The sequence below is a fragment of the Sphingopyxis sp. JAI128 genome (assembly GCF_014207235.1).
Classification (GTDB): domain Bacteria; phylum Pseudomonadota; class Alphaproteobacteria; order Sphingomonadales; family Sphingomonadaceae; genus Sphingopyxis.
Genome location: NZ_JACHDA010000002.1, coordinates 171,362 through 286,704 on the forward strand (window position 1 = coordinate 171,362; position 115,343 = coordinate 286,704).

The window sequence follows — 115,343 nt, forward strand, 5'->3', positions numbered from 1 at the left end:
GCGTCGGCGCGGTCGCGCTCGCGCGCGGCCTGTGTCACGACCGCCCTGCCACCGTTGAACAGTGGCAGCGGCACCGACACGCCGAACACCATCGCCTGATCATTGCTCGCGAGCCGGCGCGTCCCGGCGATCAAGGTCAGGTCGGGCGCGCGCTGGCCGCGCGCGAGCCGCAACTCGGCTTCGGCCGTGGCGACATCGGCGGACGCGGCGGCCAGCGCCAGCGTCCCGCGGGCATCGACGGGCGTGGCAGGGCCTTGCCCCGTCGCCGCGGCCATGTCGAACCAGCGCTGGTCGAGCGCCGCGCGGGCGCCGTCGCCGACATATCGGACCAGCGTCGCGCGGGCTTCCGCCGCAGTCAGCCGTGCACTTTCGGCATCGGCGGTCGCGCGCACCTGCTCCAACGCGGCGCGCTGTTCGTCGATCGGCGAATTGGCGCCGACCATCACCCGGTCGCGGGCGAAGCGCAGATTTTCGGTTGTGACCGCAACCTGCGCTTCGGCAACGGCAGCATTTCTTTCCGACGCGATGGCGGCGATATAAGCCTCGGTGACCGCGAGGCGCCGGTCGGCTTCGGCGACCGCAAGGTCGATATAGGCGCGCCGGATCCGAGCGTCGGCGACCGCGACGCGCGCCGATCGTTTCCCGCCGAGCTCGATCGGCATCGCGAACGTCACGGTCGTATCCGACTCGTCGAACCCGCGGTAGGGCCCGGTTCCGAGCGCGTTTTCGGTGTCGACACTGACCGACGGATTGGGACGGAGCCGCGCGACGCCGCGCGCGGCCTGCGCGGCCCAGACGCCGACTTCGGCCGCCTGTGTCAGCGGGGTGGTCACGCCGGCGTCGGCCAGCGCTTCGTCAAGGGTGAGTATGTCGCCGCCCGCGGACGGGGGCGCGACTTGCGCCTGCGCCGACAAGGCACAGAGCGGCGCGGCCAGCATGGCCGCCCATAATGATTTCATCGTGATTTATCCTGAACAAGCCAAAATCAGCCGCCGGATATCCGGCAGCGCGGGCAGGTTCAGGCGATCGGCGGCCGCAGGTTGGCGCCGGGGATCAGTTGCGGCACGAAATCATGGCCGGCGGCATAATTGATACGATGAAGCGGCAGGTGCGCGACGCCGCCGCCGTCCACCGGACTGCCGACCTGATGATGGCCATGGCAGCCGTGACTGTGTAGCCCCATCTTGTCGGAATCGTTCGCGGGCTCGCCCTCGCTATGCCCGGCGTCTTCGGCGCAGGCCTCGACCGCGACCGGCACCGGCGCCTCGGCGGCATGCGCGACGCTCCCCAGTCCGATAGACAGGATCATCAGCAAACCGGTCAGGAGGCGCATCAGCGACTGCATGCCGCGTCTATACGGCTTGAAGGACGCAATGTCACGCTGCGCCATCCTCGGCCGTTTTGATCGTGAAGCGGCTGTTCGCCAATTGCAGTTCGTCGCCGCAATGGCTGCACGCCGCGATCATGCGCAGGTCATGGTCGCAAGGGCGGTGCGTGAGCAGCAGCGGCGGCCCGCGCTCGTCGGCGAACCAGCGATCGCCCCACTGGAGCAGCGCGAGCAGCACCGGATAGAGGTCGCGGCCCTTGGCAGTCAGTCGATATTCGACGCGGTCGGCGTGGCTCGAATAGGGTACGGTTTTCAAAATACCCTGCCTCACCAGCCGTTCGAGCCGGCCGGTCAATATATTCGTCGCCATCAGCGTGTCGCGCTGGATATCGTCGAAGCGGTTGATGTGCGTGAACATCGCGCGGACGACGAGCGTCGCCCAGCGGTCACCGAACAATTCGATCATCGTGTCGACCAGCGGGCGGCCGCCGGGGCGCCGCGCGCCGACCTCGCCGTTGAAGCGGCGGCGCTCGTAATGCGGGACAACCTGCGCAAGCCCCGGTCCCTCGCGCCAGTCAACGTCGCGCGGGTCGATTTCGGCCCGGCAGTGCGCGCACACCGGAACGGGCTCGGTCGCATGGCCGCAACTCTTATGGTGCAGGCGAACCTGAAAATCGCGGCCGTCGGCCTCCCAGCGATGCTGCCAGCGCAGCATCATCAACGCGTTGGGGAATTGGTCCCGCCCCTTTTGCGTCAGGACATAATGAAAACCGCGCCCGCCCTTCTTCGGGATTTTGGCGAGGCAATCCTCTTCGACCAGCTTCTTGAGGCGACCGTTGACGACCGAACGCGCAAGACCGGTGCGCGCGACAAATTCGTCGAAACTGTGGGTGCCAAGGAAGGCCTGTTCCATCAACAGCAACACGGGGACGTCGCCGACGACATCGAGCGCGCGCCAGATCGAACAGGCCCTGATCGTGCGGTCGTGTTTCAAATAAGCCGTCCTTACCCTTTCCCGGCCCTAAACCACGGCGGTTGGATCGACAAGGCTGGCACCTGCGACGGAAAGAGCGGCGCCGAACCGCCCTCACCATTGGATCAGAAACGCCCCGTCAATTGCACCGCGATCGTCCGCGGCCGGTCGACGATGCCGTTATAAGCATTGCCCGCACCCTGCGTGATCGTGGTCGCCAGCGGCATCGAGCTTGCGGTCTGCAGGATGCGCTGGTTGGTGAGGTTGCGGCCGATCAGCGCGACTTCCCAGCGGTCTTCGATCTGGGCGAGCGCAAGCCGTGCACCCAGCTTCACATAACCGTCCTGATGCGTGCGCGGATCGAGGTTCGCGGCGGCGATATAGGAGGAGGAGAAATCGGCATTGACGTTGAACGCCACCTTCATGTCGCTCGTCACCGGAGTCGTGTAATCGAGGTTCAAATTCCCCGACCATTTCGGGCTCAAGGCGTTGCGCTTGCCCGAATAGTCGCAGAAACCGTTCGGGCCCGGCGTCTGCAGATAATAGCATTGCCCATCGGTGAAGTTCGAGAATTTGAAGTCGAGATAGGCGACCGCGCCGCTGATCGTCAGCCCCGGTGCCACAGCCGCGCGGAAGTCCGCCTCGACCCCCTGCGTCCGCGCTTCGGCCGCATTGCGCACGTTGAAGTTCAGCGTGCCATCGAAGATATTGACCTGAAGATCCTTGTAGTCGGTGCGATAGACCGAGAGATTGAAGGCGACGTTGCGCCCCTTGTATTTCAGGCCCGCCTCGAAATTGTCGGCACTTTCGTCCTCGAACTCGAACGCGCCGGGCTTGGCCACGGTGGTCGAACCCGGCAGCGAGTTGGACCGGATATCGAAACCGCCTGCCTTTGTACCCTTGGCATAGGAGGCGTAGAGCATCAGATCATCGGTGGCGTCATACTGGACGTTCACCATCGGGTTGAAGCTGTCTTCGCTGAGCTTGCCCGACACGCTATGCGCTTCGATATTGAGCGCGCGGAACACCGCCGCGACGACGGGCGCCGGCGCGGTGCTGAGCGGTCCCTGCACGATGGCGAGGCTACGGCTGCCACTTTTTTTCTCGTGATTGAAGCGCGCGCCGGCAGTGATGCGCAGCTGGTCGGTCACCGACAATTCGCCCTGCGCAAAGGCCGATATCAGATCCGATTTCTGCGTGTAGACGCGGTCGTTGCTCGTGTCGCCCAGCGCGTTGAACGGCGCGCCAAGGGCGAGGAAGGTCGGGTTGAACAGGGTGAAGTCCTGCACGTCGAGCTTGGCATGCTGGTAATAGACACCCGCGATATAGTCGAACGCCTCGCCGCCGGGCGAGGTCAGGCGCAGTTCCTGGCTGAACTGGCGATAATCCTCGCGCAGGTTGGTGCCGTCGAGAAAGCTGATGCCCGAAAAATCGACATCGACGATCTCGCGGGTCTTGTAGTCGAGCAGCGACGAGACCGAAGTCAGCGTGTGGTCGCCGAGTTCGAGATCGGCGTTAAGGGTCGCGCCGAACACCTTGTTTTTACTCTCATACCCGTTGTCCTCGCGGACATAATCGGGGTCGGTGCTGACAAAGAACGGTCCTTGGAACACCATGTTGTAAATGCCCACCGCGCCGAAGACGTCGCGTGGCTGGCCCTTCATCTCGAAATCGGCATATTCGAGCTTGAGTTCGGCGGCGAAAGGTCCGCCCTTGTCGAACTCCAGCTTGCCGCGGACATAATATTCGTCGACGTTCGGTTCGTCGCGGTCGAGCTTCTGGTTATAGAAATAGCCGTCCATCGAGCGGTGATAGCCGACGACGCGCGCCTCGATCCCGTCGCTCAAGGGGCCCGAAAGGACGCCGGTGAGCTGAAGCTCCTTGTGGTTGAACTCGTAAAGGCCGCTGACCGAACCCTCGAATTCGTCGGTCGGGCTGCGCGTCGTGATATTGACCGCACCCGCGATCGCATTTTTGCCGAACAAAGTCGGCTGCGGCCCGCGCAGCACCTCGACACGCTCCATGTCGACGAGCGGCAAGCGCGAAAGCTGGTCGCGACCGTAATAGACGCCGTCGACGAACATCGCGACCGACTGCTCGAACCCCTTGTTGTCGCCCGAGGCGATGCCGCGGATCGCGATGCGGTTGGCGATCGCCGTCTGGGTGATCTTGAGGTTGGGGACCGACGAGGAAATTTGTTCGAGGTTGGTCTGGCCGTAATTTTCGACCTGCTTCCCGCTGACCGCCGAGATGGAGATCGGCACGTCCGACAGGCCTTCGGCGCGCTTTTGCGCGGTGACGATGATTTCCTCAAGCCCGCCCTGATCGCCCCCGGGTACCGTGTCCTGCGCAAGGGCGATTCCGGGGGTTGCAAGCGCGGTCGCAGCGAACAGCACCGCAAAGCTGGTCTTCATAATCTCTCTCCCTCCCACCATCGTCGGGTTTGCCCCGCGATGTTTTTCTGGCCTTGCGACTCTTATCGTCTTTAAGTATCGTTATGCAAGTCAGATAATTTGAGAGAGGATGAAGAGTGCCGAAACACGGCCTTCCACCAACGCTGACGCGGGGTTTGCGCCTGCCGGCGATCGCCGCACCGATGTTCCTCGTCTCGGGCCCCGATATGGTGATCGCGGCGTCGCGCGCAGGCGTAGTCGGGAGCTTTCCGGCCCCCAATGCGCGAACTTCGGCGGACCTCGAAGATTGGGTCGGCCGGATCGACGCCGAGCTGTCGAACGATCCCGAGGCGGCGGCTTGGGCGGTCAACCTGGTCGTTCATCCGTCGAACAGCCGTTTGCCCGAAGACCTCGCCTGCGTTGTGCGCCACAAGGTACCGTTGGTGATCACCGCGCTCGGCAGCCCGGCGCGGGTGGTCGAGGAAATCCACTCGTACGGAGGGCTCGTCTTTGCCGACGTCAATTCGGTCGGTTTCGCGCGCAAGGCAGCGGCGGCCGGGGTCGACGGGCTGGTGCTCGTCGCGGCGGGGGCGGGCGGGCATACCGGCGCGACCGCGGGTTTCGCCTTTGTCGAGGAGGTTCGCCAGTTCTGGGACGGGCCGCTCGTCCTCGGTGGGGCGATCTCGACGGGTCATGCGGTGCGCGCTGCGGAGATATTGGGCGCCGATTTAGCCTATCTCGGCACGTCGCTGATCGCCTGCGCTGAAAGCATGGCGGTAGAGCCCTATAAGGACATGGTCGTCGCGGCTGGCGCCGAGGATATCGTGCCTTCAAAAGGCATCACCGGCGTGACCGCCAACTGGCTGAAATCGAGCCTGATTGCCGCAGGCTATGACCCCGCGAACATGCCCGAGGACAAGCGCCCGAATTTCTCGGATGCGCAGGACGATGCCAAGGCGTGGAAAAATGTCTGGTCCGCCGGACAGGGCGTCGGCGCGGTGCGCGCGGTCGAACCTGTCGCGACCATCGTCGATCGCCTCGTGAAAGAATATGATGCGGCCGCCGCAAGGCCGCGCTTTGCAGCTGCCGAAGGAGCCCTCGCATGACCGCCCAGCTCGTCGATACGATCACCACCACGATCCAGCCAAACGACCACCCCTATATGAAGGGCGCGTGGCGCCCGACCTATAACGAATGGAACGCGGTCTTTGCGAATGGCGATGCCGAGGTGATCGGCAATATCCCGACCGACATCGACGGCGTTTATGTGCGCACGGGCGAGAACCAGATCCACGAACCGATCGGGCGTTACCACCCTTTCGACGGAGACGGCTTCATTCATTCGATTTCGCTCAAAGGCGGCCGTGCAAGCTATCGCAGCCGTTTCGTGCGCACCAAGGGGTTCGAGGCCGAGAAGGAAGCCGGCCGCTCGCTGTGGGCGGGGCTGATGGAGCCGCCGCACAAGTCGACCCGCCACGGCTGGGGGGCGCAGGAATGGCTGAAGGATTCAAGCTCGACCGACGTCGCGATCCATGCGGGCAAGATCATCTCGACCTTTTATCAATGTGGCGAGGCTTATCGGCTCGATCCCTTCACACTCGAACAGTTCGGCACCGAAAGCTGGGTGCCGCTCGACGGCATTTCGGCGCATTGCAAGGTCGATCTCGCGACCGGCGAGCTGATGTTTTTCAACTACTCGAAGCACGCGCCATTCATGCATTATGGCGTCGTCGGGGCCGATAACAGGCTCAAGCATTATATCCCGGTGCCGCTGCCCGGACCGCGGCTGCCGCACGATATGGCGTTCACCGAAAACTACACGATCCTCAACGACATGCCGCTTTATTGGAACGAGGAACTGCTCGAAAAGCGACTGCATGTCGTGCAATTTCATCCCGACCAGAAGACGCGCTTTGCGATCATCCCGCGGCACGGTCAGCCCGAAGACATCCGCTGGTTCGAGGCCGAGCCAACCTACACGCTCCACTGGCTCAACGCGTGGGAGGAAGGCGACGAGATCATCCTCGACGGCTATTATCAGGAAGAGCCGATGCCGAAATCCTATCCAAACGCGCCCGACGGGCTCGAGCGGATGATGGCCTATCTCGACCAAGGGCTTCTCAAACCCCGCCTTCACCGTTGGCGCTTCAACCTCAAGACCGGTGAGACCAAGGAAGAACGGCTCGACGAGCGCGACCTCGAGTTCGGGATGTTCAACCACCGCTACGCGGGCAAACCGTACCGCTACGCTTACAGCGCGATCCCCGAACCCGGCTGGTTCCTGTTCCGCGGCCTCGTCAAGCACGACCTGAACGCAGGAACGAGCGAGGACTATGAATTCGGCCCCGGCCGCTTCGGCAGCGAGGCACCGTTTGCGCCGCGGATCAACGCGAAGGATGAGGACGACGGCTATCTCGTCTCGTTCATCGCCGACCTCGAAACCGACACGTCCGAATGCGTGCTGATCGACGCCAAGAACATCGCGGCGGGGCCGGTATGCCGGATCATCCTGCCCGAGCGCATCTGCTCGGGAACCCACAGCGTATGGGCGAGCGGCGACGACATCGGCATGGGTCCGAACAACGTGCTGGCCGCCTGAGATGATCGTCGCGGGAGAGGAAAAGCGGCGACAATATCGCGAAAGCGGCTGGTGGGGTGACCAGACCTTTGCCAGCCTGTTCGCGGCGAATGCGGCGGCGCATCCCGAGCGGCTCGCGCTGGTCGATGCGCCCAACCGCGGCGACTTCGCCTTCGGCGAACCGCAGCGGTTGAGCTATGCCGAGCTGGTGGCTGAAATCGACCGGCTCGCGGGCGCACTCGTCAAGGCGGGGATCGGCAAGGACGATGCGTTGCTGGTCCAGCTGCCGAACATCAGCGAATTCGTCGCGGTCTATTTCGCCGCGGCAAAGATTGGCGCGATCGTCAGCCCGGCAGCGGTGCAATATCGCAGCCATGAGCTGAAGGGCATGATCGGCGTCGTTGCGCCCAAGGCCTTTGTCTGCGCGACAACGGTCAAGGGCTGCGATCACGTCGGCGTTGCAACGCCACTGTTGGAAGGCGTCGCCCTGATGACCTTCGGCCCCGATGCGCCCGTAGGAGCGCTCGACCTCTCGACCGCCGGCGGCGACGCCAGAGCCCTCGCCGCGCATGTCGCATCGAACCCGGTCGATGCCGACGACATCTTCACCATCTGCTGGACCTCGGGCACCACGGGCGTCCCGAAAGGCGTGCCGCGCAGCCACAACCACTGGATAGCGGTCGCCGCTGCCGGTTATGAGGCGATGAAGGTCGGACCGGGCGACGTCCTGCTCAACCCCTTTCCGCTGATCAACATGGCGAGCATCGGCGGCATCACCATGTGCTGGCTGACCAGCGCGGGGACGATGGTGCTGCACCACCCTTTCGACCCCGGCGTCTATCTGAAACAGATTGCGACCGAGCGGCCGAGCCTGACGATCGCCCCGCCCGCGGTGCTCAACATGCTGCTCCAGAATGAGGCGCTGCTCGCGTCGGTCGACCTTTCCAGCCTGCGCGTCATCGCCTCGGGCTCGGCGCCGCTCGCGCCCGCGATGGTGCGCGGATTCCAGGAAAAGCTCGGCATCATCATCGTCAATGTCTTCGGGTCGAACGAGGGGATGAGTTTCATCACCGGCGAGGGCGACATGCCTGACCCCGACAAGCGAGCGAGCCTGTTCCCACGACGCGGCACCTATCAGCGCCCCTATGGCGAGGGCCGCGCGCCCAATATCGAAAGCCGCCTCGTCCCGCCCGGCGGCGGCGATCCGATCGAGACCGACGGCGTATCGGGCGAACTCCAGATCCGCGGGCCGACCTTGTTCGAGGGCTATCATAACGCCCCCGATCGCACCGCCGAGGCCTTTACCGACGACGGCTGGTTCCGCACTGGCGACCTGTTCGAAATCGCCGAGGGCGGCGACTTTTATCGCTTCGTCGGGCGCTGCAAGGATTTGATCATTCGCGGCGGGGTCAACATCTCCCCCGAGGAAATCGACCAGTTGCTCGGCGGTCACCCTTTGCTGGCGGAAGCGTGCGTCTTTTCGCTCCCCGACCCGACGATGGGCGAGCGCATCGGTCTCGCCTATGTTCCGCGCGGAGCCGGCGATGTCGGGATCGACGAGATCGCCGACTATCTGCGCAGCCACGACCTCGCGATATTCAAACTGCCCGAGCGCCTGTTCCGCTTCGACACCTTTCCGCGCAACGTCACGGGCAAGGTAATGCGCAGCGACGTGCGCGACATGGCGCTCGCAACCCTCGAAAAGGAAGCCTGACATGGCGAAAGACGTCTTCATCCTCGGCGGCGCGCAAACCGACTTTGCGCGCAATCTCGAACGCGAGGGCGGCGGGTTGTTCGAGCTGTTCCGCGACGTCGCCGAAGCCGCCTTTGCGGCGACAGGCATCGAGCCGAAAGAAGTCGAAACCGCCCACGTCGGCAATTTTGTCGGCGAGCTCTTCGCGGGACAGGGCCAGCTCGGCGGGTTCTTCGGCCATGTCCACCCCGACCTCGCGGGCATCCCCGCCTCGCGTCACGAAGCTGCCTGCGCCTCGGGCAGCATCGCGATCCTCGCCGCCGCCGCCGAGATCGAGGCCGAGCGCTACGGCCTCGCGCTCGTGCTCGGTGTCGAGTTGATGCGCAACGTCCCCGGCCAGCGCGCTGCCGAATATCTCGGCGCCGCGGCTTGGGCAGGGCGCGAGGCGCAGGAGGCGCGTTACCTGTGGCCGTATATGTTCGCGCGCGTTGCCGAGGAATATGAAGAGCGCTTCGGGCTCGACCGCGCGCATCTGCGCGGAATTTCAGCCAATAATTTCGCCAATGCCAAGAAGAACCCCTATTCGCAGACGCGCGGCTGGGCGGTGACCGACGACCATCTGGGCGAGAATGACGAGGTCAATCCACTGATCGAGGGCAGCCTGCGCAAGTCCGATTGCGGACAGGTCACCGACGGCGCCGCCGCGGTTTTTCTGGCTTCGGCGGACGTTGCCGAAGTTTACGCCCAGCGTCGCGGCATCCCGCTCGACAGCATCCCCCGCATCAAGGGGTGGGGCCATGCCACCGCACCCCTCCTATATTCGACCAAGGTCGCGGACAGCCGCGGCCAAGACTTTGTTTTTCCTAGCGTTCGCAAGGCGATGATGGATGCGCTGCGGCGGGCGGAGATGCCCGACATCTATGGGTGCGACGGGGTCGAGGTGCATGATTGCTTCTCGATCACCGAATATATGGCGATCGATCATTTCGGTATCACGAAACCGGGCGAAAGCTGGCGTGCGGTCGAGGATGGGACGATCGCGCTCGGCGGGAAGTTGCCGGTCAATCCGTCGGGCGGACTGATCGGGCTGGGACATCCGGTCGGTGCCACCGGGGTGCGGATGTTGCTCGACGGCTGGCGCCAAGTCACGGGCAATGCGGGCGACTATCAGGTCGAGGGCGCGCGCAACTTCGCGACGTTCAACGTCGGCGGCAGCGCGACGACGGCGGTCAGTTTTGTGGTCGGCACCTGATTTGCCCTATCCCGTCTATCTTTATGACGCCGTACGCACCCCGCGCGGCAAGGCGCGGCCCGACGGCGGACTCGCGAACCTCGCCCCGCAGGAACTGGTGCGTCAGCAGGCGGCAGCGCTTGCGGCGCGGTGCGGCGATATCGCGGCGACGCCCGAGGCGCTGATCCTGGGATGCGTCACGCAGGTCGGCGCGCAGGGCGGGCACATCGCGCTGGTGTCGAAGCTGCACGCCGGCCTGCCCGGCCGAACTGCCGCGCACAGCGTCAATAATTACTGCGCTTCGGGACTGTCGGCGATTGGTCAGGCGGTGGCGAAAGTCGCAAGCGGCGAGGCCACGCACATCCTGGCAGGCGGCGTCGAATCGATGAGCGCCAGCCGGTTTTTGAGCGATGGCGCGGGCTTCTATACCAACGACGAGCTGCCGCCGCACGCGCGCTTCGTTCCGCCCGTGCTGGCGGCGGACCGGCTGGCGAACAGCGAAGGCATCGCACGCGCCGAACTCGACACGGTCGCGCTCGCGTCACAGGTCAAGGCCGCGGCAACGGAGAATGACGACACCCTCCAAGCCTCGCGCATCGCGACCGGCGCGCTGACGGGCGAAGAATGTATCCGGCCGCAAACGAGCACCGAATCGCTCGCAGCCGCGCCCGCCGCCTTCGGCGAATTGCAGGCGCAATATGCCCGCGCGCTTGAGGGCGCGAGCTTCGAACCGCTGCACAGCATCGCACACGCCCCGCCGATCTGCGACGGCGCCGGGCTGGCGCTCATCGGCGGCGAAGGGCTCGGCATCGCGCCGCGCGCGCGCGTTGTCGCCTTTGCCGAAAGCGGCGGCGATCCCGCGGCATCGCTGACCGCGGGGTTCGCGGCGATGGACAAGGTGCTGACGCGCGCCCGGCTGACGCTGGGCGACATGGACCGGATCGAGTTCATGGAAGCCTTTGCGGTCACCATCGCCAAATTCCTGCGCGATCGCGATGCCGATCCGGCACGGGTCAATGTGTCGGGCGGGCATCTCGCCAAGGGCCACCCGATGGGCGCGAGCGGAGCGATCCTGACCTCGACCCTGCTCGATGCGCTGGATGCGTGCGACGGCCGCTACGGACTTGTCGTGCTGACGGGCGCGATGGGGGTCGGCGCGGCGACGGTGGTCGAGCGTGTGGTGTAAGAATCCTCGCGGAGCGATGGCGACCTGCCGCCCGAACGGCTGACGGAGGGGCTGCTGGCGCGGCCGTTGCCGCCCCTCCACCATTTGCTTCGCGAAGGGTCCCCATCCCCACGACTTCGCCGCAGGGAGGATTGTCGGTCGCAAAAGCCGATTGCGCAAAAGCGTCATTCCGCTATGGGCGGCGCGTGCGGGGCTTACCCCGCACATGATCGCGCCGGTGCCCGAGAGGGCTTAAAATGGGAACGCGGTAACGGGGTTCGTCCTGAACCCCGAAAGCCGAGGCTGTCCCTGCAACTGTAAGCGGCGAGCGAGATGCACCGGTTCGAGGCTTTCGGACCAGCCACTGGGATCACCTGGGAAGGCGCGCATCGAGCCCTGACCCGCGAGCCAGGAGACCTGCCGGCGTGGGTCGCTCAATGCCTTGGCCCAGGGAAAGGCCGCGGCACGGAGGTTTCCGTCGAGCGACGACCAGGCGGCTGGAGCCGCCTCGGTGCCGAAGTCGCAGGCCATGACGCCACTTGCGACGCCGGCATCGGCCGGTCGCGCCCGCGCATCGGCAGGCTCCGCCTTCGTTGCCGGCGTGCGGGGGCCTTCCCATGTTGAAGTTTGCAAGCATTTCCTTGTTGGCACTGGCTGCGGCGACGCCAGCGTTCGCCGAAACCACCGATAGCGAAGGCGGCGACGATATCGTCGTTACCGCGTCGGGCATCGAGCAGCCGCGCGACGAAGTCGGTCAGGCAATCACGATCATCGACGCCGATACGATCGAGAAGCGCCAGACGGTCGATATCGTCGACCTGCTCGCGACGACACCCGGCGTGCGCTTCAACCGTACGGGCAGCACCGGTTCGGTCGCGGGTATCTCGCTGCGCGGTGCGGAGACGACGCAGACCCTGGTGCTGATCGATGGGGTCAAGGTCAACGACCCCAGCGGCATCGGCGACGGATATGATTTCGGTCATTTGCTCACCGGCAATATCGACCGGATCGAGGTGCTGCGCGGGTCGAATTCGGTCGTCCACGGCAGCCAGGCGATCGGCGGGGTGGTCAGCCTGATGACCGCGACCCCGGCCGGCGGCTTTGCCGCCAATGCCTCCAGCGAATATGGTTATAGCGACACGCTCTCCGCCAAGGCCGATCTGTCGGGCAGCGCCGGGGCGATTTCGGGCGGGATCGGCGGCGCCTATTTCCGCACCGACGGCATTTCGTCGGCGGCGGTCGGCACCGAGAAGGACGGATACAAGAATTTCGCCGGCAACGCGCGGCTGAAAGTTGCGTTCAGCGATGCGCTGAGCCTCGACCTGCGCGGCTATTACATCAACGCCGACCTCGATTATGACAGCTTCTTCGGCGCGCCAGCCGACAGCGCCGACGTCGCCAATCTGGACCAATATGTCGGTTATGCCGGGCTGAACCTTGGCCTGTTCGACGGCAATTTCACCAGCCGCGCGGCGGTGACGTGGATGCGCAACGAGCGCGATTATTATTTCGTGCGCGGTACCGCGCCCGATTACGGCTATTCGGGCACCAATCTGCGGTTCGAATATCAGGGCGTCGTGACGCCGGCGCAGCAGGCCAAGCTGATCTTCGGTTACGAGCATGAACGCCCCGATTATGATTTCTTCGGTTTCGGATCGACCGACAGCCAGAAGGCCAATATCGATAGCGTTTATGCGCTGGGGATCGTCCAGCCGCTTGCCGGCCTGTCGCTGTCGGGCGGCGTCCGTCACGACGACCACAGCCAGTTCGGCGGCGCAACGACGTTCGGCGCCAACGCCAATTATTCGCCAAACGCGGGCGCGACCAATTTCCGGCTGAGCTATGGCGAGGGCTTCAAGGCGCCATCGCTGTACCAGCTTTACGACGCGTTCAGCGGCAATGCGGCGCTGCGCCCCGAACGGTCGAAAAGCCATGATATCGGCATCGACCAGAGCCTTGCCGACGGCCGCGCGCTGATTTCGCTGACCGCATTCCTGCGCAACACCACCGAACAGATCAATTATGACAATGCGACCTTCAAATATGGCAATATCGATCGCACGCGCGCCAAGGGGGTCGAGGCGACGCTAGCGCTGAAGCCGGTCGACGCGCTGAACGTCACCGCGTCGTACAGCTATATCGACGCGCGCGACCGGTCGGGACGCGCCGCGTTCGACGGCAAGCGCCTGCCCCGCCGCGCCGAACAGGCGGTCAGCCTGTCGGCCGATTATGACTGGTCGTTCGGCCTGTCGACCGGCGCGACGTTGACGATGGTCGGCGACAGCTTCGACGATGCGGCGAACGCGGTGCCGCTCGACGGCTATGCACTCGCAGGGATTCGGGCGTCCTTCGCTGTGGGCGACCATTTCGAGATTACCGGCCGCGTCGATAATCTGCTCGACGCCGATTATGCGACGTCCGCGGGTTACGGCACCTATGGCCGCGCGGCCTATGGCGGCGTGCGGGCTCGCTTCTGATGAAGCCGCGGAGCGACGTCGAGCACACGGCGAAGATGAAGAAGATCCAGGCGGCGCAGAATAAAAAGGTCGCGGCGAAGACTGTCGAAAAGGGACTGGTCATCGTCCACACCGGTCCCGGCAAGGGCAAAACCTCCGCCGCGCTCGGCATGGCGGTGCGCGCAATCGGACATGGGATGAAGGTCGGCGTGATCCAGTTCGTCAAGGGCGCGATGCCGACCGGCGAGAAAGCCGTGTTCGATCGTTTCCCCAACCTCATCGAATTCAAGCCGATGGGCGAAGGCTTCACCTGGGATACGCAGGATCGCAGCCGCGATATCGCGGTCGCGCGCGAAGCGTGGGAGGAAGTCAAACGGATGATCGCCGATCCCTCCTATGCGATGGTGGTTGCCGACGAACTCAATATCGTGCTGCGGTACGATTATCTGCCGGTGGATGAGGTGCTCGAGGCGCTGGCGGCGAAACCGCATATGACGCATGTAATCATCACCGGGCGCAACGCGCCGCAGGCGCTGATCGACGCCGCCGACCTCGTCACCGAGATGGCGCAAGTGAAACATCCTTTCCGCGAGCAGAATGTGAAGGCCCAAAAGGGGGTCGAATTCTGATGCGCGCGCGGGGCCTTGCCGCGGCGGCGCTGCTTGGCGGCTGCGGCGTGCTGTGGGCGGCCTCCCCCGCCCCGCGCGCCGAGGCCCCGGCGGTGCCGCAGCGCATCGTGTCGATCAACCTCTGCGCCGACCAACTCGTGCTCGCGCTCGCCGACCGGGGACAGATCGCCGGGCTGACCAAGAACGCCACCGACGCCGAAATGTCGGGCGAGGCGGCAAAGGCGCACGGCATCCCGCTGCTGAGCAATTCGGCGGAGCAGATATTGGCGATCGAGCCCGATTTGATCGTCGGCATGCCCGCGAGCCGCAGCATGGCGCTCCGCGCGCTGCCGGAGCAGGATTATCCGCTGCTTGACCTCGCGACCGCAAACACGCTGGAGGACATTTATGCCTCGATCCGCGAAACCGCCACTGCGGTCGGTCATCCCGAGCGCGGCGGCGCGCTGATCGCGCGCATGCAAGGAGAGCTGGCGGGGCTGTCCAAACCCGGACGCGGCCGGGTTACCGCCTATTATCAACGCCGCGGCTATATGACGGGGACGGGGACGCTGATCGACGAGTTGATGGGTCGGGTTGGACTGGTCAATCTCGCGGGCCAGCTCGGTAAGCCGCCGCTGTCGCAATTGAGCCTCGAGGAAATGGTCGCGGCGAAGCCCGACTTCCTGATCGTCGAGAGCGCGACCGATGTCGTGACCGACCAGGGAAGCGAAATGCTGCACCATCCCGCGATCAAGGATATTCGGCGCATCAGCATTCCGCAGGCTTGGACGGTCTGCGGCAGCCCCGCCTATACACAGGCGGCGCGCAGCATATCGGCGCAGATCGCGCGGCATGACGGGGGCCGCTCATGAACCGATTTGCCCTGCCCCGCTGGTCGCTGATCGGCGCGCTCGCGGCATTGACGCTCGCCGCCGCTATTGGATCGCTGCTGTTCGGCGCGGTCGACCTGTCGATCGTGCGGCTGGTTGCAGCCGCAACCGGCGACGGCGACCGGGTCGCGTCGATCATCCTCTTCGAACTCCGCCTGCCGCGCACGCTGCTGGCGCTGGCCGTGGGCGCGATGCTCGGACTCGCGGGAGCGGCTTTGCAAGGCTATCTGCGCAATCCGCTTGCCGAGCCGTCGGTGCTCGGCACGTCAAACGCCGCGGCGCTCGGCGGGGTCGCGGCGATCTATTTCGGGCTCGCCGAGATCCATCCCCTCGTGCTGCCACTGCTCGCAACCGGCGGCGCGCTCGTTTCGCTCGCGCTGCTTTTCGTCCTCGCGGGCCGCGCCGAAAGCCCGCTGACGCTGATCCTCGCCGGGATCGCAGTGGGAACGCTCGCGGTCGCGGGAACCAGCCTCGCACTCAACCTGTCGCCCAATCCCTTCGCGGCGATGGAGATCATGACGTGGCTGCTCGGCAGCCTCGAGAACCGGTCGTTCGATCATGTGTGGATCGCGTTGCCGTGCATCGCGGTCGGGGCCATGATGCTGCTGTGGAACGGGCGCGCGCTCGATGCGCTGACGCTGGGCGAGGATGCGGCGCAGGCGCTCGGCACCGATTTGCGGCGCACGCGGCTCCGCCTGTTGATCGGTACGGCGATCGGGGTCGGCGGCGCGGTCGCAGTGTCAGGGTCGATCGGCTTTGTCGGACTGATCGTTCCGCACCTCATCCGCCCGCTCACCGACCGCAGCCCGTCAGCGATCCTGCTGCCCTCGGCCATTGGCGGCGCGGCGCTGCTGACGCTCGCCGACTTGGGCGTGCGGATCATCCCGACGACGAACGAATTGAAGCTGGGTGTCGTCACGGCCTTTCTGGGGGTGCCGGTCTTCCTCCTCCACCTGATGCGGGAGCGGCGGCTATGGTGAGCCTGATCCTCGATCATGTCGGCGTCACGCTCGGCCGCCGTGCGGTGGTGCATGATGTCAGCGCCGATTTCGGCGCGGGCACGCTGACCGGGATCGTCGGGCCCAATGGCGCGGGCAAATCGACGCTGGCGCGCGCGATGCTCGCGCTGGTGCCGACGAGCGGAAGGGTCGACGTCGATGGGGTCGGAGCGGCTGCAATGCCGCGCAGCGAGCTTGCGCGGCGGATCGCCTATGTGCCGCAGGGACAGACCTTGCACTGGCCGCTCACCGTCGAGCGGCTCGTCGGCCTGGGACGGCTGCCGCATCTTGCGCCGATGTCGCGGATATCCGATGCCGATACGGCGGCGATCGAGCGGGCGATGGTGCGAGCAGACGTGCTGGAACTGCGCGACAGGATGGCGACCGAGTTGTCGGGCGGCGAGCGTGCGCGGGTGCTGTTCGCCCGCGCGCTCGCGGTCCAGGCGCCCGCGCTGATCGCCGACGAGCCGCTCGCGAGCCTCGACCCGGGGCACCAGATCGACGTAATGGAACTGTTGCGCGCCGAAGCGGACGGGGGCGGGCTCGTCATCGCGGTGCTCCACGACCTCACGATGGCGGCGCGCTATTGCGACCGGCTGCTGCTGATCGACGGCGGGCGGATCGTCGCCGACGGCACCCCCGCCGAGGTACTGACCGCCGAGCGGCTGCGCGCGGTCTATGGCATCGATGCGCGCGTCGAGACCGGCGGCGAATGGCCGACGATCACGACCTTCGGGCGCGCACGATGAGCGCGGCGCGGTTCGCCGAGGAAGGCTATGCAGCAGCGCCGATATTCGATCCCGCGCTAGTCCGCGCGGCGGCGGGCGATATTGCCGAGCATATCGACCGGGTGGCGCGGGCGCTCTACCTTCCGTTCGAGGCGAGTTGCCCCGACGCACCGCTGGTCGAACGGATCGACCAAGTCTATGCGAAGGAACGCAGCGTCGCTAACCTGCTGCGCGTTGCGGTCTGCACCGATGCGCATCGCGGCGAACGATTGCAGGCGCTGGCGAACGATTCGCGACTGATTGCGACGGCCGAAGATCTGAGCGCGCGCTCGCTGGCGGGCAGGATCATACGCGTGCGCGCGAACATCGCCTGCTTTCCCGAACATCGCCACGCGTGGCACAGCGACGTCGCGCGCGACGATGGGACCGGGTGCAGCAAAGTCGTCGTGACCGCGTGGATCCCGCTGAGCGACGTGGGACCGGCAAGCGGCGGGCTCGAGGTCGCGGCCGGGCGCCAGCCGGCGCCGCTCGCGAGCGCAGGCGACGAGGGGTATGAGATTCCCGAATGGCGGCTCGCGAGCCTGCCGCGCGTGCGGCCCGCGTGTCCGGCGGGGACGGCGCTGTTCCTCGACCGCTTTACGCCGCATCGCACGCTGCCGACAAAGGCGACGCGTTTCGCGCTCGTCGTGTGGATGAAGGCGGCCTAGCCGCTCCCGCCGCTGCGGCAGAAGCCGACGACATAGGCGATGATCATGCGGTCGCGCTGCGGCGACGGGGGGCCGAGCACGCCCTGCGCGTGCGGTGGCAGGTGATCGACCGCGTGCATCGCCCCCTCGCCGAAGACATAATGCTCGAACCAGCTTTTCCACGCGGCGCGTTCGGCGCCCGGAAGTTCGCGGATCGAGTGCATCGCTAGCATCAGCGCGGCGAAAGGGAAGCGGTCCTGCCGCTGGCCGAACCAATAATTGACGAGGACATTGAGCGCGCCCTCGCTGCGCACAGAGTGCCACCACATCGGCGGCATGTAGATCGCATCGCCCGGCGTGAGGTCGGCCACCAGCTTGTGCCGCTCGGCCTCGGCATATCGCGGGTAGCGCGCATGGTCGGGATGATCGGGATCAACCATGCTCGTCGGCTGACCCGCAATCGTGCGCTCGACGGGGCCGACGTAGAGGTTCGCAATCTGCTCGGGCGGAAAAAGCGTGAAGCGGCGGCGGCCCGCGACGACGACCGCGATATTCGCCGCCATATCGTAGTGCGGCGCGATGCGGCTGGCGTTGCCGACCCAGATGCGGGGATCGACGCCGGTATCGATGGGCAGCGGATTTTCTGCCGCGAAACTTGCGACGCTTTCGGGCGTCGGGGTCGATCCCGCATAGAGGCTCGGCGCATCGCCTTCTTCGCGTAGCGCGACGAGGCGCTCGACCAGCGCCTTCATCGGCATTTTTTCGCTGCGGAAATTTACACCACGCATATCGTCGGAATAGAAATAGCGCCCACCGGTTTCAGGCGGACCGACGAGTACGGTCAGCGGCTTTCCGCCATCGCGCTCGGCCAGATAGGCGGCAATTGCCTCGTCGGCCTCACCCGCTGCCGCGACCGCAGGCCAGTCGTTCGCGATGCCGCGAATAATCGCGGGACGGTCGGCCGCTGCAACCGCCTGCGCGATTGCAGCATGGTCGCTGCCCGCAATTTCTTCCAACGTCCCGCTCACTCCGTCTTCCCTGCCCTCAGCGGGCGGGTTCGACCCGCACCGTCCGGCTGGCGCGCTTTCCGTCGGCGGAACGGCTGCGCAGATCCACCGCGCCGCCGACCGTAACGGGCCCTGCATAGCGCGTCCACGCCCCGCCCTCGACCCGATATTCGATCGCGGTGCCGGGGAACATGCTGTTTGCTTCGAGTTTGCCGTTCGCGATGCGCGCGCCCGGCGGCGCGACGCGATAGGCCACGCCGATCTTCTCCAGCATCGGCCATTGCGCCGCGACGCGCCCGGCGAAATCCTGCCAGCCGGCCTTGAGTTTCGCGGCGTCGACGCGGCTGTCGCCCCATTCATAGCTCACGCCTGCCTGGTAAGCGGGGGTCCATGGCGCTGGCGCCCAAGCCCGCTCGGCGAGCGCGAGCAGGCGCGGAAAGAGCATATAGTCGACCTGCGCATCGGTGCGGATCGTCTCGCTCCAGAGTTGCGCCTGCAACCCCGCAACGCGGCGGCCGGGCGCAAGGACGGGCCCGTCCTCGATCGCCTTGCCCTCGGCATGGATGTTGCGGATCGTTGCGGCGTTGGCGGGCAGATTGTCGGGCATGAAGCCGTAGACCTGATACGGATCGACGCCGCGCGAGGCCCAGTCGTAGCCGCCCTCGTCGGGATGCGGCGCATAGGGCATGTCGAAATAGCCGAGGTCGGGGATCGACAGCACGACGTCCCAGCCGCGACCCAGCTGGTCGTGCGCCTCGCGGATCGCGCCGGTGTGGAGCACGCCCCAGATATTGCTCTGCACCAGATGCGGTTGCTTGGGCATGGCGGCGGTATCGGTATGCCCCATGCCGTCGCTCCAGCCGCCGGTGCGCAAGCCCTTCGCGGCAAGGCTCGCGGTCACACGTTCGATAAAGCGCGGGGTGAGCTTGCCCGCATCGCCGCCATTTTCGGCAATCATCGCCTGACACGCGGGCGATTTGATCCATGCGCCCGCGGTCTCGTCGGCGCCAAGGTGGAAGGTCTCGAGCGGCGCGCCGGCCTGCTTGTGCATCGCGGCGAGCGCATCGACGACGGTATCGACGAAGCGATAGGTCGCGGGAATGCAGACGTTGAGCGTATTGTCGTCGTAATTCTGGATACTGCGATATTCGGTCGTGTCAGCGGGGTCGATCAGGCGATATGCGTCGGCCTCTGCCTGTTTGCCCGCGGCGGTCAGGCGCGCGTGACGTACCTCCATCGCCTTGATCGCCGCGCGGCTGTGGCCGGGCATGTCGATCGACGGGATGACCTCGATTTGGCGCGCTGCCGCCGCCCGAACGATCGCGATATAATCGGCGGCGGTCAGATAGCCGTTGACGCTGCCTGCGCCGTCGGGGCCGGCGCCGAGTTGAGGGAGCAAACACCTTGTCTCGGACGGGTCATGACAGCGTTTCGAGCCGATCTCGGCGAGTTCGGGCAGTGCCGGGATTTCGATCCGCCAGCCCTCGTCCTCGGCGAGATGGAGGTGGAGCTTGTTGAGCTTGTATGTCGCCATCGTCTCGACGAGCTTCAAAATCTCGTCGCGGCTGTGGAAATTTCGCCCGAGGTCGATGTGCAGGCCGCGGAAGCCATATTCGGGGGCGTCCTCGACATGGAGCGGCGCCAGCCTGCCCTTTTCGAACGCCGCCTGCTGCGCGAGCGAGCGCAAGGCATGGCTCGCGCCCGCGGCGTCGTGCGCGGTGATCGCAATTCCCGACGCCTTGGCGTCGAGAATATAGGATTCGGGTTTCGCCGCGGCGGCGGGGTCGATACGGATCGTCAGCGGCAATGCGCCCTCGGGCGCGCCGAGCGCCGCGAGCGCGGGGTCGACCGCGCTGCGCTCGACACCGTTCAAGGTTAGCGCGACGCCGCGGGTCAGATCAACCGGCTTTCCCGTGCCCTGCACCACCTTGGCGGGCTTGGGCAGGATCACGACGCCAGCGGCTTCGGGTGCGAGCCGACCGGCTTGCAGGTCGAAGGCGCGCTCGGCGGTCAGCCAGCGCGTCTTGTCGGCCTCGCTCTTGGTCGCAAGCTTCGCCTCGTCGGTCATCGGCGCGACAAAGGGCAAGGTTTCGAGGCCCGTTTCGGGGTCGATCACGGGGCGCGTCGCGGCGATCGTGCGCGGATTAAGCCCGTCGGCGACGAGATAGGCGTTGGGCATGCCGAACGCTTTCGAGAAATTGGACCCGACGCCCCAGAGCTTGATTTCATGCTTCGAACCGGGGCGCAGCATCGCGCCCGGCTTCAGCGTCAGTTGCTGGACGTCGCCATTGATCAGCCGGTGCGCGAAGATGTCGCTTTCGACGAGCGGCAGCCGGTTTACGAAGCTGAAAAATAGCGCGAGCCCCTTGTTCGGCAGGTCGGCGGGCAGCGTTTCGGGTATCGTCAGCGTGATCGTCGTGAGGAAACAGCCGTCGATCCCCGTTGGGCACGCCGGACCGTTGTCGACCATTGTGAGGCGGTAGCCAAGCGTATCGGCGAGGCGGTCGAGCGACGCTTGCGATCCCGTCTCGGCCGCCAGCGCCTGCGGCGCGGGAAGCGCCGCCATTGCCATCATGATCCATCCCGCAGCCCGCATCAATTTTCTCCCGCTCGACAATTTGTATCTAATTTGTCATGTAGTCGCGAGTGGGTCAACGCCTTTCAGATCGGACGGAATTAAGAGGGAAATTGGTAAAATGACGAATATTCGCGCTTTTCGCCTCATCGCCTCGATCCTGATTGGTTTTACATTAGTATTGTCATCACCGGCCCGCGCCGAAGAGCGGCGGCCCGTTGTGGTCGGCTATCTCGCGGCGTTCAAGGGGCTCGACCTGTCGATCGCGCGCACCGACCTTGCGGCCTTCACCCATTTCAACCTCTCCTTCGCCAACCCCGATACCGAGGGGCGCTTCTTCCATGGCGGGCGCATGACGTGCATGGGCGACGAAACCGGCGCAAACCTGTCGGTCGAAACACTCCGCACCACCGTCGCCCGGCTGCAAGCAGGCGGGGCGAAGGTGCTGATCTCGACCGCCGGCGGCGTGATCCCCGGCTGTTCGGGTGACTGGAAGGCCCTGCTTGCTCCCGAACGCCGCACGGGAACCGTGGCGGCACTGGTCGACCTTGCCGATACGCTGGGGCTCGACGGGGTCGATATCGACATCGAGGCGGCGCTGCTCACGGAAATCGACCAGGCGGGCGACTATACGCCCTTCATAGTGGCACTGTCCGACGCGATGAAAGCACGCGGCAAGCTGCTGACCTGCGCCACCGCTTCTTATGAGGGCGGGATGATCCCGGTGAGATCGATACCCTATTTCGATCTCGTCAACGTCATGTCCTATGACGCGATCGGGCCAAGTTGGGGCGAAGCAGGCACCGAGCACAGCAGCTATGCGATGGCGGCCCGCGATCTCGACCTGTGGCTGGCGCGCGGCGTAAAGCGCGAGCGACTCGTCCTCGGCGTGCCATTTTACGGATATGGATTCGGCGGCGAGAAGGCGAATTGGTCTTATCGCGAACTCGTGGCCGCGCATGGCCTAAATGCGACCAAAGCCGATGTGATCGGCAAGTTGTGCGCGGGATGTCGCTACGTCACCCACAATGGCCCGGCAACGATCGAGGAGAAGGCGCGACTTGCCGCAGAAAAGGCAGGCGGTGTGATGGTGTGGGAATTGTCGCAAGACACTCCCGATCACACCCTGACAAAGGCGATCGCGCGCGGCCTTTCACGCGAATAATTCGCAACTAGCTTGACGAAAGGATACCAATGCAACACATGCCGCGCTAAGGCTGGTCTTATCGACCGGCTTTGCCGGGGCTATCGGGTGGAGCAGCATCCTTGTCATTGATCGAACGCGTGGGCCCGCTCCAGAAGGATGACCCGACACCGCTTTACCTGCAGCTGCAGAAAATCCTGCGCGACGCGATCGAGGGGCAGGTCGTCAAAGCGGAGGAAGCGATTCCGACCGAGCGCGACCTGGCCGAGGAATTCGACGTGTCGCGCATCACGGTGCGCAAGGCTATCGACGGGCTGGTCGGTGACGGCATCGTCATGCGCCGCCGCGGCGCCGGCACCTTCGTCACCCGCCCGCGCGTCGAGAAAAGCTTTTCCAAGCTCACCTCCTTTTCCGAGGATATGGTCTCGCGCGGGCGCAAGCCGCACAGCAGATGGGTGAGCAAGACCGCGGGCGCGGTGACCCCCGAAGAGGCGCTTTCGCTCGGCCTGTCGCCGGGATCGCTCGTCTATCGCTTCCACCGCATCCGCTACGCAGACGACACATCGATGGCGCTCGAGATTGCCACGATCCCGGCTTATTGCTTGCCATCGGTCGATGCGGTGGGGGCGTCGCTCTATGAAGCGCTGGAGGCGGCGGGGCATCTGCCGGTTCGCGCGCTCCAGCGGCTGCGCGCGATCGCGGCGACGACCGAACAGGCCGAAATGCTGGAGATCGAGCCCGGCACGCCCGGCCTGTTCATCGAACGGCGGGGCTTCCTGGCCGATGGGCGCACCGCCGAGTTCACGCAGAGCTTCTATCGCGGCGACGCCTATGACGTGGTGGCAGAGCTGAACGGCTAGGCCAGCCGCCGCAGAAACTCCACATGCGGCGGCAGTTCGGCAAGTTGTTCCGCCACCCGGCCGCGCAGCGTTGCAAGGCGCGACGCGAGTTCGGCGTCGGACAGGCCGTCGGCGATCGGGTGCCAACTTTGCGGGCGCACCCCCTGCCCCGTCAGTACCGCGTACCAATTGGTCGGGCCGAAGAGGTCGCCGGGTTCGAAGAGGATATTGCCCGTAGCCCGGAACGCCTCGAACCGTTCCGCAAGGGTATCGGGCATGCCCGCAGCGGCAACGTCGCGCCAGAAGAGCGTGTCGTCGCGGTTCGCCAGCGCATAATGGGCGATCACGAAATCGCGGATCACCTCATATTCGTGAAGGGCATCGCGGTTGAAGCGGCGGACGACATGGGGATCGATCGCGTCGCGCGGTAGTAGCGACAACAGCCGGATGATCGTCGTCTGGATCAGGTGGATCGACGTCGATTCAAGCGGTTCGAGGAAGCCGCCCGCGAGCCCGATCGCAACGCAGTTGCGGTTCCAGATCGCATTGCGATGCCCTGCGACGAAGCGCAGCCGGTTGGCGTCGGCGCGCGGCGCGCCGGGAAGGCGCGAACGCAGCAGCGCCTCTGCCTCGTCATGGTCCAGATGCGCGCTCGAATAGACATAGCCGTTGCCGTCGCGGTGCTGGAGCGGGATGCGCCATTGCCAGCCCGCCTCGCGCGCGGTCGAGCGCGTGAAGGGCGCAGGGTCGCCGGTGCTTTCGCACGGCATCGCGACCGCGCTGTCGCACGGGAGCCAGCGGCTCCATTCGGTGTAGCCGGTCCGAAGCGCGCGTTCGATCAGCAGACCGCGAAAGCCCGAGCAGTCGATGAAAAGGTCGCCCTCAATGACGCGGCCACCGTCGAGCGCCAGCGAGGTGATAAAGCCGTGCTCGCCATCGAGGCGGACGTCGGCGACCCTGCCCTCGACCCGCACCACGCCCTTGTCCTCGGCATAGCTGCGCAGAAAGCGGGCGTAGGCGGCAGCGTCGAAATGGACCGCGTGATGGACCGGGCCGTGGCGCGTAGCGGAGGCGAAGCGGCCTTCGCGCGCGGCCATCGTCTCCAGATTATAAGGACCGTGATCGGGATCGCCGCCCGCCGCAAGATGCCTCAGCCAATAGTGATGAAAATGGATGCCCGACATTTCGACGCCGAGATAGCCGAAGGGGTGAAAATAGCGGTGGCCGACCCCGCCCCAGCCTTCGAACTCGATGCCGAGCTTGATCGTACCGCGCGTCGCGCGCAAAAATTCGGCCTGGTCGATGCGGAGGTAGCGGTTGAATTCATGGATCGGCGGCACCGTCGCCTCGCCAACGCCGACGGTTCCGATCGCCTCGGATTCGACGAGGGTGATGCTGTGCGATTGCCCCGCCAGCGCGCGGCCCAGCGCCGCCGCGGTCATCCAGCCCGCGCTGCCGCCGCCGACGATGACGATGCGCCGTACCGGGCGCTCCCGCGCGCTCATCCGCGAATCTGCCGCAGCCTCTCGGCGTGCGTCTCCATCGCAAGGACGTCGCTCGCGACGGCGCGGAGCTGGCGCTGGAATTCGGCCATGAGCGCCTGGTCTTCGGTCAGGAGCGCCTGCGGGTCGAAGCTGCGCGGGGTCACGCCGTGCCCCGCCATGACGAGCGCCCAGCTGTCCTCGACATGCGCCTCGTGATCATAATGTGCGAACATGCCGCGCGCGGCGAACAGGTCGATCTTTGCTGCGAGCTCGGCCGACACCGGCGCAGTGCGGGCGGCGTCCCAAAAGGGCTCGCCGATGCGCGCGTTGAGGCGGAAATGCTGCGCGGTGAAGTCGGCAACACGCGCCCGGCTGCCCGTCATTTCTTCATTGTAAATGTCGGCCTCGGGCATCGCGGCGCGATCGATCGGCCAGAGCAGAACGATCTGCGCGATGGTGAGCTGGAGCAGGAGCAGTTCGGCGCCGTCGAGCGGGGCGGCGACGCCCGCCGCAGGCCCGACCGCAACGACATTGCCGACCCACGGACGCGGGCGCGTGGCGGCGACGAGCGGCGCAGGCGGCGCGGCTTCGACGGCGCGTCCCATTGCCGCTGCGAGCGCGGCGGGGGCGTCGGCATCCGACAAGATATTGCTGTGGTAAGCGAACTCGATCGCCATGCGGCTTGAAAGCGGGATCAGCGTCAGCCATCCAGCCGCGTGTGCCGCAATGCGGCTATAGAGCGGCAGCGGATCGAAGGCGGGCGCCGAAGCGCGGATGATCCGGTCGCAGAAGCTGGGACGCGCGGAAGTCCCATCGGGATCGAGCGACGCGGCCAGCGCACCATGGGTGTCGATAAACAGGTCGGCGCCGACCGACGTGCCATCGGCAAGATGGATACGCTCGATCCGATCGCCTTCCCTCCGAACGACCACGCCCGCACCGGAAACGATACGCACGTCGGCCCGCTTGCACGCCGCCCGAAGCAGCTTCGCATAGCCGGCGGCGTCCAGGTGCCAGCCCTGCTTCACCGCCTGCCGCGTCGCCGCCTCGGGCGGCGCGCCGGTGCAGCCTTGCTTGGCCGCGGCGGCGGCGAGGCAGAAATCCTCGAGTGCGACACCCAGCCCCGCCTGACGGGCGCGCGTCCAGTGCTGGACGAAGGGCAGCGACGCAAAGGCGCTGCCCGCGTCGCCATAGGCATGGAGGAAGCCATGGTCGCCGCCCGACCAGCCGGCGAACTGCTGGCCTATATTGACCGCCGCCGCGGCGTGGCGAACCAGCGCGGCCTCGTCGATGCCGAGCAGGCGGTGGAAGGTTGCAAGGTCCGGCGGCGCGATCAGCGCGGTATGCGGCGCGGGCGCTTCGCCAGTATCGACCCAGACGATGTCGGTGCCGAGCCGCGAAAAGGCGCGGCCGACCGCGAGCGCCGCCATCGCCGCCGCGACCCCGCCGCCATGGACGACGACCTGCTGCACCGCGTTGCTCACGGCGCGGGCGCCGGGCAATAGCGCGCGATGAAATCGGCGTGCAATGGCAGGGTCGCCGCCGCATCGGCAATCGTTGCGGCGAGGTTGGCGAGACGCTCGTCGACCGTGGCGGCGGGCAGCACATCGGCGAGCCGGTCGGCGGCGCGCGGCTCGATGCCCTGCCCGACGAACACTGCCTGCCAGCTCGGCGGACCGAACAGGCCGTCGCGATAGGCCTCGATATAGCCGCGATGGCGGAAACGCTCGATCTTGCCCGCGAGCGTATCGGGTATGTCACCCGTTGTGACGCGCTCCCAAAGCGGCGCATCGGGCGCGTTCGCGATATAATGGAGGATCAGGAAGTCGCGGATGCGGTCATATTCGACATCCATCACGCGGTTGAACCCGGCAGGCAATGCCGGGTCGATCGCGCGCTCGTCCGGCATCAGCGTCAGCATGTGCATGATCGCCATCTGCACTAGATAGATGCTCGTCGATTCGAGCGGTTCGAGAAAGCCGCCCGCGAGCCCCATGCCGACGCAGTTTTTCGCCCACGCCTTTTCGCGCTTGCCCGCCTTGAAGCGCAGCACGCGCGGGTCGGCGAGCGCCTCGCCGTCGAGATTGGCGAGCAAGGTCGCCGCCGCTTCGTCGTCCGAAATATCGGCGCTCGAATAGACATAGCCATTGCCGGTGCGGTGCTGGAGCGGGATGCGCCATTGCCATCCCGCGGTGCGCCGCGTCGAGCGCGTATAGGGGGTGAAGTCGGCCGAGCGCGCCGAGGGCACCGCCTGCGCACTGTCGCACGGCAACCAGGGCGACCAATCCTCCAGATCGACACCAAGCGTCCCGCCAAGCAGCAGCGAGCGGAAGCCCGAGCAATCGACGAACATATCGCCCCCGACGCGCGTGCCCGACGCCAGCTTGACCGCGGCAATGTCGCCGCTTTCGCTATGTTGCTCGACGTCGACGATGCGGCCCTCGATCCGCTCGATGCCGCGCGCTTCGGCCCAGCCGCGCAGGTATCGCGCGTAGAGGAAGGCGTCGAGATGATAGGCATAGGCGAAGGCGCTTCGCACATCGTTGCCGTCGCCGACGGGCAACATGAAGCGGTTCTGGAGCGCCGCGACGATCGGGAAACAATAGTCGAAGAGCGGTGCAGCGGTGCCGGCGCGGTTCGCGCGGATCCAATAGCTGAAGAAATCGGCCTCGCCGATCGGGCGGCCGAAGGTGCCGAAGGGGTGGATATAGCGATCGCCCTCGCGCCCCCAGTTCACAAACTCGATACCGAGCTTGAAGCTCGCCTGCGTCGCCTTCATGAATTCGACTTCGTCGAGGCCGAGGAAGTCGTTGAAATCCTTCATCTGCGGTAGCGTTGCTTCGCCGACGCCGACGGTCCCGATCTCCTCGGATTCGATTAGGCGGACGCGGAAACGCGCCGGGGCGAGTTTGGCAGCGCAGGCCGCAGCGCACATCCACCCGGCGGTCCCACCGCCGACGATCACCAGTTCGAACCTGTCCCCCATCATGCCAGCTTAGCGCGGAGGAAGGAGGGCGCCAGCCCCAATGAACGCCCCTTCCCCCATTTAGAAATTGAGCCGCACCCCCAGCTGGTAGCGCCGGTCGTTCTTGAACCAGGCGTTGGGTTTCAGCGTGCCGTCGCTATCGACCTGCTGCATCAGCACGGTGTCGGTGCCGAGCAGATTGGTGCCTTCCAGCACGAACTCGATATTCGCGGTCGCGCGCAAACGAAGCGACGCGTCGAGATAGCCTGTACTCTTCTGCCAGATCGGGAAACCCACGCAGCAATCGATCGCGGTCACCAGATATTTGGAACGCCAGTTGTAGGCGACACGCGCCGATACCGGGCCTTTCTCATACATGCCGACGAGGTTGTAACTGTGCTTCGAGATACCCTCGAGCGCGTTGGCCTTGACCGTGCTGTCCTCATAGCTCAGGCCGCCACCCGCCGTTCCACCCGCGGTTTCGTTGAGCAGATTGACCGTCTCGATCCCGTCGTTCTTCACATAGGTATAGTTGGCCTGCACCCCGAACCCGTCGAACGGCGCCGGCAGGAAGTCGAAGAAGGTCTGAAAGGCGAATTCGGCGCCATAGATACTCGCGCCGTCGCCGTTGACCGGCCGGTTGACGCGGACGTCCTCGGTCACCCCGTTGTTCGTCACTTCGAGATTGAACTGCCCGGCCTGGATATAGTCGTAGAACTTCTTGTAGAAGCCGGTGGCAGTGAACGAACTCGACCGGCCGAAATAATATTCGAGCGTCAGGTCGAATTGGTCGGCGGTCATCGGTTTCAGTCCCGGATTGCCCGACTGGCCGGTATATTGCCAGTCATAGGCGATCGCATTGCCATCCTCGTCGCGCGTGACGTTGGGGTCCGAAAAATCGTTGAGGTTCGGCGTCAGCCGGTTCACCGTCAGGAAATTGCGGAGCAGGCCGAAATCGGGCCGCGACATCGCGCGCGAATAGGCGAAGCGCGACACCAGCTTGTCGGTCAGATCGAACTTGATGTTGAAGCTGGGCAGGGCGTGGAAATGATTGACCTTGGTCGTATCGGCGACGGTCGCGCCATTGCCGAAATCGATCTCCTGCTGCGTGACGACGCAGCCCGACGATGCCGTCGGGCGCGGCGGCGGGCCGGGATCGGTCCCCAGCTCGCACAGGAGCCCTGTCGGCGTGAAGGGAACGGGCAAGGTCGTCGCCCCGACCGTATCGTCGCGCGTCCAGACGAAACGAACGCCAATATTGCCCGAGATCGGCACCCCGCCGATCGCGAGGCTGTCGCCGCCGAACTTTGCTATCGCATAGGTGGCAATCGTGCGCTCGCTGACGCGGTGGACCTCGCTTGGGAAATAGCAGCCGAAGGCTTTCTCGATCGTCTCGGCACCGCGATATCCCTCGCCCGAACAGACGGGATAATAGTCGCCGACGCCGGTCGACGGCCGTCCGAGCGCCGCCGCGAGCTGTTCGCGATTCGACAACATATCCATGTTGAAGAAGGCGAAGCTGTTGTGATTGATCTGGTTGCCCGCGAAGAAGTCGCCGCTGAAGGTGTGCAGCTGGTTGGTACCCGGCGCGTAGGCGGGGCTGTCAATGTTGAAATAGGGCGCTTGGGTATAGGTCCAAGTGTTCGAGATATTCGCCCAGTTATACGCGCCCCAGCGCACCGTCTGGTCGCGGTCGGAATAGCGCGCGCCGACCTTGATCGCGTCGAGCCAGCCCGAGTCGACATCATATTCGACGTCGGCGCGGAAGGCGACTTCCTCGCCGTCGCTGTCTTCGGTGTGATCGGTGATCGCGTAATAATGGTAATTATTCGGATTGTTGAGCCCGCCGTCCGACAGGTTGATGTTGTCGGCCGCGTTCGGCAGGAATTCCAGCCGCGGATATTTGCCGGTCAAGTCTACATAGGTGTTGGCATAGCTGCGCGCAGTGACCGAAGCATTATAGTTGCTGACGCTCGCGTCGACATATTGGCCGTCAAGCGTGACGCGCAGCCGGTCGCTGACGTTCCAGCGGAAGTTCAGACCGAAATCCTGCGTGATCTGCTTGTTGCGCAGCGCATTCGCGGCCGTGTCGAGTTGCGGCGCACGCTGCGGGTTGTCGCAGAACGGTACACCGTTACCGTCCACTTCCCACGAATAACAGCGGTTGAAGAAAGCCTCGCCGTCCTCGTTGACGCCGAGCCCTAGGTTGGCGTCACCTTCGCCGACATAGGGGCGCGGCGCCGACCACCAGCCGCTAAGGAAATTGCCGTCATCGTCGAAGGCGAAGGGATCGGTTCCGCGCAGCGGATTGACCAGCGTCGGATCGGTGACCTGATAGTCGCTCGGCTGGCCGTAGATGCTGAACGCGCTCGAATAGATCGCATGCTCGCGCCAGCTGTTGTTATACTGCGAGCGCAGATACTGGCCGGTCAGTTCCATGTCTCCGTCGTTCGAGCGCCACTGGAAAGCCGCCGAGATACCGTAGCGTTTGCGGTCATATTCATTGTCGCGCATGTAGATGCCGCTGGGAATATATTGCTTCCCGGGGCCAAACACGCCGTCGAAGATCGCCATGCGGTCGAACTGTATGCCCTGGCTCGCGGTGATCGCGTGCGAATAGGCGCCGTTCAGCATAAGCCCGAGCTCGCCGATCCCCGTTTGCCAGCGATCCGAAATGATGCCCGAGATTTCGGGCGTCGATTTCTTCGCGATGTCGCCATAGGTGTTCTTGATCGAAATCGAGACGAGCCGGTCATCCTGATCGAACGGCACGCGCGTGCGCAGGTTTACGGTGCCCGCGATGCCGCCCTCGATCAGGTCGGCGGTCTGGTTCTTGTAGGTGTCGATGCCGCCGAGAAGCTCGGGCGAGATATCCTGCCAGCTGAGACCGCGCGAACTGTTCGCGCTGAAGGTGTCGCGGCCATTGAATTCGGAGCGGACCTGATTGAGGCCGCGGATGATGACGCCCGAGGGTTCGGCCGAGAAGTGCGAGGTGTCGTCGGTGCCCGCGAAACGGATGACGGTGATGCCGGGAACGCGCTGCAACGCTTCGGCCACGGACTTGTCGGGGAAGGAGCCGATATCCTCCGCCGTGATCGAATCGACGACGGTGTCGGCGTTGCGCTTGCGGTTTTGCGCCGATTCGAGGTTGGCGCGAATGCCGGTAACGACAATGTCGTCGGGGTTTTCATCGTCCGCCGATACCGGCGCGTTGTTTTCCTGCGCCGCGGCTGGAAGGATCATCGCGCTCGCAAGCGCCGCGCCGCATATGCCGTGCAGCAGACCGCGCCGAATCCCGTTTGTCTTGGCAGGCCCCTTAACCATTATATTTTCCCCCATCCAGTCCGGTCCAGATTGCCTTCCCACAATCTATATAAGACCAATTGCGTCCTTGGACTATTACCAATAGACTACAAATCCATCGCGCTGTCCATTGCAAATTTATGGCAGCGCAAAGATGTTGCCCGGGGCGGGCGGCGAAAACGGGGGAGGCACAGCCATGCGATTGATTTCACTTGACGTCCTGCGGGGGCTGACCGTCGCGGGGATGATCCTGGTCAACTGCGCGGCGGCGATAAAATATGGCGCCGAAGCCGATGTCGCGCCGATCCTGCTGCATGTGAGTTGGGACGGGCTGACGCTCGCCGACCTCGTTTTTCCGGGCTTTTTGACGATGGTCGGGATCGCTATCCCCTTTTCGCTGCGCGATGCCACGCTCGATTTGGCGCAGTGGGGCCACATCCTGGGGCGCACGGGGCGCCTGCTGCTACTGGGCTTCATCCTCAGCAATCTCTATTGGTTCGCCAGCTTCGCCTCGGGCGACTGGCGCCTGTTCGGCGTGCTCCAGCGAATCGGGCTCGTCTATGGCGCCTGCGCGTTCCTCTTCCTGCTCGTCGGCCCGCGCGCCCGGGTGATCGCCATCGCCGCGATCCTGGCGCTCTATTGGCCGCTGGCCCTGCTTCCCTCGCTCGACGGGCTGGCGACCGACATCTGGGTGCGCGGCCATAATTTCGTCGCTTCGGTCGATCGCGCGATGCTTGGCACCCATCTTTATGTGCAAGGCCCCGAAGGATATGATCCCGAAGGGATAATCGGCACCCTGCCCGCCATCGCGCAAGGCCTGATCGGCGTCGCGGTCGGCGAAATGCTTACCCGTCGCCAAGGCCCCGCCACACGCAAGCTCGCGATGATCGGCGCCGCAATGCTGGTCGTGGGCGGCATCTGGAGCCTCGCATTCCCGATCGTTAAAGATATCTGGTCGAGCAGTTTCGTGCTCGTCACGAGCGGCATCACCATCCTCGCGCTCGCATTGCTTCACCATTGGCTCGATCGAGAGGGCCGCCAGCCGGGCGTCGCCGCGACCGCGATGTTGGCGTTCGGCGCAAATGCGATCGCGGCCTACACGCTGCATCAGGTCACCGCCGGCGTCGTTACGTGGGACCTGCTGCTGCTGCCGTTCCGGGCGCTGCGTGAAACGCTCGGCGATAAGGTCGCATCGCTGCTACCGATCCTTCTCTACATGCTGCTGATCTGGGGCGCGATGGAATGGCTACGCCGGAAGAATTGGGTCATCAAGATTTGACCGCGCAAACATACCGCTTGATGCGATATGTATAACCTATATAGTACCAATATCGCGAGCGCTCCACCGACGCTCGACCGGAGACGATGAACGATGCTGAACGCCGCGCTGGACGGACGACAGACGCTGATGGAGCAGGAAGCGGGCGAGGCGGCGGAGGCCGTGGCCAAGATGCTCGCCGCGAATCGCGATGCCTTCGCGGCGATCGGCCAGCGCCTGCGCACATTGCCGCCAGCGGCAGTCGTTACCTGCGCGCGCGGATCGTCGGATCATGCCGCGACCTATGCCAAATATCTGGTGGAAACGCGCACCGGAACGCCGACGGCATCGGCCGCGCTATCGATCGCGTCGCTGTATGACGCGCCCGCCGTTGCCGGCAACCGGCTGTGCCTCGCGATTTCGCAATCGGGCAAGAGTCCCGACCTGCTCGCCGCGGTCGAGCAGCAACGTGATGCCGGCGCCTTCGTCGTCGCACTCGTCAATGCCGAAGGCTCGCCGCTCGCCAGCCTCGCCGATGTGGTCGTCCCGCTCTCGGCCGGGGTCGAGCGATCGGTGGCGGCGACCAAATCCTATATCGCCTCGCTCGCCGCCATCGCCGCGCTCGTCGCCGCCTGGGCGGAAGACGAGGCGCTGGAGACCGCGCTGGTCGCCCTGCCGCACCAGCTTGCGCGGGCGTTCCTACTCGACTGGTCACCCGCGGTCGCGATGTTCCGGGATGCGACCAACCTGTTCGTCCTTGGCCGCGGCTATGGGCTCGGCGCGGCGCAGGAAGCGGCGCTCAAGTTCAAGGAGACGTCGGGGCTTCACGCCGAAAGCTTCAGTTCGGCCGAGGTCCGCCACGGCCCGATGGCGATCGTCGGCGATGCCTTTCCCGTGCTTGCGTTCGGCGGCACCGACCGCGCTGCCGCCGGCGTCCGCGATGTCGCCGACGAATTTCGCGCGCGCGGCGCGACGGTGCTGCTCGCCGACCCCGAAAATGGCGACCTGCCTGCCATCGCCGGTCACCCGGCGATCGAACCGATCCTGATGATCCAGAGCTTTTACCGCATGGCGAGCGCGCTCGCGCTCGCACGCGGCCGCGACCCCGACTCGCCTCCGCACCTCAACAAGGTTACCGAGACTTTATGATCTTTCGTTTCCACAACGGGCAGGTCGCGTTGCCGGCCGGCGCTGTCGACGCGGTCGATATCGCCATCGCCGACGGCATCGTTTCCGCCGTGTCGCCCGCCGGCCACGCCGCGGCGCATCACGAGATCGACCTGGACGGCGGGTGGCTGCTCCCCGGTTTTGTCGATACGCAGGTCAATGGCGGCGGCGGCGTGCTGTTCAACGATCAGGTCGATGTCGAAGCCATCGCGGCGATCGGCGCCGCGCACGCGCGGTTCGGCACGACCGCCTTCCTGCCGACGCTGATCAGCGACACGCCCGCGCAGATCGCTGCGGCGCTCGCGGCCGTCGATGCCGCGATCGAGCGCGGCGTGCCCGGGGTCGTCGGCATCCATATCGAAGGGCCGTTCATCAACGAGGTGAAGCGCGGCATTCACGAAGCGCACCGGATCCGCCGCCTCGACGCCGATACGCTGGCGACGCTGACCGCTCCGCATCGTGGGCGCGTGATGCTGACGCTCGCGCCCGAACTGTGCGACGAGGAGGATATCCGCGCCCTCGTCCGCCACGGCGTGATTGTCAGCGCGGGGCACAGCGACGCGACCTATGACGAGGCGCAGCGCGCGATTGCAGCGGGATTGTCGGGCTTTACCCATTTGTTCAACGCGATGTCGCCGCTGCACCACCGGGGTCCGGGCGCGGTCGGCGCAGCGTTCGATTCGGATACATATTGCGGATTGATCGTCGACGACGTCCATCTCCACCCCGCGGTCGTGCGGCTGGCGGTGCACGCGAAGGGCAAGGAGCGCATCATGCTCGTTACCGACGCGATGCCGAGCGTCGGCACAAACGTCAGCGAATTTACCCTGCAGGGCAAACGCATCGCGGTGAAAGACGGCGTCTGCATTTTCGAAGACGGCACGCTCGCGGGCACGCACCTCGACATGGCATCGGCGCTGCGCAAAACGATCGAGGTCACCGGGCTGTCCGTGCCCGATGTGTCGGCGATGGCGAGCGCGACGCCCGCCGCCTTCCTGTCGCTGGGGAATCGCATCGGGGCGATCGCGGCGGGGCGGCGCGCCGACTGGGTCTGGCTCGGTGCCGCGCTCGAAACGCGCGCGACATGGATCGACGGCCAGATTGTTTCGCAGGCCGCACCGGACATGGCGCAAGCCGCGCAATGATGCACAAGCCGCACGGCAAGAAGCGGCGGAAGTTTTGGGGATTATAGCCATGGGCCTGATCATCACCTCTCCGGTCCGAGGATGGGCGACGACGCTGGACGACGTTCCCGATCCGGTCTTTGCGCAGCGGATGATGGGCGACGGTGTCGCGATCCAGCCGCTTGGCGATACGGTCGTCGCACCGTTCGACGGTGAGGTGGTAACGCTGCACGACGCCGGCCACGCCATTTCGCTGCGCAGCGCCGAGGGCGCCGAAATACTGATCCATATCGGGCTCGATACGGTGATGCTGAAAGGCGAAGGCTTCACTCCGCTCGTCGCAATCGGCGATGCCGTATCGCGCGGCGACCCGTTGATCCGCTTCGACATCGACCTGGTCGCGCTCGCGGCGACGAGCCTGATCACGCCGGTGATCGTGACCAACGCCGAAGCCTTTACGATCGGCCGCCGCACCACCGGCGCGGGGGTGGGGGCGTGCGAAGCGTTGATGACGCTCGTGCCCGTGCAGGCCGACGCGCGCCGCCGCCGGGACGACGGCACCGTCGTCGAACAGGCAGTGACGCTGTCGCTACCGCACGGTATCCACGCCCGTCCCGCCGCGCAGATCGGCGAGGCGGCGCGCGGGTTCGAAGCCGAAGTGCATCTGGTGAAGGGCGACAAGCGCGGCGACGCGCGCAGCACGGTCGCGCTGCTCGCGCTCGGCACGGCGTTCGGCGACGAGATTATCGTGCAGGCGCGCGGCGACGATGCCGAAGCAGCGCTCGCCGCCATCGTCGCGCTTCTTGCGACCGACATGGGAGAGGCGCGGCCAGCCGCCGCGCGCCCTCCTGCTGCCGCTTCGGCCGCACCGCTCCGCGCGGGACAGATCGGCGGCGTGATCGCGTCTCCCGGTCTCGCCATGGGGCCGGCTGCGTGGCTGCGTCAGGCGGACATCGCAGTTGCGCGCGAAGGCGGCGGCGCGGACGAAGAAAAGGCCGCATTGATCGCAGCGCGCAGCGAGGTTCGCGCGGCCATCGCGGCGCGCGCCGACGCGGCTGGCGGCGGCGTCGCATCGGTCATGCAGGCGCATCTTGCGCTGATCGACGATCCCGAGTTGATTGCCGCGGCAGAAAAGCGGATCGCGAACGGGCATAGCGCGGGCTTCGCCTGGCGCGGCGCGATCCACGACCAGATCGATGCGATCCGTGCGACGGGCAATGCCCATCTGATCGAGCGCATTAACGATCTGGTCGATATCGAGCGGCAGATGCTCGCGGTGCTGACCGGGAAGCCGCTCGACGGGGCGAATATCGCGGCGGGGGCGATAGTGGTGACGGAGGATCTGTTGCCGTCGCAGCTTGTGGCGCTGGCGGCGCAAAGCCCGGCCGGCATCTGCCTCCGGCGCGGCGGCCCGACGTCGCACGTCGCGATCCTTTGCGCGGGCATGGGGTTGCCTGCCATCGTCGCGACGGGCGACGCGCTCGATGCGGTCGATGATGGCGCGCCGCTGTTGCTCGACGCCGAACTCGGCCATGTCACGCTCGCCCCATCGGCCGCCGATACCGATGCCTTCACCGCGCGGCTTGCCAAACGCGACGCCCGCCGCGCCGCCGCGCAGGCGGTCGCGAACGACGCGTGCCGCAGCGCCGACGGCACGCGCATCGAAATCTTCGCCAATGTCGGCAGCGTCGAGGAGGCGCAATCCGCTTCGGCGCAGGGCGCCGAGGGGTCGGGGCTCGTCCGCAGCGAGTTTCTGTTCCTCGATCGCGAGACCGCGCCGTCGGAGGATGAGCAGCACGCCGCCTATCAGGGGATCGCGGACGCGCTGGCCGGACAGCCCGTCATCGTCCGCCTGCTCGACATCGGGGGCGACAAGCCTGCTGCCTATATAGCGATTGATACCGAAGAAAACCCGGCGCTCGGCCAGCGCGGTATCCGGGTCGCCCTCGCGCGGCCCGAGCTGCTCGAAACGCAGCTTCGCGCGATCCTTCGCGTCGAGCCCGCGGGTCAATGCAAGATCATGATTCCGATGGTCGTGAGCGTTGACGAACTCAGACAGGTGCGCGCGCTCGTCGAGCGGCTGCGCGGCGAGATGGGGATCGCGGCGTCCGTCGAGGTCGGGGTGATGGTCGAAACCCCGGCCGCCGCGATGACCGCGGACCTGCTCGCCGTCGAGGCCGATTTCCTGTCGATCGGCACCAACGACCTGACCCAATATGTCCTCGCGATGGATCGCGGCAACCCCGCGGTCGCCGCCGGGGTCGATGCAATGCACCCCGCGGTGCTGCGCATGATCGGCGAGACGTGCCGCCTTGCCGCGGTCCACGGCCGCTGGGTCGGCGTCTGCGGCGGGCTCGCCTCCGACCCCGCAGCGCTGCCGATCCTCGTCGGATTGGGCGTGACCGAATTGTCGGCGGTGCCGGGGTTCGTCGCGGAGGCAAAACAGATCGTGCGCGGGCTCTCTCTGCCCGAGACGCAGGCGCACGCCGCGCTGGCGCTGCAATGCAAGTCGGCAGCGGAGGTGCGCGCGCTAGCCCGCGCTTTCGAGGAGACACGGTGATGCGCAAGATACTCGAAACGCTCCAGCCATTGGGCCGCGCGTTAATGCTGCCGATCGCGGTGCTGCCAATAGCGGGCCTGCTGCTGCGCATCGGCCAGCCCGACCTGCTGGACATCGCTTTCGTCTCGGCCGCGGGTGCGGCGATCTTCGAGAATCTCGGCATCTTGTTCGCGATCGGTGTCGCGGTCGGCTTCGCGCGCGACGGCAATGGCGCCGCGGCGCTCGCCGGGGTGGTCTGTTACTTCGTCACGACAACCGGAGCGCAAACCTTCCTTACAGCGCCGGCCGATGTCGGCGCCGGATGGCCCGACGCGGCGGCGGCGCTCGCGGGGAAAAACTGGTCGCTCACCCAGATCGACAAGCTCGAAGTGCCCATCGGCATCTTGTCCGGGTTGATCGGCGGCAATTTCTACAACCGTTTCGCGGCAATCGCGCTGCCTGAATATCTCGCCTTTTTCGGCGGGCGCCGCTTCGTCCCGATCGCGGCGGGGGTCGCCGGGCTGCTGCTCGCCTTTGTGATCGGCTATGGTTATGCGCATATCAGCGGCGCGATCGATGCCGCGAGCCGCACCGTGGTCGAAAGCGGCGGCGCCGGCCTGTTCGTTTATGGCGTGCTCAACCGGTTGCTGATCGTCACCGGGCTGCACCATATTATCAACAATGCCGCCTGGTTCGTCGTCGGCGATTTCGGGGGCGCGACGGGCGACCTCCGCCGCTTCTTCGCGGGCGATCCGGATGCCGGCGCCTTCATGTCGGGCTTTTTCCCCGTCATGATGTTCGGCCTGCCCGCCGCTTGCCTCGCCATGTATCACGAGGCGCGGCCCGAGCGGAAAAAGGCGGTCGGCGGCATGCTGTTCAGCCTTGCCTTCACCAGCTTCCTGACCGGGGTGACCGAACCGATCGAGTTCACCTTCATGTTCGTCGCGCCTTTGCTTTATGCGATCCACGCGCTGCTCACCGGCGCCTCGATGGCGTTGATGAACGCGCTCGACATCAGGCTGGGGTTCGGCTTTTCGGCGGGACTGTTCGACTATATGCTCAATTTCAGCCTCGCGACGCGGCCGTGGCTGCTCCTGCCGATCGGCGCAGCCTATGCCCTGCTCTACTACGGCCTCTTCCGCTTCTTCATCCGCCGGTTCGACCTGAGTACGCCCGGGCGCGAGACAGGGGCGGTCACCGAAGCCGCGACCGCCGCTGCGGGCAGAGCGCGCGGCGATGCCTTTGTCGCGGCGCTCGGCGGCGCCGCCAATCTGGTGAGTGTCGATGCCTGCACGACGCGCCTGCGCTTGATCGTCGCCGATCAGTCGGCGGTCGACGACGCCGCGCTGGCGGCGCTCGGCTCGCGCGGGATCATCCGGCCGTCGGAAAATGCAGCGCAGGTCGTGCTGGGGCCGATCGCCGATCTGGTCGCCGAAGAAATCCGTGGCGCGCTGACAGGCAATGACGCCGCAATCACCCCGGCACAGGTTCGAAAGACGGTCGCGCCCGACGCGTCGCTGCCCGCCGATATCCTCTATGCGCTGGGCGGCGGCGGCAATGTCCGCAGCGTCACTGCGCTTCATGGCCGGTTCCGCGTCGAGATCGTCGATCGCGACGAGATCGTCGAAGACCGGCTCGCGCAGCTGACGCGCGGCATCGCCTATCCGCATTCCGGCGTCTGTCACATCCTGACCTGACCCGGGCGGCGGTCTTCCCGCCGCTTGCCCCCGGCGCCCGCCGTGAGCTCTCGAGGTCCGGCGGGCGTCGCAATGTCATTCGGCTGGCGGAACCGCGCCGCGCGGTTGCTGTCGATAGACGCGAACATGCTCGACCTCGAAACGGATCGGGAAGATCGCATCGTCGACCTCGCCGCCCATCGCGCCGCCGACGGCAAGGTTGAGCAGCAGATATTGCGGCTCGCACTCTGGGCCCGGCTGGCGGAAGGCGCCGACGGCCCCGATGAGCTTGGCGCCGCGATCCAGCAGAACAGCGCGCCCCATAGGGCGATCATCGCCGGACGGGTCGCGATCACGGGCGAATGGAAGCTCGTACACATCAAGGGCATCGCCGCCGGGGCCTATCCGGCGGGCAAGACGAATGTCGCGCTGACGCTGGGCGACGCCGCGCGCACGATCGACTTGGGCCCAGCCTTCGCGATGAAGGCCGACTGAGCCGGCTCAGGCGGGCGACGACAGCTTCATCAGCACCAGCCCGCCCACGATCAGCAGCGCCGCGACGATGCGTGTCGCATTCGCCGCTTCGCCAAGAATGAAGATGCCGACGAGGAAGGCGCCGACCGCGCCGATGCCGGTCCAGATCGTATAGGCGGTGCCGAGCGGCAGCACTTTCATCGACAGCGACAACAATGCGAAACTCGCGATCATCGCCGCGATCGTGATCGCGGTCGGACCGGGGCGCGTGAAACCGTCCGACTGTTTCATCGCGAACGCCCATATGATCTCGAAAAGTCCAGCAATCGTCAGGTAAATCCAGGCCATGACCGCCTCCTTTCCAAAGGCTGCCGGGCCGTCCCGGACCTGAAAACCCGCGGCGGACGCGGGCGAGGACGTGGCCTCTTTCGGTTGCCGCGCCCCGATATCAGACGCGCCGCACCGGGCCAAGGAACAAGATCGGCCGTGGCAATAGCGGCGCTGAGCCGGGGAGCCTCAACGAATTTGCCGTTTTTCCAGCTTCCGTGCGAGGGTACGCCGGTGCATGCCGAGCCGCCGGGCGGTTTCGGAGATGTTGAAATCCGTCTCCACCAACACCTGGTGGATATGTTCCCATTCGACCGTCTTGATCGACGATGGGCGCGCATCGAGCGGCGTTTCGACATTGCCCTCGGACCGCTCAAACGCCGCCTCGATATCGTCGGTGTTCGAGGGCTTGGCGAGATAATAGGAGGCGCCGAGCTTGATCGCCTCGACTGCGGTCGCGATGCTGGCAAAGCCCGTGAGCACGACTATCCGCATCGCCGCATCGGCCGCGCGCAGCGTCTGCACGCACGCGAGCCCCGATGCGGCGCCCAGCTTGAGGTCGACGACCGCATAGCCAGGCCGGAAGGTCGGCAATATCGCGTCCATTTCTTCCGGACTATGCGCGACCTCGACCGCATAGCCGCGCCGTTCGAACGAGCGTTTGAGCGTCCGCGCGAAAGCCTCGTCATCCTCGATGATCAGCAAATGGCGCTGGTCGGTCATGCCGTCTCTCCGCCGGGACTCGCCAGCGCCGAAATGGGCAAGACAATCCGCACCAGCGCGCCGCCCGCATCGCGGTTGGACACGCTGGCGCCGCCGCCCATCTTGCGCAGCACATTGACGAGCAGGAACAGCCCCAACCCACCGCCGGGCCTTCCCTTGGTCGAGCGATAGGGCTGGCCGAAATTCCTGAGCATCTCGGGGCTGAAGCCCGGGCCCCGATCGGCGATCTCGATCACCAGCATATCGCCGTCGCGCGAGGTGGTGAAGCTGGTCCAGTCGGGTGACACCTCGGCCGCATTGTCGAGCACATTGCCGATCACCTGCCGGAGCGCCGGGTCGGACACGATCGCGACGTCGGCGCCGAACCGGTCGTTGAACTCGAGCGTGCCGGGGCGGCGCACGGCGCGCGTGTGCGCGGCAATCTCGTTGAACGCAGCGCGCATCGTTGTCAGTTGCGGCGCCTCCCCGCGCGCCTCGCCCGCCGACATCAAAATGCCGCCGACGATCGCCTTGCAGCGCTGGACCGCGGTGTGCATGTCGGCAAGATCCTCCTGCAATTCGCGGTCGTCCTTCAGCCGCGGCGCCGCCTTCCAGTCGCCGATCAGTACCGACAGCGTCGACAGCGGCGTCCCCAGTTCGTGCGCCGCGCCCGACGCGAGCAGCCCCATGCGGACGATATGATCCTCCTCCGCCGCACGCTGGCGGCTGGCCGCAAGCGCCGCATCGCTGTCGCGCAAATTGCGGCTGATCCGCGTCACGAAGGCGACGAGCAGCACCGCGATCAGCAGGAAACAGACGAAGCTGCCCTGCAAATAGAGCTTCATCGGGTCGGCCGCGTAAGGGGGGGGCAGCACCAGCGGCGTCGGATCGACGCGCAGCGCGGCGAGCGCCGCGAGCGCCGCCGCGACGATCGCCCACGACGAACGCGGGGTGAGCAGGATTGCGCCGATCACGACCTGGAGCAGGAAGAGCGAGGCGAAGGGATTGGCCAGCCCGCCGCTGTGATGGAGCTGCCAGCCGAGCGCCGCGACGTCGAACAACAGGACGGCGGTGAGTTCGGCATTGGTCACCGCGCGGCCGCGGCGCAGCGCCACGATACTCGCGAAATTGATCGCGATCAGCACGAGGATCGCGGCCAGCAGCGGGACGCGCGGCAAGGATATGCCCATCGGTCCGCTAACGATGCCGATCGTCGCAAGCTGTCCGCCGACGGCCAGCCAGCGCAGCTGGATCAGCAGCGTCATGTTGGGGCGCCCCGCGGGGGCTCTCGCGGGCGCGGCGGGCAGGATCGCCGGGTCGGTCATGCTTCCCGGATACGCCAGAGCCGCCACGCAAAAAAGAGGCTGAGCGCAGACAGTGCGAACCAGGTCAGCGCATAGACCATATGATGATCGCGAAAACGCACGACAGTCAGCCCGCCGACCGGGTAGCCGCCGGGGTTCGGCGCGGCGTCGGCATCGACGAAATAGGGCGCAGCCTTGCCGAGCCCCCTCGCCTTCGCAATTCCCGCCACGTCGCGCGAAAACCAGCGGCCGGCCGCCGGATCGTTCGAGCGCAGGAAGGCCCCGCCGGGCTCGGTCGCGCGCAAGAGGCCGGTCACCGTCACCGGCTCCGCGACTTGACCCGCCGCGCGCGTCTTCGCATCACGCCGGTCCTTGGGAACGAAGCCGCGATTGATCAGCAGCGTGAAATCCCGCGTTTCGAGCGGGGTCATCACCCAATATCCGGCGCCGCGTTCAGTCACCGCCTGCACCAGCGTCTCGCGATCGTGCCGGAATATTCCCGATGCGGTGACGCGCCGATAGGCGTCGTCCCTGGCGGTGACCGCGTTCCATCGATCCGGCCCCGGTGCCGCAACGGGTGGCGCATGTATGCGCGCATCGACCGCCGCGATCAGCTCGTGCTTCCACGCCCGCCGCTCGATCTGCCAGACGCCGAGCGCCGCGAGGCCGAGCGCCGCGATCAGCGCCGCGGCGGCAAAGGCCGCGCGGCGAGTGCGCGTCAAAGCACCTGACTCGCTGTCTGGCTGGTAGGCTCGTGCGGCATCGGCATCATGTTAGTGTTGAGATGATGCATCACCCACAGCGACCCCGCGAGCATGATCCCGACGACGATGACGGTAAAAACGAGCGAGGTCAGCGACCAGCCGCCCTCGGCCTTCGGCGTCATGTGGAGGAAGAAGATCATGTGGACGACGATCTGCACTACCGCGAAACCCATGATCACCGCGCCCGTCGTGCCCGCGCTCAGCGGCATCGTCATCACCAGCCAGAAAGGAATGGCGGTCAGGATCGCCGACAGCAGGAAACCGATGACATAGTCGCGCATCGACGCGTGCGGCATCTCGATCTCGTCATGACCGTGCGCAGCGTGGGGATCGGCGCTCATCGCAGCACTCCCATCAGATAGACAAAGGTGAAGACGCCGATCCACACGACATCGAGGAAGTGCCAGAACATCGAAAGGCACATCACGCGGCGCTTGTTCGCGGCGATCAACCCGTGCTTCGACAGCTGGACCATGAGCGTCACCAGCCAGATAATGCCGAAGGTAACGTGCAGCCCGTGCGTGCCGACGAGGGTGAAGAAGCTCGACAGGAAGGCGCTGCGCTGGGGCCCCGCGCCGATCTCGATCAGGTGGTGGAATTCGTAGAGCTCGATCCCGAGGAAGGCGAGCCCGAACAGCCCGGTGACGCCAAGCCAGAGCTGGACGCCCTTCACCTTGCCCTGCTGCATCTGGAGCACCGCAAAGCCATATGTGATCGACGAGAAGAGCAGCATTGTAGTGTTGAGCGCGATCAGTTTCAGGTCGAACAGATCCTTCGGCGCCGGGCCCGCCGCATAGCTGCCGCCGAGCACCGCGTAGCAGGCGAAGAGGATCGCGAAGATGAGGCAGTCGCTCATCAGATAGATCCAGAAGCCCAGCATCGTGCTGTGCCCCTCCGGGTGCGCATGCTCGTCGAGATCGTAGAAGGCGACGGGTTCGTCGGCGGTTATCGCATTGGCTGTCATGGTCTTGGCACTCATCGGGTCAGGCTCCGGCCGCCAGCTGGCGGGTCCGCGCTTCCTCGACCGCGATGACCGTCGCCTTCGGGATGTCGAAATCGCGCTTGTAGTTGAAGGTGTGGATGATCGCGCCGGCGACCACCGCGACGAAACTCGCCGCGACGAGCCACCAGATGTGCCAGACGAGCGCGAAGCCCATCACCAGGCAAATGCCCGACAGGATCATCCCCGCGCCGGTGTTGCTCGGCATGTTGATGTCGCGATAGCCGTCGGCCGGCCGCTGGTGCCCGCGCTTTTTCATGTCGTGCCAGGCGTCGAGGTCGTGGATCACCGGGGTGAAGGCGAAATTATAGTCGGGCGGGGGGGAACTGGTCGCCCATTCGAGCGTGCGGCCGTCCCACGGATCGCCGCTTTCCTCGGCAAATTCCTTGCGGCGCCAGATGCTGACCGCGAACTGCACCAGCATCGCGCCGATGCCCGCGGCGATGATCGCCGCGCCGACGCCGGCGATCACGAACCAGATTTGCAGGCTCGGGTCGTCGAACACGCGCATGCGCCGTGTCACGCCCATCAGGCCGAGGATATAGAGCGGGGTGAAGGCGACCCAGAAGCCGACCACCCAGCACCAGAAGCTGACCTTGCCCCAGAAGACGTCGAGCTTGAACCCGAACGCCTTGGGCCACCAGTAGTTGATCGCCGCGAAAAGGCCGAACAGCACGCCGCCGATGATCACATTGTGGAAATGCGCGATCAGGAACAGCGAATTGTGGAGCACGAAGTCGGCGGGCGGCACCGCGAGCAGCACGCCGGTCATGCCGCCGATGACGAAGGTCAGCATGAAGGCGATCGTCCACATCATCGGCAGTTCGAAACGGATGCGCCCGCGGTACATGGTGAAGAGCCAGTTGAAGAGCTTGGCCCCCGTCGGGATCGAGATCACCATCGTCGTGATGCCGAAGAAACTGTTGACGCTCGCGCCCGATCCCATGGTGAAGAAATGGTGCAGCCACACGATATACGACAGGATCGTGATGCACACGGTCGCATAGACCATCGAGGTGTAACCGAAGAGCCTTTTGCCCGAGAAGGTCGAGGTCACTTCGGAGAAGACGCCGAACAGCGGCAGCACGAGAATATAAACCTCGGGATGCCCCCAGATCCAGATCAGGTTCACATACATCATCGGCGACCCGCCGAGATCGTTGGTGAAGAAGTTGGTGCCGACATAGCGGTCGAGGCTGAGCAGAACGAGCGTCGCGGTCAGGATCGGGAAGGAGGCGACGATCAGGATGTTCGAGCAGAGCGAGGTCCAGGTGAAGACGGGCATCTTCATCAGCCCCATGCCCGGCGCGCGCAGTTTCAGGATCGTGACGATCAGGTTGATGCCAGACAGGGTGGTGCCGACGCCGGCTATCTGTAATCCCCATATATAATAGTCGACGCCGACATTGGGGCTGTAGGCGATGCCCGACAGCGGCGGATAGGCGAGCCAGCCGGTCTGGGCATATTCGCCGACGAACAGCGAGACCATCGTCAGCACCGCGCCCGACGTCGTCATCCAGAAGCTGAAATTGTTGAGGAAGGGGAAGCTGACGTCGCGCGCGCCGATCTGCAGCGGCACGATATAGTTCATGATCCCGGTGATGAACGGCATCGCGACGAAGAAGATCATGATGACGCCGTGAGCGGTGAACACCTGGTCATAATGATGCGGCGTCAGATAGCCTTCGGACCCGCCGAACGCCATCGCCTGCTGGAGCCGCATCATGATCGCGTCGGCAAAGCCGCGCAAGAACATGATGAGCCCCAGGATCATGTACATGATCCCGATGCGCTTGTGATCGACGGTGGTGAACCATTCGGACCACAAATAGCCCCAGAGACGATATTTGGTGATCAGGCCGAGTACGGCGATGCCGCCGAGGACGACGCCGATGAAGGTGACGACGAGGATCGGCTCGTGCAGCGGCAGCGCCTCCATCGACAGCTTGCCGAGGATCGGGCCGGTTTCGGGGGCAGGATGCGGGATGCTCATGATGATCTCGGGCTCGTTCAGGACAGCGGGCGGTCGGCGGCGGCGGGCGCGCGCAGCGCCGTGCGGTCGGGCCGGCCCGGGTGGGGCAGCCCCTCGCCCTTCAATTTCTCGGAGGCGACCGGCTTCGCGTCGGGGCGATCGGCGGGCATCACCGGCGCGCTGCAATAAGCCGCGACATAGCGCATGCCCCAACGCGCGACATCGACGGTGCCGCGTGCGGCGAACTTGTCATAGGTGACCTGCCGGACATTGCCGATGCCCGCGATGCCCGCGCCGCCGGCGGCATCGAGCGACATCATATCGTGCATGCACATCTTGCCGGGCTCGACGCACATGTTGACGACCGCGTCGAACAGTTGCGGATCGCTCGCGGCGAAGCGTCGCACGGGTTCCTTGTGCGTCGGCCTTTCGAGCTTCAGATAGGTATCGCGGCTAAGGTCGCCTTCGGCCGACGCCTTGGTCGCGGCAACCCATTGGTCGAACTCGCCCGTCGGCAGACTCTTCACCGCGAAACGCATGTTGGAAAAGCCCCAGCCCGAATAATTGGCCGAAAAGCCGGTATAGTCGCCCGTCTTGTCGAATACGCCGTGCAGCTTGGTCTCCATGCCGGGCATCGCATAGATCTGCCCCGCGAGCGCGGGCACGTAAAAGCTGTTCATCACCGAAGACGAGGAGATCCGGAACCGCACCGGGCGGTTCACCGGTAGCGCGAGCTCGTTCACCGTCGCGACCCCCTGTTCAGGATAGATGAACAGCCATTTCCAGTCGAGCGCGACGACCTGCACGTCGAGCGGTTTGACCTCGGCCGCGATGGGCTGGCCGGGGCCGGTGCGCGCGAGCGGGCGATAGGGATCGAGCAGATGCGTCGCGACCCACGTCACCGCGCCGAGGCAGATGATGATGAGCAGCGGCGCCGACCAGATGACAAGCTCGAGCTGGGTCGAATGGTCCCAGTCGGGCTTGTAGGTCGCTTCCTTGTTCGACGCGCGATATTTCCATGCGAAAAAGATCGTCAGCGCCATCACCGGCACGATGATCAGCAGCATCAGCACCGTCGACAGGACGATCAGATCGCCTTGCTGGCGCGCGACGTCCCCCGCGGGATCGAGCACGACCAGCCCGCAACCCGACAATAGAGGCAGCGCGGCGAGCAGCGGCACGAGCCGCAATCGGGCGGGAAAACGGGGGAGATTGCTTGGCATGATGCGCGCCTAACCCTCCATTGCTGCACTGCACATAGGACATTTTGTCCAATCCCGCGACCGCTCTTCATCGCGCAGGGGCATTTTCATTCGGGGCAATTTTGCCTTATGACCGACTCGTGCCGCCGCATCTTGCGCAAGCGACGGCGCCAGCTCAAGGATTGTTACCATGGCTGCCGACACCGTCCCCACCACCGAGGCCGAACGCGATGCCCGCGCCCTCCACGGCGCCGACGATGACGGCGGCAGCCACCGCATCGATCCCGCCGAGATCGCCATCGGCGTCATCATCGGGCGGACGTCCGAATTTTTCGACTTCTTCGTCTATGCCATCGCGTCGGTGCTGGTGTTCCCGAAGCTCGTTTTTCCGCACCTCGACCCGCTGACGGGCACGCTCTGGTCCTTCGCGATCTTTGCCCTCGCCTTCGTCTCGCGCCCCGTCGGCACGATCATCTTCACCGCGATCGACCGCGCCTATGGCCGCGGCGCCAAGCTGACGATCGCGCTCTTCCTGCTCGGCGGATCGACCGCCGCCATCGCCTTCCTGCCCGGATATGATTCGATCGGTATCGGCGCCGCGCTGCTGCTCGCGTTGTTCCGCATGGGCCAGGGCGTCGCGCTCGGCGGGTCGTGGGACGGTCTCGCCTCGCTGCTCGCGATCAACGCCCCCGAAAACCGCCGCGGCTGGTATGCGATGATTCCGCAGCTCGGCGCACCGCTGGGCCTGATCGTCGCCAGCCTGCTCTTCATGTTCCTGATCGCCGCGCTGCCGGCGGAGGATTTCCTAGCGTGGGGCTGGCGCTATCCCTTCTTCGTCGCCTTCGCAATCAACGTCGTCGCGCTGTTCGCGCGGCTGCGCATCGTCGTGACCCCCGAATATGCCGAACTGTTCGAGAACCGCGCGCTCCAGCCCGCGCCGCTGCTCGAAACGGTGCGGTCGGAATGGAAGACGATCGTCATCGGCACCTTCGCCCCCCTCGCCAGCTTTGCGATGTTCCACATGGTCACCGTCTATCCGCTATCGTGGGTGTTCCTCTTCACTGACGAGACCCCGGTCCGCTTCCTGATGATCGAGGCGATCGCCGCGGTGTTCGGGGTCGGCGCGATCGTCGCGTCGGGCTATCTTGCCGACCGCATCGGGCGCCGCACGCTGCTCGCCGCGACCGCCGCCGCGATTGCGGCGTTCAGCGGCTTTGCGCCGCAGTTGCTCGATGCGGGCGAACTTGGCGAAGCGACCTTCATGATCCTCGGCTTCCTCCTCCTCGGCCTCTCGTTCGGACAGTCTTCGGGCGCGCTGTCGTCGAACTTCCAGCCGCGCCACCGCTACACCGGATCGGCCTTCACCTCGGACCTCGCCTGGCTGTTCGGCGCGGGCTTCGCGCCGATGGTCGCGCTGTGGCTGTCGAGCCAGTTCGGGCTGATCGCCGCGGGCGGCTACCTGCTCTCGGGCGCGATCGTCACGCTCGTCGCGTTGTGGCTCAACCGCGAACTCGCAAGCACCATCGACTGATCGCGGACAGTGTGGGGCCGGCGAAGCCGGCCTGTTCACGATCGACGGGATCGAAGGTGGCGTGCTTGTCAAAGCCGCGGCGCGCCATTATCCAACGCGCTTCCTGTTCCGGGCAGCCTGACCAGCGCACGCCTTTCGTCAAAGATTGTTTCCGCTGAATCCCGTTCCAGCCACTCCCCACGACGAACAGCTCAGCATCGGGATGGGCCGCCGCGCGCTCGCCATCGCCCTGTCGCTGCTGATCCCGGCGCTGATGCTGGTCCTGCTGCTGTCGTTCCGGCTCGAACCGCCGCCGATCGAGAAGCAGGCGAGCATGAGCGTCGTGAGCATCGAAGCGGGCAGCGCGCCCGATCCCGCGCCCGAAGCCGACAGCGCGCCCGAACCGAGCGACGCGGCGATCACGCCGCCGCCCACCGCGCCGGCCGCCGCGCCGCCTCCCCCGCCAACGCCCGCGCCCGCCGCCGCACCGAAGATTCCGCCGCCGAGCGCGGCACCGCCGCCCCCGCCCGGCGCGACACGCCCCCCGAGCGGGCGCGTCTACGGCCCGCCGAATATCATCGGCAGCCGCTCGTCATCCTTTGCCGATTCGGAACGGGTGGGAACGGCACCGAATGGCGAGGCACTTTATGCGGCGCGCTGGTACCGCGAACCGAGCGATGACGAGCTGAGCGGCTATCTGTCGACCGCGAGCGGGCCCGGCTGGGGGCTGATCGCCTGCCGCACCGTGTCCGATTACCGCGTCGAGGATTGCGTCGCGCTCGACGAATATCCGAACGGGTCGCAGATCAACCGCGCGGTGCTGGCGGCCGCCTGGCAGTTCAGGGTGCGCCCGCCGCGCATCGGCGGCAAATCGCAGGTCGGCGCGTGGGTGCGCATTCGCATCGATTACGACATCCACAGCGGGCGCGGCTAGGCCTGGCCCCGCCGGCTGCGGTGCCCGCGTACCCCATGCATGGCGGCCATTTTCGCCTTGGATCGGACGGAATGATATCTTATATCATTTCCGATGCCGCCGAGTACCGACCTCCGCCCGCCCGCTTCCGGACTCTTCCGCGAAATCGAAAGAATCCACGGCGATCGCCCGTGGGGAGCGTTCCTCGACGCCGGCACGGGCACGCATTCGATCGGCTGGGTCGGATCACTCGCGACCGACCGCTGGACCGCGGTGAGCGGCGCCGAAGCGCATGCCGCGCAAACGGCCGATGCGATTGTAACAAAGCGCCGGCCGGCCGACCGGATCGTCGTCGGCAACTGGGCCGATCCCGCGCTACTCGCGGGCGAGCGGTACGACACCGTTCTCGCCGACTATCTGCTCGGTGCGATCGACGGCTTTGCCCCCTATTTCCAACACCGGCTTTTCGCGCGGCTGCGGTCGCTGGTTGGACGGCGGCTCTATGTCGTCGGGCTCGAGCCCTATGTCGTTGGCGAACCCGACAGTGCGGAAGGGCGGCTCGTCTGGGAGATCGGGCGGTTTCGCGACGCCTGCCTGCTGCTTGCCGGCGAACAGCCCTATCGCGAATATCCGTCGCAATGGGCGGTCGATCACCTTGAGGCGTCCGGGTACCGCGTCATTACCGCCAAGCGATACGCGAACCGCTACAAGGAGCGTTTCGTGAACAGCCAGATCGACATGTGCGCCCCGCGGCTCGCCAAGATCGCCGACCGGGGCCTCGCCAAGATGCTTGCCGCGCGCGGAGAGGCACTGCGCGCCGAAGCGCTGGCGCTTGTCGCCAGCGCGAACGGGCTGCGCCACGGCTTTGACTATATATTGGCGGCCGAACCCGCGTGACAAATTCGGCGGAAGGAGGGGCGCGGGACTGAACGCCCCTCCTTCCGGCCGCCCCCTTTGGCCTAAAAGCCGGTCCGCAGTCCGAAGACGAAATTGCGCCCGCGCAGCGGCGACGCATTTTTGATGAACGACGCGTGGCTATAGGCAAGCTCGTTGGTCAAATTGGTCGCGCGCACGAACAATTCGGTATCGGCCTTCGGGCCGAGATCGATCTTGTAGGCGAGCGTCGCGTTGAGCATGTCATAGCCCGGCGTCCGTGTCTCGAAGTCCGCGATCCGGTCCTGCTCGAAGACATGATAATATTCGACGTCGCCCGACAAGGCCCCCCAGCGCCCGTCGGCGCGCGCGCCGAGCCGGCCGGCGGGAATGCGGGGCAGATTGCCGAGCCCGTCCTTGAACTTCGCGCGGACATAATCGCCGAACAGCGACACGCCGACATCGCCGAAATCATGCCGCACTTCGCCATCGACCCCGGTGAAGGTCGCGTCGGCCGCCTCATATCGGATGAGACGGAAGTCCTCGAACTGGTCGAGCGTGTGGGCGAAGATATAGTCGTCGAACGATTGATGATAGGCGCCGATGGTGAAGGTCGTCGCCCCTTTGGTTTTGCGGAAGGTCAGGTCAACCGACCTGCCCGTCTCCTTGCCCAGCGTCGCCGTGCCGAGTTCATAGGTGTTGGTCGCGAGGTGGATGCCGCGCGCATAAAGCTCCTGCACATTCGGGGCGCGCTGCGAGCGCGCGAGCGACAGCGCCAGCGAATAGTCGCCGCCGATGTCCCAGACCGCCGCGCCCGAGATCGAGAAGGGCTTGTGGCTGACCTCGCGGTTCAGGGTCGTCGCGATCTTCTGCCATTCCTGTCGCGCCGCCAGCTCGAAACGCACCGGCCCCGCCGTCAGCGTTTCCATCAGGAACAGCGCGGTGCTCCGCGTCTCGCTTTCGGGCAGGAACGCCTCTTCGCCGAGCGCGCTGAACTGGCTTTCCGAATGCTGGACCCCGAAGGCACCGCGCAGCGGGCCGATCGGCTTGTGCGCCAGTTCGAAGCGCAATTCGTGCGCCTTGTTCTTGAACGTCGTCGCGACCTCGTCATGCTCGATCTCGTCATGCTCGTAATCGGTGAACGACAGCCGGAAACGCACCTTGTCGAAGCCTGGCAGCGGATCTTCATATTCGCTGCGGATATCGAAACGCTCGCTGCGCAGTTTCACAAAGGGCACGTCCTCATGCTCATGATCGTGATCATGGCCGTGGTCGTGATCCTCGTCGTCATGGCCGTGGCCGCCGCAGTGCAGGCTGCTGCCGTGCGGGTGGCAGTCTTCATATTCATGGGCGTGCCCCGGCAGGCCATATTCGCTGCGCTGGCGCGTATAGGCGACCCCCAGATAGCCGCCGCTGCCGACCCATGAGCCGCCGACGGTGAAGGTTGATGTGTCGTTGTACGACCCGTCGACATGGCGTTCACCGAACCCCTTGGGCACGCGATAATCGTTCGACGAGCGGTGGACCCCCTCGACGCGGAGCGCCAACCCCTGCCCGCCGACGGTGATTCCGCCGACCAGCGAGCGTTCGTCGTCGGCGGTGCCGAGGCGGCCCTCGACCATGCCCGCGACGCCGCCGTCGGGGATCGACGTCGGGACTTTCTCGTCGAGCAGGTTGATCGCGCCGCCGATCGCGCTGCCGCCATAGAGCAGCGCCGACGGGCCGCGCAGCACCTCGATCCCGCGCAGCAGCAGCGGCTCGGTCGTCACCGCATGGTCGGGCGAGATCGCCGACGCGTCGTGGATACTGGCGCCATCGGACAGCGCCTGAACGCGCGGCGCGGTCTGCCCACGAATGACCGGCCGGCTTGCACCGCCACCGAAATTGTCGAAGTTTATGCCGGGCTGGCCGGCCAGCGTATCGCCGAGCGTCGCTTGACGGCGATGGACCAGTTCATCGCCCGACAGGGTGATTACCGGGGTCGCGGCCTCGTCGGCTTTCAGTCCCAGCACGGTTGCGGTCACGACGATCTCCGGGTCCGCGCGCGTCCCGGCCTGCATGAAGGCGGTCGAGGCGGCTTTCCGGTTCTCGGCGGGAAGGATTTCGCCAGCCATGGCGATTTGCGGCAAGGCAACCGGAACGGCAGCGGACAACAGAAGAGCACGAAAAGTCACAAAAACCCCTTTCATCTTGAGAGGCAGGCCCTATAGGATATGTTATATCATGACTCAATAGTTTTTGGTTTTCACTCTGGAAATTCGATGATGAACGCTCTTCCCAAACCTTCTCGATCGACAGTCCGCGCGGCCGACGGCGTCGAGAGCGCAGCGCTCTCGACCTCGCTGCTCTGTCTCATGCATTGCCTCGCGCTGCCGCTGCTGCTTGTCCTGCTTCCCACCGCCGCCGACGCCTTCGTGCGGTCCGAGGCTTTTCATTATGTCGCGGTCGGCCTTGCGGCGCCCTTCGCGTTGCTCGCCTTCGCGCTCGGCTTTCGTCGCCATGGCGAGGTGCGTCCGGCGCTGTTCGGCGCCGCCGGCATCGGCTGCCTGCTGGTCGCGCTCTTCCCCGGCATCGACCATGGCGCGTCGATCGCGATCACCATCACGGGCAGCCTGCTTCTCATCGCCGGACATCTGATCAACTGGAGGCTGCGCCGCCATGCGACCTGAGTTGCTTGCCGACGGCTGGCGACGCGAGACAGACCGGGCATCCGGCGCCTCGCTCGTTTATCGCCAGCCCGCCGATCTCGATCGCTGCGTGATGGACCAGTTGCACGCGAGCAATCACCCGCTCGGCGCATACGAGATCGCGCGGCAGAGCCGCCAGGCCGGGTCTCCGCTCGCGCCTAACCAAGTCTATCGCATCCTCGATCGCCTGCTCGAACGCGGCGAAGTGCGCCGCGTCGAACTGCTGTCGGCCTATACGCCGGCGCAGGACGACAAGGTTGGGTTCGCCGTGTGCAAGAACTGCGGGTCCGTCACGTCATTCGAGACCGAAGACCTCGCCGAAGAACTGGACCAACTATGCCGCGCGCGCGGCTTCGAACCGGCGACCCCGATTCTCGAAGTGTCGGGGCTCTGCCCCGAATGCCGCGCGCGACGTGCGGGTGCGCCGCCGATGCGACGCGTGCGCGGGATGGCGATGCTGTTCGCGCTGCTTTCGCTTGCCGGGGGATCGGCGCTCGGCATCGCAGGGACCGATCCCCCAATTGCCGCCGAAAGCGAAAAATCCGGTCGGACCCGGCTTCTGGAAGGCACGCCTGCATGATGATGCTCCAATTTCCTCGCGTTTTGATCGCGGGCAATGCCGGGAGCCTCGCCGCGATCCGCGATCCCGACATCTCGATCGCCATCTGGGAACGTACCGTACAGCCGGCCTTCGCGGGTCTGCTCTCGTCCCGTTTACTCCCGATCCAGATGACCAGCGACATCGGCGATCTGGCGGCGGCGTTGACGCACGCGACGCAAGCCGCCGGCTATCCGGCCGGCGGCATCCGCGCCGCGCTGGAGGCCGATATCGTCGATCTCGCCTCCCGCTTCGCCTCTATCATGCGTATCGACCGGCTCGACATCAGGCTCGACCGGATCACCGGCGATGCATGCCGCAAGTTCCACGCCGACTATGTCCTTGCGCGGCTCATCACCACCTATGCCGGGCGCGGAACGCAATGGCTCGACGGCGAGAGCGCCGGGAATTGCGACTGCGCCGCGCCGCACGACGTGCGCGAAATGCGCGCGGGCGACGTCGCGATCCTCAAGGGGCGAAACTGGGACGAGGAACGCGCCGCAATCCATCGTTCGCCACCGATCGCCGGCACCGGCGAGGAACGACTGCTGCTCACCATCAGCCCGGAAAGACCGGCCAACTGACATTCACCGACAGCGGGATTTATGTACCATCGTTACGGCCTGCTTGTCGGGGCCGCCATGCTGGCAATGCTGCCGTTCGAGGGCGAACTGATACAACAGCTATTATGACGGCACCGACAGTCTTTGGCACAACTAGGGTGCATCCTGCGCTGGCGCCCTTCGCCCGACATCGAGATCATGCCCTTCTATTCACGGTCCGAGGTCCGGGGCGACGAGGCGGGGCCGCTTTATATTCCCGCCGGCGCCTATCTGCCCCCGCGCGTCCCGCAGCGCCGCTACGACGGACCCGGCCGGGCCGACTACCACAGCGTTGCGGCGCTGAAGGGCCTGCTGCTCTCGGTCGCGCCGGGCGCCGACTGGCTGGTGCGCGGCGGCCTGTTCCGCTCGCTCTACGACGACACGATCGGGACGCTGACGCTGCGCGGGCGCAATCTCACCAATGCCTTTTATGCCGACTAGTCGGGCTATGCCTCGTGTCTCGTGTTCGTCGGCGCCCCTCGCGGCGTCGAACTGGCCTTCACGAAACACTTCTGATCCCCTTCCGCCGCCAGGGACGGGCACCTGGCGGCGGACGATTCGATCAGCGTTGCGGGAGATCCTCGAACTTCGGCGCCTCGTCGAAATCGGCTTTCCCGAACGGGCGATCATAGAAAAGATAGCCGTAGTAGAAAGTTCGCAGCCGCTTGTGGAACGCCCGGATACGGTCCTGATAGGCGATCTGCGCGGCAAGATCGGTGTTCGCAAGCCGCGTCAGCAACGCCTGGACGCCGACCGATGGTAGCACCCAGCCGAGCGCCCGCCCGGCGGCGTCGCGCGTCTCCAGCCCGTGGCGATAGGCGCGGACCTGCTCCGCCACGCTCTCGTCGCCATTCTGATGGAAAGCGAGATACCATTTATAATGAAACTTGATCCCGAGCGGGGCCGAGTCGGCATATTGCGGATGATTGGCGTAGAAGCGCCGCATCGTTTCCTCGCGCGGCGTTTCCCATGCGGCATGCACGATTTCGCGATGCGCCAATGCAATCTCTGCGCCCTGATTCACCGGCACCGCCTGATTGATGGCGACATTGGCGAGCGTGGGCAGAATCAGCACCAGGATCAGCCATGTAGCGGCCAGCGTCGCCGCATTGGCGACCGAACTCAAGCGCAACCGCGCAACCAGCGCAGCGAGCCCGATCCAGAAGAGGAGATAGGCGGCGATCACGAACAGCAAGAGGATGATCACGGGAGCCGCGACGCCCTCGATGGCGGCCGCGACGGTGAACGGCAGCGCCAGCATCAGCCAGAGCAGAGCCAGCCGCAGCAATGTCCGCCGGCGCCACAGGGCGCGCCCGCCCTTCGCCAGCGCTTCGAGCGCCCGCTCGCGTCCGGCCTCGCGTTCGCTCGAGACGAGGTCGTGAAACAGCGCGATCACGAACAACGGCGCAAGGAACACGAGGACGAAGGCGAAGTCGAAACGTCCCGGCAGCGCCAGTTCGGGGTTGAAGGTATCGCCGTCGTATATCTGCGCTTCCAGACCCAGCGAGCGCACGCGCAACATATAGGGCGCGACATCGCGCATGCCGAGCGCGGCAAAGGCGAGCGGCGCGGGAGGATCCCAGGTCGGATGGAAGCTGTAATAGGCGGCCTGCCCGGCATTCTTGTCCTTGTCGATCCAGGCCGCGATCGCACCGATATCCTCGGCCTGGGCCGCCGGAATCGCCGCGATGGCGGCCCGCTGGCGGCCGACCTCCATCATTCCGGCTCCAAGCGCCGCGATGGTAAGCAGCCCGAGCAGCGCAAGCGCAATCAGGGTGAGACGTTGCCGAAGCAGCAGGCGAAGTTCGTGCGCGACGAGGCTCATCGGCGGGCTCCCAGGCGACGTGTCGAGATAATGAGGAGAACCGACGCAGCGGCCAGCCAAGCGAGGATGATCGCAAGGCCCGGTAGCGCGCCGCGCGCCAGATCCGTGCCGGTGGGCGCGCGGAAGGCGAAATCTGGCATGGCCGTCCAATTGCTTGCCGCCACACGCTTGCGGCGGTCGGCGTCGGCATCCTCGGCGCGCTCGTCGGCGTAGCGGACGCTATTGGCCTGAAGCCGGTTGAGCCGCTGGACCAGATTGTAGCGATAGGCTTCCGCTTGTTCGAGGAAGCGGCGGTGGCCCGCGAAATCGGTACCCGCCGCGGCCATCGAGAGCGAGCGGATCGCGATCGCGGGGCTGAGAAGCCCGGCCCCTTCCACCAGACTATTCTGCCTTTCCTGCGCCCTGTAACTCTCGCTCGCATAACGGTCGAACAGCTCGGACGACATCCGCTCGCCTTCGATCGCAAGCACGCCCGAATAATTGACGGGCAGATCCTCGACCCGCTTGACGCCATAGCGATCGAGAATCTTTTGCTTGAATTCGGCAAAGTGAGGGTCGTCGGGATTATGGCTGTCGCCCATCTGCCGGAGGTCGCGCGCGATCGCAACGTCGGTCTGCAACCGGTTCTCGAGCGGGATGGCGGCATTTGCAACGTCGGGCGCAACGCGCGGCAACAGCACGACCAGAACCGCCCACAGCGCGACGAGCGCGAGCAAGGCATCGCGGCTCCGCCGAACCAGGACCGAAACAAGCAGAATGACGATGACCCACAACGCCAGATACGCGAAATAGCCGACCGCGATCATCAGCATCGGCAGGGCCAGGGCGCCGGGCTGCCCCGCGATCAAGACGAAGCCGATCATCGCCGGCAGCCCCGCAAGCATCGCGACCGTTCCCAGCGCAAGAAACTTGCCACCAACGACCTGCCTGCGACTGACACCTTGCAACATCAGCAGCCGAAGCGTGCCCCGCTCGGTCTCGCGCGCAAGCGCACCGTAGCCGAGGAAGATTGAGCGTCGGAACCGGAAAGCGTCCATAGACGGGCTCGAGAATGTCGATCTCGAAACCCTGCTGCGCCGTCGGAGAGGTCGAAAGCAGCGGCGCCCGATAGCCGAGCACGAAGAGGTCGCTTTCGAATATATCGCGATCGGCGCCGACGATCACATGATGCAGGCCGAACCGACTGTCGAACCGTCCGCTCAATTCGCCCCGGAACACGCGATGATCGCCATCATATTCGCGATAGCGGACCTCGCGGGTCAGGCTGCGGCCATCGACGAAGAGACGCTGCCGGGGGGCGGCGAGCTCGGCATCGGCGGAGCTTCCCTTGAGCTCGGTATCGCGCAGGCCGATGCCGACGAGCAGGCTCCAGTCCGCCGAAAAATCATGTTGCAGGGAAAATTGGTGGCCGGTCGCGGTCGCGACGTTCGGGCCGAGACCGGGTTCGCCGAGGAACCGGCTCCGCGGCACGGTTTTCAGATTGTCGCCCAGGGCGAAAACGCCGCGATCGAGCGGCACCTCCTGACGCGTCGCCTCCAGTTCGTAGATCAGGCTGGTGCTCGGACCGAAACGAAACAGGACGGAAGGAAATATGCCGTAACGCTCGGTCTTGATCGTGTCGCGGAAACTATCGGCGGCCTCATAGAATCCGACGAACCGCACTGCGGCGAAATCGGTCGCGGGTAAGTTCATATCGCCCTCGACACGGCGGAAGTCGTAACTGCCGTAGCTTCCCTCGAGCTTGGCCGCGAAGGTGCCAGTCGGCCGCTTGGTGACCAGATTGATGCCGCCGCCCGGTTCGCCGCGGCCGAACAAGGCCGCGTTGGGGCCCTTGAGTATTTCGATCCGCTCAATTCCCGAAATGTCGCGCGGCCCCGCGAATCCCCGGCCTGCGTTGAACCCGTTGACGAGATAGCCGCTCGGATTATTCTCGTCGCCGACCAGTCCGCGTATTGCAAAGCTTTCCCAGAGACCGCCGAAATTATTCTGCCGGGCGACCGAAGAAGAAAGGTCCAGCGCGTCCGCCAGCCGCGTGATCTGCCCCTCCTCCAAACGCTCTTCATTCAGCAGCGTAATGGATTGAGGGATATCGGTAATCGGTACGAGGCCCCGATAGGCTTGTCGCTGACCCGTGACCATCAGCTCACGGTCCGGCGCGCCCGCTTCCCGGGCGCGAGCGTCGGCGGGCGAAAGCGAAAGCCCCGAGGCGCAGGCCATCCCGACTGCTAGGTTTCTGATCATGCGCTTCCCAATCCTGCGTGCTCGCCGCGACTTAATGATATATCGTATCATGTCAATGCGCCTGGCGCGACGATCTGGGCGGGGTGCCATCCCCCCGCGGCGCATCACACTCGGAAGGATGATTTCCGGGGGACCAAAATTACCCCCAAATCCCCCGATCCTGCCCATTTTGGCGCGAGTGCCGACGATGTCTCGCCGCGGACGGGCCATCGTCATGTCAGCGTCGATGGCTGCGCTGGCGCTGGGCGGACGCCGGCGACAATGATGTCGTTGTCGCGAACGGCCATTGCGGGCTCAAAGAGGAACGTGCTGGCCGTCGGTGGAGGTGCGGCTCGCTACCGCTTTGAACGGCGGGATCATCGGCTTCGCCGTGTCGCGGCAATGTTGAGTGCGGTTTCGCGGATCTGACCTGGAGAGCCGATTACGCTCGTCCATCTCGCGCCGCCGTCCCGAATTTTATCGGCGCGATGTCACGGTTTGCCGTTGCCGCTCGTCAGACATTGTGACGCCAACGCCGGCGCAAAGAAAGGAAGACAAGATGAATCGTTTGAATTGGTCCGCAGTCGCTCCAGCTGGAGCGAAAGCGCTGTTCGCCGTACACCATTACGTCACCAGCAGCACCGCCCTCCCGGAAGAACTGATCCACCTCGTCTTTCTCCGGGTCTCTCAGATCAACGGTTGCGCCCATTGCATCGATCTGCACACGCGCGACCTTCTGAAAACAATGCCGGTCGACAAGATCGCCCTGCTCCCGGTCTGGAACGAAGTCCCGCACCTGTTTCCCGACCAGTATCGCGCGGCGCTCGCATGGGCGGAGGAAGTCACGCGCATCAGCGAGACCCATGCCTCCGACGAAGCCTATGCCGCGGCTGCCGCTGCCTTTGAGCCGAAAGACCTGGTTGACCTTACGATCGCGATTGCGGCGATGAACGCCTTCAACAGACTGGGAGCACCCTTCCGCCTACCGGTCGCGGCGAAGCCCTGATCAGGCAGTGGATCGGTCTCGGTCGGCTCATACCTCCAACCGCTTCGATTGGCCGGCAGCGGTCCGACCGCTTTCGGGGCAACCCTCGAAAGCAACCATCGCGCGAGCGCGGGGCTCTGCGGTCGCCACCGCTTGCCAAGCTGACTTTCTCTCGTCGAAGGGCGCCGCCTTCGATGTCCAGGGCTCAAAATATCTCATGCCAATTTTCGACGTCCGACGAGCTGTTGGCCAATCCAAAGCAGATCAAGCCTGGCCGACTAACCGACGTGCCGCTTCTCTCGAGCCGATACTCGAGCCGGCGGCACAGGAAGCCGTCCACCCGCTCTTCCGATGTCAAGGTTAACGTGCCTTTCGAGGCTTTACCTTGCCATTTGTGCGTATGACCAATCGGCCAGCTGCCGGCGCGCTTCGCTCGCTCATTATATCGTCCGCTGAATTCGTCGAACGGAAAGCTCGGCCGGCCGTCGAATTCGATGCCGCCTTCGCAGTCATTGCAGCTCACTTCGCCGAACTTGTTATATTCGGCCTTCTTCGCCTCAACGTCGGGTGGGGTCTTGAGGCTGTCGATGTAGCGAGCCTTCGGCTCAGGCGATGCAGCCGGGGCTGACGCAGGGTCCGGCGCAGTCTGAACGGCAAGCGTTGCCTCATCATCGGAATTTCGTTCCTGACGCGGGTTTGCCGTCCCACTGGTCATATCGCCAACGAGTTTGTCTGCATTCTGCTCGACCTTTTCGACGGCGCGATCGGCCAATCGTTCGAGAAAGCCCCGGGCTTCGGCGTTATGGGCCGACAGTAGAAGGACGGGAGCGGCGAGGGCCGCGCACAAATTGCATCGCATGTTGGTCTCCAGAGATTTGATGATTTGAATGCGTCAACCCAGATCAGTCGTCAGCGTAGCGGTCAGTCGGCGCGGGAGATTGTAGAGGTAAACGCCCGACGATCCGTTCGCCCAACCATATTTGTTGCCGATGTTCGCAAGCTGCAGTCGCAAGGTCGCGGGCGCCTTGCCGAGCTTGAAGCGATAGCGGCCGCCAAGCGACGCGATGGCGCGCGCGGGGATGACGAGCTTGCCATCGACGCTTGCGACCCGGTCTGACGTGCTTTCGACGACGAGATCGACCGAGACGGCGGGCACAAAGGTCGGCCGGTAATCGAGCACCGCGGTCGAAAGCCGCCCAAAGCTCGCGAGCGGCTTCTTGCCAACCAGCCCGCTTTCGACGGCATCGCCCGACAGCGTTGCGTCGATGAGCGCAGTACCCGCGATTGCGGTCAGGCCCGGCGCGATCTGGCCTGACAGCGAGAATTCGGCACCGCGATGCCGCACGTCGCCAAGTTGGCGGAACAGCCTGGCGCCGTCGAGCGAATAGAAGGGCTTGGTCACCTCGAACACGCCGGCGACCAGGCGGATCGCGGGTGTGATCGACCACCGAAGGCCAGCGTCGACCTGGCGCGTGCGGATCGCCGGTGGCGCCTCGTCGCGATTGACCGCGTGACCCGGCGCAACTGGGCTCTCCTCCAGCCCTTCGGTATAACTGCCGTAAAGGGCGAGCGACGGCGAGACGTAGAAGGCTGCGGTCGCGTTCAGCAGCAGCGGCGCGTCCGTCGTCGTGATGACCGGCAGGCCCGGACCCAACACCCGCTTGCTATAGTCGGTTTTCTGCAGGCCAAAACTGACTTCGCCGACATCTTTCCAGCGTCCCTCATAAGCAACGCCCGCGGTCCACTGCCGTACGGCGTCGCGCGTCTGCGGACCAAAGTCCGAAACGGGCTCGGGGAAGTCGACGGGATCCTCGATCGAATGGTTGCCGACATAGATTTCGCGGCTGCCGCCATAGATGCGCGCGCGGTCACGTCCCTTGATCGAGAGGTGCAGCGTATGGAGCCGCGGTCCCTCGGCAAAACGGCGCGACAGCCGCACCTCGCCGCTGGTCGAGGCCAAACGCCGTCCGGGTTCCGCGATTACAACCTCGTCGGCGGTGCCGTCAGGCCTCACATCGAGGAACAGCTGCGTGTGCGAGCGGTCAAGTTCGAGGACCGAACGGAACGCCCCCGCCTTCAGTGTCCAGTCCCCCCGCTTCATCGTGGTGGTCAGACCTGCATTGATCGTTTCGCCCTCACTGGTCGCCCATTTCTGACCGATCCGCTTCACCCGCTCGAGCCGCGGCGGCAGGAAGTCGCCCGCGGTCAACAGCAGCGGCGACAGTTCCTCGTCGGCGATGCCGATACGGCTCCAGAAGGGCATGACTTCGACGCCGTCGACCGGTTCCCAGCGCGCGATGAGCGCGGCCGTGCGATATTCCGCCGCTCCGCCGGTGTGGTTGCGGTCGGACACCAGCCCATAACCTGCACCGATCGAAAGCCGGTCGGTGATCGGAAGCTGCCCGTCGAGTTCGAGCACCTTCGATCCGAATGGCCCGAGGCGACCGCTGACGCTGAGGAGCCGTTTCGCGCCTGGTTTGCGTAGATCATATTCGGCGATGCCGGTCGGTGCGGGAAAGGGATATCCCTGCGCGGACAGGCCTACGCGCATCTGCAATCCGCCGATCAGCCGGTCGGAAAAGGACGCCTGCTGGTCGATGTAGAGACCGTCGAGGCGGATGTTCCCCGCCTCCGCCGCCGAGAAGCCGCGGACATAGTTCGGGTTGTAGATACCGATCTGCTCGCCGCCGATCGAAGTGCCGAAGGCGTCTTCGGCGCTGGTGGTCGCATTGTCGTCGGTGCGCTGGGCCAAAGCCGCAGCCGGCGCGGCGGCGAGCGCCAGCCCGAGCGTCGCAAGGAACAAGCGGTCCATCACCTCACCTCCCTCATGCGGCGTTGCACCTCTTCCCAGTCGGTCATGAACATCGCCGCGGCGAGGCGAGCAGCTGGGCGTTCGGGGTTCAGGCGATCGCTGCGCAGGTCGTCATTTTCATGCGAATAGCTCGACAAATGGACAAGCAGCGGATGCACGCCCGCAGCGCCCGGCTGATACCAGCTCCGATCGTGCTGCAGTTGCAGCGCGAGCGGCCGCGGCCCCCAGGCATATTCCGCATCGGGGTCATAATCGGGGAGCGTGTCGGCGACGTAGAGCCCGAATGCGGACCCGGTGCGAACCTGCAAACTTTTGCGCTCTACGCCCTCGGCCTGCACCTGGCGGCGCGCCATCATGTCATAGGGGTTGAGGAAGACGCTCAGCACCGCGCCCTCTTCCGACGGGGTCAGAAAGCGGCCGTCGCGCTGAATGGTGTCGGTGTTGCCTTCGATCACGCTCTTGGCCCGGATGGTGAAGGTCGCCCCGACCAGCCGCACGCCGTCGAGGGTCGGTACGACCGAGATGTTGATATCGGCATGCAGGCTGGTTCCCCGAACGTCGCGGAGCGAGGGTTGCTGCATCAGCGCGTCGAAGGCGACCATCGCACGGCGGCGCAGCAGGTCGATCTCGGCGACGGGGATCTTCGCGAGATTGCGGGGCTGATGGACGTGGACGTCGGGCGCCTTCGAATACCATCCCGGCAGGCCGGCGCCGGGACCGGGCGCCTCGGCCACCCATCGCTCCATCAATTTCTTCGGTGCCCGGCTGTCGCCAGCCGCGGCATGCGCCGCGGGAACGGCGGGAGCCACCGCCAACAGCCCCAGAAGGGCAAGTTTCAGGAAAGGAATTTTCATCGCTCGAGCTTTCTTGGGTTTGTCGATGCTCATCCGGGCAGGCCCAGCGCGCCGCCGATGACGCCGCGCAGCAGTCCGCGCTTCTTTTTGGGCTTCGCGTCGCTGGTCCGTGTGTCGCTTTCGGCGTCCTCACCGTCCGCCATCAGCGATGCGAGATCGACACCGAGCATGGACATATGCGTCGCCTTGGTGCGCAGCTTGACGCCCCAGCCGGCAGGCGCGCCGCGCGGCGCCCCGTAATTCCCCTCGGTCCCATAAGCGGTCATCATCAGCATCGCCGATTCCGAGGCTTTGCCGACCGCCGACGGGACGACACATTCGATGGCCTCGGGGGCGAGCAGGATATGCTGCTGGACAAGGCGCGCGATGTCGCTCTGCTCGAGATAGTCGGGCAACGCCCTGCCGGGCATGCGCACCGCGCTCGACGTCCACAGGACGATGGTTCCGTCGTCGCGCGCGCCGGTCACCGTCATGAAATAAGCGCGGGCATTGCCATGCGCGGGCCAACTCACCTTCACCGCCCCCGACGCAAGCTCCGCGCTCCGCGGCGCGAGCGGGGCCAGGAAGTCGTTCCCGCTGGCGACCGAGAAGCGCATTTCGGGCGAATAATTGCCGCGCACGACATGATCGCCGACGAGCGAGGCGTCGCGCGGCACGCGGGTTCCATTCTTGCCGCCCGGCCATTCGCCATAGGTTGCATGGCGCCCCGCCGATGGCGGCACCATCGCCTTCACATCGGGGATCGTCCCGAAAGGCGATGCTGCACCGGGCTTCATCGTCGCAAGGTCGATAACGACCGGCTGCCCCGCGGGCGCGGTTTCCCCGCAGCCCCAGTACAGCTCGATCCGCCCCTTGGGCTTGTCGGGCGTGCCTGGCCGGTAATCGGGTTTGCCGTCGCCCTTGGGCACGCCTTTGCCCGGCGAGACGAGCGGCAGGCGCTCTCCGGCGCGCAGATCCTGCGGCGGCAGATGCTCTGCGCTCGGAGCGGTGCTGCTTCGCGTCGATCCGAGCTGGAGCGAAAGATTTTTCTCGACACCCGTGGGCTGGCCGGTCGCCATGCCCGAAACGGTCTCGGCGGACAGCCAATAGACGGCCTCGATCTTTGGCTTCGGCGCCTGCTGGGCAAGCGCGGCGGCAGCGATGGCAAGCGTGCAGAGCGCGGTGCTGCCGGTCAGGATCATCTTCATCGTGCAAGGTTCCTCTAAAGTCAGGGCTGCTGCGGAGCCGGCGCAATTGGCGGGGAGATATGGAGGCGGAGGCCCGGATGATCGATCACGAACCGCCGGTCGGCGAACATGTCGATCCCCAGAATCATGGCGGGCTGTCCGGTCGTGAAGCCGAGGACCCTGAATATGGGCAGGTCGGCGACGCGCACCTTGCGGCCCTCGACCTTCGCATTGCCAATCCCGAGTGCGGCAACCGGCGCCTCGACGCTCGGCATCACGTGGTTGGTCGCGCCCTTGATGTCGGTCGCCTTGACGATGCCGGGGCTGTCGGGCGTGAGCCCGATCGCCTTCGCCGCCGCCCAGTTGATGATCGTGCCGCGCGCACCGGTGTCGAGGATGGCCGGAACTTCGGCGCCATTGAGGCGGACCGTAAGCCGCGGTGCGCGCATATCGTCGAGGACAAAAGGAACCGATGCCGAAAGTCCGTCGAGCATATCCGCCTCGACCTTCGGCGTCATGCGCCACCGACGGCCGGGCATGTCCAGTTCCACAGCAAAATCTGCGATGATGTCGGCGCCCAAAATGCCGCCGATCCCGAGATGGTCGGTGGGTCCCGGCGGCAGCAGCATCAGTTCGGGCGAGCGGAAGCTATGTCCGGCAACGTCAACCTGCTTCACGACCGTCGTCTCGACGTCGACCCGTCCCGCCGCGCCATCGATCGGATCATCCGACAATTTGGCGACAAGCCCTGGCATCTCGGCGCGCAGTTTCGGCATGATCGTGGTGCGGCTCGCCGCGGTGTCGATGACGAAGCGCTTCGGCGCCGATCCGTCGATGCCGACATGGACGACTGGATGACCCGACGGCAGAATTTCGAGCGGCTGCATCGCCGACGGGGCAGCGACAGCGACCGGCTGTTCGGTCGCCATGGCACGCGCCTGCTCGGCGACAATCAGGGCACCGAGCAGGCCGAATGCAACCAGACTATAACGATAACGCGTGAGGGGCATGGCCGATCTCCGGCGGCGGGGTGCCGCGAACAGGGGGCGGTTATGACGGGTTCAGGATGCGCTCCATGCCTCTGCGACCAAGCCGGACCTTGCCTCGCCCGAACAGATTGCCGCGAGACGAAGGCGGACGCCGGTGCGACGAGGCAGGACGCCAACCGCGCGCACTTCCTTTATGCTTGGGGCGAGCTACACATTGGAATTGCCATGCAGTTGAAGCCCGAACATCGCCTGACCATCCTTCTGGTGGCAGCGACCTGGATTCTGTCCGGGGTGCTCTACATCATCCCCTATCACCTCTTCAGCGGCGCGGGCATTTACGTCACCGTTTCGGTGATCAATATCTGCGTGATGGGCGCGTTGCTTTCGGGCGGCGTCTATTGGGCGGTCCGGGCCACGCGCCGTCGCAATACCCTTGTCCGTCTTGCCGCGATGGGCGCGGCAGTGGTCCTCGCGTCGGGATTGCTGGCGCTGATCGACGCCTCCACGGGCGAATGGATCGGGCGGCTCGTCGTATCGACCCAACAATCCGCGCCCTTTGCGCTTCGCGCGACCAACAATTTCATCGCTCTCGTCTGGCAGTTTGCCTTGCTCGGCGCTGCCTTCACGGTCATCGAAGCGAACAAGCTGACGCGCGAGCGCGAGCTCGAACTCGCCGTCGCGCGCGAAGCGGCAAGTCGCGCCGAAGCCGCCGCGAGCGCCGCCAGCCTTGCGGCGCTCCGCTATCAGCTCAATCCGCATTTCCTGTTCAACACGCTCAACGCGATCTCGTCGCTGATCGTCACGAAGGAATATCGCACCGCCGATGCGATGCTCGCCAAGCTGTCGGAATTTCTTCGCGCAACATTGTCCTCGCAGCCCGATGCCTTGCTGCCGCTCGAGGACGAGCTCGCGACGCTGCAGCATTATCTGGAGATCGAAAGCGTCCGCTTCGGCGAGCGGCTAGCGGTCGAATTCGTCTGCCCGCCCGCGCTCAACGACGCGCTGGTGCCGGGTTTCCTCCTCCAGCCGCTGATCGAGAATGCGATCAAATATGCGCTCGCACCGTCGGCGGTGCCGGTGACGATCAAGGTCGAAGCGTCCCGCGACGGCGAGATGCTGCTCGTTTCGGTCGAGGACGACGGCGCGGGGCAGGGAAAGGACGCACGCCCCGGAACGGGCGTCGGCATCGCCAACATCCGCCAGCGGCTTGAGACGCTCTTTGGTGCGAAAGGCAGCCTCGAAACACTGAAACGCGAACGCGGCTTCCTTGCGATCGCGCGCCTGCCGCTCGAACGGCGCAGCGAGGAGATCGCGGCGTGAGCAAGCTTCACGTCCTGCTCGTCGACGATGAGCCGCTGGCGCTCCGTCGTCTCGAAACGCTGTTCGGCGACATCGACGATATCGAGGTCGTCGGAGCCGCCTCGACCGGAGAGGAAGCCGAGCGAAAAATTGCAAAATTGCGCCCTGATCTGGTAATGCTCGACATCTCGATGCCCCAGAAGAGCGGCATCCGCGTCGCCGCCGATCTGGTGGCCGAACCCCGCCCGGAAATTATCTTCGTCACCGCTTTCGAGCAATATGCGCCCGATGCGTTCGAGGTCGATGCGGCCGACTATCTTCTGAAACCCGTACGCTTCGACCGTCTGCGTCAGGCCGTCGAGCGGGCGCGCCGACGGCGGGCGATGCGCGATGCCGCCGATCGGATCGCAGGCGCCGCGCCGGCGGAAAATCGCGAAGAGGCAATCTGGGTCCAAGTCGCGAGCGGCAACCTCCGCCTGCCCATCGCCCAGATCGAATGGGTCGAGGCGGCGCGCGACTATGTGTTGCTCCACACTTCGACTCGAAGTTACATTCACCGCATCTCGATGACGGCGCTGGAGCAGCTGCTCGACCCCGCGCAGCTCATGCGTGTCCATCGGTCGACCTTCATACGTCCCGCGCTGGTCAAGGCGGTGCAGCGGCTCGGCAAGGGGCTCATTGCGCTCGAAATGGAGGATGGCGCGGCCGTGCAGGTCGGGCCGAGCTATGTCCGCGCGGTGCTCGACCGGCTCGGCCTCGTCTGACGCCTTCGTCGCGCCACCGTCCACCTTGGTCGATGCAGATGCGGGCATGTCGCTGGACGAGCGCGCTTGGAAGCAAGCGGCGAGCGCCAGCGTCTCGCCTTTCCTAACGTGATCTTGCGGCCACGAGCCGCGAGCAGAGACGGCCGGTTCGTCCCAACCTCACCCCGGCAAGGACCGGCCGCTCTGCTCTACCTTCACGAGACGATGGAGACAGACCATGAGCAAACTCCCCTTCCTCGCCGCTGCGATCGCGCTCGGCTTGCCCGTGCCGGCATTGGCAAAGGCCGAAGCGAAGCCCGAAGCCCATGCCAAGGCCAACGCCAAGCCCGAGCCCAGAGCGAAAGCCGAAGCCAAGCCCGAGGCACGCGCAAAGGCCGAAGCCAAGCCCGAGGTTCGCGCGAAGGCCGAGGCGAAGCCCGAAGGCTGATCGCGTCGGCAACGGAGTGCCGATGGGAAGCTCTCTCGCGGTACTCCGCCAACGCTCGGCCCTGCTCCATGTCCAACACCTGCATTCGTTGCCTCGACATGGCGGAAGCAGGTCTGCTGCAGCCGACGAATGTGTTGAGCCGCCCCATAAACCCTGATCGAGATTTGCTGAGCGGAGCTTCGGCGCCGTCTACGCCTTGAACGGCGCAGCAGAATCCAGAGGTAATCGAATGACGATTATGCGCACTCTGCCGGCCCTTGCGGTCGGATTGACGCTGTCCGGCGCCGCCGCGCCGGTAGCCGCCGCGGCCGCCGCTCGATGCGCGGCCGGCTGGGCAGGAACGGTGGAATATTCGCGGCATCAGGCGAGCAGCGATTCCAAGACGCTCAAGCGCGTTTCCGGCAAGGGTACCGAGACGACCAACGCATCTATAAACGACGAATATGTCGCACAAATCGCCGTCCGCCCCGCGCCCGGCGGCGAGTACAGCATCGGCACGGCCAACATAAACCTCCGTGCAACCGCGACCGAAACGATAAATTCGAGCGACCAGATGATCTGTCCGCATGAGCGCACGATGCGCCAGATGTCGGGACAGTTTGTCAGCAGGAGCCAAAGACGCGGCAACGCTAGCGGCCTCGAGGCTGGCGTGGACATCACGACCGATAACGACGGCACCTATAGTGTCAGCGTCCGCCTGCCCGAATTCCAGGGCACCGAGTCGGGATCGAACTCGGCGAGCTTCAGCGGCCAGTGCAAAGCCAAGGAGGCAACCAACCAGAAGATCGCCGACGTGCCCACCACGATAGACGCAATGCGGTTTTCGAGCAGCGGCGAAGACCGGATGCAGCCGTCCGATCCCAATCGCCTCACGGGCGCGCACTCGGTCACCTCCTATGGCGTGACCGAATCGCTGCGCTGGAACCTGCGCCGCTGCGGCGGCGACCTGCGACTCATCGACCTAAAGTTCGAGGACATGCGCTTTCCGACCTGGGATGCCTGGAAAAACATCACCGAAGAAATCGGCACGATCGACGGCAATATCGTGCGCCTGACCGCAGTGGTCGCAAACGACAGCCCCGAGGAGAAAGCGGCGACGGTGAAGTTCCGCGACACTTACAAGGGCGACAAATGGGACGGCGCGAAGCCGGACGGGCTGCTGGGTGAGGTTTCGATCACCGTGCCCGCGGGCGAGCAGCGCGAAGTGCAGTTAAAATGGGACAGCTCGGGCTATGCCTGGTTCGACGACGGGCGGCCGAGGTTCACCCAGCGCATCAAGGCCGAGGTCGAGGACAAGGGCAAGAAGGTCGACGACATGACGCGGAACCTGAAGGTCGCGCCGAAGCCCTTGGTGCTCGTGCACGGCCTGTGGTCCAACTGGCGAGCCTGGGAGAGCTGGCAGAACATCCTGACCACCAGCCACAGCTATGACTGGAAAGCCTTTCCCGTCGGCGAGAAGCCTGAACATGGCCGAATGAACACCGGCGATGAAATGGGCAATTTCGGGCCGACCAACACGATCGCGCAAAATGCCGTCGAGCTCGGCAATTATGTCCGCTACGCGCAGAAGGACCGCAATGCGTGGCATGTCGACCTTGTCGCGCACTCGATGGGCGGCCTCATCAGCCGGCGCTATATCCACGCGACGATGCCGACCTATCCCGACGGCAAGCCGCAGGTGTCGCATCTGGTGATGCTCGAAACGCCCAACAGGGGCAGCAGCTGCGCAGACCTGATCAGCATCCCGCTGGAACTCGCCGGACGGTCGATGGACGCGCTCCGCGAGCTCCGGCCGATCAACGTCCTGAGGTTCAATGCGGAGAATAACAACAGCAAGGGCGTGCCTTTCTCGGTCCTGGCCGGAAACCCGCTGCCGCCCGTCTGCCGGATGCTGAGTCGCAACGACGGCGTGGTCGCGGAGCCCTCTGCAAAATGGATCATCACGGACAATGAAACGCAAACGATCCTGCATACGAGCATGACGGGAACGGAACCTTTCGCCTCCTTCGTCAAGCCGCGCGTCGCCCTTGGCCCCGGCAAACAGGCCGCAGAAGGATCGTCGGCAGAGTCCGGCGGGAGCCCACGCGCGTCCGCCCGCCTCATGATATTGGGTGTTGAAAATTCCGACGACGCCATTTCGGTCATGCCCGACGTTTCAAAGGTCGTGACGATCGCCCCTGGGCAAATACTCGATGTCGCGATCCCGGTAAGCGATGCGAAGAACTTTGGGCTGACCTTCGTGGCCGCCAATACGATCTCGGCGACGCTGATCGATCATACGGGCGCGGTGGTGGGCGCCAGCCTGAGCGATACGCCCGAGGCAAGCCAGATATTTCGATCGATGTTCGTCGATAGGGAAGTCACCAAGGGCAAATGGATAGTAAGGCTCCAAAGCAAGGATCGCGCAGACCGCGAGGTCATCCTGTCGACTTGGTCCAATGCCGGGCGCAGTGACACCTGACGTTACAGGCTTGTCCGCGGCGAAGGGGATCGCTGTCCCCTGTTCCAATATGGTCGGCCATCCGTCGGCTGACCATTTGACGGGCACCAAATAGGTTTACCGTCCGATATTGTAGAATGTCGGAGGCATAGGCGCGGGCCGCGAGGAAAACCGCCCACCAGTCGCCTGACGACGGGGTGACAATTTTGCATGACCGGCGGCTTCGACTGGGTGCGGCCGCGCCGCCGGCAGATCGGAGGGAATCCGGCAACGCGCCGCCAGACGGGAAACCTTCTCGACAATATTTTCATACCGCCCTCTCTTCCGCACCTTCCAGGGTGACCTTTGCCTCCAGTTCGGTTTTCGAGCTGCCGCCAACAAGCAGAGTAAACCCGCCCGGCTCCACGACTGGCCGGAGATTTCGGTCCAGCAGCGCGAAATCCGACGCGCCGAGGACGAAGCGAACCTGCTTGATTTCGCCCGGCTCCAGCGGGACGCGCGCGAAGCGCTTCAGCGCCTTCACCGGACGCGTCGTGGTCGCCACATCATCCCGCAGGTAGAGCTGGACGACTTCTTCCACCGCGCGGATGCCAGCGTTCCGGACTGAAAAGCGAACCTCCAGCGGGTCGGTCCTATCAAGCCGCGTTGCCGATAACTCCAGCGCCTCGTAGGCGACGGGCGAATAGCCGAGGCCATGCCCGAAGGGGTAAAGCGGGGTCCAGGGCGCATCGACATATTTTGCGGTGTTCCGCTCGCTTTCGCTTGCAGGCCGCCCCGTGTTGCGTTGGTCGTAGTGAATCGGAATCTGTCCGACTGCTCGCGGAAAACTCATCGGCAGGCGACCCGAAGGGCTGACGTCGCCGAAAAGGATATCGGCAAGCGCATGTCCCGCCTCGACACCCGGATACCACGCCCACAGTATCGCGGGCGCGTGCTGTGCGAGCGCGTTGATCGTCAGTGGCCGGCCGGCAAAGATCACAGTGGCGACGGGTTTCCCCAGCGCAAGGATCGCCGCAGCCAACGCCTGCTGGTCGGGCGCGAGATCGAGCGCGACGCGGCTGCGTGCCTCGCCACTTTCATCCCAGTTCTCCCCGATGCACAGGATGACGGCATCAGCCTCGCGCGCCGCGGCAAGCGCTGCTTCGCCGCCGGATGCATGGACCACATGCGCGCCAGCGCCGAGCGCCGCTCCGATTCCCTCAAGCGGCGTGACGGCATCGCCGGGAACTCCAGTCGGCGCCCAAGGTCCCAGCATCGACCGGCGATCGTCGGCGAGCGGCCCGACGACGGCCACTGATCGCAACATCTTGGACAAGGGCAGGACATCGCCCTCATTCTGCAACAGCACCAGACTCTTGCGCGCGAGATCGCGCGCGGCAACGCGGTGCGCGGGACGAAGCGTTTCACGCTTCGCTCGCGCCGGGTCGCAGTTACGATAGGGATCGTCGAACAGCCCCAGCGCTGCTTTGATCGACAGGATGCGGCGTACCGCCGCGTCGACAAGCGCGACATCGACCTTTCCATCCCGAACCGCCGCCGGCAGCGCATCGACATAGATACTACTCACCATATCGATATCGATCCCCGCCTTCAGCGCAAGGATGCCAGCTTCCTCGTCGGTCGCCGCGACGCCGTGTGCAATCAGTTCGCGGATCCCCGTATAGTCGCTCACTATCAGGCCGCCGAAATGCCAGTCTCGGCGCAGCAGGTCGTGCAAGAGATCGCGATTGGCATGCATCGGTACGCCGTTCACCTCGTTGAACGCGACCATGATGCTTGCCACGCCCGCCGCGATCGCCGCCTGGAATGGAGGGTAATAATATTCGGCCAGCCTTCGCGCCGAAGCATCTGCGACATCATAATCGCGGCCCCCTTCGGCATCGCCATAAGCGACGAAATGCTTGGCGGTCGCAAGCATCGCATCGAAATCCGACAGCCGCCTGCCCTGAAAACCTCGCACCCTTGCTTCGGCAAAGCGGCAGGCGAGTTCGACATCCTCGCCCGCGCCTTCGACCACGCGGCCCCATCGCGGATCGCGCGTCATGTCAACCATCGGAGCATAGGTCCAATGGAGGCCATTGGCAGTTGCCTCGACGGCCGCGATCCGCGCCGCGGCCTCGGCCGCGGCCGGGTCGAAGCTGGCCGCCTCGGCGATCGGCACCGGAAAGATGGTCCGAAAGCCGTGGATCACGTCGTCGGCAAACAGCAAGGGAATGCCAAGACGGGTCTCGTCGACCGCAATCCGCTGGAGGCGTCGGGTCGTTTCGGCGCCGTAAACGCTGAGGAAGGAACCGATGCGACCCGCACGGACATCGGCTTCGCTCCCTGCGGGAACAAAGGGACCGGTATCGTTCTTTTCCCCGCGCGCCTGGGCAAGCTGCCCCAGCTTTTCGTCGAGGGTCATCCGCGCCAGCAACGCATCGATATCGACCCCCGCAAGGCGGGGCGCGGCTTTTACCCCCACGCTTGCCAGGACAATACTCGCGCCCGCGCCCGCGCCCATGAAATTGCGCCTGGTCGGCCGAATTCGCCGATCCGTCCTGCCTTTGGGCGCCATGTGCCCTTCCGATACTAGCGGACGGCGTCCGCGGGGGGACGCTTTCCCGTCTCTACCCAAGTCCTCAGCGCCTCCCACGTCGCGGCCGATTGCTCGGGGCTGAATCCGCAGTGCGTATAGCCCTCCACCCCGCCGACCGGCAGCGGCGCCTTCGTTCCCGGCACCGTATATTGGACAAGCCGCTTTCCGTTGCCCGCCGCCTTGACGATACGTCCCAACGCCTCGGACTGCGCATAAGGGACCAGGGAATCGATGCGGTTATGGATGGTCACCAGCGGAACGCGGAAGCGGCCGGTTGCCTGATGCCATTGGCGCGCTTTGGCAACCGCCGACGGATCGGCTTCCAGGCGCTGAACTTTCGCATTGAAGGCTGCGGCCTCTTCTGCGTTCATTTCGGAACTGGTGTAGACCTTACCCACGTTACCGTAGATGCTGCCGCCTAGCGTGCGGTTGAGGTCGTCCATCCCCAGCGTCACAGTCACCAGCGGAAAAGCGATCGACGCGGGTTCCGGCTCGAAACCACCGATCGAGGCAATCTGCTTGAGGATGAGCGCCTCACGCCCCTCGGGATTGTCCCCTGCCGCCTGCGCGAGCGCGAGAACCGGCGTCGCCATCTGGGCGATCCGGCCCCAGCGGAACGCCTCGCTGGTCGCCGCCTCACCCTCCGGCGGCTCCATCGGTAGCGCCGAACGAGTAAGATCATGCTCACCCGGCAAGGCGTAGGGCGTGCCTTCGGTCAGCAAATTATAGGCGGCGCGCATGTCGATAAGCTGTCCGAACAGGGTCTCCCAACCGTCGGTGACACCGCACGACGACATCGCTCCGGCAAACGCCTTGGGATTTTGTTCGATCAGCGACAGGGTAATGTTGCCCCCCATCGAGGTACCCGCCACGAGGAAGCGTTTCGCACCGAGTTTCGAGAGAAAATCGCGCAGGCGGAGGGTATTTTCCGTCGCAGTCTGAACGCCCATCCCCGCCTTGTCATAAGCGCTGTGCCCGGCAGCATAGCCATCGCGATACGCCTCGGCCAACACGCCGTTCGCGCCCGTTCCCTTGGCGAGCGGATCGACAGGAACGTCAACCGGCGTGCCGGGCGTCGAATAGCCATGGACGTAAAGCAGCGTCCCGCGATTCCATTTTGCGGGAAAGGCGACCGAGAATTGGTCGCCATCGAGTTTACCGGCGAGGATGAAACCGCCATCGGGCGCGGCGAATGTGCGCAGGCTGGTAGCGCCGAGTTCTTGCGCACTTGCCGCTAGCGTCGACTGGGTGGCCGTCAAAGCCACGGGCTTAAGTTCTTCGGCATACGCCGCCATCGGCGCAGCCAGAAAGACAAACCCGGGCATCAGGCGCACAAAGTAGCGGCTTTTGCTAAACTTATCCATAAATGCCTCCCGCCAACGTCGCATCGACGTCGGGCGTATCGCCGCGCGCCGCGAGCAGTTCGAGCGTCACGCCATTGGTCCATCCAAAACCGGTTTCGGTCGCATATTCGCCGCCCGATCCGGCGGCGCAGGTCACGACATCATATTTTTCGAGAAGCTGGCCGGTCGCATCATAATGCGCTTCAACCATCGCGAGCCAGCGCTCGGCGATATCATCGGCGAGCCCGGCTTCTCCGTAACGGCGAAGCCCGGCGATCGCGATCCACTGCAACGGCGCCCACCCGTTGGGGGCATCCCACTGCTGCCCGCTGTCGCACCCTGTCGTCATAAGTCCGCCCAGACGCAGCAATCGTTCCAAAGCGGCCGCCGTGGCGCGGGCCCGCTCAGCCGACGCGACGCCTGCAAAAAGAGGAAAGGCGGCGGCGGCCGTCAGCTGGTCCGAAGCGTGCCCGCTGTCGAGATCGAAATCGCTATAATGGCCCCCATCTTCATTCCAGAGATGGTGGGCGATGGCGCGAGCGCGAAAGTCGGCGCGCGCAGCGAAATCGCCGGCCAAACCCATCTCACCGAGCGCACGCGCGGACTCCGCGATGGCCTGTTCGAGACCGAATAGCAGGGCGTTGAGATCGACCGGAATCATCCGCGTCGTGCGGATGGTGGCCAGGGTCCGCGAATCCGCAAGCCAGCGCGAGCTAAAATCCCATCCGCTCTCGGCCGCCGCGCGAATGTCGCGCCAAAGCTCCCCTGCATCGCGCGAAGAGGCCTCCGCGGCGAGTGCGACATCCTCGCGCCAGCTTTCGTCGCGTGGTCGGTCGCTGTCATCCCAATAGCGGTTGAGCAATGCACCATCGGCCAGTCGGACGACGCGTCGCGCCTCGCCGCCGGGCGCAAGATTGTCGGCGCCTGCCATCCAGAAGCCATATTCCTTGCACATCCAGCCGAGCCGACGGCGGCGCCCTTCGACACTCTCGTCTCGCGACAGCCGAGCCATCAGGTAAAAAAAGGGCGGATGCGAGCGCGTGGCGTAATAGCTGCGCGTTCCGTTCGGAATATGCCCGATCCGGTCGAGCAGACTGCCGAAGTTGCCGACCATATTCTCGACCAGATCCTGCCGGCCCGAGCGCGCAAGGCCGAGCATCGTGAAGTAGCTGTCCCAATAATAAAGTTCCCGAAAACGACCGCCTGGGACAACATAGCTGTATGGCAACCACAATTCCGACGATCCCGGCGCGGGATCGTCCGACACCCGGGTCAGGAGGGGCCAGAGCGCCGTGATGCGCGCGACCAGCGGCAAGTGGTCTGGCTGTTGCGCCGTCCGTTCTTGTGGAACGTCGAAATTGTCGAGCACGAAGCGGCGTAGCCCGTCACCCGACGCCGGCTGTTGAGCCTGCCAGTCGTGAACGATCGCTGCGGGCGAGCGGCGCGGACGCGCGTCGGCAAAGGTCTTGGAATCGGGAAACACCCTCTCTTTCTGAACCGCGGCGAACAGCGGACCAAACAGTCCGGCGGGGGTATCGACGGCGCTCATGCAGCGGCACTTTCGATACGGCGACGCACGACGGGCAGCGCCAGCGCGACCAGCCCCATCGGCACCAACAGGAAATAGAAGGCGGCCGTGCCGGGCAGAGATTGGAAGAGCAGCCCGACGAGGAACGATCCGATGGTTCCGCCAAGCGCGGAAAAGATGACGATCAGCCCGATCATCGCCGCGTGGCGATGTCGCGGCAGCGCGCTCAGCACCACCGAACAAATGGTCGGATAGATGGGCGCGAGGAAAAGGCCGATCAGCGGGAACAGATAGGCTGCGAACGGCGCGTTCGTCCAGCCGACACCAACGCGCGGCTGTACGCCTTCAGCAAGCGGCAGCGCGGCGATGACGAGCAGCGCCAGCGCGATCAGGCAGGCGAGCAGCAACGGCAGCCATGCGACGCGACGAAGCACGAGCCCGGAGGCCAGCCGCCCGAGCGCGAGCGAGGCGACGAACAGGCTCGACATCTGGACGCTCATCGCCGCGGGAAGATGGAGTATTTCGCGGTTGAAGGTCGGAAGCCAAGTTCCCACGCCTTGCTCGATCAGGACATAGAGGAACAGCGTCGCCAGCGCCACGACCGTCGCGGGCAACGCCGCGAGCGCCGCCATCTCTTTCCAGCCGGCGGTCGCCGAAGGCCCCGCCCCCTCGATCGACGCCGCGCCCTCATCTAGCTGGATGCCCAGCCACCCGAGCGACGTCAGCACGCACAGTGCGGAGAGCAGCCAATAGACGCGCAACCAGTCGCCCTCGTCGATGAACCAGCCGAATAGCCAGGCGCCCGCGAGTACGCCGCCCATGAACACCCCCTCGACGAGCCCGGTAATGCTCGCATGGTCTGCGGGATCGCGGGCGAGAAGTCCGATCGACGAATAGGTCGCAATCTTGGTGATCCCGAACGAAACGCCGGTCATCACGAACAATGCCTGCATCGCCGCGAAGTCCGTGGCAAAGGAGGCGAGCAGACAGGTGCAGGCCATCAGGAAAAGCACGGCGATCAGCGCACGGCGATAGCCGAACGCCGGCACCGCCCCCACAAGCAGGAATGATGCCGCGACGACCGACAGATCCTTGCACGCCTCCAGCGTCGATCCCATCACCTTGGTTGCGCCAAAATGGGCGATCGATTGCAGGATGACGATGCCGACGCTGTTCATCAGCAGGCCGAGCAACGCATAGGTCAACGCCAGGGTTATGATCGTGCGCGTTCGCATCAGCGCGCCCGTCGCCCCAGATGCCGATCGAAGAAGGAGGCGATCAGTTGGTATGCTTCCGTGGACTCGGGCATGTCGGGCCAGACGAAGAAGGCGTGCGGCAGGCCGTCGAACAGATAAAGTTCACTTTCCACACCCGCCGCAGCGAGGCGGCGATGCACAAGCGTGAGCCCGCTCGCCGCAAAGTCGCGGCTGCCTGCGAGCAACAGCGTCGGCGGCATGGCCCTCACCTCCTCGGCAGATGTCAACGGATAGGCCGCTGTATCGTTTGCCGCGACGCCCTGCATGTAAGCGAGGGGCAGGACGTCGGGCAGCGCCGGAACCAGGAGCGCCGCACCGCCGGTGATCGGCCCCGCCAGATAGGGACTGTCGCCCGAATAGGGCGCGCCGGTCCCGCAAAAGGTGCCGATCGCACCCGGACGCGGCAGCTTTTGGCGGCGTATCCAGGCTGTGGTTTGCGCGGTAATCACCCCGCCGGCCGAACAGCCGTAGATACCGATATTCTCGGGCCGATAGTCCTTGAGCAGCGCCTTGTAGACCGCGGTCACATCCTCCGACGCCGCCGGATAGCGATGCTCGGGCGCGAGCCGATAGTCGACCGTGACCACCTTGACCCCCATCGTCGCCGCAATCGGGATTGCCTCGACCAACGCGCCGCCACCCGATCCCCACATGAAGGCCCCGCCATGGACGTTGATGAGGACACGGGTCCTGTTGCCCTTGGCAACGCCAGCCGTCGGCTCGACGACATCGACCGTGACGCCGTTCATCGTCAGGCGCCGTTCGCCGGTCTGAAAATGGCGGCGCATCTCGACCAGTCGGTCATCGTTATAACGGCCATAGAAAGCACGCTGCTTTGCGACGTCGCCGGCGATCTCCGCGGGCGCGGTGGCCTGTTCCATCCGTTCGAGAACTTGCCGCGCTTTATCGCTAAGCTGGTTCGATACCGGGAGGGTGAAGGCGGGAACCTGCGTTTGCGCCGCGACGGGCGAGGAGAGCGCAATCGCCGCCAGAATCAGCAACTTCCTCATTCTCCTTCTCCCAAATGAGCGACGAAAAAGCGTGCCATCACAGCAAAGGCCGCGTCGGTTTCAGGCGCGTCGATATAGGCCCAGAAGGCATGCGGCAGCCCGTCGAACACGACGAGCTTCGCGGGGGAACCCGCCGCGTCGATCGTGCGACAAAAGTCGGCGGTGCCGCTCAGCAGAAAGTCGCGTGTGCTTGCGAGACAAAGCGTCGCGGGCCAACCGATAAGATCACCGCGCTGCGGCGAGACGAGTGGATCGTCGAGGACCCGTCCACCGGTATAGAGGCGGGCAAGCGCATCGACGCCGGACGCATCGGCGAACAGCGCCGCGCTGTCGCCAACCGCCGACAAGTCGGCGGCGCCCGAGAAGAAGCCGAGCGCTGCAGGTTGCGGCAGCTTGTCGGCGCGCAACCGCGCGACGAGCTCGGCCGACAGGATCGCGCCCGCCGAGGTGCCATAAAGCCCGATCGCCTTCGGATTATGGTCCTGTAAAAGCGCGCGGTAGACGGCGACCGCATCGTCGACGCCGGCGGGAAAGGGATTTTCTGGAGCGAGGCGATAGCGCACCGCGACAACCCGATAGCCGGTGAGCGCCGCGACCGCCGCATTCTCGCTGATCGACCCCGCATCGACAAGGAAGCCGCCGCCGTGCAGGTTGAGGAGGATCGGTCCTTTCGCGGCGCCTCTCGCTGGCAGGAATATCCGCACCGGAACACCGGCGATGACGTCCTCTTTCATCGTCACACCATAGCGCGCGAGCCTCGGCACACCGATTTCCTGCTGGATCGCTTCCGCTCGTTCCCGGCGCCCCGCGATCGTCGCGGGTTCGGGCGGGCGGGCGTCATTGGCCGCAAGGCCCTCACGCGCCGCGACCGAGAGCGAGGTGGGCCACGGCGCGTTTACCAGCTGCGCGCATGCGGCCGGTGCGGCCGGTGCGAGCACCGATGCTGCGAGGAGAGCCAAAAAATAGCGGGTCATGTCCTTGCTCCACCATATCTGCAAAGAGCCGCGCGCTGGGCTTCGGCGTGCGACGAAAACTTTTGCAATCGCCCGCCCCCCATGCCCCGCCGCTGCGGCTCCCCACAGGAAAGATGCGGTTGCATTCAAATGACGCGAGTTCCACCGGCTTTTGCGATCGCGCCGAGGCGTTTTGCGCTGGGCTTGACCGTGCGCTTGAACGTCTGGCGATCGACCGCGACAAGGCCGAATTTGGGGCCGTAGCCCGATAGCCATTCGAAATTGTCGAGCAGCGACCAGTGGATATATCCCAGCACCGGCACGCCATCTTTCCGCGCCGCCTCGACCGAGGCGATCGCTTCAGGAATGAAACGCTCGCGCTCGGAATCGTCGGCCGCGTCGATGCCGTTTTCGGTCACCAGTACCGGCAGGCCGGTCGCCCGATGTGCATAGCGCACGACATTTCCGATCGCGGCGGGGAACCATTCGCCGCCGCCGGGCCGCCGCGGGACGTCCGCCGGGATTTCGACATCGCGCTCAGCTCCCACATAGGCGCGGCCATAGGTCTGAACGCCGATGAAATCATCCTTGTCGGTCACCGCGAAAAAGGGTTCGTATATGTCGGCGCGCTTGCGCTCGATCGCGCTGTTTTTCACGACGGCGACATTGTCCGGAATGGCAAGGCTGAGCCCGATCGGCAGGTCGCTACGCACCGCTCGAATCGCCTCGCGGCCCTTGACATGCGCGGCGGTGACGCCGGGGATCATCGGCATCGGATCGCCTGCATTAAGCAGCGAGAAGCGATCCGAGCCACAGGCCCGCGCCGCCGCCGCGACCGAAGCGGCCACCTTGTCGAGAAAGGCGGGCGGCGGCGGATTGGCCGACCAGCGACCGCCAAGCGCCAGATTGGGTTCGTTGAAGGTCAGCGCATGGCTCATGCCAGCAGCCATCGCGCGCGACACCTTGTCACAGTAGCGGGCGAAGAGATCCGGTGCGTCCCTGTTCTCCCACCCACCGGCCGCCGCGAACCAGCGCGGCGTCGTGAAATGGTTGAAAGTAACGATTGGCGCCAGCCCCTGCTCGCGGCAGTGATCGACGATGCGTGCATAATGATCGAGATAGGCTTGGCTGAACTGCCCCGGCGCAGGCTCGATACGTGACCATTCGACCGAGAAGCGATAGCAATTGAGGCCCAGTGCCTTGACGATCGCCACATCCTCGCGCCAGCGGTGCAGGCTGTCGCAGGCATCTCCGGACGGCTCAGCGAAAATAGTCGGCTGCACCTGCTCCAGCAGCCAGATGTCGGCATTGTTATTATTGCCCTCGACCTGGTGCCCCGCTGTCGCGACGCCCCACAGGAAGTTGTGGACAGTCGGCGCGGCGCGCACCGGGCTAGCGGCAGCCACTGCGACCGCCGCCGCGCCGAAGCCAAGCATCTGCCGCCGGTCGAGCGAGGACTGGCCGCCGGTCATCGCACCGCGTCCGGTCCTGGACGTTGGCCCGTACGCACCCACGCCCGCATCGCGTCGAAGGCATCGGCGTTCTGCTTGGGAGAAAAGCCGCAATGGGTATAGCCTTCAAAACCGCCGGGCAGCGGCATTTTCGTCGGCGGCACGGCGTATTGCGCGATCCGCGCACCATTGCCCGCCGCTGCTACGGCTCGCCCCAGCCCCTCGGATTGGGAGAAGGGGACCAGCGAGTCGATCGTCTGGTGGACGGTGACCAACGGCACGCGAAATTTTCCGGTCGGCTCGTGCCATTGCCGGGCGTAAGCGACCGCGCGCGGATCGGCGGTGTAGCGCTGCATGCGGCGGTTGAAATCGGCAGCCTCTTCGGCACTCATCTCGGGCGGCGCATAGATTTTTACGCTATTGTCGATCGGCAATCCCCCCATCGTCGCGACGATGTCGTCCATGCCGAGAACCGCAGCATAAATGGGTGCACCGATCGCCGCGGGATCGGGCGCAAAGCCACCAACCGCCGCAACCTGACGGATGATCCGCGCCTCGGCCCCGTCGGGCTTTGCTTTTGCGGCCTGAAAGAGCGCGAAAATAGGCATCAGGACCCGCATCTGCTGTTGTCCACGAAACGCATCGCCCGCCGTCGAGTCACCCGCAGGCGGCGCAGTCGGCAACCCCGAGCGGGTCAGGTCGTGCGCGCCGGGCAATGCATAGGGCGTGCCTTTGGTCAGCAAGTCATATGCGGCGCGCGTATCGGCGAGTTGCTGGATCAGCGGACGCCACCCCTCGGTCACGCCGCACATCGACACCGCTCCCGCAAAAGCCTTTGGATAGAGTTCGATCAGCGCCAGCACGATGCTGCCGCCCATCGATCCGCCGACGGCATAATGCCGCTTGGCACCAAGCCGCGTTGTCAGCCCGTGCAGCCGCATCGCATTCTTCGCGCCGCTTTCGGTTGCAATCCCCGACTTGTCGAACGCCGCGACGCCAACCGCGAGGCCTTCGTCATAAATATGCCGCAGCGCGCCGCCGCTTTCGGACGGTGCGGTCGGGTCGTCAGGCACCTTCGGGAGCGAGTCGGGCACCGCATAGCCCTGCCCGATCAGCACCGCCTCGCGATTCCAGTTCGCCGGGATCGCGAGCACGAAGGCGCGGCCCTCGATCCGGCCGTTGACGATCATCCCGCCCTCCGGCGCAGGACGGGTCGTCAAATCGGTCGCACCCGCCCGGCGGGCCTTGGCGAGAAGTGCTGCCTGCGCGGTGTCGGGAGCAAAGGCGGCCGTCGGAGTGGCGGGAGCAGTTGTCTGCTCCGCCTGCACCGGCCCCGAAAGCCCGATCGCCGTGGCGAGAAGAAGCGAGAGAACCGAACGCGTCACCATGGCGCGTTCAGAAGCGGTAGCGGAGTTGCACGCCATATTGCCCCGGCTCCCCGTAGATCGAATTGATGAAACCCGAATTATTATAGCCCGGATTGGCGGTGACCCGATATTCCTTGTCAAAGATGTTGGTGCCGAAGATCGCGGCATCGACGGGGGCGCCGAACATATTGTTCCACTCGAACCGCAGGTTGACGAGACCATAGCCCGCGATGGTGTCGAACGGCTGCGCTTCGGGCGTCACGCGCTGGCTCGACTGATAGGTCCAGTTGGCGTTGAACGCCATTTCGCCCACGCCTTCGACCGCCGGCAGGTCGATCCGCCCGTTGAGGCTGAACTTGTGCTTAGGCACGAACGAGAAAGGCGTGCCTGACAGGTCGCGGCTCGGCTGCGCCGCAGTCAGTGCCTGCGGAATTGCCGGGATCGCAATCGAATCATATTTTAGATATTTCGCCGAATTATAAGAATAGACCGCGCTCAGCGTCAGCCCCCGCACCGGGACGAGTTGGCCTTCAAATTCAAGCCCCATCACCCGCGCCTTTTCGGCATTGGTCAATATGTCCGAACCCGCGATCGACGCCCGCTGGATCACCTGAATGTCGTTATACCAGGTATAGAAGGCAGAAATGTTGGTCCGCGCTTTCGCCTCACCGCCAAGATCCCAGTCCTTCTTCACCCCGACTTCGAGATCGGTCACCTGCTCGGGGCGCACTGCAAACAGCGGATGCTGCTGGCCTAGAAACAGCGATACAATCGGGTTGCTCGCACCCGATTTGTAGCCGCGCCGCGACACGACATAGAGCAAGGTTTCGGGATTCGCCTGCCAGTCGAGGCCGATCTGCCATGTCGGCCCATCACTCTTGCCGCTGAAGGTCGGCGTCGTGCAATTGGGATAATAGAGGCTCGGGAAGCCGCCGGCGGCTACTGCCTGAAACGCGTCATAGGTGCAAAGATTGGCATTGAGGCCGATCACCTGCGCCGCCTGTGCGGGTGTGATCACCCCGAGAGCGGCAAGCCGGTTGAAGACCTCATAGCTTTGCGGGTCCTGATACGCCTGGATATCGCCGCCGAAACGATCCCATGTCCAGCGGAAGCCCGCGGTCGCAGTAAGATCGGGCGTAAGCTTATATTGCATCTGCGCATAAACCGCCTTGCTGCGCCCATCGACATGCGCGGTCGGCTGCAGGCCGAGCGCCGGCACAAGCGGTGTAGGAAGACCCAGCGCGGCCTGGAGCGCGGGAGGCAGGATCAGCGGGCCGCCGCCAAGGAGGCCAAGCTGCTGCATCGGGTTGACGGTCTGAAACGTCAGCGGCGACGGGGTCTTCTGGTCGAGGAAGAAGCCGCCCGCCTGGATGCGCAGCGTCCCGTCGTCATAACGAAGCTGCAGTTCCTCGGTAATCGTCCGGAGGTTGTTGTTGTAGCTTCCGGGATAGGCGCCAAGCAGGTCGGCGATCGGCAGCGGCGTTGAGTCGCGGTCGGTGGCGCTCGTTGATCGCGTGCGGGCATAGCTGAAGACATTCTTGAGCGTCAGCCTGTCCGAGAGGTCGAATTCGGTGTTGTTTAGCGCAAGAAAGTTCTTCGCCACCTCGCGCGTCGGGACGCTGAGCGCGGTGCTGCGAACCCCCCGCGCCTGCTGTTCGATCAGATAGGGCTGAAGCAGCGCCGCATAGGGACGGGCGGGATTGACCGCGAGCAGGATGCTGCCGCCGCCATGCTCTTTCACATCGACATAGCTGACCGACGTGTAGCTACGAATCGTCTCGGTCGGGTTGAACTGTAGCCCGAAACGCAGGCTATAATTATTGCGATTGAGATAGTCGAAGCCGGTGACGGCATCGCGAACGTAACCGTCGCGCTTGTCGAACTGTCCGGCGACCCGAATCGCCAGCACGTCATCGACGAGCGGAATATTGAGCGCTCCCTGCCCGCTGCGGCGATCGTAACTGCCAAGCGTCAGGTCGACATAGCCTTCGACCACGCCCATCTTCGGGTGCACCGGCTCGAGCAGCACCGCACCGCCAGTGGTGTTGCGGCCGAACAACGTGCCCTGCGGCCCTTTCAATACCTGCAGCGAGGCGAGATCATAGAAGCTGCCCGGACCGCTGACGCTTGTCGGAACTTCGGCGAAATAGCCGACAACCCCGGGCCCGCTGCCCGTGCCCGGGCCGCCGTTGCCGCCCATGCCGCGAATCGAATAGGTTTCCTGATTGCGTGCGACGTCGCCAAGGACCGACAACGACGGTGTGAAATTCTGGAGATCGGTGCCGTTGTTGACGCCCTTTTCGCGCAGGCTTTCCTGGCTGAAGGCGGTGATCGCAATCGGCACTTGCTGCGCGCGTTCGTCGACGCGGCGTGCCGTTACGATGATTTCGTCGAGACCACCCCCGGACGAATCGACCTGCGGCGCATCCTGCGCCAGGACCGGCGACGGAACGGCCACGAGCACCAACGGCGCGGCACCCCAGTAAAGCGACATCAGAAACTTGCGCGTGATTGCCATCGATCATCCTCCCTCGACGAGCTATGCCGCCCGTTCGCCTATTTGATAGTTTTTTATGAAATGCATTTCAACAACAAGTTTCATGATACCGTGATCGCGCATTGCGCACGGGGCACCTGTGCCATATGAACGGCGTATGGTGGCACAGAACAGCGATAGGATTGCGATACCACGCTCGACGCGACCGACGATGGAAGACGTTGCGCGCATTGCAAAAGTTTCAAAGCCAACCGTATCACGCGCCCTGAGCGGTAGTCCGCTCGTCAATGCCGAGACGCGTGAGCGCGTGCTCGCGGTCGCGCGCGAACAGGGCTATGCCCTCAATCGTCACGCGCAAAATCTGCGGCGCGAACGCGCCAACGCAATCGCAGTCGTGCTCGATTTCGGATCACACCGGCAAGGCGCAATCGGAGACCCCTTCATCTTCGAACTGCTCGCCGGCATTTCGGAAGCTCTATCGGTGCGCGATCTCGATCTGCTGCTCTCGCCATCGGGACTCGACACGGTCGAGGGCTTTGTCGATCTCTATCAATCGCGCGGCGCCGACGGCTTTATCGTGCTGGGACAGGGCACTCGCGATGCCCTGCTGCAAAAGGTCGCGCGCAAGAATATTCCCATGGTCGTATGGGGCGCAGTCAGCAAGACGAGCAGCTACTGTGCAGTCGGCAGCGACAATGACTTGGGCGGGCGGCTGGCGGGCGAACGCTTCCTTGCACATGGCCGCCGCCGCTGGCTGTTCGTCGGCAGTTGTCAGCATGAGGAAATTCGCCTGCGTTTCGAAGGGTTGCAGGCCGTCGCCAAGGCGAACCAAGGTATCAAGATCGACGTTCTTTCGATTGAATCCATGGCCTTTTCCGCAATCCACGATCAGGCAAACGCCTATCTGAAAGCCTGTGTCGATCCCCCCGACGCAGTCTTCGCCTTCTCAGATACCGCGGCGATGGCAGTTATCGGCGCGTTCAGCAAAGAGGGACATTTGACGCCGCGCGACTATTCGCTCGTCGGCTACAACGATATCCCGCCTGCGGCGCACTTCACCCCGGCCATCACCACCATAGCGCAGCAGACTGGCGTGGCGGGGGCGCTGCTGGTCGAAAAGCTGATGCAGACTCTGGACGGAAGTCGTCCGCGACCCGCGATATTGCCTACCCTGCTTGTCGCGAGGCAGACATAATCGGGCCGGACGGGGAAATCATCCGCCCAGGAACGAACAATGGCGCAGAAGCTGGGCGGCGGCTTTGCGATAGTTGACCGGACGAACCAAACATTCGAAGCGAGGTGCGTAATTGCCGCTCACCGGCCAATTGGCGAGCGTCCGCTTGCAGGTGACACGCGCGATCCATCGGAATGTCCAAGATCAGGCGCTTGATCGACGCGTTCGCCTGCTGGCCGAGCCATTGACCGAGAATTCTAGCGGCTGTTCCCGAAAATATTTGCCATTCAGTACTTCGACGAGACCAACGCCGTGATAGCCTTTGCGAGCATGTCCACATCGCCCCGCCCATTGAATAGCGCCGGCGTGATCCGAACGCACGCGCCGCGCGCCGGCCCCGTGCGATGCACCGAGAATATCCGGTGATCGTCGAGCAGACGCTTGGCGACCGGGACATTGTCCGCTTCGCTGATGCGGCCGGTGAGACGGAAAGATGTGATACCGCCGTGCAAACGAGGATCGGCCGGGGTTAATATGTCGATCCCCGGCGTCCCGCGCAGCGGTTCTGCCCAGAGATCGCGCAAATAGCGCAGGCGCGCTGCGCGCGCCGCATCGCCGATCGCGTCCTGAAAATCGAGCGCGGCAGGAACGGTGAGCTGTGCCGCGAAATCGACCGTGCCCGTGTGGACGCGCGCCTGGCTGGTCGCGGCAAATGGCGGCTCGTTGGCGATATCGGGGTCGATCAGGTCGATCTTCGCCTTGCGGATATAGAGTGCGCCGACGCCCAGCGGAGCACCGATCCACTTGTGCAGGTTCAGCCCGACGAAATCGGCGTCGAGATCGGGTAGCGAAAAGTCTAGCTGCCCCCAACTGTGCGCCGCGTCGACGATCGCATCGACGCCCCGCGCGCGCGCCATCGCCACGATTTCGCGGACCGGAACGACGAGGCCGGTCCGGTGGCTGAGGTGGGTGAGCAGGATCAGTCGGACGTGGGGATTCGCCTTGAGCGCGGCTTCGTAGCAGTCGATCAGTCCCTGATGCGTCGCGGGTTCCGGAAGCGCGATGCGCACCACATCGACGCCGCGGCTTTTCTCCAGCGAGTCACAGCACGCCTGCATGCTGTCATAGTCGAGGTCGGCGTAAAGCACCGCATCCCCGGCGTGCAGCCGGTTATACCCGCCGATGAGCGCTTTTAGCGCCTCGGTCGCGTTGCGCGTAAAGGCGATTTCTTCGGGCGCGACACCCAGCTTCGCCGCGACGCGCGCGCGCACCGCGAGAAGATCGGGGAAAAGTCCGCGGCGGGCATAATAGCTCGTTGCACGGTTCACGCGCCGGACGGCGGCTTCATATTGTTCGAGCACGGGCCGCGCCATCATGCCCCAATTGCCGTTCTCGAGCTGGATGATGTCCGGGATCACATCGTACTGCGCCGCAACCTTCGCCCAATAGGTCTCGTCGTCGGACCGCGCGCCCGCCGGCAGCGGCGCAGCGTCCAGCCGCCCCGCCACCGGCGCCGCCGCGGCGCCCATCAGCATCTGCCTCCGGTTGAGCTCCACGCCCGCTCCCTTCGCGTCAGAAATTGATTCCGAGGCGGACATAATATTGGCCGCCGTCGGTGTCATAGGGGGCGTTTCGCGAATAGATGAGCCCGCGCACTGCTTGGTTGGTCGCCTCGTCGGGGTAGGTGTCGAAGATATTCTCGGCCCCCGCGCGGATCGACAGATGATCGTTCAACTGGACGCTCGCCGACAGGTCGAACATCACCATCGATCCAAAGCGCTGGAAGATGTCGCCCGTCGCATTCCCGCTGACGTCGGTCCACGCGCCGTAATAGCGCGCGCGGCCCTGCAATCCGAAACGGCCGATCGTATAGCCCAGCGAAGCAGTGCCATTATGCTTGGGCAAGCGGTCTTCGAACAGGATCCGCTGCGTCTCGTTGCCGATCGACGCGCTGGTGCCGCTCGTCACCCGGGTCTGGTTGTAATTATAGGCAAGGCTAAGATCGACCTTGCCCGGACCCAGGTCGCGCGCATAGGCAAGCACGACATCGATCCCTCGCGTGCGCGTATCGAAATCATTGGTGAAATAGGTGACCGCCGTGAAGCGCTGCGGATTGGGAAGGTCGGCGGGTACCGCAAAGGTCCTCGACTGGCCGAAGCGATCGCGCAGCTTGATCTGATACAGATCGACGCTGCCCGTCAGCCCAAAATCCGACTGGAAGGTCAATCCGGCGGTCAGCGTTCGTGACTTTTCGGGCGTCAGCGGCTTCGCGCCCAGGGCGACCGCGATGGGATCGGACGGCGACAAGCGACCGGTATTGAAAATCTGGAGTGTCGTGGTGTCGAGGCCCTGCGTCGTGCTCACCGCATTGAGCTGCGCGGGTGTGGGCGCGCGGAAACCCGTGGACCAGGTTGCGCGTAGCGCCACACCGCCAAGAGGTTCGAGCCGCGCCGAAAGCTTGTAATTGAACGTGTCGCCAAAGGCCGAGAAATCCTCATATCGCCCCGCCGCGCCGAGCGTCAGCATTTCGGCGGGTCTGACCTCGACATCGACATAACCGGCGTAGCTCGTCTGCGACCACTCCCCCGTATTCAGCAGGCTGAAGCCCGGAAAGCCGTTGCTGTTCGGCGCCAGTCCCGTCGCCGCGCCCGGTCCGATCGCATAGGAGGCCGGATCGCCGGGCCGGATCGCGTAGGTCTCCTTGCGCCGCTCGGCGCCGAACGCGATGTTCGCGGGCTCGATCAGTCCCAAAGGCAAGCGGTAGACGAAATCGGCGTTCAGGTTGAACTCGCGCTGGCGCAAGCGCCCGAGATAAAAGCTCGTCGGGCTGTCGGGGCCAAGCGAAGCATTGAGCGACTCGCTCAAATTATAGTTGATGCGGCTGCGGCCGAGCGACGCGCCGAGGTCATAGGTGAAGGCATCGCCAGCCTCGCCTCGCAGACCACCCGCGGTCTGGAAATCGTCATATTCGGTGCCGAAACGCGGAGTAAAGCCGGCGGGATAAAGACTTGTGAAGCTGAAGCCGGGGAACGCCGTGCTCGGATTATAGACATTTGCGGTGCCCGCAGGGTTGCGCCAGTTGAAGTCGGTGACCCCCTCCCCGTTGGTCATCGTCCCGAACGCATAGAGCGTCGCGCGGTCGGCGATTTCATAGTGGGCGTTCACGCTGCCGCGCACCGACCTGAGGTCCGGCTGGCCCCAACGTTGCACCGGGTTGGGCACGTCGATATCCGGGTTTGCCGCCTGGAAGGCTTCGGCGTCCGGCCGCTGCCGCGTGCGCGAGGTCGCATCGGACTTCGCAAATTCGCCGGTAAAGACGAGCGTTCCGCGGTCGCCAAGCGCCACGCCGCCCTGCCCGCCGGTCTGATAGCTCTGGCCGTCGCCTTCATAATAGCTCGAATATTGGCCGAAGGCGGCCATGCCGGGTTGGTCATCGAGAATGATATTGATGACACCCGCGATCGCGTCCGATCCATATTGCGCCGACGCGCCGTCGCGCAGCACCTCGATCCGCTTGATTGCAAGGTTGGGGATCGTCGCAAGATCGGCCGCCTGCGCGCCGCGCGTGCCGAGCAGCGCCGAGCGGTGATAGCGCTTGCCGTTGACGAGAACGAGCGTCTGGTCGGGCGACAGGCCGCGCAGCGTTGCCGGACGGACGAACGCCTGACCGTCTGCCGCCGGCAGGCGCTGCACGTTGAACGAGGGCAGGAGCTGGGCGAGCGTATCCGACAGGTCGTTCGATACGCTGCTGTCGATCGCGCGGCCCGACAGGACGTCGATCGGCGCCAACGTGTCGAACTGGGTCCGCCGCGCGTCGCGCGTGCCGGTGACAATGATCGTTTCGCCCTCGGCGCTTTCGGTATCGATCGGAGCCGCCTCTTGGGCAGAGGCCGTTGCAGGCGCAGCAAATTGCAGCGCGACAAGCGCGCAGGCGGTGAGACTTTTCATGGATGCTCCTTGGATCTCGACGGGGAGAGTTATGTTTTGATTGCCGTCGCGCCCTAAGAATTCATTGTGACAAACAGGTGTCTATATATGCATGCAGAGGGGCCGAGCTGCCCATGGGCAGATGACCGCCGGGACAGTCGAAACATCATCGATTGATTCGACGATCTGGGCGTGCGTCGCATGGCGTGAATCGGAAATCAAAAGCTGGATGGCCGGACGGCGCGCATCCTGAAGTCCGGGCGGACGCTGCCTCGACAAGCCGAAACCCCGTCCGCCGCCTGGCCCGCCGCAAAAGCGCGGAACGGCTTTTGCCCTGGACCGACGAGGAAACCGCCGCATATGAAAAGAGATGTCCCGTCGGCGCTCGCGAGCGACTTGCCTTTGCCCTGCTCTTGCACGCCGCCGTGCGCCGGTCGGACATGATGAATACCGGCCCCCCCAAACCGCGAAGGCGACCAACTGAGATTGAAGCACGAAAAGAACGACAGCGACACGTCGATACCGATCGCGACGAGTTGGCAGCGGCTGTCGCTCCATGCGAAGAACCACAAGGCCCCTATCTACAGACGATGCACGGCACGCCCAATACGGCAGATGGCTTCGGCAACAGGTTTCGCGAGCGCGGGATCGAGGTTTGATCACGACGAAGGGCGCCGGTGACCGGCGCCCTCCACCCTGCCCTTAGGGAAGGCAGTTTTACTTCTTCTGCGTATCGCCGACGCCGGTTTCGGACGGGGCGATTTCGCCATTGTCGTCCATCGCATTGGCCTTTTCCTCGCCCTGCTCTTCGACAATATCGGCTTTCTGTTCCATCGCTTCCTTGGCGGGACCTTCGGGCATGGCATCGGCCTGATCATCGATCGCGTCGGCCTTGGCTTCGGCCTGGTCCTCGACCTTGTCGGCGGCGGGGCTCTGGCAGGCGCCGAGCGCCAGTGCCGATGTGGCGGCCAGGGTGACGAACAGCTTTTTCATCGAAACTCTCCCTCTGATGACTGTCTCGCTAACGCAGCACGTCCAAGAGGGTTGCACCGCGCGATTATCGCCGCGATGCCACGATGCGCGCGATCATGTCCTCGTCGCGAACGCGGCGCCAGCGCGCCTCGACGAAGCTGTGGATGCCGAAGAGGAAAAGGCCTGCAGCAACGAGCAGATAAAGAGTCGGATTGTCGGTGAGCGCCGAGAGCGCGTCGCCGAGCCCCTTGACCTCGCCGGCCGCACCGAACCATCCCGCGCGCACGAGCGAGACGCCGATGACGGCGAAGACGACGGCGCGCGCCGCAAGCCCTGCGCGCCCGACCGGCACGGCCCATGCGGGCGCACCCGCATCGAGATCCCGGGCGAACTCTCTGGTCCATGCCCCGATCGCCTGCTTCGCAGCCGCCGCGAGAAAACCCGCCCCGACGACCCCAAGCAGCACGCCGCCGAGCGGCAGGTCGAGCAGCATGACTGCCGCTTCCTTTTCGCGGTCGTTCTCGGCGCCCTCGCCGATCGCGAGGGGAAGCGCCGCCCAAGCCAGAATGAAATGGGCGACGCCGCTCGCGGCATAGCCGGTTCGCACGGCGACGCCCTTCGCATCCTTGCCTTTGTTCTCGCTGTCGAGCGCCGCGCCGTAAAGGCGATAGGCGCCGTAAAGCGCGAGCCCGATAGCTAGCAGGACCCGCAGCATCGTGCCGGCCGGCATGTCGCGAACCGACCGGAACACCGCTTGCGGGCTGGCATCGGTGGCCGCCGAACCGGTGAGCGCGATCCACGCGAGCAGACAATAAACCACGCCGCGCGCGAACCATCCCGTCCGTGCGAAAGTCTCAAGGCGTGCGAGCCTGTCCATCATGAATATCCTCAAGAAGGTCCCGGCAAGCGAACGCTCGTCGCCCGGCGCAGTTCCTCCCGCCCGCGCGACCAGGCGAAAACCGTCAAGACCCCACCGGGGCCAGTGCCCTTCCCGGCCGCCTCACAATCGGCATAACGCCGCAAAGGTCCGAAAGCGATGAAGGTTGCTTTCGGGATCGAAGCGCGCAGCTCCAGACCTCAGCTTCGCGCAAAGGCATCGGCCACGAAATCGCGCCCGGCGCGAAGACCGACGGGGTCGACGCTATGCCCGACGCCATAAGAGATATGCGTCTTCACCTCGACCCCCAGCCGCGTAAGCTGGCTTTCCGACAGGTGAAGGGCCGCGATCGGAACGACGGGATCGGCTGTGCCATGCACCAGCAGCACCGGCGGCGGCGTGGAGACGCGATGGCCAAGGTCGGCCGCGCCCGCGAGCATGCCCGAATAGCCGACGATCGCGGCAACGGGGCGCGGCCGCCGCAGCCCGATCTGGAGCGCCATCATCGTACCCTGGCTGAATCCGACGAGGGCAAGATCGGCCTCGGAGAGATCATATTGCGCGAGCTTCCGGTCGATGAAGGCGTCGATCGCGGGCGCTGCTGCTGCGGCGCCTGCAGCCAATGCCGACGGCGCGAAACCCGACAGACCCCACCATTGATAACCTGTCCCCATCATCGAGCAGCGCTGCGGTGCGTGCGGCGCCAGAAACAAGGTATCGGGGAGCGCGTCCTGCCACGGCGGCGCGAGCGATATCATGTCCGAACCGCTCGATCCGAACCCGTGAAGCAGGAGCACGATATTCTTCGGGGCCGCGCCAGAACGGGGCTGCAAGCTGGCGCCATTGACGATCCTGGACACGGCATTCCTTCATCATTGTGGGCAAGATTTGCCAAGTGGTATCGCCCGGCGGCCCCGCAAGGTTCACCAAGCCCCTGTAAAAATCCGGTTCACGGTTTTCCACCCGTGGCTGTATGCGCCGGTCCGGGGGGACCGCGATCGGAACAGGCAAACGCAGGCACTTTTGCGCGCCCCTCGATTCTCACGCTATAACGCTTCCGACGTTCGGGCGTGAGGAACCATTCGGCCGCTATTCGCGATCATTCGTTCCAACTCAGGATAAGCCGGCCGGCGGCCGGCACGACATAATCGATGCGATCGCCCGTCTCGCTGCAAGGCCGAGGGCGATCGCCGTCGACGGTCGCGACATTGGTCGTGGGCAGCGCTCGCCGGCCCGCGCGGACGAAAGACAGGCGCGCCGTGAATGTCTCGAGGCGGTCGAGCCGGATCGAGATGATGTGCTCGCCCGTTCGCTCGCTCGTTCGGATGAAGTGGTCGCAATAGAGGAGAAACGGCGCGCCCTCGACTTTGTGAAATGCGGACGTCGCGAAGATGAAGGCAGCACCCGCGCCATAGATTTCCTGTCATGATCGACAGACCGGGCAGGGTCCCGAAATCGGTGAGCAAATACCTCCGAACCTGGTCCGGCCTCAAAAATCGACATAACCTGGGTTAAATGAGGTCCGCATTCCGGCACAGTATGACTTCGGCGCTGCAACCCCGCCTGTTGCCGGGTGTTGGGCTTGGTAGAATCTTAGCCCTCGGCCACGCGATTGGCACAGCGCTTTCGAGCGCATGACCCGCCGGCCGAAGGGTCGGCAGCAAGGTGCAGCAATGCAGGATATTTTCCAGCACGGGAACATGATCGGGTCACCCCATCCAGTCGCCCCCTCTTTGCCTCCGGCCGCACCCTGTATCGGGCGCGACCGACCCCCCTTTTCCCCCTTCGATGATTTCGGCATCGAGATCCCACGCGGGAACGACCGATGATCCAGCCCGTCATCCTGTGCGGCGGGGCCGGTACCCGCCTATGGCCCGCATCGCGCGGCGCGCGCGCGAAGCAATTTCTCGACATCGTCGGCGAAGACAGCCTGTTTGCCCGCACGCTCGACCGCGCGGCAGGTCCCGGCTTCGCTGCACCGCTCGTCGTCTGCGGCGCCGCGCATGTCGACATGGTCCGCCAGCAATCGCGAGGACGCCGGATCAGGCTCATCGTCGAACCCGCTGCGCGCAACACCGCGGCAGCGATCGCGCTCGCAGTCGCATCGGCGACCGATGACACCCTGCTGCTTGTGATGCCGAGCGATCATATCATTGCCGACGTCCCAGCCTTTCGCGCCGCGATTACAAAGGCGGCGGACCTCGCTCGCGATAGCTGGCTTGTCACGTTCGGGATCACTCCCGACCGCCCCGACACCGGCTTTGGATATATTGCGAGCGGAGTCGCGCTGGGGGACGCCGGCTACGCGGTCGCCCGCTTCGTCGAGAAGCCGCCGCTCGCCGAGGCCGAAGCCATGCTGCGGCAAGGCGGCCATAGCTGGAACGCCGGCATCTTCCTCTTCGAGGCCGGCCGGATGCGCGAGGCGATGCTCGCCCATTGCCCCGCAATATACCGCGCTGCCGAAGCCGCCACCGCGAATGCCGTGCATGATGGCGACGCCGTACTCGCGGCGCGCGAACAGTTCGAACAGGCGCCGGCGGACTCGATCGACTATGCCGTCATGGAAAAAGACGACCGCGTCGCCGTCGTTCCGGTTTCGATGGGCTGGTCGGACCTTGGCAGCTGGCAGGCCGTCCACGCGATCGCCGGATGCGACGAGGCCGGCAATGCGTGCACCGACGATCTCTTCGCCTATGACAGCCGCGGATGCTTCGTTCGCGCGCCCGGCAAGCGCGTGTCGCTCGTCGGCATGGAGAATGTGGCGGTCATCGTCGACGGGGACGATATTCTCGTCATGCCGCTCGACCGCTCGCAGGATGTCCGTGCCGCGGCGAGTGCGCGCGGCTGAGGCGCTGAGAAAGCGGTCGCATTTCAAAGGCCTGCTGCGGATGACATCCAGTCGACGGGGCGGCGCCCGACCGACCCTCCAGTAAGGCCTGGCAGCGATGCGCGCGCTAATGAACCAGCGGCCCCGATCCCGATGCCACTCCTCCAGCGATACGTCGGGATATTCATCAAAAGCGTGCGCCCGCGGATCGAGTTTCTAAGCCGCCTCGATCCAATCGGCGCGGTGCGTCAAATGGCTCCGGTCATGCGCGCTGGCCAAGGCATCGGCCGCCCGGTCGAAGGCGAGCTTGGCATGATACCGCGCACAGGCGGAATAAAGGGCGGGATTCCCCTTAGCGAGCGCCTCGAGCGCGAACTGGAGCCGCAACTGGACCTCGATCAGCGCCGCGCCGTCGCGCGCGATCGGATTGAAGAAATCGTCGAACAGATCGCTTGTTTCCAGATCGCGCGCGTACAGCCGCTCGAAACATGGCAGTTCCTGATCGGCGCGAGCATCCGAATAGGCCTGGAACACCCGCAAGCCTGCGCCGATCACTTCGATTGCTGTCCCGGGGTCGTTCACGGCAGGCGATAAAGCCCGCGACGCGATCTCCGACAGAACGATCAGTCCAAAGCGCGGATCCTGATCATATTCGCGATCGGTATCGACCGTGAAACAAGCGGCGATCGCTTCACGGCACTCGGAACCCTGCGCCGGAAAGACGTGCGCCACCTTTCGTACGCCATGGATGAACGATCCGGGTAGAACCGCGATATGAATCGTCACGTCATAATCCGTCGCGATGTCGTTGAGCGCCGACATGTCGATATGCTGGAGATAGCCTGTGACGCGGCAGACGACGGGGGCGGCGCCTTCGGGGACCGGCGTCCACGTGCGGGCGCCGAGCCTCGGCAAACCGCCCCATTGCTCGGCAGGCCCCCGCGCTGCCTTTTCGACGCGCTTGATCGTATCGCCGACGCGGCCGAATTTGCCCAATTGCTCGATCCAGCGAAGCAAGGTCGCGGTGATGATGAAGAGAACAGCCAGCGTTGCGACGAACAGGATGACGCGTCCCTGGTCGCCATACACACCGGCGGCCACACCGATGATGCCGACGATACTGAACAGGAAGCTTCCGACGAAGGTCGCGAGCGTGTTCTGGGCGACGGAATCGCCCAGAAGCAGCTTGGTCGATCGCGGCGTCACATTGGACGCCGCCGCCGAATAGGCCGATACCATGATCGAAAGCGAGAATGTGGTGACCGCAAGCATGCTGGCGGCGAGAATATTGAGAATATTGTCGACCGAGCCTGCGGCTAAAGTGAGGTTGATGTCGTAGGGTATATAAGGCCCGGCGACCGCCGCCAGCAATGCGGTACCCACCGCGGCCAGGCTGAACATCGTGGCGCGGACCCAGATTTGCTTTTTGAACTGCCGGAGCAGCCAAGTCGTGCGGCCGATGATGGATATGTTGCCGTCGCTCATGGCCACAGCTCGAGACCGCCGGTGAAAAGTCGCGGTCGCCCGCTTCCACGCGGTCGCGCTCGCTGCATACGATCGGCGCGATGCTTGGGAAACTGATCTTGAAAACGCACGTCTTGAAGCCCCCTCATTGCCGCAAGGAACAGCCTCGGAATGCCCCCAGCGCGAAATTGTTCCCGTCCTCGGCCTGTCGGGAGCGCCGCCAGCGGGGTCGAGTCCTCGCGCTTGGGACCCGAATCTGCAGAAATAACGACACGGCGAGGCTACGACCGCCCATGATCGCCAGCGGGCTGTCGGTGGGTAAACCGACGGCTGCGAACGCCGCTTGGTCAACCAGATGGATCGTTAACGTATTGGCGATGACCGTTGATCTTCACAGTGACAGGCTGTCTAATCATCCGGCATAGGCGAACTTCCGGTCGAACATCTGAAGAACGGGGTCATCGCCGGCAGGCGCAGGGGAATAGACATGGACGGACTCGCGATCACGCCATTTGATGCGGCCGCGATCCTGATCGTACTCGCGGCGGCATTGGGTTACGCCAACCATCGTTTCCTTCGCCTTCCGACAAGCATCGGCCTGACGGTAATGGGCGCTATTGCGTCCTTGCTGGTCGTTGGACTTGATCGCGTGCTCCCTGGAAGTTCGGTCGCCGGCGATATTGTCGCCTTCATCGCCGGGATCGATTTTCATTCGGCGCTGATGGACGGCATGCTGTCCTTCCTGCTGTTCGCCGGCGCGTTGCACGTCGACTGGAGCGAGATGCGGCGCGGTCGCTGGCCCATTCTCGTGCTCAGCACCATCGGCGTCCTGATTTCCACGATTATCGTGGGGGTGGGCTTTCAGTTCGTTGCCGGACTTGCGGGTTTTGCCATCCCGTTGATCTGGTGCCTGCTATTCGGCGCTCTGATCAGTCCCACCGATCCCGTCGCGGTCATGGGGATCATGCGCGAGACCGATGTGCCGCCGATGCTTCAGGCGACAGTTGCAGGCGAAAGCCTCTTCAACGACGGAGTCGGTGTGGTGGTATTCGCGATCATTCTGTCTGCGGCAATGAGCGGCGAAGCGCTGTCGCTGTCCCAGGGCCTCTCGATGTTTGCTCTCGAGGCCGGAGGCGGCATCCTGCTTGGTCTCGTGACCGGATGGGTCGCGTTTCGCGCCATGCGGTCGATCGACGATTATAAGACCGAGGTGATGATCAGTCTCGCGGTCGTCATGGGCGGCTACGCGCTCGCTAGCCAGCTGCATATCAGCGGACCGGTGGCGATGGCGGTGGCCGGGCTCATCATCGGCAATCATGGTGTCGCCCACGCAATGAGCGACGTGACGCGCGACTATCTCCTCAAATTCTGGGGGCTGATCGACGACATATTGAACGCGCTCCTGTTCCTGCTCATCGGTCTCGAAGTGGTGACCATCCCTTCCGACGCGCGGCTTATCCTTTTGGGTCTCCTGACCATCCCGCTCATCTTGGTGGCGCGCGGTGCGGCCGTGTTGCTGCCGCTGACGGCGATGCGGCCGTTTCTGTCGCTTGGCCGCCTGGCACCTATCACGCTGATCTGGGGCGGATTGCGCGGCGGCATCTCGATCGCGCTCGCGCTTGGCCTGCCCGATACCCCCGAGCGGCCCTATATCCTTGCGGCCACTTACATCGCAGTGCTGTTCTCGGTCATCGTCCAAGGCGGCACGATCGGGCGCGCAATTAAGCGCCGCGGAACAGCGGCGGAACTGGCATCGTCAGCTCAGACGGGGCGATAATCGGGCTGATCCGTGCCGCTCCGACAGCGCCGTGAAGCGTCCGGCACGCGGCGGCGCCCCTGCCCTGTCAGTCGATCGCCCGGATGATATCAGCCGCGCGCCATTCGGCGGGTCCGATCAACGCGTCATGCGCAATCCGTACCGAATGGAGCGCGGCTTCGATCTGGCGTCGCCACATGGCCAGAAAATCGAACAGCACCGGAAAGTCCGGCGGAAGATCATAATCCTGCCAGACGTACAGCTGGAGCAGCGAGGGATGATCGGGCCGGTAATAATGGATCTCGGCGGTGGTCAGGCCATAACCATCCAACTGCGCGATCAGCGCCCGGTCGGTCATGGCGCACGCGCCTCGCCGCCGTCGAGCGAGCGGAGCGCCGCGAGCACATCGTCGACCGGCACGGCACGGCGCGCGCCGGGCGGCTTGCGGAGCGCGGGCTTATTGCGGACCGACGCACGATCCGATGCCCAGGATGCAAGAAGAGCGCGCTTGACCTCGGGCTCGAGGCTCGGGTGATGCGCCACGTCAAAGGGGTGAAGAAAACGGGAAAATGGCTCGGACATGATCGTGCCTCCTTCCTTGTCGTCATTCCTTTCTCGCCGTGCGGCAAGGCGCCGCAGGACAGATTTTGGGAGCGAAGCGAGTCGAGTCAAGAGGGTTCGGGCCGTTGAAAAGCGGCATATGATTCTCGCTAGAGCCGTCATCAAAAAATTTTTCGCCGGCCCTCTTGAAGCAAAAAATTCCGCTTCCTAGCTCATCGGCGCCGCGCGTCCCGGACAGGCGCGCGGTCTGTATCATATCGTTATGCAACATGGAGGTTATGCATGCATTTCCGTCCCTTGCACGACCGTGTGGTCGTCCGCCGCATCGAAGCCGAGGAAAAGACCTCGGGCGGCATCATCATCCCCGACACCGCCAAGGAAAAGCCGCAGGAAGGCGAAGTCGTCGCCGTCGGCCCGGGCGCCCGCGCCGAAGACGGCACGGTCACGGCGCTCGACGTCCAGGCCGGCGACCGCATCCTGTTCGGCAAATGGTCGGGCACCGAGGTGCGCATCGACGGCGAGGACCTGCTCATCATGAAGGAGAGCGACATCCTCGGCGTGATCGAGCAGGCCGCGGCGCTCAAAAAGGCGGCATGACACCGCATCCATCCAGCAACTGAAAGGGCATCAATAAGGAGGTAGAAATGGCTGCCAAGGAAGTGAAATTTGCGTCGGACGCGCGTGATCGCATGCTGCGTGGCGTGGATACGCTTGCGAATGCAGTGAAGGTCACACTCGGCCCCAAGGGCCGCAATGTCGTGATCGAGAAAAGCTTCGGCGCGCCGCGCATCACCAAGGACGGCGTGACCGTCGCGAAGGAAATCGAGCTTGTCGACAAGTTCGAGAATATGGGCGCGCAGATGCTGCGCGAGGTCGCCTCGAAGCAGAACGACAAAGCCGGCGACGGTACGACGACCGCAACCGTGCTCGCCCAGGCGATCGTTCGCGAAGGCTCGAAGGCGGTCGCCGCCGGCATGAACCCGATGGACGTCAAGCGCGGCATCGATCTTGCGGTGACCAAAGTCGTGGAGGACCTCAAGGCGCATGCCAAGTCGGTCGAGGCGAACAGCGAGATCGCGCAGGTCGCGACCATCTCGGCCAATGGCGACGAAGAGGTCGGCCGCATCCTCGCCGAAGCGATGGAGAAGGTCGGCAATGAGGGCGTGATCACGGTCGAGGAAGCCAAGAGCCTCGCGACCGAGCTCGAAACGGTCGAGGGCATGCAGTTCGACCGCGGCTACCTCAGCCCCTATTTCATCACCAATGCCGAGAAGCTCAAGGTCGAGCTCGACGATCCATACATCCTCATCCACGAGAAGAAACTCTCGAACCTGCAGACCATGTTGCCGCTTCTCGAAAGCGTCGTGCAATCGGCCCGGCCGCTGCTCATCATCGCCGAGGATATCGAGGGCGACGCGCTGGCGACGCTCGTCGTCAATCGCCTGCGCGGCGGCCTCAAGGTCGCGGCCGTCAAGGCGCCGGGCTTCGGCGACCGCCGCAAGGCGATGCTCGAGGATATCGCGGTCCTCACCGGCGGCAATGTCATCAGCGAAGAGCTCGGCATCAAGCTCGAGAGTGTGACGATCAACATGCTGGGGCGCGCCAAGAAGGTCGTCATCGACAAGGACAACACGACCATCGTCGACGGCGTCGGTGCGAAGGCCGACATCGACGGCCGCGTCGCACAGATCCGCCAGCAGATCGAGACGACGACGAGCGACTACGACCGCGAGAAGCTCCAGGAGCGGCTAGCCAAGCTCGCGGGCGGCGTCGCGGTGATCCGTGTCGGGGGCGCGACCGAGGTCGAGGTCAAGGAGAAGAAGGACCGCGTCGACGACGCGCTCCACGCGACGCGCGCGGCGGTCGAGGAAGGCATTCTTCCCGGCGGCGGCATCGCGCTGCTCCGCTCGCTGAAGGCGCTCGAAGGCCTCAAGGCCGCGAACGACGACCAACAGTCGGGCATCGACATCGTCCGCCGCGCGCTGCGCGCGCCGGCGCGCCAGATCGCCGACAATGCGGGCGAGGACGGCGCATGGATCGTCGGCAAGCTGCTCGAAAGCGAGGAGTATAGCTGGGGCTTCAACGCCGCGACTGGCGAGTATCAGGACCTCGTCAAGGCCGGCGTCATCGACCCGGCGAAAGTCGTGCGCACCGCGCTGCAGGACGCCGCGTCGGTCGCCTCGCTGCTGATCACCACCGAGGCGCTCGTCGCCGAGCTGCCGAAGGAAGAGAAGGCCGCGCCGATGCCGGCGATGGACTTCTAAGCAATCGGAGGGCGGCGATCTTCGCCGTCCTCCCACGTCTTGGCGAGAAGGAGAATGAGGGAGATACGTTATGCCCTTTGGCGGACAAAGCGTTCGAAGCTGCGCAGTGCAAATCAAGCTTCAGCACGGCAGGCAAGCCGCCTTCCTTGTCGCCCGTCAGGCTCGGTGGGCGCGCGAGCGCGGCAATGACGAAGAAATCGCGTTCTGGGACGCCGTCCAAGAAGACCTGGGCCGAAATCTCTCGCGCCACTGAGGAGGACTCCGCACACGAGGAACTCCGGGTGCCCGCAACGTGATTGGGCAACAGGACTGACGACGCCGATTGGTCGCCGACAACAGGCGCTTGATGTGAGCTGCAACAGCTTCACAATTATAGGGGCTTTGGGGACGTGATACGATCCCGGCCATCGACGGTGCCCCAGCTCACTCTCCCGTGCGCCGCCAGCATCGCCGCGTGCCGACAGCGATCGACGCATCTTCCGCCTTCAGGCAGGAAAGTCGAGCGTGCAGCAGACGCCTTCGGGACGAAACTCGATCTCGGCACTGCCCCCCTGTCCGCGCAGCGCCCGCTCGAGCATGCGGGTGCCGAAACCGATGCGAAGCGGCGGCGCCACCGGCGGGCCGCCCTGCTCCTGCCAGCGGAGGCGCAGCCGGTCGCGGCTGTCGTGGTTCACGATGTCCCACCGGACATCGACTGTGCCGGCATCGCCCGACAAAGCGCCATATTTGACCGCATTGGTGCCGAGTTCGTGGAGCGCCATCGCCGCGAGCAAGGCGCGCGACGCCGGAAGCTCGGCATCGGGTCCCGAAGCAGCGATGCGTCCCGGTTTCATCTTGTCGAAAGCGTGGAGCGCGCGCTCGATCATTTCACCCGCCGAGACGTTGCCCCAATGACGTTCGGTCAGCAGATCGTGCGCTTCGGACAAGGCGCGTACCCGGGCCTCGAACGATTGGCGCTCGGCGGACGGGGTTTCCCTGAAAGTCTGCGCCGCGATCGCCTGCACCATCGCGAGCGTGTTTTTCACCCGGTGACGCATTTCCGCGAGGGTGAGCTGAAGATGTTCCTCCGCCCGCGCGCGCGCCGCAATCTCGACCCGCGCCGCCTCGTGGAGATGGGCATTGTCCATTGCGACCGCGGCCTGCGCGGCGACCGCCCCGACCAGTTCCTCGACTTCGGCGCTGAACATGCCGGGCTCGTCATGCCCGAAGAAAAGGCCGCCAAGCACAGCACCCGACCGCGAGACAACAGGAACGGCGAGATAGCTCACGACGGGCAGATGTCCTTTCGGCATGCCGTGATGCGGCTCGCTCTGGCCGTAGCGGGGATCGAGACGGATATCGTCGGACCGGATCGTGCCCTCGGCGCGGAAGGTCGGATCGAAGACGGCCGTGTTGCGCGGCATTCCGAAGCGCTCGAACGCCTCGCGCGGCGCGCCCGAGAGCGAGAAGAGCTGATAGCTTTCGCCCGCTTGGTCGAGGACATTGTAGAAAAAGGCACCGAAGCGCGCGCCGCTGAGTTCGGTCGCAATGTCGGTCACCGCCTGCACGATGCGCTCGAGGTCGAGGTCCTGCGAGACGAGCTGCGCTGCGCGGTTGAGCTGCCTCAGCCGCTCCGCCTGGCGCGAAAGCTGCGCGTCGATGGCCTTGCGCTCGGTAATGTCGCGCGCGATCTTCGAGGCCCCGATGATCGTGCCGTCGGGTCGCCGAACCGGCGACACGGTGATCGAGAGATCGACGAGGCTCCCGTCCTTGCGGCGGCGCACCGTTTCGAACGGCTGGACACGCTCGCCCGCCTTGATGCGCTCGATGATCGCGGTTTCTTCGCTACGCCGCTCTTCGGGGATGAGCGTGAGGATGGACTGGCCGATGATTTCGGTGACACTATAGCCGAACATGCGCTCGGCGGCGGGGTTCCAGCTGGTGATGATGCCGTCGAGATCCTTGCTGACGATCGCATCGTCGGATCCTTCGACAAGCGCGGCCAGATGCGCGCCGCTTTCGAAATTCGACCCGCTCGGCGCAAGCCGGTCGTCTCCGGTTTGCGGTTCGATCACTTGACCGGCCTGCATCCATTAGCCCCCCATCCTGGCGCCTCCCGAAACGGGAATATGATTTGCGAAGAAACCCTTGAACGCCTGATGCGTTCCGCCGACACATCGCCGAGCGCCAACCCACTTCCCATGCGGCGCCATCGTTCAACGCTCTTCAGGAACCACGAGAACAAGTTGCCGGACAATTTTACCTCAGCGGCTTGCACCGCGCTCGTTGCCGAAGACGAATGGCTCGTTCGTATGGATATCGTCTCGGCACTCGAAACCGCGGGCTTTGTCGTCGTGGAAGCCGAGTCGGCCGAGCAGGCCCTGCTCCTGATGGCGGAAGTCCAGCCGCAGGTGCTGGTAACCGATATCCGTCTCGCAGGAGCGCTCGATGGCTGGTCGTTGGCCGAAGATTACCGGCGGGACCACCCCGCCGGCGGCGTTGTCTATGCCTCGGCCAATGTGCCGCTCGCCGACCGGCAGGTCGAGGGAAGCATTTTCTTTTCGAAGCCCGTTCTCATGAGCGCGCTCGTCGAGGCATGCCTCGGCCTGTGCGGCGATCAGGATGGGCGGCCGCACTGATCGCGGCTATGGAGCCGCAGGCTTGCTCACGCCATCGCGCTGTCCGGCCGTCGCCCGCCTTGCACCGGCATGCGCGCGCCGTGCGAAGTCGCTCGTCAAGCTGCCCCCGACCCGGGCTGGGAGGATGGCGGCGCCTTCGCATCGCCGGGCGGTGTGCCGTGGAGTTTCCAGAGGTTGGCCTCGGTCTTGCTCATCCTGACGAGCAGCCGGTCGCCATCCCAGAGCTCGACCTCGCTGCTTCTGCGTTCGTTGAGCGCAGCCTGAAACGCCTGATAGGGATCGTCGGCCCGGAATTCGATGCGGCGCGGGTCCGCTTCGCTGCCTTCCAAGAGAACGAGATGATAAAGGCGCACCGTAGCTCCTTCCCGCCGTGAGCGAGCGCGACCCTGCTCCCGGCACGAAATATTGGCACACCGTACGCAGAAATCTGTAGGTGGCAATTTGCCGAAACCAAAGGATGCGGACCATATTGGCTCCGCTGTCGCGTCTCTCTATCAGATTTGGGCGGTGCTAGCGGAAAATTCATGTTGATCGAGATCAACCGGCTCGCCTCTGCGGCGCCGTGGAGGTCCGACCCCAGGGCCGCGATCTTTCGGCGATGCCTTCCGGAAATCCCGGCACATTCAAGGCCATCGGCGCGCCGCGCGCGCGAGCTGCCATCGTGAAGAATGAGTGTGCGGCGGCGGTAGCGCGCAAGATAGAGGGCAGCCGTCAATCCCGCGGGTCCCGCGCCGATGACGCGCGCGTTACCCTCGGTTTCGCCTGCCGGTGCGCGGCCCGCGGCATGCCCCCCCATCCCGGCCGCGCCCTTCATCCCTGCTGCGGCCTGATATCGAAGGATGCGATGCGACCGTCGTCCGAGAGCGCCGCCGCCAGCGCGTCGGCGCGCGCCTCGCCGTACCCCGAGGCGATCGCCGTAAAGCCGGGAGCCCCGCCGGAGCGGCGCTGCTCGACGGTGATCGCGTTCAGCCCGTGTTCGGCGAGCAGGCCCCTGACCTCGCCCGAACCAATGCGCGTCCCCGCCCGATAATCGAGCGTGACATGGGCGATGCGCCGCTGCGGCGCGTTGCGATCGGTCCAAGTGACCGCCGCGAGCACGAGGAAAGTCGCGATGCCGCCAAAGACCGCCAGCTCGTAGAAACCCACGCCGAATAAAATGCCGAGCGTTGCGGTCATCCAGAGCGAGGCCGCCGTGGTGAGCCCCCGGACGTTGAGCCCTTCGCGAAAGATCACCCCGCCGCAAAGGAACCCGATGCCGGTGAGCACGCCATGCGCCATGCGCACCGGATCGATGCGCACGACGTCGGTCGGGGTATCGGTGAGCCATTCCATCTGGTGGACGGCGGAGAGCATCAGCAGGCAGCAGGACAGCGCAACGAGGATATGGGTGCGCAGGCCCGCGGGGCTTGCGCGATATTCGCGCTCTCCGCCGATGATCGCGCCGGCGAGTACCGCGCCCGCGATCGGCCAGAGGAGATCGGGGTCGAGCAGGTCGAGTTCAGACACCGCGCATCAATCCCGGGACCAGCGGCGGAAGTTCGCGTGCAAGATAGCCGAGCGGCCCCATGGTTTCGGAGAGGCGCCGGCCCGCCTCGCCGTGCAGCCAGATGCCCCACGCCGAGGCCTGCAAAGGCGAGAGGCCCTGCGCGCCGAGCCCGGCGATCAGCCCCGCCAATATGTCGCCCGACCCGCTCGCCGCGAGTCCGAGCCCGCCGCCGGCATAGGCAAGGCAGCGCCCCTCGGCGATAAGATGGCTCGTCGCGCCTTTCACCATGACCGCGGCGCCGAAGCGCTCGGCGGCCGCGTCCAGCGCGGCGAGCGGGTCACCGGCCACGATCTCCTTGTCGATGCCCAGCATCGCGGCGAGTTCGCCCTCGTGCGGCGTGAGTACTGTGCGCGCGGCGCGCGCGCGGATCGCATGTCGATGCTCGTCGGCGGCGCGCAACGCGAGCGCGTCGAGCAGCACGAATATGTCTTCAGGCATTGACGACAGCAGGGCTCCCAGAAGCGTCCGCACACTCTCGGCATCGCTCATTGCGGGCCCGAAGACGATGGCGTCATGGAGCGCCATTTCAGCGAGCAGCAGTTCGGCCGCCTCGGCCGCGATCTCGCCCGCCTCGGTCTCGGGCAGCGCCACCACGGCACAAGAGGGACAAGCAATGCCGATCGGGATCGCCGCCGACGCGATCGTTCCGATCGTCACCTTGCCCGCCCCGGCGCGGAAGGCGGCCTCGGCGGTGAGCAGCATACCCCCGGGGACGCGGCGCCCGCCGCCGATCACGAGCACCCGGCCGCGGCCATTCTTGTCGACATTGTCGCGATGGTCGGGGAGCGGGTTCGCCTTCAGCCAGGCGGTGTCGAGCGGGATCGCCTCAGCCACGCGCGGCCACCATCGCATCGGGCTCGCGGGTGACCGGGACGTCATTCTCGATCGGCGCGGTGACATTGTAACGCGAGAGGACGAGATTGCCGTCGCGGCCCGCGCCCGGGTCGAACCGGTATTCGGTGATTGCGCAATTGGCGACGTCGCCCTCGCGGTCGATGGCAAGGATCTCCTTCTCGCCAAGATTCTCGATGATGGTGCGCAGGCACAGAACGACGACCTGGTGCGCGACGATCATCACCCGCCGCCCGCCATAATGAAGCGAGACGGTATCGAGCAGCGAGCGCAGCCGCAGGATGACGTCGCACCAGCTCTCGCCGCCGGGCGGGCGGTGATAGAATTTGCCGAGCGCGAGACGAAACTCGGCCTGCTCGGGATGAGCATCCTCGATCCCGAGCCGGGTGAGGCCGTCGAGGATGCCGAACTCCTTCTCGCGCAGCCGCTCGTCGATGCAGATTTTCTCGTCCGGCGCGCAGCCGCCGGCGCCGCGGAAAATCTCGGCGGTCTGCACCGCGCGGACATAAGGCGAGGCGAGCATGATTTCGGGACGGCCATCCTCGTCACCCGCGGCGAACCAGGCGCCGAGCGTCCGGGCCTGCTCCTCGCCGAGCGGCGAAAGCGGGACGTCGACGTCGCGGTGGTCGAGCGCGATGCGAAGCTCTCCCGCCGCATCGGCGGCATCGCGCGCAACATTGCCGGCGCTCTGGCCGTGGCGTACCACCCAGAGGATCGAAGGCCAGCGCGGTGTCATCGAATAGTCTCGCTCGTCATCGAGACGCTAACGCCTCCGGCGCCGGACTCGTTGCCTTGCGCATTCCCCTCGCCGCCCCCGGCGATCGGCGCGCATGTTGGACAGCTGGCACCGCCCGATCGCCCGCTCCAGTTCGGCCCGGCCCAGGTGTCTCCTGCCGTTCGGCGCCAGCCCCGCCCGGGGGCACGTGCCGACCGCTGAGCCGATGCCGCGGGAAAGGGCCGCCGGAACCACGAGCCACGCCGAGCGATTGTGTGGCTTTGCCAGCTGCGCGCCGGCAGCGGCTTCCAGAGGAGATCATCATGAAGAAACTCGTCGCCTTCGATCTTGACGGCACCCTCGCCGAGAGCAAGCAGCCGCTGGACCCCGATATGGGCGCCGCGCTCGCAAGGCTGCTCGGCGTGGCCGACGTGGCGGTGATCTCGGGAGGCGACTGGCCGCAATTCGACAAGCAGGTCGCGAGCCGCCTTCCTCCCGAAGCCGATCGCGCAAGGCTCTGGCTGATGCCGACGACGGGAACGAAGCTTTACGTTCACCGCGCGGAGGGCTGGAAGCCGCTTTACGCCGAGCTCTTCGGCGAGGAGGAGAAAGCGCGCATTCTCGCGGCCTTCGATGCGTCGCTCGAGGCGACAGGGTTCGTGCCGGAGGAGGTATGGGGCGAGCGGATCGAGGACCGCGGCAGCCAGATCACCTTTTCGGCGCTCGGCCAGCAGGCCCCGATCGACGCCAAAGAGGTTTGGGATCCGGATTTCGCCAAGCGCCGCGTCATCCAGTCGGACCTGCGCACCCGGCTTCCCGGCCTCTCGATCAACATGGGCGGCGCGACCTCGATCGACATCACGCGCGAGGGTGTCGACAAGGGCTATGGGCTGAAGAAGCTCAGCGCCGCGAGCGGCATCGCGCTCGGCGAGATGATCTTCATCGGCGATGCGATCTTCCCCGGCGGCAACGACTATCCGGCGAAGCTGCTGGGGCTCGACACGGTGCGCGTGCGCGATCCACAGGAGACGATCGCGGTGATCGAGGGCATCGTCGCCTGCCTCGCGTGACCGGACGCCGGAGGACCGGCAAAAAGCCCGGCCCGTCGCGCAACCTTCGGCACGGCCGTCCGCCCGCTCTGCTTCCCCCGCCCGGGCGGCACGCCGAGCCGAAGGTGAAACGAGGAGCCGATCGCCAAAAGCGTATAACCTCGATCAATCGGCGGCGTCGCGGCGCAACAAGCGCGGTACGCGCGGGGTTTCCGAAATGGTCCGATCGGGGCCGGAAGGAAAGGATGCGTCATGGCACAAAATGACAAGAAAGACGGCAAGCAGCAGGGCAGTTCGTCCGGCAAAAGCGGCCAGCAGCAGCAGGACGGCAGCAAGAGCCAATCGGGCTCGGGCAAGCAGTCCGGCGGCAAGGATCAGGGCAAGCAAAGCCGCTGAGGCGCGCCCCCTCCCGCGTGAAAGGCCGGGCCGCGCCAGTCGCGGTTCGGTCTTACGCGCGGATCGGGGGCGATGCGTAAACATCATCGCCGGAGGGTGACCCGGACAAGATCTAGGAGTGTCGAGATGAAGATTTGGATGGCAGCCGCGGCGATCGCCGCGCTCGTCGCCGGATGCGGCGGCCCCGACAGCAACGAGGCCGACCGCACGGCCGCCCCGGCGGACACGGCAATGTCGGCGCCCGTACCAGCGGCGCCCGCCGCGGCGCCCGCTGCGAGCACCGCCGATTATATCGCCAAGGCAGGAGCCGGCGATCTCTGGGAAATCGAATCCTCGAAGGCACTGCTCGCCAAATCGAAGGATGCGAAGGTGCGAGCCTTTGCCGAGATGATGATCGATCATCATGGCAAGTCGACGGCGAAAGTGAAGGCCGCGGCGACTGCCGCCGACGCCGAGGTGCCGGCGCCGAAGCTCGATGCCGACCAGGAGAAGATGCTGGCAGACATCAAGGGCGCCGATGTGGCGGCGATCGACAAAATCTATCTCGCTCACCAGAAAGCCGCGCATGATGCCGCGCTCGCGCTGCACCAGGGTTATGCGGCCGGGGGCGAAGCGGCGGCGCTCAAGCAGGCCGCGGCCGAGATCGTTCCCGTCGTCGAGGCGCACCGCGCCGAGCTCGGCAGGCTCGCACCCTGACGAACAATGGGCTTGTAAATTCCGGACGACCGGGCGGGATCTTGCACCCGGTCGTCCTTTTACGCATCACTGCCCATATTTTGCCTATCCCCGACCCTATGAGGACCAAGCATGACCGAACGGATCAACCCCCGCAGCGGCGCCGCTTTCAAGCTCGCGAAGGGCGCGACGTTGTGCGTCATCGACCCCGAGGGCGGCCAGGTAAGCGATCTTCTCGCGTTCAGCAGCGCCGACCCAGGCGAAGTCATCTCCAACGGGCGCACTTTCGATTATGAAGAGACGATCCGCCTCACCATCGGAAACCGCCTCTGGTCGAACCGCTCGAATCCGCTGCTTGAGATCGTCGACGACAGCTGCGGCGTTCATGACTTCCTGCTGACGCCGTGCAGCGAAGCGACCTTCCGCCATTTCTACGCCGACAAGCCCGTTCATCGCGGCTGCTTCGGCAATTTGGTCGAGGCGCTCGCACCCTATGGCATTAATGCCGACACCATCCCGGTCGCGTTCAACCTGTTCATGAATGTGCCGGTCGACGGCGAAGGCAAAATCCGCGTTCTCCCGCCGACGACAAAGGCCGGCGACCTTATCCGCCTACGCGCGCTCACCGACCTTATCATCGGTCTGACGGCCTGCTCGGCGTACGACAGCTGCGGCGGCAGCTTCAAGCCGATCGATTACCGGATCGAATGAGAAGCCAGAGAGGCTGCGAAGCGCGGCGCAACCGCACTCGCGGCCTGGCTCATTTCCGGTAAATTGCCTAGCGGCTGCCCCCGACCGGTGCGTCCGCGCCCTTGCCGGGCGCCGGCGTATCGGGCTCGGCGGCCCGTCCGCCCCCGCCCTGCGGGTCGCTGTCATAGTCCTCGGCATTGCCCTTGCCGCCCGCGCCGGCGCCGCTGCCGCTCACCGGACCGCTGCCGGTGCTGCGGCGATGGCCGCGGTTGGCGGCACCCGAGACGTCGCCCGCCTGCCGCTCGGCGGCAGGGTAGCGATCGGGGGTGGTCGTCCCGACATTTTCGCGCCGCTCGACGGGCTCCTGCGGGAGCGAGCCGGCGCCGGCGGCCGCGCCGCCCTTGCTTTCTTTCGTATCGGTCATGATCATTTCCTCTTCATGGTTGGGGGCCGGACAGGCCCGTCAGCCTTTCTTCCCCGACCCCGGTTCGGCGAGCTTGCGATGTATCTGGGCGGTGGTTGCCTCGCCGAGCACGCCCGAGGCGAGGACCTGCGCCTTGTTCTTGAGGCCGTGGACGACGGCATGCTCACCCACGAGCAGCGCGTCCCAGCCCGTCTTCGCGACATCGGCGGGATCGTCCTTGGCCGACTGGCCGACCTTGGTGTCGAGCATGCCCGCGCGTTCGAAAAAAGGCGTGTCGGTCGCGCCGGGTTCTGACGATGGCGAGTTTGCGATCAGGCATGTGCCATCTCCTGCCGGCCCTCGATTGCGCCCTTCTTCAATCCCGGTTTGAGCACGATCTTGGTGTAGAGGTTCTGCTCGTCGTGCCAGTGCCGGTACATGTCGGCGGCATCCTCGAGCGGAGCGTGGTGCGAGATCAGCGAAACCATATCGAACTTGCCGTCGCGGACCATGTCGAGCAGCTCGCCGGTATAGCGCTGGACATGCGTCTGCCCGCTCTTCACGGTCAGCCCCTTCTCCATGAGCTGGCCGAGCGGGAATTTGTCGGCGAAGCCGCCATAGACTCCGGGGATCGAGAGGCGCCCGCCCTTGCGGCAAGCGAGGATCGCCTGGCGCAGCGCATGGATACGTTCGCTCGCTGAGAGCATCTTCACCTTCACCTGGTCCAGGATATTGTCGGCGGTAAAGCCGTGGCTTTCCATGCCGACGCAGTCGATGCACGCGTCGGGCCCGATGCCGCCGGTCATCTCATCGAGCGCCTCGCGGACATCGACCTGTGTATAATCCAGAATCTCGGCGCCATATTTGCGCGCGAGCGCAAGCCGCGTCGGGAAATGGTCGATCGCGATGACGCGCCCGGCGCCCAGCAGCAGCGCCGACTGGATGGTGAACAGGCCGACCGGACCGCAGCCCCATACCGCAACCGTATCGCCCGGCTCGATGTCGGCATTGACCGCCGCCTGCCAGCCGGTCGGCAAGATATCGGAGAGAAAGAGGACATCGTCGTCGGCGAGATCGTCCGGGATCACGACCGGCCCCACATCCGAATAAGGCACGCGCACATATTCGGCCTGCCCGCCGGCATATCCCCCCGTCAAATGGGCATAGCCGAAGGCGGCCCCCATCGCATGCCCCATCAGCAGTTCGGAGGCATCGCGCGTCTCGGCGGGATTGGCATTGTCGCAGGCGCTAAACTGCTGCTTCTCGCAGAAAAAACATTGGCCGCAGCTGATCGTAAAGGGCACGACCACGCGCTGTCCGCGCTTCAGCGTCGAGGACGCGCCCGTTTCGACCACTTCGCCCATGAATTCATGCCCGACGATATCTCCCGCGCGCATGCCCGGGATATAGCCGTCATAAAGATGGAGGTCCGATCCGCAGATGGCGGTCGATGTGACGCGGAGGATCGCGTCGCGCGGATTGACGATCTCAGGGTCGGGCACGGTCTCGACGCTGATCTTGTGGCGTCCCTGCCAGGTAACGGCGCGCATGGCTCTCTCCTTCGGCTGCTTTTCAGGTCAGAAATGGGGCTCGGTCGCGGCTTCTGACGGACGCGCCGAAGGCGAGGCGTTGCTCGTGACCTCGCCGGTTTCCATCAGCTGCTTGAAGCGATGAAGATCGCGGCGCGCCTGCACCTCGGGCTCGCGCTGCAGCAGCTTCGCCGCCAGCCGCCCGGCCTTGCCCGCAGGCGGGTCATAAGCGAGGATGAGGCTCACATAGGTACCGCGCCCCGCGGGCGCGTCGACGAAGCGCACCTCGCCGCTGTTCGCGATGTCCGAGGCGGGCATGCTCTGCCAATTGATCGACGCGTTTTCCTCGCGCTCGGAAATGCGGTTGACGAGTGTCACGTCGCGCCCGGCCGGGCCCTTGATCGTCCACCGCGATACGTCGCCGCCGAGGTCCTCGACCGCGACGACATTCTCCATGAACTCCGGGAATCGTTCGGGCGTCCAGGCCGCGTAGAGCTCGGCGCGGGGCCGGTTGACGAGGACCGACTTTCCGAACAGCGCGCGCGCCGACGGCTTCCCGAGCGTCCAGTGCGGCGCATCGGTGGCTATCGGCGCATCGTCCGGCGCCCTCGCCTGCCGGCGGCGCTGCCAGAGCGCCGCGCCGGTGGCGAGCGCCGCGATGCCGGCGCCCGCGGCGGCAAGAAGCAGGGGGTCGGACAAAGGCTTTGTGCGTCGGGACATGGTTCATCTCCCGCCCGGGCACGGCCCGGACGTCTTCAGGGGTGCGGCGGCTGCGCCGACGCCAACTGGGGAAGAGCGCCCCCGCAGGGACGACAATCCACTGACGCCCGTTCCCCGCGATTGTTCCGGCCCGCGCCGATTAAATCTCCAAACCTCGCGCGAGCGCCGCCGAGCGTCCTTGGCGGCCATTCAGCCAACGGCCTGAGACGCGCACCGCATACAGCGGCAGGTGGACAATCGCGACGATGTTCATTGAGCCGCGACATGCGCCACGTCCTTTCCCGGTCTTCCGCCTTCCCTCCCCGGCGGGACCTCCGATCCCCGTCCGCGTGGCGGGCACGCGGGCCACGCCGCGCTGCCGAGCGTGTCGCGCTTCGCAAACTCCGCCTCGCTCATGAGGAGCACAAGCCCGTCGGCATGGCACTCGAGCAGCGAGGCCGGCATCGCGCGCAAAGTCTCGTCGACCCCGCCCAGACCGCCCGATGCTACGACGACGTAGCTGAGGCGGCCGCTCTCGCACTCGATCATCGCATCGACCGTCTTGCCGATCTCCTCGCCGCGAATGTCGCTGCCCGGCAAACCCGCGAGCGCGCTCGCGGCGAACAGCGAGGGTGCCGCGGCCTCGCGGCTTCGTTCGGCGGCACGCCGCGCGCCATCCTCATATCCGCGCTGGCGGCCGAGCCAGCGCCAGATGCCGACGATATTGACGAGGGTCAGGAACAGATTGGTGGCGAGCAGGTTGGTCTGTCCGGAGGCAAATCCCACCGCCGACCAGGCGAGCGAGCCCAAGGTGAAAACGACGAAGCCCCAGCCGGTGACGCGCGCGCCAAGGTTGGCGGCGGTCATCATCGCGGCGATCATCGTCGCGGCGGGTGCAATCAGTCCGGCGGCTTCTTCCACGGACGGCGTCTCCCTCGCGGTACGCTGCGCCGGTCGGCGCGGCTGCCAGCAAAACCCGCCGCCGCGGCGCAGCGTTCCCGGGCCGCCTCCCAAAGCAACATCGATCAATGCGATTTCGACCGCCGGCGCGGGAAGGCGAAGCGCCCTGGGCAGGGGCGCAGCGTCACCGTCGCGCAAAAAAAGCGCGACCGGCCGCCCCCGGGGCAACGCACCTAGCCTTGTTTGCCGGCGAGCTGTTCTTCGGCGACCGCGGCGGCCTCGATGAGGCTCTGGCCGGTGCCGCGTGCGGCGGCGGCGGTCATCGTCGCTGCGATGCCGTCGGGTCCGTCGAGCATCACGACGCCACGCTCGGCGGTCGCAACGCCGGGTTCGGTTTCGGGGCGCGGCGGGGTAGGCAGGTCAGTTTTCATCGTCGAGGCCTCTGGTCATGGGGCGTGGAAGATTCAGGATCGTCGATATAGAGGTAGGAAGGATCGAACTGCGCGCGCCGCGCGAGCCTCGCCGGATCGAGGATCTCGACCTTGCCGTTGCGGAACGTACAAAGCCCCTCTTCGCGAAGGTGGCGCACGACCCGGTTAACATGGACCGTGGTGAGACCGCAGATCTCGGCGACGTCGGCCTGCGTCAAACCGAGAATGAACTGGCGCCCGTCGCTGAGGCCCGCCGACTGGAGCCTTGCATTGGTCTCGCAGAAGAAATGCGCGACGCGCCCGATCGCGTCGAGCCGGCCGAGCCGGAAGAGCCAGGCGCGGTGGATCGCGGCGTCGAGCAGCGTCGCGAACCAGAGCTTGCGCGTAAGTTCGGGCATTTCTTCGGTAATGGCGTCGAGCGCGACATGCGGGACGATCGCGATCGTCACCTGGGTCATTGTCCCGACGTCGTGATCGAGCCGCTTGAGCGGATAGGCATGGAGGTCGACGAAGTCGCCCGGAAGATGGATGGCCACGAGCTGGCGAAGGCCGTTCCGGTCGTCGAGATAGCGCGACATGATGCCCTCGACCAGCAAGGTGCTCTGGTCGAGCCAATCGCCGGCGCGCGCGATGATCTTGCGCGCGTCGACGGTTTTCGTTTCGCTGATGGAAGCTTCGAGGCGCGCACGCTCGCCGGCTTCGAGGCTTACCCCGCGACGGTCTCTCAAGAAGCGATCGGTTAACATGACTGACGTTCCCTGTGCGTCCGAAATGCGTGGGCGGACCTGCCCAACTGCGATCGTCCGAAAGCCCCGCAAGCGCCCTTTAGGGAAGCGGAATCGTGATGATCGAGGTTAACTGCAAGCCCGGTGCAGCAACTTTCAAATCACGAACTCGTTCCATTTGCGGGCTCGGAGGGCGTCGACGCGCAAGGCGGCGCTCTCTCCGGCCGACGCGCCGGTCACGCAATAGTGCCGAGTCAGCGCCGCTCTTTGCTGCCGCCGGGATCGAAGACCAGCTCGACGAGGCCTTCATCCCGCTGGCCAAGCCCGGCGATGTCGCCACTTTCCCGGAGCGAAACCGGGTCCGAAGGCCCCGCGGTAACGCGATGCAAGAAGGAGAAGCTGTGACGGGTTTCAAGGTCGATCGGCTCGTCTTCGGTCCCGATGACGTCGATTTATCCCGCTCGCCGCTCGCGGGGCAACTCGGGCGCGAGACCTATGTGCTCGGCGCGTTCAACCCCGGGCTGTTGCGGCTGGCGAATGGCAATCTGCTGATGATGGTGCGGATCGCCGAAGCGCTCCGCCATCCCGTCGAGAACGGTCATGTCCATTCGATCCGGTGGGAAGCGGGCCGCTACAAGGTCGATGCGTGGCCGCTCGAACTTTGCGATACATCAGACCCCAGAAAATTCATGGTGCGCGGCGGCAGCTGGCGCGTCATGGCCCTGACCTCGCTATCCTGGCTGCTTCCCGTCGAGCTGTCTCCCGACGGGCTCGATGTCGTCGCCGTCCATTATGACAAGGCGGTCGCGCCGGGCGCGGACTTCCAATGCTATGGCGTCGAGGACGCCCGCATCAGCCGCGTCGGGCAGCGCTGGCTGATGACGAGCTGTTCGGTAAGCCCCGAGCGGCACTCGACAACGCTTTACAGCTCGTCGAACGGCCTCGATTGGACATTCGAGGGCATCGTCCTCGATCATCAGAACAAGGACATGCTGATTTTCGAAGGACTTATCGGTGGCCGCTACTGGGCGCAGACACGCCCGCTCGGCGATCTTTATTTCGCCTATCCGCCGGGGTCCGAATGGCGCTCCGGGCCGTCGATCAACCTCGCCACCTCGCCCGACGCGCTGCACTGGAAGCCTCATGAGGCGCCCGGCATCCGCCCGCATGCGGATACGGTCGCCACCGCGCGGATCGGCGGCGGAACCCCGCCGATCCACACCGACGCTGGCTGGCTCACGCTCTGGCACGGTGTCGAGCCAAAGGAGATCGTCGGAATTTACCGCACCTATTGGTCGCTGCTCGACAGCAACGACCCCTCGCGCGTGCTTCGCACCGATCACCGGCCGCTGCTCGAGGCCCGTCCCGACCTGACACGCCCGCTCGAGGACAAGCTCTATATCCGCGACGTCGTCTTCACGACCGGCATCGCCGATGCCGGCGACCATTATATCGTCGCTTCGGGCGAAGCCGATCTTGCCTGCCGTATCACCCATATCCCAAAGGCGCGGTTCGCCAACTGACTGCTGCTGAACGTGCGCACCCGCGCCTTCAACGCTGGCGGGGCGGCGCCGGATTGTCGCCGGAATCAGCCCGCGCATCTTGCCGTTTTCGAGATGCCGGACCGTACCGACACCGGGCAGGACAAAATCCACCCAACAATTGTTAATCGGTCCGCAGCGGCGGGCAACTTTGCGTGCGCAGCCCCGTTGCCAATACAGCATCCCGGCATCTTTCAAAAACGAGGTAACAGGATATGGCACGGACAATATCGGCGGATCGCCGGTCCTCTGGCTTCGGCAAGCTCCTCGGCGTGGGCGTCCTCGGGGGGCTGTTCTGGCTCACGCGCAAAGGGTCGTCAGCGGCCGCGAAGGACGATGGCCATTCGGCGGCGTTCGCCGACGGGGAGACGCATCCCGAGAATTTCGACCAGACCCGCTCGGCGGGCCCGGACGGCATGCGCGACGAGGTGCGCCGCGATTGGGACCGCGTCGACCAGGCGGCCGACGAATCCTTCCCGAGCAGCGATCCCCCGGCGTATTGAGGCGATGCCGATGGACGCTCTTCTTTCCGGCCAGGCGCTCCCCGAAGGCGACGCTGCCGCGCCGCGGCGGCGCAAGCCGACAATCATGCTTCAATATGACGACGACGCCATCGGCATCGGCAAGCGCCTGCTCTTCGAGGCGGAGACACCGGCGGCCGCGCTCGAGATCGCCGCGGGCGAAGCGGCGGGGCGCCACGCAAGCCTTTTCGTCGACGGCGAACCGCTCTGTAGCCTGCTCAAGACCGGTGACGAACATCCCTACTGGATCGTCGCGGGGCCGGCCGGTGCCGCGACCGCCGCTCTTCAAAATTCGGAAGAAAATCATGATTGATGAGGCCGACGCCCATACCGAAGCTCCCGATATCAAGGGGCGCCGTGCGATCGTTACAGGCGGCACGACGGGCATCGGGCGGGCGATCGCCGTCCTGCTCGCAAGCTATGGGGTCAAGGTCTTCATCTGCGGTCGGACCTCCGAGCATCTCGGCGATGCGCTGCAGCGCATTCGCGAAGTCGGCGAAGGCGACGGGATCAATGTCGATCTGTCGGTGGCAGCCGATGTCGATCGCTTCTTCGAGCGTGCGCGAGCCTATCTCGGTGAGATCGATATCGCGGTGATCAACGCCGCTGTTCCGGCCGAAGCGCTCGCCGACGCAGGCGAGAGCGAGGCCCGCTATCAGCTCGAGACCGATTTCACCGCCTATCTGATCTGCGCGCAGGAAGCGGCGCGCTGCATGTCGGCGGGAAGCGATA

At 65.1% G+C, this 115,343-nt stretch carries 99 protein-coding genes, 2 pseudogenes and 1 riboswitch (2 of these 102 running past the window's edge); of the genes and pseudogenes, 45 read left to right on the forward strand and 56 right to left on the reverse strand.

The features are described from left to right. The 4 genes from HDC35_RS04800 to HDC35_RS04815 all read right to left on the reverse strand — a co-directional run. Positions 1-959, reverse strand: partial view of a TolC family protein gene (locus HDC35_RS04800; RefSeq protein ID WP_184644266.1) — the 5' portion only. Its footprint begins 304 nt before the window's first position; 959 of the gene's 1,263 nt are visible here — the first part of the coding sequence; it begins with the start codon at positions 957-959; the stop codon falls past the left edge of the window. A 59-nt stretch (positions 960-1,018) separates the two neighbouring features. Continuing rightward, positions 1,019-1,333, reverse strand: a complete 315-nt coding sequence (locus tag HDC35_RS04805) for a hypothetical protein (RefSeq protein ID WP_184644268.1) — start codon at positions 1,331-1,333, stop codon at positions 1,019-1,021. Positions 1,334-1,376: 43 nt separating this feature from the next. After that, positions 1,377-2,321: a helix-turn-helix domain-containing protein gene (locus tag HDC35_RS04810; RefSeq protein WP_184644270.1), complete on the reverse strand. Its 945-nt coding sequence runs from the start codon at positions 2,319-2,321 to the stop codon at positions 1,377-1,379. Positions 2,322-2,425: 104 nt separating this feature from the next. Beyond that, positions 2,426-4,714 (reverse strand): TonB-dependent receptor, encoded by a 2,289-nt coding sequence (locus HDC35_RS04815; protein WP_260397529.1) that lies wholly within the window; start codon positions 4,712-4,714, stop codon positions 2,426-2,428. Between the two features lie 116 nt (positions 4,715-4,830). Between HDC35_RS04815 and HDC35_RS04820 the strand changes: the two genes are divergently transcribed. From HDC35_RS04820 to HDC35_RS04870, 11 genes are all read left to right on the forward strand, one after another. Further along, positions 4,831-5,799 (forward strand): nitronate monooxygenase family protein, encoded by a 969-nt coding sequence (locus HDC35_RS04820; protein WP_184644274.1) that lies wholly within the window; start codon positions 4,831-4,833, stop codon positions 5,797-5,799. Beyond that, positions 5,796-7,292, forward strand: a complete 1,497-nt coding sequence (locus HDC35_RS04825) for a carotenoid oxygenase family protein (protein WP_184644276.1) — start codon at positions 5,796-5,798, stop codon at positions 7,290-7,292. Before HDC35_RS04820 ends, HDC35_RS04825 begins: the two co-directional genes overlap by 4 nt. 1 nt (position 7,293) lies before the next feature. Then, positions 7,294-8,985: a class I adenylate-forming enzyme family protein gene (locus HDC35_RS04830; protein ID WP_184644277.1), complete on the forward strand. Its 1,692-nt coding sequence runs from the start codon at positions 7,294-7,296 to the stop codon at positions 8,983-8,985. 1 nt (position 8,986) lies between these two features. Beyond that, positions 8,987-10,216, forward strand: coding sequence for an acetyl-CoA acetyltransferase (locus tag HDC35_RS04835; protein ID WP_184644279.1), 1,230 nt, complete (start codon positions 8,987-8,989; stop codon positions 10,214-10,216). A 1-nt stretch (position 10,217) separates the two neighbouring features. Continuing rightward, positions 10,218-11,381 carry a beta-ketoacyl synthase N-terminal-like domain-containing protein gene (locus HDC35_RS04840; RefSeq protein ID WP_260397530.1) on the forward strand — a complete coding sequence of 388 codons (1,164 nt, stop codon included), beginning with the start codon at positions 10,218-10,220 and terminating at the stop codon, positions 11,379-11,381. Between the two features lie 198 nt (positions 11,382-11,579). After that, a riboswitch (cobalamin riboswitch) is annotated at positions 11,580-11,800 on the forward strand. Between the two features lie 177 nt (positions 11,801-11,977). Next, the gene (locus tag HDC35_RS04845) at positions 11,978-13,837 is read left to right on the forward strand and encodes a TonB-dependent siderophore receptor (RefSeq protein WP_184644284.1); all 1,860 of its coding nucleotides are present in this window, start codon (positions 11,978-11,980) and stop codon (positions 13,835-13,837) included. After that, positions 13,837-14,445, forward strand: coding sequence for a cob(I)yrinic acid a,c-diamide adenosyltransferase (gene cobO, locus HDC35_RS04850; protein WP_184644286.1), 609 nt, complete (start codon positions 13,837-13,839; stop codon positions 14,443-14,445). Before HDC35_RS04845 ends, cobO begins: the two co-directional genes overlap by 1 nt. Beyond that, positions 14,445-15,296 (forward strand): ABC transporter substrate-binding protein, encoded by an 852-nt coding sequence (locus tag HDC35_RS04855; RefSeq protein WP_184644288.1) that lies wholly within the window; start codon positions 14,445-14,447, stop codon positions 15,294-15,296. The genes cobO and HDC35_RS04855 overlap by 1 nt, the downstream gene beginning before the upstream one ends. Further along, positions 15,293-16,294 carry an iron ABC transporter permease gene (locus HDC35_RS04860; RefSeq protein ID WP_184644290.1) on the forward strand — a complete coding sequence of 334 codons (1,002 nt, stop codon included), beginning with the start codon at positions 15,293-15,295 and terminating at the stop codon, positions 16,292-16,294. Before HDC35_RS04855 ends, HDC35_RS04860 begins: the two co-directional genes overlap by 4 nt. Continuing rightward, the gene (locus HDC35_RS04865) at positions 16,288-17,061 is read left to right on the forward strand and encodes an ABC transporter ATP-binding protein (protein ID WP_184644292.1); all 774 of its coding nucleotides are present in this window, start codon (positions 16,288-16,290) and stop codon (positions 17,059-17,061) included. Before HDC35_RS04860 ends, HDC35_RS04865 begins: the two co-directional genes overlap by 7 nt. After that, positions 17,025-17,747, forward strand: coding sequence for a hypothetical protein (locus tag HDC35_RS04870; RefSeq protein ID WP_184644294.1), 723 nt, complete (start codon positions 17,025-17,027; stop codon positions 17,745-17,747). Before HDC35_RS04865 ends, HDC35_RS04870 begins: the two co-directional genes overlap by 37 nt. Here HDC35_RS04870 and HDC35_RS04875 read toward each other — a convergent pair. Continuing rightward, positions 17,744-18,754, reverse strand: coding sequence for a cupin-like domain-containing protein (locus tag HDC35_RS04875; protein WP_311770713.1), 1,011 nt, complete (start codon positions 18,752-18,754; stop codon positions 17,744-17,746). The genes HDC35_RS04870 and HDC35_RS04875 overlap by 4 nt on opposite strands. A 16-nt stretch (positions 18,755-18,770) precedes the next feature. Continuing rightward, positions 18,771-21,329, reverse strand: a complete 2,559-nt coding sequence (locus HDC35_RS04880; RefSeq protein WP_260397533.1) for a family 20 glycosylhydrolase — start codon at positions 21,327-21,329, stop codon at positions 18,771-18,773. Positions 21,330-21,429: 100 nt separating this feature from the next. Here HDC35_RS04880 and HDC35_RS04885 point away from each other — a divergent pair, with 100 nt between their 5' ends. Next, a complete protein-coding gene (locus HDC35_RS04885; protein WP_184644298.1) occupies positions 21,430-22,473 on the forward strand; it encodes a glycosyl hydrolase family 18 protein in 1,044 nt (347 codons plus the stop codon). A 101-nt stretch (positions 22,474-22,574) separates the two neighbouring features. Continuing rightward, the gene (locus HDC35_RS04890; protein ID WP_184644300.1) at positions 22,575-23,312 is read left to right on the forward strand and encodes a GntR family transcriptional regulator; all 738 of its coding nucleotides are present in this window, start codon (positions 22,575-22,577) and stop codon (positions 23,310-23,312) included. Here the strand turns inward: HDC35_RS04890 and HDC35_RS04895 are convergent. The 4 genes from HDC35_RS04895 to HDC35_RS04910 are packed head-to-tail and all read right to left on the reverse strand — an operon-like array spanning position 23,309 to position 31,064. Next, positions 23,309-24,796, reverse strand: coding sequence for a tryptophan halogenase family protein (locus HDC35_RS04895; protein ID WP_184644302.1), 1,488 nt, complete (start codon positions 24,794-24,796; stop codon positions 23,309-23,311). The two genes, HDC35_RS04890 and HDC35_RS04895, sit on opposite strands and share 4 nt — an antisense overlap. After that, the gene (locus tag HDC35_RS04900; protein WP_184644304.1) at positions 24,793-26,259 is read right to left on the reverse strand and encodes a tryptophan 7-halogenase; all 1,467 of its coding nucleotides are present in this window, start codon (positions 26,257-26,259) and stop codon (positions 24,793-24,795) included. The genes HDC35_RS04895 and HDC35_RS04900 overlap by 4 nt, the downstream gene beginning before the upstream one ends. Beyond that, positions 26,256-27,764: a tryptophan halogenase family protein gene (locus HDC35_RS04905; RefSeq protein WP_311770714.1), complete on the reverse strand. Its 1,509-nt coding sequence runs from the start codon at positions 27,762-27,764 to the stop codon at positions 26,256-26,258. Before HDC35_RS04905 ends, HDC35_RS04900 begins: the two co-directional genes overlap by 4 nt. 57 nt (positions 27,765-27,821) lie before the next feature. Beyond that, positions 27,822-31,064: a TonB-dependent receptor gene (locus HDC35_RS04910; protein WP_184644306.1), complete on the reverse strand. Its 3,243-nt coding sequence runs from the start codon at positions 31,062-31,064 to the stop codon at positions 27,822-27,824. 175 nt (positions 31,065-31,239) lie between these two features. Between HDC35_RS04910 and HDC35_RS04915 the strand changes: the two genes are divergently transcribed. The 6 genes from HDC35_RS04915 to HDC35_RS04940 all read left to right on the forward strand — a co-directional run bounded on the left by HDC35_RS04915 (position 31,240) and on the right by HDC35_RS04940 (position 39,302). After that, positions 31,240-32,322 carry an acyltransferase family protein gene (locus HDC35_RS04915; RefSeq protein WP_184644308.1) on the forward strand — a complete coding sequence of 361 codons (1,083 nt, stop codon included), beginning with the start codon at positions 31,240-31,242 and terminating at the stop codon, positions 32,320-32,322. 93 nt (positions 32,323-32,415) lie between these two features. After that, positions 32,416-33,450: an SIS domain-containing protein gene (locus HDC35_RS04920; protein ID WP_221438128.1), complete on the forward strand. Its 1,035-nt coding sequence runs from the start codon at positions 32,416-32,418 to the stop codon at positions 33,448-33,450. Then, entirely contained in the window at positions 33,447-34,613 is a 1,167-nt protein-coding gene (gene nagA / locus HDC35_RS04925) for an N-acetylglucosamine-6-phosphate deacetylase (RefSeq protein WP_184644310.1), read from the forward strand. The genes HDC35_RS04920 and nagA overlap by 4 nt, the downstream gene beginning before the upstream one ends. A gap of 49 nt (positions 34,614-34,662) precedes the next feature. Beyond that, positions 34,663-37,152 carry a phosphoenolpyruvate--protein phosphotransferase gene (ptsP, locus tag HDC35_RS04930; protein ID WP_221438129.1) on the forward strand — a complete coding sequence of 830 codons (2,490 nt, stop codon included), beginning with the start codon at positions 34,663-34,665 and terminating at the stop codon, positions 37,150-37,152. After that, positions 37,152-38,828: an N-acetylglucosamine-specific PTS transporter subunit IIBC gene (nagE, locus tag HDC35_RS04935; RefSeq protein WP_184645193.1), complete on the forward strand. Its 1,677-nt coding sequence runs from the start codon at positions 37,152-37,154 to the stop codon at positions 38,826-38,828. The genes ptsP and nagE overlap by 1 nt, the downstream gene beginning before the upstream one ends. Positions 38,829-38,900: 72 nt before the next feature. Then, complete coding sequence (locus tag HDC35_RS04940; protein WP_184644312.1) at positions 38,901-39,302, forward strand: hypothetical protein; 402 nt, start codon at positions 38,901-38,903, stop codon at positions 39,300-39,302. A 6-nt stretch (positions 39,303-39,308) separates the two neighbouring features. Here HDC35_RS04940 and HDC35_RS04945 read toward each other — a convergent pair whose 3' ends face one another. The 8 genes from HDC35_RS04945 to cyoA form a co-directional block, all read right to left on the reverse strand. Further along, positions 39,309-39,629 (reverse strand): multidrug efflux SMR transporter, encoded by a 321-nt coding sequence (locus HDC35_RS04945; RefSeq protein WP_184644314.1) that lies wholly within the window; start codon positions 39,627-39,629, stop codon positions 39,309-39,311. Between the two features lie 168 nt (positions 39,630-39,797). After that, positions 39,798-40,331 carry a response regulator transcription factor gene (locus HDC35_RS04950; RefSeq protein WP_184644316.1) on the reverse strand — a complete coding sequence of 178 codons (534 nt, stop codon included), beginning with the start codon at positions 40,329-40,331 and terminating at the stop codon, positions 39,798-39,800. Further along, positions 40,328-41,635, reverse strand: coding sequence for an ATP-binding protein (locus HDC35_RS04955; RefSeq protein ID WP_184644318.1), 1,308 nt, complete (start codon positions 41,633-41,635; stop codon positions 40,328-40,330). The genes HDC35_RS04950 and HDC35_RS04955 overlap by 4 nt, the downstream gene beginning before the upstream one ends. Then, positions 41,632-42,336 (reverse strand): SURF1 family protein, encoded by a 705-nt coding sequence (locus HDC35_RS04960; protein WP_184644320.1) that lies wholly within the window; start codon positions 42,334-42,336, stop codon positions 41,632-41,634. The genes HDC35_RS04955 and HDC35_RS04960 overlap by 4 nt, the downstream gene beginning before the upstream one ends. Continuing rightward, complete coding sequence (gene cyoD / locus HDC35_RS04965; protein ID WP_184644322.1) at positions 42,333-42,719, reverse strand: cytochrome o ubiquinol oxidase subunit IV; 387 nt, start codon at positions 42,717-42,719, stop codon at positions 42,333-42,335. The genes HDC35_RS04960 and cyoD overlap by 4 nt, the downstream gene beginning before the upstream one ends. Further along, a complete protein-coding gene (gene cyoC / locus HDC35_RS04970) occupies positions 42,716-43,342 on the reverse strand; it encodes a cytochrome o ubiquinol oxidase subunit III (RefSeq protein WP_184645195.1) in 627 nt (208 codons plus the stop codon). Before cyoC ends, cyoD begins: the two co-directional genes overlap by 4 nt. A gap of 19 nt (positions 43,343-43,361) precedes the next feature. Continuing rightward, on the reverse strand, positions 43,362-45,371 hold the full coding sequence (gene cyoB, locus HDC35_RS04975; RefSeq protein WP_184644324.1) for a cytochrome o ubiquinol oxidase subunit I: 2,010 nt from the start codon (positions 45,369-45,371) through the stop codon (positions 43,362-43,364). A gap of 17 nt (positions 45,372-45,388) precedes the next feature. Further along, complete coding sequence (gene cyoA / locus HDC35_RS04980) at positions 45,389-46,573, reverse strand: ubiquinol oxidase subunit II (protein WP_184644326.1); 1,185 nt, start codon at positions 46,571-46,573, stop codon at positions 45,389-45,391. Between the two features lie 169 nt (positions 46,574-46,742). On the opposite strand from cyoA, the gene HDC35_RS04985 reads away from it, so the two are divergent. The 3 genes from HDC35_RS04985 (at position 46,743) to HDC35_RS04995 (ending at position 49,872) form a co-directional block, all read left to right on the forward strand. Continuing rightward, positions 46,743-48,083 carry an MFS transporter gene (locus HDC35_RS04985; RefSeq protein WP_184644328.1) on the forward strand — a complete coding sequence of 447 codons (1,341 nt, stop codon included), beginning with the start codon at positions 46,743-46,745 and terminating at the stop codon, positions 48,081-48,083. A gap of 145 nt (positions 48,084-48,228) precedes the next feature. Beyond that, complete coding sequence (locus HDC35_RS04990) at positions 48,229-48,996, forward strand: hypothetical protein (protein WP_260397538.1); 768 nt, start codon at positions 48,229-48,231, stop codon at positions 48,994-48,996. A 93-nt stretch (positions 48,997-49,089) separates the two neighbouring features. After that, positions 49,090-49,872: a class I SAM-dependent methyltransferase gene (locus HDC35_RS04995; protein WP_184644329.1), complete on the forward strand. Its 783-nt coding sequence runs from the start codon at positions 49,090-49,092 to the stop codon at positions 49,870-49,872. Between the two features lie 62 nt (positions 49,873-49,934). Here HDC35_RS04995 and HDC35_RS05000 read toward each other — a convergent pair whose 3' ends face one another. Next, positions 49,935-52,022 (reverse strand): TonB-dependent receptor domain-containing protein, encoded by a 2,088-nt coding sequence (locus HDC35_RS05000; protein WP_311770715.1) that lies wholly within the window; start codon positions 52,020-52,022, stop codon positions 49,935-49,937. Between the two features lie 87 nt (positions 52,023-52,109). Between HDC35_RS05000 and HDC35_RS05005 the strand changes: the two genes are divergently transcribed. From HDC35_RS05005 to HDC35_RS05020, 4 genes are all read left to right on the forward strand, one after another. Further along, positions 52,110-52,517 carry a MerC domain-containing protein gene (locus HDC35_RS05005; protein ID WP_184644332.1) on the forward strand — a complete coding sequence of 136 codons (408 nt, stop codon included), beginning with the start codon at positions 52,110-52,112 and terminating at the stop codon, positions 52,515-52,517. Continuing rightward, positions 52,507-53,115, forward strand: coding sequence for a Fur family transcriptional regulator (locus HDC35_RS05010; RefSeq protein ID WP_184644334.1), 609 nt, complete (start codon positions 52,507-52,509; stop codon positions 53,113-53,115). Before HDC35_RS05005 ends, HDC35_RS05010 begins: the two co-directional genes overlap by 11 nt. Then, positions 53,112-53,717, forward strand: a complete 606-nt coding sequence (locus tag HDC35_RS05015) for a DUF1826 domain-containing protein (RefSeq protein ID WP_184644336.1) — start codon at positions 53,112-53,114, stop codon at positions 53,715-53,717. Before HDC35_RS05010 ends, HDC35_RS05015 begins: the two co-directional genes overlap by 4 nt. 177 nt (positions 53,718-53,894) lie before the next feature. Beyond that, entirely contained in the window at positions 53,895-54,176 is a 282-nt protein-coding gene (locus HDC35_RS05020; RefSeq protein ID WP_184644337.1) for a hypothetical protein, read from the forward strand. A gap of 121 nt (positions 54,177-54,297) precedes the next feature. Here HDC35_RS05020 and HDC35_RS05025 read toward each other — a convergent pair whose 3' ends face one another. From HDC35_RS05025 to HDC35_RS19815, 3 genes and pseudogenes are all read right to left on the reverse strand, one after another. After that, positions 54,298-55,560, reverse strand: coding sequence for a DUF3526 domain-containing protein (locus HDC35_RS05025; protein ID WP_184644339.1), 1,263 nt, complete (start codon positions 55,558-55,560; stop codon positions 54,298-54,300). Next, positions 55,557-56,570 (reverse strand): annotated as a pseudogene (locus HDC35_RS19810) (ABC transporter permease); the annotation flags it as partial. The pseudogene HDC35_RS19810 and the gene HDC35_RS05025, both read right to left, overlap by 4 nt. 790 nt (positions 56,571-57,360) lie before the next feature. Further along, a pseudogene (locus HDC35_RS19815) lies at positions 57,361-58,017 on the reverse strand (TonB-dependent receptor plug domain-containing protein); the annotation flags it as partial. A gap of 322 nt (positions 58,018-58,339) precedes the next feature. On the opposite strand from HDC35_RS19815, the gene HDC35_RS05040 reads away from it, so the two are divergent. Continuing rightward, positions 58,340-58,786, forward strand: a complete 447-nt coding sequence (locus tag HDC35_RS05040) for a carboxymuconolactone decarboxylase family protein (protein ID WP_184644342.1) — start codon at positions 58,340-58,342, stop codon at positions 58,784-58,786. Between the two features lie 184 nt (positions 58,787-58,970). Here HDC35_RS05040 and HDC35_RS05045 read toward each other — a convergent pair whose 3' ends face one another. Genes HDC35_RS05045 through HDC35_RS05065 form a run of 5 tightly spaced genes read right to left on the reverse strand, consistent with a single transcriptional unit; the run spans position 58,971 to position 64,607 of the window. Next, positions 58,971-59,624, reverse strand: coding sequence for a hypothetical protein (locus HDC35_RS05045; protein WP_184644344.1), 654 nt, complete (start codon positions 59,622-59,624; stop codon positions 58,971-58,973). 33 nt (positions 59,625-59,657) lie between these two features. After that, entirely contained in the window at positions 59,658-61,577 is a 1,920-nt protein-coding gene (locus tag HDC35_RS05050) for a TonB-dependent receptor domain-containing protein (protein ID WP_184644346.1), read from the reverse strand. After that, positions 61,577-62,431 (reverse strand): hypothetical protein, encoded by an 855-nt coding sequence (locus tag HDC35_RS05055; RefSeq protein ID WP_184644348.1) that lies wholly within the window; start codon positions 62,429-62,431, stop codon positions 61,577-61,579. The genes HDC35_RS05050 and HDC35_RS05055 overlap by 1 nt, the downstream gene beginning before the upstream one ends. A 29-nt stretch (positions 62,432-62,460) precedes the next feature. Next, entirely contained in the window at positions 62,461-63,618 is a 1,158-nt protein-coding gene (locus HDC35_RS05060) for a hypothetical protein (protein WP_184644350.1), read from the reverse strand. Positions 63,619-63,638: 20 nt separating this feature from the next. Further along, the gene (locus tag HDC35_RS05065; protein ID WP_184644352.1) at positions 63,639-64,607 is read right to left on the reverse strand and encodes an aspartyl protease family protein; all 969 of its coding nucleotides are present in this window, start codon (positions 64,605-64,607) and stop codon (positions 63,639-63,641) included. Positions 64,608-64,811: 204 nt separating this feature from the next. On the opposite strand from HDC35_RS05065, the gene HDC35_RS05070 reads away from it, so the two are divergent. The 4 genes from HDC35_RS05070 to HDC35_RS05085 all read left to right on the forward strand — a co-directional run bounded on the left by HDC35_RS05070 (position 64,812) and on the right by HDC35_RS05085 (position 69,537). Then, on the forward strand, positions 64,812-65,906 hold the full coding sequence (locus HDC35_RS05070; protein ID WP_184644354.1) for a sensor histidine kinase: 1,095 nt from the start codon (positions 64,812-64,814) through the stop codon (positions 65,904-65,906). Beyond that, on the forward strand, positions 65,903-66,649 hold the full coding sequence (locus tag HDC35_RS05075) for a LytTR family DNA-binding domain-containing protein (RefSeq protein ID WP_184644356.1): 747 nt from the start codon (positions 65,903-65,905) through the stop codon (positions 66,647-66,649). The genes HDC35_RS05070 and HDC35_RS05075 overlap by 4 nt, the downstream gene beginning before the upstream one ends. A 217-nt stretch (positions 66,650-66,866) precedes the next feature. Next, positions 66,867-67,076: a hypothetical protein gene (locus tag HDC35_RS05080; RefSeq protein ID WP_184644358.1), complete on the forward strand. Its 210-nt coding sequence runs from the start codon at positions 66,867-66,869 to the stop codon at positions 67,074-67,076. A gap of 238 nt (positions 67,077-67,314) precedes the next feature. After that, positions 67,315-69,537, forward strand: coding sequence for a triacylglycerol lipase (locus HDC35_RS05085; protein ID WP_184644360.1), 2,223 nt, complete (start codon positions 67,315-67,317; stop codon positions 69,535-69,537). Positions 69,538-69,823: 286 nt separating this feature from the next. Here HDC35_RS05085 and HDC35_RS05090 read toward each other — a convergent pair whose 3' ends face one another. The 9 genes from HDC35_RS05090 to HDC35_RS05130 form a co-directional block, all read right to left on the reverse strand. Continuing rightward, on the reverse strand, positions 69,824-72,019 hold the full coding sequence (locus HDC35_RS05090) for a glycoside hydrolase family 3 N-terminal domain-containing protein (RefSeq protein WP_184644362.1): 2,196 nt from the start codon (positions 72,017-72,019) through the stop codon (positions 69,824-69,826). Between the two features lie 68 nt (positions 72,020-72,087). Next, a complete protein-coding gene (locus HDC35_RS05095) occupies positions 72,088-73,458 on the reverse strand; it encodes a S9 family peptidase (protein ID WP_184644364.1) in 1,371 nt (456 codons plus the stop codon). Then, a complete protein-coding gene (gene treA, locus HDC35_RS05100) occupies positions 73,451-74,986 on the reverse strand; it encodes an alpha,alpha-trehalase TreA (RefSeq protein WP_184644366.1) in 1,536 nt (511 codons plus the stop codon). Before treA ends, HDC35_RS05095 begins: the two co-directional genes overlap by 8 nt. Beyond that, entirely contained in the window at positions 74,983-76,200 is a 1,218-nt protein-coding gene (locus HDC35_RS05105) for an MFS transporter (RefSeq protein WP_260397539.1), read from the reverse strand. Before HDC35_RS05105 ends, treA begins: the two co-directional genes overlap by 4 nt. Then, a complete protein-coding gene (locus tag HDC35_RS05110; protein WP_221438130.1) occupies positions 76,200-77,231 on the reverse strand; it encodes an alpha/beta hydrolase in 1,032 nt (343 codons plus the stop codon). Before HDC35_RS05110 ends, HDC35_RS05105 begins: the two co-directional genes overlap by 1 nt. Beyond that, positions 77,228-78,205: an alpha/beta hydrolase gene (locus HDC35_RS05115; RefSeq protein ID WP_184644368.1), complete on the reverse strand. Its 978-nt coding sequence runs from the start codon at positions 78,203-78,205 to the stop codon at positions 77,228-77,230. The genes HDC35_RS05110 and HDC35_RS05115 overlap by 4 nt, the downstream gene beginning before the upstream one ends. Before the next feature lie 125 nt (positions 78,206-78,330). After that, the gene (locus HDC35_RS05120) at positions 78,331-79,656 is read right to left on the reverse strand and encodes a glycoside hydrolase family 1 protein (protein ID WP_184644370.1); all 1,326 of its coding nucleotides are present in this window, start codon (positions 79,654-79,656) and stop codon (positions 78,331-78,333) included. Further along, a complete protein-coding gene (locus HDC35_RS05125) occupies positions 79,653-81,023 on the reverse strand; it encodes a hypothetical protein (RefSeq protein WP_184644372.1) in 1,371 nt (456 codons plus the stop codon). Before HDC35_RS05125 ends, HDC35_RS05120 begins: the two co-directional genes overlap by 4 nt. A gap of 7 nt (positions 81,024-81,030) precedes the next feature. Further along, on the reverse strand, positions 81,031-83,520 hold the full coding sequence (locus HDC35_RS05130) for a TonB-dependent receptor (protein WP_184644374.1): 2,490 nt from the start codon (positions 83,518-83,520) through the stop codon (positions 81,031-81,033). Between the two features lie 190 nt (positions 83,521-83,710). Between HDC35_RS05130 and HDC35_RS05135 the strand changes: the two genes are divergently transcribed. Continuing rightward, positions 83,711-84,694: a LacI family DNA-binding transcriptional regulator gene (locus tag HDC35_RS05135; RefSeq protein ID WP_184644376.1), complete on the forward strand. Its 984-nt coding sequence runs from the start codon at positions 83,711-83,713 to the stop codon at positions 84,692-84,694. Positions 84,695-84,960: 266 nt separating this feature from the next. Here the strand turns inward: HDC35_RS05135 and HDC35_RS05140 are convergent, their stop codons facing one another. From HDC35_RS05140 to HDC35_RS05160, 5 genes are all read right to left on the reverse strand, one after another. After that, positions 84,961-86,229 carry an aminotransferase class V-fold PLP-dependent enzyme gene (locus HDC35_RS05140; protein WP_311770716.1) on the reverse strand — a complete coding sequence of 423 codons (1,269 nt, stop codon included), beginning with the start codon at positions 86,227-86,229 and terminating at the stop codon, positions 84,961-84,963. 16 nt (positions 86,230-86,245) lie between these two features. After that, entirely contained in the window at positions 86,246-88,621 is a 2,376-nt protein-coding gene (locus tag HDC35_RS05145) for a TonB-dependent siderophore receptor (RefSeq protein ID WP_184644381.1), read from the reverse strand. Between the two features lie 696 nt (positions 88,622-89,317). Continuing rightward, positions 89,318-89,593, reverse strand: coding sequence for a hypothetical protein (locus tag HDC35_RS05150; RefSeq protein ID WP_184644383.1), 276 nt, complete (start codon positions 89,591-89,593; stop codon positions 89,318-89,320). Positions 89,594-89,657: 64 nt separating this feature from the next. Continuing rightward, the gene (locus HDC35_RS05155) at positions 89,658-90,452 is read right to left on the reverse strand and encodes a DUF1206 domain-containing protein (protein ID WP_184644385.1); all 795 of its coding nucleotides are present in this window, start codon (positions 90,450-90,452) and stop codon (positions 89,658-89,660) included. Positions 90,453-90,649: 197 nt separating this feature from the next. After that, on the reverse strand, positions 90,650-91,309 hold the full coding sequence (locus HDC35_RS05160; RefSeq protein WP_311770717.1) for a dienelactone hydrolase family protein: 660 nt from the start codon (positions 91,307-91,309) through the stop codon (positions 90,650-90,652). 965 nt (positions 91,310-92,274) lie between these two features. Here HDC35_RS05160 and HDC35_RS05165 point away from each other — a divergent pair. Further along, positions 92,275-93,297 (forward strand): mannose-1-phosphate guanylyltransferase, encoded by a 1,023-nt coding sequence (locus HDC35_RS05165; RefSeq protein ID WP_184644387.1) that lies wholly within the window; start codon positions 92,275-92,277, stop codon positions 93,295-93,297. A gap of 195 nt (positions 93,298-93,492) precedes the next feature. Here HDC35_RS05165 and HDC35_RS05170 read toward each other — a convergent pair whose 3' ends face one another. After that, positions 93,493-94,761 (reverse strand): DUF2254 domain-containing protein, encoded by a 1,269-nt coding sequence (locus HDC35_RS05170; RefSeq protein WP_221438131.1) that lies wholly within the window; start codon positions 94,759-94,761, stop codon positions 93,493-93,495. Positions 94,762-95,227: 466 nt separating this feature from the next. On the opposite strand from HDC35_RS05170, the gene HDC35_RS05175 reads away from it, so the two are divergent. Beyond that, entirely contained in the window at positions 95,228-96,517 is a 1,290-nt protein-coding gene (locus HDC35_RS05175) for a sodium:proton antiporter (RefSeq protein ID WP_184644389.1), read from the forward strand. 67 nt (positions 96,518-96,584) lie between these two features. On the opposite strand, the gene HDC35_RS05180 is transcribed toward HDC35_RS05175, so the two are convergent. Both HDC35_RS05180 and HDC35_RS05185 read right to left on the reverse strand, forming a co-directional pair. Next, positions 96,585-96,854: an usg protein gene (locus HDC35_RS05180; RefSeq protein ID WP_184644391.1), complete on the reverse strand. Its 270-nt coding sequence runs from the start codon at positions 96,852-96,854 to the stop codon at positions 96,585-96,587. Then, positions 96,851-97,078 (reverse strand): hypothetical protein, encoded by a 228-nt coding sequence (locus HDC35_RS05185; RefSeq protein ID WP_184644392.1) that lies wholly within the window; start codon positions 97,076-97,078, stop codon positions 96,851-96,853. Before HDC35_RS05185 ends, HDC35_RS05180 begins: the two co-directional genes overlap by 4 nt. A gap of 261 nt (positions 97,079-97,339) precedes the next feature. Between HDC35_RS05185 and groES the strand changes: the two genes are divergently transcribed. Beyond that, on the forward strand, positions 97,340-97,654 hold the full coding sequence (gene groES, locus HDC35_RS05190; protein WP_184644394.1) for a co-chaperone GroES: 315 nt from the start codon (positions 97,340-97,342) through the stop codon (positions 97,652-97,654). Between the two features lie 47 nt (positions 97,655-97,701). Continuing rightward, positions 97,702-99,321 (forward strand): chaperonin GroEL, encoded by a 1,620-nt coding sequence (groL, locus tag HDC35_RS05195; RefSeq protein WP_184644396.1) that lies wholly within the window; start codon positions 97,702-97,704, stop codon positions 99,319-99,321. Positions 99,322-99,806: 485 nt separating this feature from the next. Here the strand turns inward: groL and HDC35_RS05200 are convergent, their stop codons facing one another. Continuing rightward, positions 99,807-101,390, reverse strand: a complete 1,584-nt coding sequence (locus HDC35_RS05200) for a PAS domain S-box protein (protein WP_184644398.1) — start codon at positions 101,388-101,390, stop codon at positions 99,807-99,809. A gap of 156 nt (positions 101,391-101,546) precedes the next feature. Between HDC35_RS05200 and HDC35_RS05205 the strand changes: the two genes are divergently transcribed. Further along, positions 101,547-101,939, forward strand: a complete 393-nt coding sequence (locus tag HDC35_RS05205) for a response regulator (RefSeq protein WP_184644400.1) — start codon at positions 101,547-101,549, stop codon at positions 101,937-101,939. 95 nt (positions 101,940-102,034) lie between these two features. On the opposite strand, the gene HDC35_RS05210 is transcribed toward HDC35_RS05205, so the two are convergent. The 4 genes from HDC35_RS05210 to HDC35_RS05225 all read right to left on the reverse strand — a co-directional run bounded on the left by HDC35_RS05210 (position 102,035) and on the right by HDC35_RS05225 (position 105,073). After that, positions 102,035-102,292 (reverse strand): hypothetical protein, encoded by a 258-nt coding sequence (locus tag HDC35_RS05210; protein ID WP_184644402.1) that lies wholly within the window; start codon positions 102,290-102,292, stop codon positions 102,035-102,037. A 457-nt stretch (positions 102,293-102,749) separates the two neighbouring features. Then, positions 102,750-103,445, reverse strand: coding sequence for an MgtC/SapB family protein (locus HDC35_RS05215; protein WP_184644404.1), 696 nt, complete (start codon positions 103,443-103,445; stop codon positions 102,750-102,752). Further along, entirely contained in the window at positions 103,438-104,319 is an 882-nt protein-coding gene (locus HDC35_RS05220) for an NAD(P)H-hydrate dehydratase (protein ID WP_311770718.1), read from the reverse strand. Before HDC35_RS05220 ends, HDC35_RS05215 begins: the two co-directional genes overlap by 8 nt. Next, positions 104,312-105,073 carry a histidine phosphatase family protein gene (locus HDC35_RS05225; protein WP_184644408.1) on the reverse strand — a complete coding sequence of 254 codons (762 nt, stop codon included), beginning with the start codon at positions 105,071-105,073 and terminating at the stop codon, positions 104,312-104,314. The genes HDC35_RS05220 and HDC35_RS05225 overlap by 8 nt, the downstream gene beginning before the upstream one ends. A gap of 302 nt (positions 105,074-105,375) precedes the next feature. Here HDC35_RS05225 and HDC35_RS05230 point away from each other — a divergent pair, with 302 nt between their 5' ends. From HDC35_RS05230 to HDC35_RS05245, 4 genes are all read left to right on the forward strand, one after another. Further along, positions 105,376-106,122, forward strand: coding sequence for an HAD-IIB family hydrolase (locus HDC35_RS05230; protein ID WP_184644410.1), 747 nt, complete (start codon positions 105,376-105,378; stop codon positions 106,120-106,122). A gap of 231 nt (positions 106,123-106,353) precedes the next feature. Continuing rightward, entirely contained in the window at positions 106,354-106,497 is a 144-nt protein-coding gene (locus tag HDC35_RS05235) for a hypothetical protein (protein WP_184644412.1), read from the forward strand. Between the two features lie 126 nt (positions 106,498-106,623). Continuing rightward, complete coding sequence (locus HDC35_RS05240) at positions 106,624-107,193, forward strand: DUF4142 domain-containing protein (RefSeq protein ID WP_260397542.1); 570 nt, start codon at positions 106,624-106,626, stop codon at positions 107,191-107,193. A 111-nt stretch (positions 107,194-107,304) separates the two neighbouring features. Continuing rightward, positions 107,305-107,883: a DUF1989 domain-containing protein gene (locus tag HDC35_RS05245; protein ID WP_184644414.1), complete on the forward strand. Its 579-nt coding sequence runs from the start codon at positions 107,305-107,307 to the stop codon at positions 107,881-107,883. Positions 107,884-107,950: 67 nt separating this feature from the next. On the opposite strand, the gene HDC35_RS05250 is transcribed toward HDC35_RS05245, so the two are convergent. The 7 genes from HDC35_RS05250 to HDC35_RS05280 all read right to left on the reverse strand — a co-directional run bounded on the left by HDC35_RS05250 (position 107,951) and on the right by HDC35_RS05280 (position 112,570). Then, positions 107,951-108,286 (reverse strand): hypothetical protein, encoded by a 336-nt coding sequence (locus HDC35_RS05250; RefSeq protein ID WP_184644416.1) that lies wholly within the window; start codon positions 108,284-108,286, stop codon positions 107,951-107,953. A 39-nt stretch (positions 108,287-108,325) separates the two neighbouring features. After that, entirely contained in the window at positions 108,326-108,535 is a 210-nt protein-coding gene (locus HDC35_RS05255) for a hypothetical protein (RefSeq protein ID WP_184644419.1), read from the reverse strand. 62 nt (positions 108,536-108,597) lie between these two features. Then, positions 108,598-109,815, reverse strand: coding sequence for a zinc-dependent alcohol dehydrogenase (locus tag HDC35_RS05260; RefSeq protein WP_184644421.1), 1,218 nt, complete (start codon positions 109,813-109,815; stop codon positions 108,598-108,600). A 27-nt stretch (positions 109,816-109,842) separates the two neighbouring features. Further along, positions 109,843-110,514, reverse strand: coding sequence for an SRPBCC family protein (locus tag HDC35_RS05265; RefSeq protein WP_184644423.1), 672 nt, complete (start codon positions 110,512-110,514; stop codon positions 109,843-109,845). A gap of 249 nt (positions 110,515-110,763) precedes the next feature. After that, a complete protein-coding gene (locus tag HDC35_RS05270; RefSeq protein ID WP_184644425.1) occupies positions 110,764-111,414 on the reverse strand; it encodes a PRC-barrel domain-containing protein in 651 nt (216 codons plus the stop codon). Positions 111,415-111,626: 212 nt separating this feature from the next. Further along, positions 111,627-111,824 carry a hypothetical protein gene (locus HDC35_RS05275; RefSeq protein WP_184644427.1) on the reverse strand — a complete coding sequence of 66 codons (198 nt, stop codon included), beginning with the start codon at positions 111,822-111,824 and terminating at the stop codon, positions 111,627-111,629. Beyond that, the gene (locus tag HDC35_RS05280) at positions 111,821-112,570 is read right to left on the reverse strand and encodes a Crp/Fnr family transcriptional regulator (RefSeq protein WP_184644429.1); all 750 of its coding nucleotides are present in this window, start codon (positions 112,568-112,570) and stop codon (positions 111,821-111,823) included. The genes HDC35_RS05275 and HDC35_RS05280 overlap by 4 nt, the downstream gene beginning before the upstream one ends. A 380-nt stretch (positions 112,571-112,950) precedes the next feature. Here HDC35_RS05280 and HDC35_RS05285 point away from each other — a divergent pair, with 380 nt between their 5' ends. From HDC35_RS05285 to HDC35_RS05300, 4 genes are all read left to right on the forward strand, one after another. Then, a complete protein-coding gene (locus HDC35_RS05285) occupies positions 112,951-114,072 on the forward strand; it encodes a glycosidase (RefSeq protein WP_311770719.1) in 1,122 nt (373 codons plus the stop codon). Positions 114,073-114,305: 233 nt separating this feature from the next. After that, complete coding sequence (locus HDC35_RS05290) at positions 114,306-114,593, forward strand: hypothetical protein (RefSeq protein WP_184644433.1); 288 nt, start codon at positions 114,306-114,308, stop codon at positions 114,591-114,593. 10 nt (positions 114,594-114,603) lie between these two features. After that, on the forward strand, positions 114,604-114,924 hold the full coding sequence (locus HDC35_RS05295) for a hypothetical protein (protein WP_184644435.1): 321 nt from the start codon (positions 114,604-114,606) through the stop codon (positions 114,922-114,924). Beyond that, positions 114,917-115,343, forward strand: partial view of an SDR family oxidoreductase gene (locus HDC35_RS05300; protein ID WP_184644437.1) — the 5' portion only. 329 nt of this gene lie beyond the right edge of the window; 427 of the gene's 756 nt are visible here — the first part of the coding sequence; its start codon is at positions 114,917-114,919; the stop codon falls past the right edge of the window. The genes HDC35_RS05295 and HDC35_RS05300 overlap by 8 nt, the downstream gene beginning before the upstream one ends.

Bases quoted from the DNA above. Each gene is read 5' to 3' on its own strand.
- HDC35_RS05065 (WP_184644352.1), bottom strand. From the start codon at position 64,607: ATGCCCCTCACGCGTTATCGTTATAGTCTGGTTGCATTCGGCCTGCTC.
- HDC35_RS04955 (WP_184644318.1), bottom strand. From the start codon at position 41,635: ATGACCGACCCGGCGATCCTGCCCGCCGCGCCCGCGAGAGCCCCCGCG.
- HDC35_RS04920 (WP_221438128.1), top strand. From the start codon at position 32,416: ATGCTGAACGCCGCGCTGGACGGACGACAGACGCTGATGGAGCAGGAA.
- HDC35_RS05240 (WP_260397542.1), top strand. From the start codon at position 106,624: ATGAAGATTTGGATGGCAGCCGCGGCGATCGCCGCGCTCGTCGCCGGA.
- HDC35_RS05135 (WP_184644376.1), top strand. From the start codon at position 83,711: ATGGAAGACGTTGCGCGCATTGCAAAAGTTTCAAAGCCAACCGTATCA.
- HDC35_RS05250 (WP_184644416.1), bottom strand. From the start codon at position 108,286: ATGACCGATACGAAAGAAAGCAAGGGCGGCGCGGCCGCCGGCGCCGGC.
- HDC35_RS05010 (WP_184644334.1), top strand. From the start codon at position 52,507: ATGCGACCTGAGTTGCTTGCCGACGGCTGGCGACGCGAGACAGACCGG.
- HDC35_RS04815 (WP_260397529.1), bottom strand. From the start codon at position 4,714: ATGAAGACCAGCTTTGCGGTGCTGTTCGCTGCGACCGCGCTTGCAACC.
- nagA (WP_184644310.1), top strand. From the start codon at position 33,447: ATGATCTTTCGTTTCCACAACGGGCAGGTCGCGTTGCCGGCCGGCGCT.
- HDC35_RS05085 (WP_184644360.1), top strand. From the start codon at position 67,315: ATGCGCACTCTGCCGGCCCTTGCGGTCGGATTGACGCTGTCCGGCGCC.
- HDC35_RS05130 (WP_184644374.1), bottom strand. From the start codon at position 83,520: ATGGCAATCACGCGCAAGTTTCTGATGTCGCTTTACTGGGGTGCCGCG.
- HDC35_RS05050 (WP_184644346.1), bottom strand. From the start codon at position 61,577: ATGGACCGCTTGTTCCTTGCGACGCTCGGGCTGGCGCTCGCCGCCGCG.
- HDC35_RS04910 (WP_184644306.1), bottom strand. From the start codon at position 31,064: ATGGTTAAGGGGCCTGCCAAGACAAACGGGATTCGGCGCGGTCTGCTG.
- HDC35_RS04835 (WP_184644279.1), top strand. From the start codon at position 8,987: ATGGCGAAAGACGTCTTCATCCTCGGCGGCGCGCAAACCGACTTTGCG.
- HDC35_RS05120 (WP_184644370.1), bottom strand. From the start codon at position 79,656: ATGACCGGCGGCCAGTCCTCGCTCGACCGGCGGCAGATGCTTGGCTTC.
- HDC35_RS05080 (WP_184644358.1), top strand. From the start codon at position 66,867: ATGAGCAAACTCCCCTTCCTCGCCGCTGCGATCGCGCTCGGCTTGCCC.
- HDC35_RS04845 (WP_184644284.1), top strand. From the start codon at position 11,978: ATGTTGAAGTTTGCAAGCATTTCCTTGTTGGCACTGGCTGCGGCGACG.
- HDC35_RS04905 (WP_311770714.1), bottom strand. From the start codon at position 27,764: ATGATGGGGGACAGGTTCGAACTGGTGATCGTCGGCGGTGGGACCGCC.
- HDC35_RS05015 (WP_184644336.1), top strand. From the start codon at position 53,112: ATGATGATGCTCCAATTTCCTCGCGTTTTGATCGCGGGCAATGCCGGG.
- HDC35_RS05255 (WP_184644419.1), bottom strand. From the start codon at position 108,535: ATGCTCGACACCAAGGTCGGCCAGTCGGCCAAGGACGATCCCGCCGAT.
- HDC35_RS04995 (WP_184644329.1), top strand. From the start codon at position 49,090: ATGCCGCCGAGTACCGACCTCCGCCCGCCCGCTTCCGGACTCTTCCGC.
- HDC35_RS04880 (WP_260397533.1), bottom strand. From the start codon at position 21,329: ATGCGGGCTGCGGGATGGATCATGATGGCAATGGCGGCGCTTCCCGCG.
- HDC35_RS05115 (WP_184644368.1), bottom strand. From the start codon at position 78,205: ATGACCCGCTATTTTTTGGCTCTCCTCGCAGCATCGGTGCTCGCACCG.
- ptsP (WP_221438129.1), top strand. From the start codon at position 34,663: ATGGGCCTGATCATCACCTCTCCGGTCCGAGGATGGGCGACGACGCTG.
- HDC35_RS05145 (WP_184644381.1), bottom strand. From the start codon at position 88,621: ATGAAAAGTCTCACCGCCTGCGCGCTTGTCGCGCTGCAATTTGCTGCG.
- HDC35_RS05200 (WP_184644398.1), bottom strand. From the start codon at position 101,390: ATGCAGGCCGGTCAAGTGATCGAACCGCAAACCGGAGACGACCGGCTT.
- HDC35_RS05235 (WP_184644412.1), top strand. From the start codon at position 106,354: ATGGCACAAAATGACAAGAAAGACGGCAAGCAGCAGGGCAGTTCGTCC.
- HDC35_RS04915 (WP_184644308.1), top strand. From the start codon at position 31,240: ATGCGATTGATTTCACTTGACGTCCTGCGGGGGCTGACCGTCGCGGGG.
- groES (WP_184644394.1), top strand. From the start codon at position 97,340: ATGCATTTCCGTCCCTTGCACGACCGTGTGGTCGTCCGCCGCATCGAA.
- HDC35_RS05045 (WP_184644344.1), bottom strand. From the start codon at position 59,624: ATGCGATGCAATTTGTGCGCGGCCCTCGCCGCTCCCGTCCTTCTACTG.
- HDC35_RS05180 (WP_184644391.1), bottom strand. From the start codon at position 96,854: ATGACCGACCGGGCGCTGATCGCGCAGTTGGATGGTTATGGCCTGACC.
- HDC35_RS04950 (WP_184644316.1), bottom strand. From the start codon at position 40,331: ATGACCGACCAGCGCCATTTGCTGATCATCGAGGATGACGAGGCTTTC.
- HDC35_RS05060 (WP_184644350.1), bottom strand. From the start codon at position 63,618: ATGAAGATGATCCTGACCGGCAGCACCGCGCTCTGCACGCTTGCCATC.
- HDC35_RS05260 (WP_184644421.1), bottom strand. From the start codon at position 109,815: ATGCGCGCCGTTACCTGGCAGGGACGCCACAAGATCAGCGTCGAGACC.
- cobO (WP_184644286.1), top strand. From the start codon at position 13,837: ATGAAGCCGCGGAGCGACGTCGAGCACACGGCGAAGATGAAGAAGATC.
- HDC35_RS04945 (WP_184644314.1), bottom strand. From the start codon at position 39,629: ATGGCCTGGATTTACCTGACGATTGCTGGACTTTTCGAGATCATATGG.
- cyoB (WP_184644324.1), bottom strand. From the start codon at position 45,371: ATGAGCATCCCGCATCCTGCCCCCGAAACCGGCCCGATCCTCGGCAAG.
- HDC35_RS05090 (WP_184644362.1), bottom strand. From the start codon at position 72,019: ATGGGCGCGGGCGCGGGCGCGAGTATTGTCCTGGCAAGCGTGGGGGTA.
- groL (WP_184644396.1), top strand. From the start codon at position 97,702: ATGGCTGCCAAGGAAGTGAAATTTGCGTCGGACGCGCGTGATCGCATG.
- HDC35_RS05070 (WP_184644354.1), top strand. From the start codon at position 64,812: ATGCAGTTGAAGCCCGAACATCGCCTGACCATCCTTCTGGTGGCAGCG.
- HDC35_RS05225 (WP_184644408.1), bottom strand. From the start codon at position 105,073: ATGACACCGCGCTGGCCTTCGATCCTCTGGGTGGTACGCCACGGCCAG.
- cyoA (WP_184644326.1), bottom strand. From the start codon at position 46,573: ATGCCAAGCAATCTCCCCCGTTTTCCCGCCCGATTGCGGCTCGTGCCG.
- HDC35_RS05005 (WP_184644332.1), top strand. From the start codon at position 52,110: ATGATGAACGCTCTTCCCAAACCTTCTCGATCGACAGTCCGCGCGGCC.
- HDC35_RS04830 (WP_184644277.1), top strand. From the start codon at position 7,294: ATGATCGTCGCGGGAGAGGAAAAGCGGCGACAATATCGCGAAAGCGGC.
- HDC35_RS05125 (WP_184644372.1), bottom strand. From the start codon at position 81,023: ATGGTGACGCGTTCGGTTCTCTCGCTTCTTCTCGCCACGGCGATCGGG.
- HDC35_RS05025 (WP_184644339.1), bottom strand. From the start codon at position 55,560: ATGAGCCTCGTCGCGCACGAACTTCGCCTGCTGCTTCGGCAACGTCTC.
- HDC35_RS05020 (WP_184644337.1), top strand. From the start codon at position 53,895: ATGCCCTTCTATTCACGGTCCGAGGTCCGGGGCGACGAGGCGGGGCCG.
- HDC35_RS05230 (WP_184644410.1), top strand. From the start codon at position 105,376: ATGAAGAAACTCGTCGCCTTCGATCTTGACGGCACCCTCGCCGAGAGC.
- HDC35_RS04825 (WP_184644276.1), top strand. From the start codon at position 5,796: ATGACCGCCCAGCTCGTCGATACGATCACCACCACGATCCAGCCAAAC.
- HDC35_RS04885 (WP_184644298.1), top strand. From the start codon at position 21,430: ATGACGAATATTCGCGCTTTTCGCCTCATCGCCTCGATCCTGATTGGT.
- HDC35_RS05295 (WP_184644435.1), top strand. From the start codon at position 114,604: ATGGACGCTCTTCTTTCCGGCCAGGCGCTCCCCGAAGGCGACGCTGCC.
- cyoD (WP_184644322.1), bottom strand. From the start codon at position 42,719: ATGAGCGCCGATCCCCACGCTGCGCACGGTCATGACGAGATCGAGATG.
- HDC35_RS05290 (WP_184644433.1), top strand. From the start codon at position 114,306: ATGGCACGGACAATATCGGCGGATCGCCGGTCCTCTGGCTTCGGCAAG.
- HDC35_RS04985 (WP_184644328.1), top strand. From the start codon at position 46,743: ATGGCTGCCGACACCGTCCCCACCACCGAGGCCGAACGCGATGCCCGC.
- treA (WP_184644366.1), bottom strand. From the start codon at position 74,986: ATGAGCGCCGTCGATACCCCCGCCGGACTGTTTGGTCCGCTGTTCGCC.
- HDC35_RS05265 (WP_184644423.1), bottom strand. From the start codon at position 110,514: ATGTCCCGACGCACAAAGCCTTTGTCCGACCCCCTGCTTCTTGCCGCC.
- HDC35_RS04940 (WP_184644312.1), top strand. From the start codon at position 38,901: ATGTCATTCGGCTGGCGGAACCGCGCCGCGCGGTTGCTGTCGATAGAC.
- HDC35_RS05170 (WP_221438131.1), bottom strand. From the start codon at position 94,761: ATGAGCGACGGCAACATATCCATCATCGGCCGCACGACTTGGCTGCTC.
- HDC35_RS04870 (WP_184644294.1), top strand. From the start codon at position 17,025: ATGGCCGACGATCACGACCTTCGGGCGCGCACGATGAGCGCGGCGCGG.
- HDC35_RS05110 (WP_221438130.1), bottom strand. From the start codon at position 77,231: ATGAGGAAGTTGCTGATTCTGGCGGCGATTGCGCTCTCCTCGCCCGTC.
- HDC35_RS05040 (WP_184644342.1), top strand. From the start codon at position 58,340: ATGAATCGTTTGAATTGGTCCGCAGTCGCTCCAGCTGGAGCGAAAGCG.
- HDC35_RS05095 (WP_184644364.1), bottom strand. From the start codon at position 73,458: ATGGATAAGTTTAGCAAAAGCCGCTACTTTGTGCGCCTGATGCCCGGG.
- HDC35_RS05185 (WP_184644392.1), bottom strand. From the start codon at position 97,078: ATGTCCGAGCCATTTTCCCGTTTTCTTCACCCCTTTGACGTGGCGCAT.
- HDC35_RS05155 (WP_184644385.1), bottom strand. From the start codon at position 90,452: ATGATGGACAGGCTCGCACGCCTTGAGACTTTCGCACGGACGGGATGG.
- HDC35_RS04805 (WP_184644268.1), bottom strand. From the start codon at position 1,333: ATGCGCCTCCTGACCGGTTTGCTGATGATCCTGTCTATCGGACTGGGG.
- HDC35_RS05150 (WP_184644383.1), bottom strand. From the start codon at position 89,593: ATGAAAAAGCTGTTCGTCACCCTGGCCGCCACATCGGCACTGGCGCTC.
- HDC35_RS05245 (WP_184644414.1), top strand. From the start codon at position 107,305: ATGACCGAACGGATCAACCCCCGCAGCGGCGCCGCTTTCAAGCTCGCG.
- HDC35_RS05055 (WP_184644348.1), bottom strand. From the start codon at position 62,431: ATGAAAATTCCTTTCCTGAAACTTGCCCTTCTGGGGCTGTTGGCGGTG.
- HDC35_RS04895 (WP_184644302.1), bottom strand. From the start codon at position 24,796: ATGAGCGCGCGGGAGCGCCCGGTACGGCGCATCGTCATCGTCGGCGGC.
- HDC35_RS04855 (WP_184644288.1), top strand. From the start codon at position 14,445: ATGCGCGCGCGGGGCCTTGCCGCGGCGGCGCTGCTTGGCGGCTGCGGC.
- HDC35_RS05275 (WP_184644427.1), bottom strand. From the start codon at position 111,824: ATGAAAACTGACCTGCCTACCCCGCCGCGCCCCGAAACCGAACCCGGC.
- cyoC (WP_184645195.1), bottom strand. From the start codon at position 43,342: ATGACAGCCAATGCGATAACCGCCGACGAACCCGTCGCCTTCTACGAT.
- HDC35_RS04860 (WP_184644290.1), top strand. From the start codon at position 15,293: ATGAACCGATTTGCCCTGCCCCGCTGGTCGCTGATCGGCGCGCTCGCG.
- HDC35_RS04865 (WP_184644292.1), top strand. From the start codon at position 16,288: ATGGTGAGCCTGATCCTCGATCATGTCGGCGTCACGCTCGGCCGCCGT.
- HDC35_RS05175 (WP_184644389.1), top strand. From the start codon at position 95,228: ATGGACGGACTCGCGATCACGCCATTTGATGCGGCCGCGATCCTGATC.
- nagE (WP_184645193.1), top strand. From the start codon at position 37,152: ATGCGCAAGATACTCGAAACGCTCCAGCCATTGGGCCGCGCGTTAATG.
- HDC35_RS05165 (WP_184644387.1), top strand. From the start codon at position 92,275: ATGATCCAGCCCGTCATCCTGTGCGGCGGGGCCGGTACCCGCCTATGG.
- HDC35_RS05280 (WP_184644429.1), bottom strand. From the start codon at position 112,570: ATGTTAACCGATCGCTTCTTGAGAGACCGTCGCGGGGTAAGCCTCGAA.
- HDC35_RS05105 (WP_260397539.1), bottom strand. From the start codon at position 76,200: ATGCGAACGCGCACGATCATAACCCTGGCGTTGACCTATGCGTTGCTC.